Annotated in this window: 118 protein-coding genes, 4 tRNA genes, 2 pseudogenes and 1 riboswitch (2 of these 125 only partly in view); of the genes and pseudogenes, 101 read left to right on the top strand and 23 right to left on the bottom strand. The window is 72.4% G+C overall.

Going from position 1 to position 110,229, the window contains the following annotated elements; all coding sequences use genetic code 11:
* A protein-coding gene (locus ACLQ2W_RS12125) for a hypothetical protein (protein WP_425786429.1) crosses the window boundary here: on the top strand, positions 1–98 show its end. 337 nt of this gene lie to the left of the window's left edge; the window shows 98 of its 435 coding nt (coding positions 338–435); its start codon lies beyond the left edge, outside the window; the stop codon is at positions 96–98.
* Here ACLQ2W_RS12125 and ACLQ2W_RS12120 read toward each other — a convergent pair.
* Together ACLQ2W_RS12120 and ACLQ2W_RS12115 are read right to left on the bottom strand one after the other, a co-directional pair.
* The gene (locus ACLQ2W_RS12120; RefSeq protein WP_425786428.1) at positions 95–1,264 is read right to left on the bottom strand and encodes a class I SAM-dependent methyltransferase; all 1,170 of its coding nucleotides are present in this window, start codon (positions 1,262–1,264) and stop codon (positions 95–97) included. The genes ACLQ2W_RS12125 and ACLQ2W_RS12120 overlap by 4 nt on opposite strands.
* A 191-nt stretch (positions 1,265–1,455) precedes the next feature.
* Entirely contained in the window at positions 1,456–3,138 is a 1,683-nt protein-coding gene (locus ACLQ2W_RS12115) for a DEAD/DEAH box helicase (protein WP_425786427.1), read from the bottom strand.
* A gap of 282 nt (positions 3,139–3,420) precedes the next feature.
* Here ACLQ2W_RS12115 and ACLQ2W_RS12110 point away from each other — a divergent pair, with 282 nt between their 5' ends.
* A complete protein-coding gene (locus ACLQ2W_RS12110; RefSeq protein WP_425786426.1) occupies positions 3,421–4,062 on the top strand; it encodes a ferritin-like fold-containing protein in 642 nt (213 codons plus the stop codon).
* Between the two features lie 129 nt (positions 4,063–4,191).
* Here the strand turns inward: ACLQ2W_RS12110 and ACLQ2W_RS12105 are convergent, their stop codons facing one another.
* Together ACLQ2W_RS12105 and ACLQ2W_RS12100 are read right to left on the bottom strand one after the other, a co-directional pair.
* Positions 4,192–4,419 carry a DUF3107 domain-containing protein gene (locus tag ACLQ2W_RS12105; protein ID WP_107161788.1) on the bottom strand — a complete coding sequence of 76 codons (228 nt, stop codon included), beginning with the start codon at positions 4,417–4,419 and terminating at the stop codon, positions 4,192–4,194.
* Between the two features lie 65 nt (positions 4,420–4,484).
* Positions 4,485–5,123: a TetR/AcrR family transcriptional regulator gene (locus ACLQ2W_RS12100; protein ID WP_107161786.1), complete on the bottom strand. Its 639-nt coding sequence runs from the start codon at positions 5,121–5,123 to the stop codon at positions 4,485–4,487.
* A gap of 148 nt (positions 5,124–5,271) precedes the next feature.
* Here ACLQ2W_RS12100 and ACLQ2W_RS12095 point away from each other — a divergent pair, with 148 nt between their 5' ends.
* From ACLQ2W_RS12095 to ACLQ2W_RS12070, 6 genes are all read left to right on the top strand, one after another.
* Positions 5,272–8,196 (top strand): hypothetical protein, encoded by a 2,925-nt coding sequence (locus tag ACLQ2W_RS12095; RefSeq protein ID WP_425786425.1) that lies wholly within the window; start codon positions 5,272–5,274, stop codon positions 8,194–8,196.
* A gap of 41 nt (positions 8,197–8,237) precedes the next feature.
* On the top strand, positions 8,238–9,293 hold the full coding sequence (locus tag ACLQ2W_RS12090; protein WP_425786424.1) for an alpha/beta fold hydrolase: 1,056 nt from the start codon (positions 8,238–8,240) through the stop codon (positions 9,291–9,293).
* A 5-nt stretch (positions 9,294–9,298) separates the two neighbouring features.
* Positions 9,299–10,153 (top strand): DUF3152 domain-containing protein, encoded by an 855-nt coding sequence (locus ACLQ2W_RS12085; protein ID WP_425786423.1) that lies wholly within the window; start codon positions 9,299–9,301, stop codon positions 10,151–10,153.
* Positions 10,154–10,228: 75 nt separating this feature from the next.
* Positions 10,229–11,026: a DUF3152 domain-containing protein gene (locus ACLQ2W_RS12080; protein ID WP_425786422.1), complete on the top strand. Its 798-nt coding sequence runs from the start codon at positions 10,229–10,231 to the stop codon at positions 11,024–11,026.
* 41 nt (positions 11,027–11,067) lie between these two features.
* A complete protein-coding gene (moeZ, locus tag ACLQ2W_RS12075; protein WP_425786421.1) occupies positions 11,068–12,315 on the top strand; it encodes an adenylyltransferase/sulfurtransferase MoeZ in 1,248 nt (415 codons plus the stop codon).
* 110 nt (positions 12,316–12,425) lie between these two features.
* Positions 12,426–13,694 carry a hypothetical protein gene (locus ACLQ2W_RS12070; protein WP_425786420.1) on the top strand — a complete coding sequence of 423 codons (1,269 nt, stop codon included), beginning with the start codon at positions 12,426–12,428 and terminating at the stop codon, positions 13,692–13,694.
* Between the two features lie 36 nt (positions 13,695–13,730).
* On the opposite strand, the gene ACLQ2W_RS12065 is transcribed toward ACLQ2W_RS12070, so the two are convergent.
* Together ACLQ2W_RS12065 and proB are read right to left on the bottom strand one after the other, a co-directional pair.
* Complete coding sequence (locus ACLQ2W_RS12065) at positions 13,731–14,972, bottom strand: glutamate-5-semialdehyde dehydrogenase (protein WP_425786419.1); 1,242 nt, start codon at positions 14,970–14,972, stop codon at positions 13,731–13,733.
* 73 nt (positions 14,973–15,045) lie between these two features.
* Positions 15,046–16,203, bottom strand: a complete 1,158-nt coding sequence (proB, locus tag ACLQ2W_RS12060; RefSeq protein ID WP_425786418.1) for a glutamate 5-kinase — start codon at positions 16,201–16,203, stop codon at positions 15,046–15,048.
* Positions 16,204–16,216: 13 nt separating this feature from the next.
* On the opposite strand from proB, the gene ACLQ2W_RS12055 reads away from it, so the two are divergent.
* The 6 genes from ACLQ2W_RS12055 to ACLQ2W_RS12030 all read left to right on the top strand — a co-directional run bounded on the left by ACLQ2W_RS12055 (position 16,217) and on the right by ACLQ2W_RS12030 (position 21,669).
* Positions 16,217–16,531 carry an MGMT family protein gene (locus tag ACLQ2W_RS12055; protein WP_107157392.1) on the top strand — a complete coding sequence of 105 codons (315 nt, stop codon included), beginning with the start codon at positions 16,217–16,219 and terminating at the stop codon, positions 16,529–16,531.
* Positions 16,532–16,563: 32 nt separating this feature from the next.
* Positions 16,564–17,982 carry an MFS transporter gene (locus ACLQ2W_RS12050; protein WP_425786417.1) on the top strand — a complete coding sequence of 473 codons (1,419 nt, stop codon included), beginning with the start codon at positions 16,564–16,566 and terminating at the stop codon, positions 17,980–17,982.
* Positions 17,983–18,034: 52 nt separating this feature from the next.
* Complete coding sequence (locus ACLQ2W_RS12045; RefSeq protein WP_425786416.1) at positions 18,035–19,525, top strand: pyridoxal phosphate-dependent decarboxylase family protein; 1,491 nt, start codon at positions 18,035–18,037, stop codon at positions 19,523–19,525.
* 209 nt (positions 19,526–19,734) lie between these two features.
* A complete protein-coding gene (locus tag ACLQ2W_RS12040; RefSeq protein ID WP_425786415.1) occupies positions 19,735–20,850 on the top strand; it encodes a LysR family transcriptional regulator in 1,116 nt (371 codons plus the stop codon).
* Entirely contained in the window at positions 20,847–21,167 is a 321-nt protein-coding gene (locus tag ACLQ2W_RS12035) for a LysR family transcriptional regulator (protein WP_425786414.1), read from the top strand. Before ACLQ2W_RS12040 ends, ACLQ2W_RS12035 begins: the two co-directional genes overlap by 4 nt.
* Before the next feature lie 91 nt (positions 21,168–21,258).
* Positions 21,259–21,669 carry a hypothetical protein gene (locus ACLQ2W_RS12030; RefSeq protein ID WP_425786413.1) on the top strand — a complete coding sequence of 137 codons (411 nt, stop codon included), beginning with the start codon at positions 21,259–21,261 and terminating at the stop codon, positions 21,667–21,669.
* 94 nt (positions 21,670–21,763) lie between these two features.
* On the opposite strand, the gene ACLQ2W_RS12025 is transcribed toward ACLQ2W_RS12030, so the two are convergent.
* The 3 genes from ACLQ2W_RS12025 to ACLQ2W_RS12015 form a co-directional block, all read right to left on the bottom strand.
* A complete protein-coding gene (locus ACLQ2W_RS12025) occupies positions 21,764–22,714 on the bottom strand; it encodes a hypothetical protein (RefSeq protein ID WP_425786412.1) in 951 nt (316 codons plus the stop codon).
* Positions 22,715–22,830: 116 nt separating this feature from the next.
* The gene (locus ACLQ2W_RS12020; RefSeq protein WP_425786411.1) at positions 22,831–24,030 is read right to left on the bottom strand and encodes a hypothetical protein; all 1,200 of its coding nucleotides are present in this window, start codon (positions 24,028–24,030) and stop codon (positions 22,831–22,833) included.
* Entirely contained in the window at positions 24,023–24,583 is a 561-nt protein-coding gene (locus ACLQ2W_RS12015; RefSeq protein ID WP_425786410.1) for a SigE family RNA polymerase sigma factor, read from the bottom strand. The genes ACLQ2W_RS12020 and ACLQ2W_RS12015 overlap by 8 nt, the downstream gene beginning before the upstream one ends.
* A gap of 195 nt (positions 24,584–24,778) precedes the next feature.
* Here ACLQ2W_RS12015 and ACLQ2W_RS12010 point away from each other — a divergent pair, with 195 nt between their 5' ends.
* Positions 24,779–25,339 (top strand): NADH-quinone oxidoreductase subunit B, encoded by a 561-nt coding sequence (locus ACLQ2W_RS12010; protein WP_281938179.1) that lies wholly within the window; start codon positions 24,779–24,781, stop codon positions 25,337–25,339.
* A gap of 37 nt (positions 25,340–25,376) precedes the next feature.
* Positions 25,377–26,693, top strand: a complete 1,317-nt coding sequence (locus ACLQ2W_RS12005; RefSeq protein WP_425786409.1) for a DUF2252 domain-containing protein — start codon at positions 25,377–25,379, stop codon at positions 26,691–26,693.
* 13 nt (positions 26,694–26,706) lie between these two features.
* On the opposite strand, the gene ACLQ2W_RS12000 is transcribed toward ACLQ2W_RS12005, so the two are convergent.
* On the bottom strand, positions 26,707–27,753 hold the full coding sequence (locus tag ACLQ2W_RS12000) for a glucose 1-dehydrogenase (protein ID WP_425786408.1): 1,047 nt from the start codon (positions 27,751–27,753) through the stop codon (positions 26,707–26,709).
* A gap of 102 nt (positions 27,754–27,855) precedes the next feature.
* Here ACLQ2W_RS12000 and ACLQ2W_RS11995 point away from each other — a divergent pair.
* Positions 27,856–28,452: pseudogene (locus ACLQ2W_RS11995) on the top strand (NADH-quinone oxidoreductase subunit C); the annotation flags it as partial.
* Between the two features lie 455 nt (positions 28,453–28,907).
* The gene (nuoH, locus tag ACLQ2W_RS11990; protein ID WP_425786407.1) at positions 28,908–29,870 is read left to right on the top strand and encodes an NADH-quinone oxidoreductase subunit NuoH; all 963 of its coding nucleotides are present in this window, start codon (positions 28,908–28,910) and stop codon (positions 29,868–29,870) included.
* Positions 29,871–29,928: 58 nt separating this feature from the next.
* Here the strand turns inward: nuoH and ACLQ2W_RS11985 are convergent, their stop codons facing one another.
* Positions 29,929–30,981 carry a glutathione S-transferase family protein gene (locus ACLQ2W_RS11985; protein ID WP_425786492.1) on the bottom strand — a complete coding sequence of 351 codons (1,053 nt, stop codon included), beginning with the start codon at positions 30,979–30,981 and terminating at the stop codon, positions 29,929–29,931.
* A gap of 187 nt (positions 30,982–31,168) precedes the next feature.
* Here ACLQ2W_RS11985 and ACLQ2W_RS11980 point away from each other — a divergent pair, with 187 nt between their 5' ends.
* Positions 31,169–31,591, top strand: coding sequence for an ester cyclase (locus tag ACLQ2W_RS11980; protein ID WP_425786406.1), 423 nt, complete (start codon positions 31,169–31,171; stop codon positions 31,589–31,591).
* Here the strand turns inward: ACLQ2W_RS11980 and ACLQ2W_RS11975 are convergent.
* Positions 31,572–32,144, bottom strand: coding sequence for a Uma2 family endonuclease (locus ACLQ2W_RS11975; RefSeq protein ID WP_425786405.1), 573 nt, complete (start codon positions 32,142–32,144; stop codon positions 31,572–31,574). The genes ACLQ2W_RS11980 and ACLQ2W_RS11975 overlap by 20 nt on opposite strands.
* 104 nt (positions 32,145–32,248) lie before the next feature.
* Between ACLQ2W_RS11975 and ACLQ2W_RS11970 the strand changes: the two genes are divergently transcribed.
* The 7 genes from ACLQ2W_RS11970 (at position 32,249) to htpX (ending at position 39,712) form a co-directional block, all read left to right on the top strand.
* A complete protein-coding gene (locus ACLQ2W_RS11970) occupies positions 32,249–32,839 on the top strand; it encodes a NuoI/complex I 23 kDa subunit family protein (RefSeq protein WP_107157406.1) in 591 nt (196 codons plus the stop codon).
* A complete protein-coding gene (locus ACLQ2W_RS11965; protein WP_425786404.1) occupies positions 32,836–33,471 on the top strand; it encodes an NADH-quinone oxidoreductase subunit J family protein in 636 nt (211 codons plus the stop codon). The genes ACLQ2W_RS11970 and ACLQ2W_RS11965 overlap by 4 nt, the downstream gene beginning before the upstream one ends.
* The gene (gene nuoK / locus ACLQ2W_RS11960; protein WP_357298130.1) at positions 33,468–33,797 is read left to right on the top strand and encodes an NADH-quinone oxidoreductase subunit NuoK; all 330 of its coding nucleotides are present in this window, start codon (positions 33,468–33,470) and stop codon (positions 33,795–33,797) included. Before ACLQ2W_RS11965 ends, nuoK begins: the two co-directional genes overlap by 4 nt.
* Positions 33,794–35,719, top strand: coding sequence for an NADH-quinone oxidoreductase subunit L (locus ACLQ2W_RS11955; RefSeq protein ID WP_425786403.1), 1,926 nt, complete (start codon positions 33,794–33,796; stop codon positions 35,717–35,719). Before nuoK ends, ACLQ2W_RS11955 begins: the two co-directional genes overlap by 4 nt.
* Positions 35,716–37,221: a complex I subunit 4 family protein gene (locus tag ACLQ2W_RS11950; RefSeq protein ID WP_425786402.1), complete on the top strand. Its 1,506-nt coding sequence runs from the start codon at positions 35,716–35,718 to the stop codon at positions 37,219–37,221. The genes ACLQ2W_RS11955 and ACLQ2W_RS11950 overlap by 4 nt, the downstream gene beginning before the upstream one ends.
* Entirely contained in the window at positions 37,218–38,684 is a 1,467-nt protein-coding gene (locus ACLQ2W_RS11945) for an NADH-quinone oxidoreductase subunit N (protein ID WP_425786401.1), read from the top strand. Before ACLQ2W_RS11950 ends, ACLQ2W_RS11945 begins: the two co-directional genes overlap by 4 nt.
* A 149-nt stretch (positions 38,685–38,833) precedes the next feature.
* Positions 38,834–39,712 carry a zinc metalloprotease HtpX gene (htpX, locus tag ACLQ2W_RS11940; protein ID WP_425786400.1) on the top strand — a complete coding sequence of 293 codons (879 nt, stop codon included), beginning with the start codon at positions 38,834–38,836 and terminating at the stop codon, positions 39,710–39,712.
* 83 nt (positions 39,713–39,795) lie between these two features.
* Here htpX and ACLQ2W_RS11935 read toward each other — a convergent pair whose 3' ends face one another.
* Both ACLQ2W_RS11935 and ACLQ2W_RS11930 read right to left on the bottom strand, forming a co-directional pair.
* A complete protein-coding gene (locus ACLQ2W_RS11935; protein ID WP_425786399.1) occupies positions 39,796–40,974 on the bottom strand; it encodes a hypothetical protein in 1,179 nt (392 codons plus the stop codon).
* A gap of 191 nt (positions 40,975–41,165) precedes the next feature.
* Positions 41,166–42,806, bottom strand: coding sequence for a hypothetical protein (locus tag ACLQ2W_RS11930; protein ID WP_425786398.1), 1,641 nt, complete (start codon positions 42,804–42,806; stop codon positions 41,166–41,168).
* 190 nt (positions 42,807–42,996) lie between these two features.
* Between ACLQ2W_RS11930 and ACLQ2W_RS11925 the strand changes: the two genes are divergently transcribed.
* Positions 42,997–44,256 (top strand): MFS transporter, encoded by a 1,260-nt coding sequence (locus tag ACLQ2W_RS11925; protein ID WP_405091261.1) that lies wholly within the window; start codon positions 42,997–42,999, stop codon positions 44,254–44,256.
* 138 nt (positions 44,257–44,394) lie between these two features.
* Here the strand turns inward: ACLQ2W_RS11925 and ACLQ2W_RS11920 are convergent.
* From ACLQ2W_RS11920 to ACLQ2W_RS11910, 3 genes and pseudogenes are all read right to left on the bottom strand, one after another.
* Positions 44,395–45,603: pseudogene (locus ACLQ2W_RS11920) on the bottom strand (MFS transporter); the annotation flags it as partial.
* 33 nt (positions 45,604–45,636) lie between these two features.
* Positions 45,637–46,023: a hypothetical protein gene (locus ACLQ2W_RS11915; protein WP_425786397.1), complete on the bottom strand. Its 387-nt coding sequence runs from the start codon at positions 46,021–46,023 to the stop codon at positions 45,637–45,639.
* Between the two features lie 57 nt (positions 46,024–46,080).
* Positions 46,081–46,647 (bottom strand): hypothetical protein, encoded by a 567-nt coding sequence (locus ACLQ2W_RS11910; RefSeq protein ID WP_425786396.1) that lies wholly within the window; start codon positions 46,645–46,647, stop codon positions 46,081–46,083.
* A gap of 90 nt (positions 46,648–46,737) precedes the next feature.
* Here ACLQ2W_RS11910 and ACLQ2W_RS11905 point away from each other — a divergent pair, with 90 nt between their 5' ends.
* Positions 46,738–47,184, top strand: coding sequence for a MarR family winged helix-turn-helix transcriptional regulator (locus ACLQ2W_RS11905; RefSeq protein WP_425786395.1), 447 nt, complete (start codon positions 46,738–46,740; stop codon positions 47,182–47,184).
* An 11-nt stretch (positions 47,185–47,195) separates the two neighbouring features.
* Here the strand turns inward: ACLQ2W_RS11905 and ACLQ2W_RS11900 are convergent, their stop codons facing one another.
* Positions 47,196–47,690, bottom strand: coding sequence for a YajQ family cyclic di-GMP-binding protein (locus ACLQ2W_RS11900; protein WP_107157492.1), 495 nt, complete (start codon positions 47,688–47,690; stop codon positions 47,196–47,198).
* A 146-nt stretch (positions 47,691–47,836) separates the two neighbouring features.
* On the opposite strand from ACLQ2W_RS11900, the gene ACLQ2W_RS11895 reads away from it, so the two are divergent.
* A tRNA-Tyr gene (locus ACLQ2W_RS11895) sits at positions 47,837–47,920 on the top strand.
* A gap of 600 nt (positions 47,921–48,520) precedes the next feature.
* Complete coding sequence (locus tag ACLQ2W_RS11890; RefSeq protein ID WP_425786394.1) at positions 48,521–49,207, top strand: hypothetical protein; 687 nt, start codon at positions 48,521–48,523, stop codon at positions 49,205–49,207.
* Positions 49,208–49,259: 52 nt separating this feature from the next.
* Here the strand turns inward: ACLQ2W_RS11890 and ACLQ2W_RS11885 are convergent, their stop codons facing one another.
* Complete coding sequence (locus ACLQ2W_RS11885) at positions 49,260–49,457, bottom strand: DUF397 domain-containing protein (RefSeq protein ID WP_425786393.1); 198 nt, start codon at positions 49,455–49,457, stop codon at positions 49,260–49,262.
* Complete coding sequence (locus ACLQ2W_RS11880; protein WP_425786392.1) at positions 49,450–50,328, bottom strand: helix-turn-helix domain-containing protein; 879 nt, start codon at positions 50,326–50,328, stop codon at positions 49,450–49,452. The genes ACLQ2W_RS11885 and ACLQ2W_RS11880 overlap by 8 nt, the downstream gene beginning before the upstream one ends.
* A 409-nt stretch (positions 50,329–50,737) precedes the next feature.
* Here ACLQ2W_RS11880 and ACLQ2W_RS11875 point away from each other — a divergent pair, with 409 nt between their 5' ends.
* From ACLQ2W_RS11875 to truA, 60 genes are all read left to right on the top strand, one after another.
* Positions 50,738–50,872, top strand: a complete 135-nt coding sequence (locus tag ACLQ2W_RS11875) for a hypothetical protein (protein ID WP_425786391.1) — start codon at positions 50,738–50,740, stop codon at positions 50,870–50,872.
* Between the two features lie 5 nt (positions 50,873–50,877).
* Complete coding sequence (locus ACLQ2W_RS11870) at positions 50,878–51,222, top strand: hypothetical protein (RefSeq protein ID WP_425786491.1); 345 nt, start codon at positions 50,878–50,880, stop codon at positions 51,220–51,222.
* Between the two features lie 233 nt (positions 51,223–51,455).
* Positions 51,456–51,629: a hypothetical protein gene (locus tag ACLQ2W_RS11865; RefSeq protein WP_425786390.1), complete on the top strand. Its 174-nt coding sequence runs from the start codon at positions 51,456–51,458 to the stop codon at positions 51,627–51,629.
* A gap of 337 nt (positions 51,630–51,966) precedes the next feature.
* Entirely contained in the window at positions 51,967–52,203 is a 237-nt protein-coding gene (locus ACLQ2W_RS11860; RefSeq protein ID WP_425786389.1) for a hypothetical protein, read from the top strand.
* 591 nt (positions 52,204–52,794) lie between these two features.
* Positions 52,795–55,323 carry a putative bifunctional diguanylate cyclase/phosphodiesterase gene (locus tag ACLQ2W_RS11855; RefSeq protein WP_425786388.1) on the top strand — a complete coding sequence of 843 codons (2,529 nt, stop codon included), beginning with the start codon at positions 52,795–52,797 and terminating at the stop codon, positions 55,321–55,323.
* Positions 55,324–55,418: 95 nt separating this feature from the next.
* Positions 55,419–55,491 (top strand) — tRNA-Thr (locus ACLQ2W_RS11850).
* Between the two features lie 25 nt (positions 55,492–55,516).
* Positions 55,517–55,589: transfer RNA gene (locus ACLQ2W_RS11845), tRNA-Met, on the top strand.
* Positions 55,590–55,721: 132 nt separating this feature from the next.
* Positions 55,722–55,889: a 50S ribosomal protein L33 gene (gene rpmG, locus ACLQ2W_RS11840; RefSeq protein WP_013288652.1), complete on the top strand. Its 168-nt coding sequence runs from the start codon at positions 55,722–55,724 to the stop codon at positions 55,887–55,889.
* A gap of 123 nt (positions 55,890–56,012) precedes the next feature.
* A complete protein-coding gene (locus tag ACLQ2W_RS11835; RefSeq protein WP_425786387.1) occupies positions 56,013–56,462 on the top strand; it encodes an FAS1-like dehydratase domain-containing protein in 450 nt (149 codons plus the stop codon).
* Positions 56,463–56,464: 2 nt separating this feature from the next.
* A complete protein-coding gene (locus tag ACLQ2W_RS11830; RefSeq protein WP_425786386.1) occupies positions 56,465–56,857 on the top strand; it encodes a MaoC family dehydratase in 393 nt (130 codons plus the stop codon).
* A gap of 127 nt (positions 56,858–56,984) precedes the next feature.
* Positions 56,985–57,057, top strand: a tRNA-Trp gene (locus tag ACLQ2W_RS11825).
* A gap of 215 nt (positions 57,058–57,272) precedes the next feature.
* On the top strand, positions 57,273–57,677 hold the full coding sequence (gene secE, locus ACLQ2W_RS11820; RefSeq protein WP_107157494.1) for a preprotein translocase subunit SecE: 405 nt from the start codon (positions 57,273–57,275) through the stop codon (positions 57,675–57,677).
* 35 nt (positions 57,678–57,712) lie between these two features.
* A complete protein-coding gene (gene nusG, locus ACLQ2W_RS11815) occupies positions 57,713–58,435 on the top strand; it encodes a transcription termination/antitermination protein NusG (protein WP_281938128.1) in 723 nt (240 codons plus the stop codon).
* 185 nt (positions 58,436–58,620) lie between these two features.
* Complete coding sequence (gene rplK, locus ACLQ2W_RS11810; protein WP_107157429.1) at positions 58,621–59,052, top strand: 50S ribosomal protein L11; 432 nt, start codon at positions 58,621–58,623, stop codon at positions 59,050–59,052.
* Between the two features lie 85 nt (positions 59,053–59,137).
* Positions 59,138–59,854 (top strand): 50S ribosomal protein L1, encoded by a 717-nt coding sequence (gene rplA, locus ACLQ2W_RS11805; protein WP_107157430.1) that lies wholly within the window; start codon positions 59,138–59,140, stop codon positions 59,852–59,854.
* A 77-nt stretch (positions 59,855–59,931) separates the two neighbouring features.
* The gene (locus tag ACLQ2W_RS11800) at positions 59,932–61,023 is read left to right on the top strand and encodes an ABC transporter ATP-binding protein (RefSeq protein ID WP_425786385.1); all 1,092 of its coding nucleotides are present in this window, start codon (positions 59,932–59,934) and stop codon (positions 61,021–61,023) included.
* Positions 61,020–61,712, top strand: coding sequence for a hypothetical protein (locus tag ACLQ2W_RS11795; RefSeq protein ID WP_425786384.1), 693 nt, complete (start codon positions 61,020–61,022; stop codon positions 61,710–61,712). The genes ACLQ2W_RS11800 and ACLQ2W_RS11795 overlap by 4 nt, the downstream gene beginning before the upstream one ends.
* Before the next feature lie 314 nt (positions 61,713–62,026).
* A complete protein-coding gene (gene rplJ, locus ACLQ2W_RS11790) occupies positions 62,027–62,575 on the top strand; it encodes a 50S ribosomal protein L10 (protein ID WP_281938123.1) in 549 nt (182 codons plus the stop codon).
* A gap of 53 nt (positions 62,576–62,628) precedes the next feature.
* Positions 62,629–63,018 (top strand): 50S ribosomal protein L7/L12, encoded by a 390-nt coding sequence (gene rplL, locus ACLQ2W_RS11785; RefSeq protein WP_089155263.1) that lies wholly within the window; start codon positions 62,629–62,631, stop codon positions 63,016–63,018.
* A 574-nt stretch (positions 63,019–63,592) separates the two neighbouring features.
* Positions 63,593–67,024, top strand: a complete 3,432-nt coding sequence (locus tag ACLQ2W_RS11780; RefSeq protein ID WP_405091244.1) for a DNA-directed RNA polymerase subunit beta — start codon at positions 63,593–63,595, stop codon at positions 67,022–67,024.
* An 80-nt stretch (positions 67,025–67,104) separates the two neighbouring features.
* Positions 67,105–70,992, top strand: coding sequence for a DNA-directed RNA polymerase subunit beta' (locus ACLQ2W_RS11775; RefSeq protein WP_425786383.1), 3,888 nt, complete (start codon positions 67,105–67,107; stop codon positions 70,990–70,992).
* Between the two features lie 90 nt (positions 70,993–71,082).
* The gene (locus ACLQ2W_RS11770) at positions 71,083–71,451 is read left to right on the top strand and encodes a hypothetical protein (protein ID WP_405091242.1); all 369 of its coding nucleotides are present in this window, start codon (positions 71,083–71,085) and stop codon (positions 71,449–71,451) included.
* Positions 71,452–72,102: 651 nt separating this feature from the next.
* A complete protein-coding gene (locus ACLQ2W_RS11765) occupies positions 72,103–72,474 on the top strand; it encodes a hypothetical protein (RefSeq protein ID WP_107157495.1) in 372 nt (123 codons plus the stop codon).
* A gap of 488 nt (positions 72,475–72,962) precedes the next feature.
* Positions 72,963–73,337, top strand: a complete 375-nt coding sequence (rpsL, locus tag ACLQ2W_RS11760; RefSeq protein ID WP_007465318.1) for a 30S ribosomal protein S12 — start codon at positions 72,963–72,965, stop codon at positions 73,335–73,337.
* 1 nt (position 73,338) lies between these two features.
* Positions 73,339–73,809 carry a 30S ribosomal protein S7 gene (rpsG, locus tag ACLQ2W_RS11755; RefSeq protein WP_077938296.1) on the top strand — a complete coding sequence of 157 codons (471 nt, stop codon included), beginning with the start codon at positions 73,339–73,341 and terminating at the stop codon, positions 73,807–73,809.
* Between the two features lie 79 nt (positions 73,810–73,888).
* Positions 73,889–75,985, top strand: a complete 2,097-nt coding sequence (gene fusA, locus ACLQ2W_RS11750) for an elongation factor G (RefSeq protein WP_405091241.1) — start codon at positions 73,889–73,891, stop codon at positions 75,983–75,985.
* 224 nt (positions 75,986–76,209) lie between these two features.
* Complete coding sequence (gene tuf, locus ACLQ2W_RS11745; RefSeq protein WP_089155259.1) at positions 76,210–77,403, top strand: elongation factor Tu; 1,194 nt, start codon at positions 76,210–76,212, stop codon at positions 77,401–77,403.
* A 353-nt stretch (positions 77,404–77,756) separates the two neighbouring features.
* On the top strand, positions 77,757–78,065 hold the full coding sequence (gene rpsJ, locus ACLQ2W_RS11740) for a 30S ribosomal protein S10 (protein ID WP_007073037.1): 309 nt from the start codon (positions 77,757–77,759) through the stop codon (positions 78,063–78,065).
* 11 nt (positions 78,066–78,076) lie between these two features.
* On the top strand, positions 78,077–78,742 hold the full coding sequence (rplC, locus tag ACLQ2W_RS11735) for a 50S ribosomal protein L3 (RefSeq protein WP_107157437.1): 666 nt from the start codon (positions 78,077–78,079) through the stop codon (positions 78,740–78,742).
* Positions 78,739–79,404: a 50S ribosomal protein L4 gene (rplD, locus tag ACLQ2W_RS11730; protein WP_425786382.1), complete on the top strand. Its 666-nt coding sequence runs from the start codon at positions 78,739–78,741 to the stop codon at positions 79,402–79,404. The genes rplC and rplD overlap by 4 nt, the downstream gene beginning before the upstream one ends.
* Positions 79,401–79,703 (top strand): 50S ribosomal protein L23, encoded by a 303-nt coding sequence (gene rplW, locus ACLQ2W_RS11725; protein WP_107157439.1) that lies wholly within the window; start codon positions 79,401–79,403, stop codon positions 79,701–79,703. Before rplD ends, rplW begins: the two co-directional genes overlap by 4 nt.
* Positions 79,704–79,715: 12 nt before the next feature.
* The gene (gene rplB / locus ACLQ2W_RS11720) at positions 79,716–80,555 is read left to right on the top strand and encodes a 50S ribosomal protein L2 (protein ID WP_091065788.1); all 840 of its coding nucleotides are present in this window, start codon (positions 79,716–79,718) and stop codon (positions 80,553–80,555) included.
* Between the two features lie 12 nt (positions 80,556–80,567).
* Positions 80,568–80,849: a 30S ribosomal protein S19 gene (gene rpsS / locus ACLQ2W_RS11715; protein ID WP_007073032.1), complete on the top strand. Its 282-nt coding sequence runs from the start codon at positions 80,568–80,570 to the stop codon at positions 80,847–80,849.
* Between the two features lie 40 nt (positions 80,850–80,889).
* Entirely contained in the window at positions 80,890–81,345 is a 456-nt protein-coding gene (rplV, locus tag ACLQ2W_RS11710; RefSeq protein ID WP_107157440.1) for a 50S ribosomal protein L22, read from the top strand.
* Entirely contained in the window at positions 81,345–82,226 is an 882-nt protein-coding gene (gene rpsC, locus ACLQ2W_RS11705; RefSeq protein WP_107157441.1) for a 30S ribosomal protein S3, read from the top strand. Before rplV ends, rpsC begins: the two co-directional genes overlap by 1 nt.
* A 3-nt stretch (positions 82,227–82,229) precedes the next feature.
* The gene (gene rplP, locus ACLQ2W_RS11700; RefSeq protein ID WP_007465292.1) at positions 82,230–82,655 is read left to right on the top strand and encodes a 50S ribosomal protein L16; all 426 of its coding nucleotides are present in this window, start codon (positions 82,230–82,232) and stop codon (positions 82,653–82,655) included.
* Positions 82,655–82,891, top strand: coding sequence for a 50S ribosomal protein L29 (gene rpmC, locus ACLQ2W_RS11695; RefSeq protein ID WP_107157442.1), 237 nt, complete (start codon positions 82,655–82,657; stop codon positions 82,889–82,891). Before rplP ends, rpmC begins: the two co-directional genes overlap by 1 nt.
* On the top strand, positions 82,888–83,169 hold the full coding sequence (gene rpsQ, locus ACLQ2W_RS11690) for a 30S ribosomal protein S17 (protein ID WP_405091239.1): 282 nt from the start codon (positions 82,888–82,890) through the stop codon (positions 83,167–83,169). Before rpmC ends, rpsQ begins: the two co-directional genes overlap by 4 nt.
* A 97-nt stretch (positions 83,170–83,266) precedes the next feature.
* The gene (rplN, locus tag ACLQ2W_RS11685; RefSeq protein WP_007465279.1) at positions 83,267–83,635 is read left to right on the top strand and encodes a 50S ribosomal protein L14; all 369 of its coding nucleotides are present in this window, start codon (positions 83,267–83,269) and stop codon (positions 83,633–83,635) included.
* Positions 83,632–83,952 carry a 50S ribosomal protein L24 gene (gene rplX / locus ACLQ2W_RS11680; protein WP_018217055.1) on the top strand — a complete coding sequence of 107 codons (321 nt, stop codon included), beginning with the start codon at positions 83,632–83,634 and terminating at the stop codon, positions 83,950–83,952. Before rplN ends, rplX begins: the two co-directional genes overlap by 4 nt.
* Positions 83,952–84,521, top strand: coding sequence for a 50S ribosomal protein L5 (rplE, locus tag ACLQ2W_RS11675; RefSeq protein WP_107157443.1), 570 nt, complete (start codon positions 83,952–83,954; stop codon positions 84,519–84,521). Before rplX ends, rplE begins: the two co-directional genes overlap by 1 nt.
* 1 nt (position 84,522) lies before the next feature.
* A complete protein-coding gene (locus ACLQ2W_RS11670) occupies positions 84,523–84,708 on the top strand; it encodes a type Z 30S ribosomal protein S14 (RefSeq protein ID WP_007073023.1) in 186 nt (61 codons plus the stop codon).
* A 98-nt stretch (positions 84,709–84,806) separates the two neighbouring features.
* Positions 84,807–85,214 (top strand): 30S ribosomal protein S8, encoded by a 408-nt coding sequence (rpsH, locus tag ACLQ2W_RS11665; protein ID WP_425786381.1) that lies wholly within the window; start codon positions 84,807–84,809, stop codon positions 85,212–85,214.
* Positions 85,215–85,230: 16 nt separating this feature from the next.
* Positions 85,231–85,773, top strand: a complete 543-nt coding sequence (rplF, locus tag ACLQ2W_RS11660; RefSeq protein WP_425786380.1) for a 50S ribosomal protein L6 — start codon at positions 85,231–85,233, stop codon at positions 85,771–85,773.
* A complete protein-coding gene (gene rplR, locus ACLQ2W_RS11655; RefSeq protein ID WP_425786379.1) occupies positions 85,770–86,159 on the top strand; it encodes a 50S ribosomal protein L18 in 390 nt (129 codons plus the stop codon). The genes rplF and rplR overlap by 4 nt, the downstream gene beginning before the upstream one ends.
* 33 nt (positions 86,160–86,192) lie before the next feature.
* Positions 86,193–86,807, top strand: a complete 615-nt coding sequence (rpsE, locus tag ACLQ2W_RS11650; protein ID WP_091608844.1) for a 30S ribosomal protein S5 — start codon at positions 86,193–86,195, stop codon at positions 86,805–86,807.
* Positions 86,807–86,989 (top strand): 50S ribosomal protein L30, encoded by a 183-nt coding sequence (rpmD, locus tag ACLQ2W_RS11645; protein WP_091065818.1) that lies wholly within the window; start codon positions 86,807–86,809, stop codon positions 86,987–86,989. The genes rpsE and rpmD overlap by 1 nt, the downstream gene beginning before the upstream one ends.
* Complete coding sequence (gene rplO / locus ACLQ2W_RS11640; RefSeq protein WP_357298029.1) at positions 86,989–87,432, top strand: 50S ribosomal protein L15; 444 nt, start codon at positions 86,989–86,991, stop codon at positions 87,430–87,432. Before rpmD ends, rplO begins: the two co-directional genes overlap by 1 nt.
* 236 nt (positions 87,433–87,668) lie before the next feature.
* Positions 87,669–88,994, top strand: coding sequence for a preprotein translocase subunit SecY (secY, locus tag ACLQ2W_RS11635; RefSeq protein ID WP_281938099.1), 1,326 nt, complete (start codon positions 87,669–87,671; stop codon positions 88,992–88,994).
* The gene (locus ACLQ2W_RS11630) at positions 88,995–89,648 is read left to right on the top strand and encodes an adenylate kinase (protein WP_425786378.1); all 654 of its coding nucleotides are present in this window, start codon (positions 88,995–88,997) and stop codon (positions 89,646–89,648) included.
* A gap of 90 nt (positions 89,649–89,738) precedes the next feature.
* Positions 89,739–90,590 (top strand): type I methionyl aminopeptidase, encoded by an 852-nt coding sequence (map, locus tag ACLQ2W_RS11625; RefSeq protein WP_425786377.1) that lies wholly within the window; start codon positions 89,739–89,741, stop codon positions 90,588–90,590.
* 130 nt (positions 90,591–90,720) lie between these two features.
* Positions 90,721–91,218, top strand: a complete 498-nt coding sequence (locus ACLQ2W_RS11620; RefSeq protein ID WP_425786376.1) for a DUF1707 SHOCT-like domain-containing protein — start codon at positions 90,721–90,723, stop codon at positions 91,216–91,218.
* Positions 91,219–91,467: 249 nt separating this feature from the next.
* Positions 91,468–91,689, top strand: coding sequence for a translation initiation factor IF-1 (gene infA / locus ACLQ2W_RS11615; protein WP_007073013.1), 222 nt, complete (start codon positions 91,468–91,470; stop codon positions 91,687–91,689).
* A 91-nt stretch (positions 91,690–91,780) separates the two neighbouring features.
* Positions 91,781–91,894: a 50S ribosomal protein L36 gene (gene rpmJ / locus ACLQ2W_RS11610; protein WP_043965539.1), complete on the top strand. Its 114-nt coding sequence runs from the start codon at positions 91,781–91,783 to the stop codon at positions 91,892–91,894.
* Positions 91,895–92,048: 154 nt separating this feature from the next.
* Positions 92,049–92,429, top strand: a complete 381-nt coding sequence (gene rpsM / locus ACLQ2W_RS11605) for a 30S ribosomal protein S13 (protein WP_013288614.1) — start codon at positions 92,049–92,051, stop codon at positions 92,427–92,429.
* Positions 92,430–92,447: 18 nt separating this feature from the next.
* Positions 92,448–92,855 (top strand): 30S ribosomal protein S11, encoded by a 408-nt coding sequence (gene rpsK / locus ACLQ2W_RS11600; protein ID WP_014440747.1) that lies wholly within the window; start codon positions 92,448–92,450, stop codon positions 92,853–92,855.
* 14 nt (positions 92,856–92,869) lie between these two features.
* Entirely contained in the window at positions 92,870–93,496 is a 627-nt protein-coding gene (gene rpsD / locus ACLQ2W_RS11595) for a 30S ribosomal protein S4 (protein WP_089155247.1), read from the top strand.
* Positions 93,497–93,591: 95 nt separating this feature from the next.
* The gene (locus tag ACLQ2W_RS11590) at positions 93,592–94,614 is read left to right on the top strand and encodes a DNA-directed RNA polymerase subunit alpha (protein ID WP_405091234.1); all 1,023 of its coding nucleotides are present in this window, start codon (positions 93,592–93,594) and stop codon (positions 94,612–94,614) included.
* A gap of 34 nt (positions 94,615–94,648) precedes the next feature.
* The gene (gene rplQ / locus ACLQ2W_RS11585; protein ID WP_107157451.1) at positions 94,649–95,209 is read left to right on the top strand and encodes a 50S ribosomal protein L17; all 561 of its coding nucleotides are present in this window, start codon (positions 94,649–94,651) and stop codon (positions 95,207–95,209) included.
* Positions 95,210–95,279: 70 nt separating this feature from the next.
* Complete coding sequence (gene truA / locus ACLQ2W_RS11580; protein WP_425786375.1) at positions 95,280–96,113, top strand: tRNA pseudouridine(38-40) synthase TruA; 834 nt, start codon at positions 95,280–95,282, stop codon at positions 96,111–96,113.
* Positions 96,114–96,207: 94 nt separating this feature from the next.
* Here truA and ACLQ2W_RS11575 read toward each other — a convergent pair whose 3' ends face one another.
* Complete coding sequence (locus ACLQ2W_RS11575) at positions 96,208–97,365, bottom strand: hypothetical protein (RefSeq protein WP_425786374.1); 1,158 nt, start codon at positions 97,363–97,365, stop codon at positions 96,208–96,210.
* Between the two features lie 125 nt (positions 97,366–97,490).
* Between ACLQ2W_RS11575 and ACLQ2W_RS11570 the strand changes: the two genes are divergently transcribed.
* The 4 genes from ACLQ2W_RS11570 to ACLQ2W_RS11555 all read left to right on the top strand — a co-directional run bounded on the left by ACLQ2W_RS11570 (position 97,491) and on the right by ACLQ2W_RS11555 (position 101,744).
* Complete coding sequence (locus ACLQ2W_RS11570) at positions 97,491–98,096, top strand: class I SAM-dependent methyltransferase (protein ID WP_425786373.1); 606 nt, start codon at positions 97,491–97,493, stop codon at positions 98,094–98,096.
* Positions 98,097–98,137: 41 nt separating this feature from the next.
* Positions 98,138–99,817, top strand: a complete 1,680-nt coding sequence (locus tag ACLQ2W_RS11565) for an ABC-F family ATP-binding cassette domain-containing protein (protein ID WP_425786372.1) — start codon at positions 98,138–98,140, stop codon at positions 99,815–99,817.
* The gene (locus tag ACLQ2W_RS11560) at positions 99,814–100,611 is read left to right on the top strand and encodes a nucleotidyltransferase domain-containing protein (protein WP_425786371.1); all 798 of its coding nucleotides are present in this window, start codon (positions 99,814–99,816) and stop codon (positions 100,609–100,611) included. The genes ACLQ2W_RS11565 and ACLQ2W_RS11560 overlap by 4 nt, the downstream gene beginning before the upstream one ends.
* A 170-nt stretch (positions 100,612–100,781) precedes the next feature.
* Complete coding sequence (locus ACLQ2W_RS11555; RefSeq protein ID WP_425786370.1) at positions 100,782–101,744, top strand: aldo/keto reductase; 963 nt, start codon at positions 100,782–100,784, stop codon at positions 101,742–101,744.
* Positions 101,745–101,836: 92 nt separating this feature from the next.
* Here ACLQ2W_RS11555 and ACLQ2W_RS11550 read toward each other — a convergent pair whose 3' ends face one another.
* Entirely contained in the window at positions 101,837–102,748 is a 912-nt protein-coding gene (locus tag ACLQ2W_RS11550) for a DUF559 domain-containing protein (protein WP_425786369.1), read from the bottom strand.
* Positions 102,749–102,866: 118 nt separating this feature from the next.
* Positions 102,867–102,978, top strand: a riboswitch (TPP riboswitch).
* Between ACLQ2W_RS11550 and thiE the strand changes: the two genes are divergently transcribed.
* From thiE to thiC, 7 genes are all read left to right on the top strand, one after another.
* Positions 102,973–103,599, top strand: a complete 627-nt coding sequence (gene thiE / locus ACLQ2W_RS11545) for a thiamine phosphate synthase (RefSeq protein ID WP_425786368.1) — start codon at positions 102,973–102,975, stop codon at positions 103,597–103,599. Its footprint overlaps the riboswitch before it by 6 nt.
* Positions 103,593–104,723, top strand: a complete 1,131-nt coding sequence (gene thiO, locus ACLQ2W_RS11540; RefSeq protein WP_425786367.1) for a glycine oxidase ThiO — start codon at positions 103,593–103,595, stop codon at positions 104,721–104,723. The genes thiE and thiO overlap by 7 nt, the downstream gene beginning before the upstream one ends.
* Entirely contained in the window at positions 104,714–104,914 is a 201-nt protein-coding gene (gene thiS, locus ACLQ2W_RS11535) for a sulfur carrier protein ThiS (RefSeq protein ID WP_405091225.1), read from the top strand. The genes thiO and thiS overlap by 10 nt, the downstream gene beginning before the upstream one ends.
* Positions 104,915–104,919: 5 nt before the next feature.
* Positions 104,920–105,690, top strand: a complete 771-nt coding sequence (locus ACLQ2W_RS11530) for a thiazole synthase (RefSeq protein WP_374709208.1) — start codon at positions 104,920–104,922, stop codon at positions 105,688–105,690.
* Positions 105,691–105,755: 65 nt separating this feature from the next.
* Positions 105,756–106,499 (top strand): thiamine phosphate synthase, encoded by a 744-nt coding sequence (locus ACLQ2W_RS11525; protein WP_425786490.1) that lies wholly within the window; start codon positions 105,756–105,758, stop codon positions 106,497–106,499.
* Positions 106,496–107,284, top strand: coding sequence for a bifunctional hydroxymethylpyrimidine kinase/phosphomethylpyrimidine kinase (gene thiD, locus ACLQ2W_RS11520; protein ID WP_425786366.1), 789 nt, complete (start codon positions 106,496–106,498; stop codon positions 107,282–107,284). The genes ACLQ2W_RS11525 and thiD overlap by 4 nt, the downstream gene beginning before the upstream one ends.
* A 17-nt stretch (positions 107,285–107,301) precedes the next feature.
* Positions 107,302–108,885: a phosphomethylpyrimidine synthase ThiC gene (gene thiC, locus ACLQ2W_RS11515; RefSeq protein WP_425786365.1), complete on the top strand. Its 1,584-nt coding sequence runs from the start codon at positions 107,302–107,304 to the stop codon at positions 108,883–108,885.
* A 47-nt stretch (positions 108,886–108,932) separates the two neighbouring features.
* Here thiC and ACLQ2W_RS11510 read toward each other — a convergent pair whose 3' ends face one another.
* Positions 108,933–110,229, bottom strand: the 3' portion of a protein-coding gene (locus ACLQ2W_RS11510) for a hypothetical protein (protein WP_425786364.1). Its footprint extends 1,625 nt past the window's final position; 1,297 of the gene's 2,922 nt are visible here — the last part of the coding sequence; its start codon lies beyond the right edge, outside the window; its stop codon occupies positions 108,933–108,935.

The raw sequence follows: 110,229 nt of genomic DNA, 5'->3' as shown, positions 1-110,229 counted from the left end.
TGCCGCCGGACAGCGATCGGGCCACCAACCGCGGCCCCGGCGAGCGGGTGTCGGCGCTGGACCGCGGCGACCGCAACCGCGGCGAGCGGCGCCGCTAGACCGAGGCCGGGTCCGGGTTCGGGGCGGCGAGCAGCGTCTCCAGCCGGGGCGTGACGCCCCACCGGTCCACCAGCTCGCGGTATTCGGCCCGCTGGCCGTCGGTCGGCGAGCCGGCCGTCCGTCGGGCCCGGATGAGCAGGTTGCGTGGGGTGTGCTGGGAGTCGACGAACTCCACCACCTCGGCGCGGTAGCCGTGCAGCCGGAGCAGCCCGGCCCGCAGCGCGTCGGTGAGCACGTCGGCGAACCGCTCGCGCAGGATGCCCTGGCGGGTGAGCAGTCCGTCCGGCCCGGGCGCGGGCCGGGCCCGGAGCTGGGCGGCGAGGTCGTGGTGGCAGCACGGGGCGGCGAGCACCCAGCGGGCGCCCCAGTGCACCGCCCGGGCCAACGCCTCGTCGGTCGCCGTGTCGCACGCGTGCAGCGCCAGCACCAGGTCGGGAGCCGGTTCGACAGGGGCCTGCGCGATGGTGCCGGCGACGAAGCTGACCCGGTCGGCCCAGCCCAGCCGTTCGGCCAGCTCCGTGTTGCGGCGGCGCTGGTCCTCCCGGACGTCGACGCCGATCAACGTCACGTCCAGGCCGCGCCGGGTCAGGTAGCGGTGGGCGGCGAAGGTCAGGTACGCGTTTCCGCAGCCCAGGTCCACCACCCGCAGCGGGCCGGTGAGGTCGTCCGGCAGCGTCGCGGCCAGCGCGCGCAGGAACGCGTCGACCTGGCGGCGCTTGGCCGCCGAGCCGCCGATCGCGGCGAACAGCGGATCACCCGGGTCGAGCAGCCAGTCCTTGGCCCGGTCGTGTCCGTCCGGCTCGGCGACCGTCCGGCTGGCCTTGGCGCGGTGCACCTGCGCCTCGCCGGACTTGGTGACCCGGAGCTGGAGCGTGGTGCCGGTGGTCTCCACGTGCCAGTTGCCGAACGGCTCGGCGAGCAACGCGTCGACGGCCGTGTCGGCCTCCTCCGTACCGGGGGTGACGTTACGGGTGTGCGGTCGGGCGCCGTCGGAGGTGGCGATCTGCAACCGCGCGCCGGCCTTCAGCGTGACCGGGCGCAGTTCCGCGCGGACCACCGAGGGCCGCTGTCCTCGTTGCCGGCCGGCGGCGACCGCCCGGGTCAGACCGGGGTCGAGCAGCAGTGCCCGCACCTCCCGTAGCGCCGCGTCCAACGCTTCCGGCATCCCTGCTCCTCCCGTCCGGCAAGCCTCCCCGCCCGCCGTCCCCCGCTCGCGCCCGGTCGATCATGAGGTTGGCGGCGCGACACGCCGGGCGGGCGGACGCCAACCTCATGATCGACGAGGAGAGTGCCGGGGTGGGGACAGGGAGCGGCCCCCGGAGCGGGTCCGAGGGCCGTCGTGTGTGGGTGCTCTGCTCAGTCCGTGGTGGGGGACTCGGCGGTGGCGGTGGCGGTGCCGCTGCGGCGACGCCGACGGCGACGCGGCTTGGTCGCGGTCTCGTCGCCGCCGTCAGCGGTGGCGACGGTGGTGGCGGTGGTGGCGGTGGTGGTGGGCTGCTCCGTCGCGCCCTCGGTGGCGACCGCGGTCGGCTGCTCGCCGGCCACCGTCTCGCCGGCCCGGCGGCGACGCCGCCGGCGCGGGGTACGGGTGCCCTCATCCGTCGCGACCGCTGTCGCTCCGCCTTCGGCGGGTGTGTCGCCGGTCTCGCCACCACGCCCACGTCGGCGGTCCCCGCCGCGACCGCGGCTGTCGCCGCGGGTGTCACCGCGCCGGCCGTCCCGCCGGGACCGGCCGCCGCCCAGGTCCTCCTCGACCTCGGCCGACAGGCCGGCGCGGGTACGCGCGGCGGTCGGCAGGGTGTCGCTGACGTCCGGGGAGATGTCCAGGTCGGTGTAGAGGTGCGGGGACGTGTGGTAGGTCTCCGGGGGCTCGGGCATGTCCAGCCCGAGCGTCTTGTCGATGATGCGCCAGCGGGGCATGTCGTCCCAGTCGACGAACGTCACCGCGACACCTGTCGCCCCGGCCCGGCCGGTGCGGCCGATCCGGTGGGTGTAGGTGTCCTGGTCCTCGGGGCAGTCGTAGTTGATCACGTGGGTGACGCCGGTGACGTCGATGCCCCGGGCCGCCACGTCGGTGGCGACGAGCGTGTCGATCTTGCCGGCGCGGAACGCCCGCAGCGCCCGCTCCCGGGCACCCTGGCCCAGGTCACCGTGCACGGCCGCCACGGCGAAGCCGCGGAAGTCGAGATCCTCGGCGACCCGGTCGGCGGCCCGCTTGGTGCGGCAGAAGATCATGGTGAGCCCGCGCCCCTCGGCCTGGAGGATCCGCGCCACGATCTCGACCTTGTTCATCGAGTGGGTGCGGTAGGCGAGCTGCTGGGTCTGCGGCGACGGGCCGGTCTCGGCGGTGTGCCCGGCGTGGATGGTGACCGGCCGGCGGAGGAACCGCCGGGACAGCGCCACGATCGGGTCCGGCATGGTGGCCGAGAACAGCATGGTCTGCCGGTCCTCCGGCAGCATCGCCAGGATCTTCTCGACGTCGTCCAGGAAGCCCAGGTCGAGCATCCGGTCGGCCTCGTCGAGGACGAGCGCGCGGACCCGGTCGAGCCGCAGGTGCTTCTGCTTCTGCAGGTCGAGCAGGCGGCCGGGCGTGCCGACCAGGATCTCGACGCCCTTGCGCAGCGCCTCGATCTGCGGCTCGTACGCCACGCCGCCGTAGATCGGCAGCACCCGGACACCCCGGGTGCGACCGGCGGCGTCGAGGTCCTTGGCGACCTGGATGCCCAGCTCGCGGGTGGGGACGACGACGAGTGCCTGGGGCACGCCGTCGCTGCCCTCGGACGGGGCGAAGACCCGCTCCAGCAGTGGGATGCCGAAGCCGAGCGTCTTGCCGGTGCCGGTCGGGGCCTGCCCGATCAGGTCGACGCCGCGCAGCCCGATCGGCAGCGCGTACTCCTGGATGGCGAAGGCGCGGGTGATGCCCGCGGCGGCGAGCGCCTCGACGGTCTCCTGGCGGGCGCCGAGCGCGGCGAATGTGGGTGCCTCCGGGGGGACCGGAGCGGTGGGGGCCAGTGGCTGGCCTGTGCTCTGCTCACTCATGTGGATGTGGGGGTGCCCTCTCGTGGTGCGCCCCTCATGTCCTCAGGGCGCGGACGGTTTGACGCGGGCCACGCGGTCGGGGGCGGTTTCGCCGAGCCGGACCGGGCCGCACGCGCGCCGGGGACCGGTGCTGATCAGCGATGCTGGCCAGGTCGGTGCCCACGGCAACTGCTTCATCCTACCTGAACGGCCTCCGAGCCGTCCCGATTCCAGGTGTCGGCCAGGCAGCCGGGGGTGCTTCCTGTGACCTGCATCACAGCAAGTGGGCGGTAGCCTGCGCTCGTGTCCGCCCCCGATTCCGCCGCCGTCGGCCTGTTCGGCCTCGTCGCGTACGGCGAACTGCTCGCCTTCGACCGGCTGGCCGCCGACGCCCGGCTCGCCCCCGACCTGCGCCGTCGCGCCACGCTCAGCGAGCTGGCCGCAGGCGAGATGGCGCACTACCGGTGGCTCACCGACCGCCTCACCGCGCTGGGCGTGACCCCCGAGGAGGCGATGGCCCCCTACGTCGAGGCGTTGCGGGCGTACCACGACTCGACCGAGCCGCGGGACTGGGCGGAGGCGGTGACCAAAGCGTACGTGGGCGACGCGATCACCGACGACTTCCTGCGCGGGATCGCCGACGGCCTGGCCGGGCCGGACCGCGCGCTGCTGCTCGACGTCCTGCACGACTCCCGGTACGCCGAGTTCGCCGCCACCGAGATCCGGGCCGCCATCGAGGCGGACCCCAGGGCGGCCGGACGGCTCTCGATGTGGGCGCGTCGACTGCTCGGCGAGGCGCTCTCGCAGGCCGGACGCGTCGCCGCCGCCGACCGGGGCGCGCTCGCCGCATTGCTCGGCAGGGCCGGCGACGACGTGCCGGCGGTGCTGCGCCGGCTGACCGAGGCGCACGCCACGCGGATGTCGGCGGTCGGGCTGAACAACTGAGCCGTCGGGCCGCGCAACTGAGCCGTCAGGCCGCACAACTGACCGTCGGGCCGACCACCTGATCGGTCGGTCGGGACAACTGAGCCGCCGCGGCGGGTCTCCCCGCCACGGCGACCGGTGCGACGCGGATCAGCGGACGGTGAACCCGACCGCGCGGGGCGAGGCCTCCGCGATCTCGACGTAGGCGACCTTGCCGACCGGCACGATGACCCGCCGGCCCTTCTCGTCGGTCAGGGAGAGCGTGCCCTCGCTCCCGGCGAAGGCATCGGTCACGATCTGCTCGATCTCGGCCGGCGACTGCGCGCTCTCCAGGACCAGCTCCCGCGGCGCGTACTGCACGCCGATCTTGACCTCCACTGTGCCTCCTCAACTGGGGCGAAAAAGCCACCGTGGGAAGGCTATCCGATCGGGCGGCGCGATGGTCAGGCTGACTCACCTTGCAGCGGGAAGCTGGCGATGCCACGCCAGGACAGCGCCGCGACCAGCGCTTCCGCCTCCGGCTTGGCCACCTGCCGACCGCCCGCCAGCCAGAACTGCGCGGCGGTCTCCGCGGCGCCGACCAGGCCGGACGCGAGCAGCTCGGCGTGCGCCCGGCTCACCCCGGTGTCCGAGATGATGGTGTCGGTGATCGCCGCGATGCAGCCCTGCTCGACCCGCTCGACCCGCTGCCGCACGGCCGGGTCGTTGCGCAGGTCGGATTCGAAGACCAGGCGGAACGCCTCGCTCTCGTGGTCGACGAAGTCGAAGTAGGCCCGCACGGCGGCGCCGACCCGCTCCTTGTTGTCGTTGGTGCCGCGCATGGCGTCGTGCACCTTCGCCACGATGGCGTCGCAGTGGGTGTCCAGCAGCGCCAGGTAGAGCTCCATCTTCCCGGGGAAGTGCTGGTAGAGAACGGGCTTGGAGACGCCGGCCCGCTCGGCGATGTCGTCCATCGCGGCGGCGTGGTAGCCGTGTGCGACGAACACCTCCTGGGCCGCGGCGAGCAGCTGCTTGCGGCGCGCCGAGCGGGGCAGGCGGGTGGGCCGGCCGGCCGTGTGTGCACCGTTCCCCACTGCCGTCATGGGAACCTCCGAGTATCTGCGTCGAGCCGGCACGTATCGCCCGAACCGGTCCGGGTTCGTGAACCCGTCGCGGAATTGGCCCGCCGCTGTAACTTATCGCCACTGTCACCACACGGTAGCCTCAGCGGGGGCGACCAAGGAGCGCGCGGTGAGTGAAACAGGGCAACCCGGAGCCGCCACCCCGGGAGAGCACGGCGACGGGACGGGCCAGCACGACGACCCGGCCCGCACCGGCGGCGGATGGGCGCCCCCGGCGGACGGCTGGTCCCGCGGCGCCCCGGCGCCCGGTGGCTGGCCCTACGGCGACCTCGGTGGCGGGTGGGCGGCGTCCTCGCCCCGGCACGGCGACCTGCCGGCCCCGCTGCCCGGCCACCCGGCCGAGGAGCCGCCGGCGCGCGTCAACGGCCGCCACGTCAACGGCGTGCACCACGCCGGGGAGGAGTCACCCGTGACCCGCCAGGCGCCGGTGAGTGCACCGCCCGTGGGCGAGCCGCCGCGGGAGACCGACGGCGACCGGCTGGCCGTGCCCGCCCCTCGCCCCGCGCCCGCCGTCGAGCAACGTCCCGGCCCGACCGACCCCACCGGCTCCCGGCACGCCTCGGACGACACGTCCGCCGGGCGGTCGCCCCGCTGGGCCGAGAGTGGTCCGGCCTCCGCGCCCCCCGCGCTCCAGGTGCCGCCGGTCGGCGCCGCCGCCTCCGGCTTCGAGGTGCCGCCGGGCTTCCACGCCCCGACCGTCGACCCGGCCCCGACGCTGCACCAGGGCTGGCCCCACCGGGGCCCGGCCGAGCCGCCGGTGCCGGTTTCCGGCCGGGGCGAGCCGCCGGCGGCGGAGCACCACCCGGGCGGCGCCCACCCCGGAGAGGATCAGCGGACCGCCGCCGATCCCCACGCCGCCGCGCCGAACGACCCGGGCCCGGGGCCGGCGGGCGAGCCGGAGTGGCCCGGGCCGTCCTGGAACCGCCCGAGTTGGGGCGACGGCTGGGCCCCGCCGTGGGCCCGCACCGACGAGCCGGTCGCGCGCCGCTCGGCCCGCGACGACGCGCCGGCCGAGCGACGGACCGGGGACGACGAGCCGACCGGCCGCCGCGCCGCCCGCGAGGACCGCGCGTCCGAGTGGGCGCCCGAACCGATGCGACAGTACGAGCCGGCCCGCGTCGAACCGCCCACCGGCTACCAGCCGACCCGCGTCGATCCGGCGGGCGGTTACGAGCCGCGGCCCGAGCCGGTCCGGCCGTATGAAGCGGTGCGGGCCGAGTCGACGACCGCGCCCGAGCCGCCGCGTCCCGAGGCGACCCGGCCGTTCCGGCTGCCCCGCGAGGACGCCGAGTCCCGCTCGGGTCACGAGCCACCTGCCGAGCGGCCCTCCTGGGCGGGTCCGCCGGTGCCGGTGACCCCGTTCGGCCCACGTCCCGAGTCGGCCGGCGCGCCGCCGGTCGCCCGTGAGCGCGAGACGCCGGCCGGTCCACCGCCGGCGGCGTACGCTGCGGGGCCGGCCGCCCGGGCCGTCGGTGAGCCGGCCGCCGCGTACCCCGCACCGGACCCTTCGCACGGCGAGCCGGCCGGCGTCCCCGCGCCGGGTGGGACGGCGCGGTTCGATCCGCCGTCCGCGCCCCGCCCGACGAGCGCCCCGCCCTACGCGGCCCGCCGGTCCGCCCCGGAGCCGACGCCGGCCGCCGAGGCGGCTGCCGGGCCGGAGTCGACCGAGTCGGCCCCGGCGGTGCTGCCGCAGCGCGTCCCCGCCGAGCCGGACGTGCCGGTCGTGCCGGAGCCGCCGGCCGTGGAACCGTCCGCCGAGACCCCGGAGTTGGCCCGCATCGCCACCCACCTGCGTCGGGACGACGAACCGGCGCCGCTGCGCGAGCGGCCGGAGGGCTTCGACGTCAACGCGATCCTGGACGCCGTGCGCGAGGTGGCCGGCGTCCGGGACGCCGCGCTCCGTCGCACCCCGGCCGGTGCGCACAGCCTCCGGCTGGATCTGGCCGACGGCGCGGACCCGGCCGAGGTGAGCCGGCTGGTGGCCCGGCTGCTCCAGGATCGGATGGGTCTGGCCGCCGCCCCGCAGAACCTGCCCGGCGCGCCGGCCGTACCGCCGCCGCCGGTCCGCCGCCGGTCCGCCACCGCGCGCGCGGACCGCCTGGCCGAGGCCGCGGCCGGCCGCGACCGTCCGGTGGAGGTCCCACCGGGCCGCGCCGACCGTCTCGCCGAGGCCCCGCCGGTCGCGGAGTTCCCGCCGGGCCGTGCTGCCGACCGCCCGGCCGAGCCCCGATCCGGTACGCCGCGCGCCGACGACGAGCCGGGTGCTCCGGCGCGGGGCGGGGCCTCGTCCGGTCCGGCCGAGGCGGACATGCCAGCGCGGGCCGGCGTGGTGCGGCCGACGTCGAACCGGCCGGCCGAGAACCGCTCCGGCGAGGGCCGGTTCGGCGGCGTGGAGTCGCGTGCCGGCCGGCTGGTCGACGCGCCGGGGGAGGACGCCGACGAGCCGCCGCGCCGCCGCCGGCAGGCCACCCACCGGGGCCGGGCCACCGTGGACGAGACGTCGCTGGCCGCCGCGCCCACCGGCATGTCCACCGGCAGTCCGGTCACGCTCGGCACCTCGTACTCCGGTGGGCAGATCACCACGACGGAGACCGCGCCGTCGCGACCGCTGGATCCGGGCGGCGTGCCCGGGCCCCGGGTGGTGATCGACCACGTCCTGGTGAGCACGTTGGGGCTGGACGCCACCACCGAGGTCCGCCTGCTCGCCGGGGACCGGATGGCCGAGGGGCACGCGACCGGGCCGGCCGTCGACGGGTACGTGCTGCGGCTCTGCGCGGTGGCCGCGGCTGCCGCGGTGGACGAGCTGCTCGGCCCGGCCCTGCCGGCGGGCGAGCGGGGCCGGTGCTTCGTCGAGCACGCCGCCGTGGTGCCGTTCGGCAACTGCGAGGTGGCGACCGTGGTGGTGCTGCTGGTCTGCGACGGGTGGGTGGAGCAGTTGGCCGGTTCCGCCCTGGTCGCGGGCGATCCGCGGCAGGCTGTGGTGCGGGCCACGCTGGCCGCGGTGAACCGGCGTCTGGAGGCGCTGCTCGCCTAGGGGACTGTGCGGACGGGGCCGGCGCGGGGAAGACTGAACGCATGAAGCGTGCCGCGCTCGGGCCCGAGCATCTCCTTCCCGCGCATCATCTCCCGCCGCCCTGGCCGGGCCGGCACGTGCGGCTCGACGGCACGCTCGTGCACGTCCGGGACACGCCGGCCACCGGGCCCGACGCCGAGCCGGCGCTCTACGTGCACGGGCTCGGCGGCTCCGCGCAGAACTGGACCGACCTGGCCGGCCTGCTGGCGCCCCGGCTCGACGGCCAGGCGATCGACCTGCCCGGCTTCGGGCGCAGCGAGCCCGGCCGGCGGTACACGATCCCGGCGTTCGCGGACCGGGTGGTCCACTGGATCGAGCACAGTGACCGGGGCCCGGTGCACCTGTTCGGCAACTCGCTCGGCGGGGCGGTCGCGGTCCGGGTGGCGGCGCTGCGTCCGGATCTGGTCCGCACGCTCACGCTGATCTCGCCGGCCCTGCCGTTCCTGGACTTCCGGCGCTCGTTGCAGGGGCGGATGCTGCCGGTGCTGGTGATCCCCCGGGGTGAGCGGCTGGCCGCCTGGCGGCTGGCCCAGCTCGCTCCGGAGGCGATGGCGCAGCAGGTGATGGAGTCGTGCGTGGCGGACCTGACCCGGATCAGCGAGCAGCGCCGGCAGGAGACGATCGAGGAGATCCGGATCCGGTACGAGGCGGCGCACTACGCCGCCGCGTACGTCCGGACGTTCCGGGGCCTGGTCGGCAGTTTCCTGCGGTCGTACCTGCCGGGGGAGGGCGCGCTCTGGCGGCAGGCCGCGGCGGTGCGGGTGCCGACGCTGGTGGTGGGCGGGCGGCAGGACCGGCTGGTCGACGTGCGGGTCGCTCCGCAGGCTGCCCGGGTGATCCCGGACAGCCGGCTGCTGATGCTGGACGGCGTCGGGCACGTGGCCCAGTTGGAGGTGCCCCGGACGGTGGCCCGGGCGGTGCTGGCACTGCTCGACGAGGCGGCGCCGGCCGGGTCGCCGGAGGCCGCCACGCCGGGGTCGGACGGCCGGAAAGCGCAGGTCACGGCGCTGGTGAGCGGAACGGGGGAGAGCGGCGGCGTCCGCGACATGGCAGGCTGAGCGGGATGCCCAGCTCCCGCCGTCCGCGTTTTCCGCGGTCCCTGTCCGCTGCCCGTCGGTGGCGCTCCGCCGTGGTGGTCTGCGCGTTCCTGGCCACCGCCGGGGCCGGCGTCGGCGTGGCGCTGCAACTGCCGCCGGCCGGCGCGCGGGAGGTGGTCGCCGACGGGTTCGTCGCCCAGCCGCCGGCGCCGGTGGCACCGAGCGTCTCGTCGTCGCCAGCGCTGGCCGCGCCGCCTCGCTCGCCGGCGCCCGTGCTGAGTCTGCCCGGTCCGGTGCCCGCGCGGGGCACGGGCGGTTTCGGATACGACGACCGGGCCGGCGGCGTGCTGGGCCGGGGCGGTGAGCTGCGTCGCTTCCGGGTGGCGGTGGAGCGGGGCGTCGGTGAGGACGTCCGGGCGTTCGGGGACGCGGTGCAGCGCGCCCTGGCCGGGCCGGGGAGCTGGGTGGACAGCGGCCGGCTGCGGTTGCAGCGGGTCACGCCGGGCAGCCGGTACGACTTCACGATCTATCTGGCGAGCCGGGACACCGCCGGCCGGCTGTGCGGGGCGGGCGGGATCGACATCCGCAAGGGCGGGGTGCCGTACACGTCCTGCCGGGTGCCGGGCAAGGTCGTGCTCAACCTGGACCGGTGGCGGTCGTCCGCGCCGCACCTGGTGGCCGCCGGGATGCCGCTTGACTCGTACCGGCTCTACGTGGTCAACCACGAGGTGGGGCACCAGCTCGGGCACCATCATGAGGCGTGTCCGGGCGCCGGGCGGGCCGCGCCGGTGATGCAGCAGCAGACGCTCTTCCTCGACGGTTGCCGGCCGAACCCGTGGCCGTACCTGGGTGGGAAGCGGTACACCGGACCGGCATTGTGACCGAGTTGTGAGTAATTCTCAGGACTTGCGCCGCAAAAGCAGCTAAATGCCCGAATTGCGTGGCACGCTGTCCGCATGACGTCGTACCCGTCCGAACGCCCCGGGCTGCGCCGGATGCGCCGCCGACGCCGACGCGCGGTGCTGCTGCTGGCGATGCTGCTCGCGGCCGTCGGCGGCGCGGCGGGCATCACCCGGCTGAGTGAGCCGCCGCGTCCCGTGCGGGTCCCGCTCGCCGCCGAGCCGACGCTGATGCCGGACGCCGACACCGACACCGCCGCGTCGGCGTCGCCGACCGGCTACCCCACCGCCGGCCCCGGCACGTTCGCGGTGGCCGACGGGCGTTCACCGGTACGCGGCCACGCCGGCCCGCTGCGTCGCTACCGGATCGAGGTCGAGCACGGTACGGGGCAGGACGCCGACGCGTTCGCCGCGACCGTGGACGCGGTGCTCGGCGACCCGCGTAGCTGGATCGCCTCCGGGGAGCTGCGGGTGCAGCGGGTGCCCGAGGCCGCCGCCGCCGACTTCACCGTCTACCTGGCCACGCCGGCCACCTCCGAGCGGATGTGCGCCGAGGGCGGCCTGCACACCGAGCGCTACACGTCCTGCCGGCTGCCCGGTCGCGTGGTGCTGAACCTGGCGCGCTGGATGACCGCGGTGCCCGACTACGGCGCCCCGCTCGACGTCTACCGGACGTACGTGGTCAACCACGAGGTCGGGCACGAGTTCGGCGAGCTGCACCAGGCGTGCCCGCGCCCCGGCGCCCCGGCCCCGGTGATGCAGCAGCAGACGTACGGGCTGGACGGCTGCCTGCCGAACGCGTGGCCGTACGTCGACGGGGTGCGGTACTCCGGCGAGCCCACCGACGGCGTCTGAGATATTCCCGGTCCCGCAGTTCGGGCCGGGTGTCCCTCGTCATGGCCGATCCGCACTCCGGCGAGCGACAATGGCGCGGTCCCACCGCCGATTCCGGGGAGTCCACCGTGTCGTTGCCCCCGCTCGTCGAGCCCGCCGCCGAGCTGACCGTTGACGAGATCCGTCGCTACTCGCGCCACCTGATCATCCCGGACGTCGGGGTCGAGGGGCAGAAGCGGCTGAAGAACGCCCGGGTGCTCTGCGTGGGCGCCGGTGGTCTCGGCTCGCCGGCCCTGCTGTACCTCGCCGCCGCCGGCGTCGGCACGCTCGGCATCATCGACTTCGACACCGTCGACGAGTCGAACCTCCAGCGGCAGATCATCCACGGCGTCTCCGACGTCGGCCGGTCCAAGGCCGAGTCCGCCGCCGCCTCGATCCGCGAGATCAACCCGCTGGTCACCGTGGAGATCCACGACACCGCGCTGGACCGGGAGAACGTCCGGGACATCTTCTCCCGGTACGACCTGATCGTCGACGGCACCGACAACTTCGCCACCCGCTACATGGTCAACGACGCGGCCGTGCTGCTCGGCAAGCCGTACGTCTGGGGTTCGATCTACCGCTTCGACGGCCAGGCGTCGGTGTTCTGGGCCGAGCACGGCCCGTGCTACCGCTGCCTCTACCCGGAGCCCCCGCCGCCCGGCATGGTCCCCTCCTGCGCCGAGGGCGGCGTGCTCGGCGTGCTCTGCGCCTCCATCGGGTCGATCCAGGTCAACGAGGCGATCAAGCTGCTCGCCGGCATCGGCGAGCCGCTTGTCGGCCGGCTGATGGTCTACGACGCCCTGGAGATGAGCTACCGCAAGATCAAGGTGCGCAAGGACCCGAACTGCGCGCTCTGCGGCGAGAACCCCACGGTCACCGACCTGCTGGAGGACTACGAGGACTTCTGCGGCGCGGTCTCCGAGGAGGCGCAGGAGGCGGTGGTCGACTCCACCATCACCGCGCGGGAGCTGAAGGAGTGGCAGGACGCCGGCAAGGACATCTTCCTGGTCGACGTGCGCGAGCCCGCCGAGTACGAGATCGTCCGCATCCCCGGCTCCACGCTGATCCCGAAGGGGGAGATCCTCTCCGGCGAGGCGCTGGCGAAGTTCCCGCAGGACCGGCAGATCGTGCTGCACTGCAAGTCCGGCGTCCGGTCCGCCGAGGCGCTGGCCGCGCTCAAGGCGGCCGGGTTCAAGGACTCGGTCCACGTGCAGGGCGGCGTGCTCTCCTGGGTCAAGCAGGTCGACCCGTCGCTGCCCGCGTACTGACGTCGATGTGGTGAGGGCCCTTCCGGTGCGCCGGGAGGGCCCTCGGCGTCTGCCGCTTTCTGGCCGAGCTACCGAGGCGGGACCGCGTCCGCGCAGGTAGCGTCACGACCGTGGTCGATCTGGAAGCGGCGATCGGGTTCGTCGTGGCACACGGGGACGCGGTGGACCGCGCCCGCCTGTCCCGACTGCGTTCCGGCACGCCGGTGCCGCCGGCGGTGCTCGACGCGGCGGAGTCCGGTCAGGCTCCCGGCGGTGGCTGGCCCGCCGTGCTCGGCGGCGACGTCGCCTCCGTCGACGCGACCTGCTTCCGCCTCGCCGAGCTGGACGACCTCGGCGCGCTGGGCCGCCCCGCCGCCCGGCACGCGCTGGACTGGCTGGCCGCCGGCCAGCTCGCCGACGGTGGTTGGGACGAGCACCTGTCGCTGGCCGGGTTCGCGCCGGAGTGGGCCACCCCCGGCGACCCCGAGGCGCGGTTCTACCTGACCGCCGACGCCGGGTTCTGGCTCACCGTGGCCGGGTTGGACGCCCGAGCCGCCGGCCCGCTCGACCACCGCGTCGGCGGGGCGTACGCCGGGGTGGTGCAGGCGGCGGCCCACACGCTCGCCGCGCAGCTCGCCCCGGACGGGAGCTGGCCGTCGTTCCTGCCCGCCGGCTGGCTCGCCGCGGCGGTGCTGCACCGCCAGCGGATGTACCACGAGTCGGCCCGGATCCAGGCGGTGCTCGCCGACCGGATCCCGGAGATGTCCCCGGCCGACGTGGCGTGGCTCGCCGCCACGCTGCGCCGGGTGGAGGTGGGCGAGGAGCAGTGGCTGCTGGTCTCGGCGCGGCGTCGGCTGGCCGGGACGCAACGCAGCGACGGCGGCTGGGACAGCGACGACGGTCACCAGTTCGACGTGCACACCACGCTGCGCGCGATCCGGGCCTGCCGGCCGACCGAGCCCGAGGTCGCGGCGTCCGGGGCCCCGTTCGTGGCGCCGCGCGCCGTCGCGCTGCCCGAGCCGCCGTCCCGCCGCCGCGCGCCCGCGCCGCCCGTTCCGCCCGCGCCGCCCGTTCCGCCCGCGCCGCCCGTTCCGCCCGCGCCGCCCGTTCCGCCCGCGCAGCCCGCTCCGGCTGAGCAGGCCGCGCCGGCCGTTCCCGACCCGGCCGCGCCCGCGGCCCCGGCCCTGCTTCCGGCCCCGGCCGTACCCCCGACCCGGCTTCCGGCCGCCTCCCCGGCGCCGACAGGGCTTCCGGCCGTGGTCCCGGCTCCGGTCGTGGTTCCGCCTCCGGTCGTGGTTCCGGCTCCGACTGTGGTCCCGGCCGGGACGGCGGGTCCGGCTCCGGTTGTGGTCCCGACCGGGATGCCGGCTCCGGCCCCGAATCCGCTCCGGGTGGCGTAGCCCGCCGCCACGGCGCGAGCCGGGGCCGGGTGCGGCTCAGCGCAGGTGGCCGTCGCCGGTGACCACGTACTTCGTGCTGGTCAGCTCCGGCAGGCCCATCGGGCCGCGGGCGTGCAGCTTCTGGGTGGAGATGCCGATCTCGGCGCCGAACCCGAACTCGCCGCCGTCGGTGAACCGGGTGGACGCGTTCACCATCACGGCGGCGGCGTCCACCCGGGCCACGAACTCCCGCGCCGCCCGCTGCGAGTCGGTGACGATCGCCTCGGTGTGGCCGGTGCCGTAGCGCCGGATGTGTGCGACCGCCGCGTCGAGCGAGTCGACCACGGCGACCGAGATGTCGGCGGACAGATATTCGGTGGCGAAGTCCTCCTCGGTCGCGGCGACCACCGCGTCGGAGTGGGCGGCCACCTCCGGGCTGCCGTGCACGGTCACCCCGGCCTCGGCGAACGCGGCCAGCACGGCCGGCAGGAACGCGTCCGCGACGGCCCGGTGGACCAGCAGCGACTCGGCGGTGTTGCAGGTGGACAGCCGCTGCGTCTTGGCGTTCAGCGTGATCGCCACCGCCTTGTCGAGGTCGGCGGCGGCGTCCACGTACACGTGGCAGTTGCCCACCCCGGTCTCGATCACCGGCACGGTCGACTCCTCGACCACGGCCCGGATCAGCGACGCGCCGCCGCGCGGGATCAGCACGTCGACCAGGCCCCGGGCGCGCATCAGCTCCTTGACCGAGTCACGCGTGCTGGCGTCGAGCAGTTGCACCGCGTCCGCCGGCAGGCCGGCCCCGGCGACCGCGTCGCGCAGCACCGTGACCAGGGCGGCGTTGGAGTGCGCCGCCGAGGACGAGCCGCGCAGCAGCGCCGCGTTGCCCGACTTCAGGCAGATGCCGGCCGCGTCGACTGTCACGTTGGGCCGGCCCTCGTAGACGATGCCGACGACCCCGAACGGCACCCGCACCTGGCGCAGCTCCAGCCCGTTCGGCAGCGTGGACCCGCGGACCACCTCGCCGACCGGGTCGGGCAGCGCGGCCATCTCGCGCAACGCGTCCGCGATGGCGGCGACCCGGCCCTCGTCGAGCGCGAGCCGGTCCAGCACGGCCGCGCTCAGCCCGGCGTCGCGCCCGGCCGCCAGGTCCGTCGCGTTCGCGGTCAGGATCTCCGGGGTACGCGCCACCAGCGCGTCGGCCATCGCGTGCAGCGCGGCGTCCTTGGCGGTACGGGTGGCCGCCGCCAGGGCCTCCGCCGCGTCCCGGGCCCGGCGGGCCTGCTCGACGACGCTCATGGTGCGCTCTCCTTCACAGAGGTGTTAGGCGGGGGCCCTTCTTATGCAGAATGCGTTAAGAAGGGCCCCCGCCTTACAACAAGACGAGGTCGTCGCGGTGGACGACCTCACGTTCGTAGGCCGGGCCGAGCGCCGCGGCGAGTTCCGCGGTGGAACGGCCGAGCAGGCCGGGCAGCTCCACCGCGTCGTAGTTGACCAGGCCACGGGCCACCGGCGCGCCGGCGGTGTCGACCAGGTCCACCGGGTCCCCGGCGGTGAACGCGCCGTCCACCGCGGTGATGCCGGCCGGCAGCAGCGACTTGCGCCGACCCACCACGGCCTGCACCGCGCCCGGGTCGAGGTGCAGCCGGCCGCGCGGCGCGGTGGCGTGCGCCAGCCAGAACAGCCGGGCGGCCGGGCGTCGGCTGCTGGCGTGGAAGAACGTGCCGACCGGCTCGCCGGCCAGCGCCGGGCCGGCCAGCGGCGCGGCGGTGAGCACCACCGGGATGCCGAAGCCGGTGGCGATGCGCGCCGCCTCCACCTTGGTGACCATGCCGCCGGTGCCCACCCCGGCCCGGCCGGCCCCGCCGACGTCGACGCCGGCCAGGTCGCCCTCGCCGTGCACCTCGGTGACCCGGGTGCTGTCCGGACGGGTCGGGTCGCCGGTCCAGAGCGCGTCCACGTCGGAGAGCAGCACCAGCAGGTCGGCGTCGACGAGCGCGGCGACGAGCGCGGCGAGCCGGTCGTTGTCGCCGAACCGGATCTCGTCGGTGGCCACCGTGTCGTTCTCGTTGACGATCGGCACGGCCCGCAGGTCGAGCAGCTTGCGCAGCGTGCGGTACGCGTTGCGGTAGTGCGCCCGCCGGGTCACGTCGTCGACCGTGAGCAGCACCTGCCCGACGGGGTGACCGTGCCGGGCGAACGCGGTGGCGTACCGGCCGATGAGCAGGCCCTGGCCGACGCTGGCGGCGGCCTGCTGGGTGGCCAGGCCGCGCGGGCGTCGGGGCAGCCGGAGCGGGGCGAGGCCGGCGGCGATCGCACCGGAGGAGACCAGCACCACCTCGCGTCCCGCGCCGATCAGGGCGGCGAGCGTGTCGACGAGCGCGTCGACCCGGCCGTCGTCGAGGCCGCCCGTCGCGGTGGTCAACGAGGACGATCCGATCTTGACCACGATCCGGCGGGCCGAGGCGACTGCTTCACGCACCCGACCATTCTGCGGGTCGCGGTCCGCGCGATCGTGGCGCGTTCCCATATCGTGGCAGCTCGTGACACCTGACGAGTACGTCGAGGCGGTGCTGACGCTGGTCGAGCGCATCCCGCCCGGGCGGGCGATGTCGTACGGGGCGGTGGCCGACGCGCTGGCCGAGCGGTCGGGGCGGGCGTCGGCGCGGCTGGTCGGCTCGATCATGGCGCGGCACGGGGGCGGGGTGCCGTGGCACCGGGTGGTGAACGCGGCCGGCCGGCTGCCGCCGGGGCACGAGCTTCAGGCGCGGGCCCGGCTGCGCGCCGAGGGCTGCCCGTTGCGCGGGGATCGGGTCGACCTGGCGGTGGCCGCCTGGTCGCCGGAGGAGGGGATGTGACCGCGACCATAACGTGAGTAGCATTCGGCTCCATGACAGCTTCGGGCCTGCCCCGCCGGGTGCACCTCGGGTACGCGTCGGGCTCGCTGGTCACCGGCGCGTTCGGGACCGTGCCCGGGCTGCTCCTGCTGCCGTACCTGACCGACACGCTGGGCGTCGCGGCCGGGCTCGCCGCGCTGCTGGTGCTCCTGCCGAAGGCGTGGGACGTGCTGGTCAACCCGGTCGCCGGCCGCGTCTCGGACCGGACCCGCTCGCGCTGGGGCGCCCGCCGGCCCTACCTGCTCGGCGGCGGGCTGGCGCTGGCCGTGCTGTTCGCCGCGATCTTCGCCGCCCCGTTCGGGCGCGGCCCGGCCGCCGCCGGATACGTGGCGCTGGCGTTCCTGGCCACCGCGACCGCGTTCGCGTTCTTCCAGGTGCCGTACGTGGCCATGCCGGCCGAGCTGACCGCCGACCCGGCGGAGCGTACCCGGCTGATGACCTGGCGGATCGCGGTGCTGGCGCTGGCCATCCTGGTCTCCGGCGCGGTGGCCCCGGCGGTGGTGGCCGCCGGTGGCGACGGCGTGCCCGGTCACCGCTGGATGGGCCTGTTCGTCGCCGCGCTGATCGTGGTGGGCGCGGTCGGTGCGTTCCTCGGCACCCGGTCCGCGCCGGCCGGGACGGTCGGGGAGAGCGAGCCGAGCCTGCGCGCCCAGCTCGCGGTCGCCGGCCGCAACCGGCCGTTCCGGGTGCTACTGGTCTGTTTCGTGCTCCAGTCCGCCGGGGTGGCGACCGTGCTGGCCGGCGTGAAGTACTTCGCCGACCAGGTGCTGCGCGCGCCGGACAGCGGGCCCACCCTGCTCTTCGCCTGCTTCGTCGCGCCCGCGCTGCTGGTCATGCCGCTCTGGCGCCGGGCCGGCGACCGGCTCGGCAAGCGCACCTCGCTGGTCACCGCGTCGCTGCTCTTCGCGGCCGGCGCGCTCGCCCTCGTCGCCGCGCCCGCGCTGCCGGCCGCCGGGGTGTACGCGGTGGTCGCGCTGATCGGCGTCGGCTACGCCGGCCAGCAGGTGTTCGCGCTGGCCATGCTGCCGGACTGCATCGCGTACGACACCGCGCGCACCGGCCGGCGGCAGGCCGGTGTGTTCACCGGCCTGTGGACCGCCGGCGAGACGTTCGGCCTGGCGCTCGGGCCCGGCATCTACGGCCTGGTGCTCCAGCTCTCCGGTTACGTCTCCTCGTCGACCGGCGCCGCCGCCGTCCAGCCGGACTCCGCCCGGCTCGGGGTGCTGCTCGGGTTCACCGTGCTGCCCGCCCTGCTGGTGGCCGCCCCGGTGGCGCTGCTGCGCGGCTACACGCTCACCCCGGCCGACCTGACCACCGCGTCCGGCGGCGCCGGCGCGTCCGGCGGCACCGCGTCCGGCGGCACCGCGTCCGGGTCGGGCGACACCGGTACCGCGCCGGTGGCTCGGGCGTGAGGCACCGCATCCGTCCGTCGGTCGACGCGGACCGTCACGAGAGGAACACCTGATGAGCGACACGGCGGGGACGGGCGCGCTGCCCGCGCGAGGGGTGCCGGCGGCGCGGGTGCTCGACGAGATCCGGGCGCTGCGGTCGGCCGACCGCCCGACGCACGGCGGCCGGCTGTTCGCCTACGTCTACGACCCGGGCGTGGCCGGCCTGGACGAGCTGGCCCAGGCCGCGTACGCGGCGAGCGCGCACGTCAACGGCCTCGACCCGACCGCCTTCCCGTCGCTGCTGGCGATGGAGAACGCGTTGGTCGCCGCCGCCGCCCGGCTGCTCGGCGGCGGCCCCGGCACCGCCGCGCCGGACGTGGTGGGCAGCGTCACCGGCGGCGGCACCGAGTCGCTCCTGCTCGCCGTCAAGGCCGCCCGGGACGCCCGCCCCGAGCTGACCGCGCCGCGGCTCGTGGTGCCGGCCAGCGCGCACGCCGCGTTCGCCAAGGCCGCCCACTACCTGCGGGTCGAGCTGGACACGGTGCCGGTCGACCCGGTGACGTTGCGTCCGGCGGTGGCCGACGTGGCCGCCGCGATCCGGCCGGAGACCGTGCTGGTGGTCGCGTCCGCCCCGTCGTACGCGCACGGCGTGGTCGACCCGGTGGCCGGGATCGCCGAGGTGGCGGCCGGAGCCGGGGTGCGCTGCCACGTGGACGCCTGCTTCGGCGGCTGGGCGCTGCCCTGGCTGCGTCGGCTCGGCGCGCCGGTGCCGCCGTTCGACTTCGCCGTGCCCGGCGTCACCTCGGTCTCGGTCGACCTGCACAAGTACGCGTACGCGCCGAAGGGCGTGTCGGTGCTGCTGCACCGCGATCCGGCGCTGCGCGCCCCGCAGTTCTTCGCGTACGCGGACTGGCCCGGCTACACGATGGTCAACCCGGTGATCGCCTCCACCCGGTCCGGCGGGCCGATCGCCGCCGCGTACGCCACGCTGCGGCACCTCGGCGAGGACGGCTACCTGCGGCTGGCCGCGTCCACCCGGGACGCGGTCGCCGGGCTGGCCGACGCGGTGCGGGCGTCGGACGGGCTGCGGCTGATGGCCGAGCCGGAGTCCACAGTGGTGTGCTTCACCGCCGACGACCCGAAGCTGGACCTGTTCGTGCTGGTCGACGAGCTGACCGCGCGTGGCTGGCACACCCAGCCCCAGCTCCGGTACGCCGACCTGCCGGCCAGTGTGCATCTCACGGTGACCGCCGCGGTGGCGTCCCGGGTGGCCGAGTTCGCACCGGCGCTGGCCGACGCGGTCGCCGCGGCGCGGGCCGCCGGCCCGGTCGTGCTGCCGCCGGAGCTGCGGGCGCTGGCCGCCGGCCTCGCCCCGGAGGCGCTCACCCCGGAGCTGGTGGCCGGGCTGGCCGAGGGGCTCGGCCTGGCCGGCGGGGTCCCGGACCGGATGGCGGTGGTCAACACGCTGCTCGACGCCGCCCCGGCGGCGGTACGGGAGCGGCTGCTCGCCGAGTTCGTCGGCCTGTTGCAACGCCCCGCCTGGGGGCGCACCCCGGGCGGCTGAACACGGTCTGACGATTCCCGGGCTGCCTCTCGAACCGGCCGGATCCGCGGCCGGGGAGTGTGGTGAAAAAGCCGGATCGCTTGTATCACGGGCAGTCAATGCGGAACAGGAAAATGTCGATACCTGCGACAGATGTGGGGCCGCCCTATTCTGTTGCTCGTGACTGGCTTGGCCGAACATTCGATGCGTCATGCCGGGTCGTACCGTCGATGACGGGATCCGACCGCGCCGGGTCCACCCCGAGGGCTGGCGCTGCCCGGCGGCTCGGCACGACGCCGGGTGACGAGGTCGTCTGGGACGACGTGATGGCGTTCCGGGCGGTCGCGGAACAGCTCAACTTCACCGCCGCCGCCCGCCAGATGCACGTGTCCGGCCCGACCCTGTCGCACCGGGTCGCCCGGCTGGAGGCCGCCCTCGGGCTGGTGCTGTTGGTCCGCACCACCCGTTCGGTGCGACTCACCGAGCCGGGGGCGGTCCTGCTCGACTGGGCGGTCGAGGCCGGCGATTCGTGGCGGGACCTGCGCGCGTCCCTCCAGCGTGAGGCGGGCCCGGCTGAGCCGGCACGGGCGCCCGCGCTGCGCGGCGTCCTGCGGTTCGGGCACGCGAGGATGGACACGACCGACCTGTTCGGGGAGCTGCGGCGCGCGGTCCCGGGCGTCGTCTGGCACACGCGGGGCATGCCGACCGGGACGGCGGGCCTCGTCGCCCTGGTCGAGGGGTCACTCGACGTGCTGCTCTGGGCGGACTGGCTGTCCTGGGGGCTTCACCAGGCACCCGGCCGGGTGCTCGAACAGGTCGAGTCGGCCCTGGTCGTCAACGAACCCCTTTGGGTGTACCTGCCGGTCGGCCACGCGGCGGCCGGTCAGGACACCGTGGACGTCGGCCAGCTCGCGGAGGACGACTGGATCGCCTCACCGCAGGAGGTGCCGATGCGGATGGTGCGGCACACGGCCCGTCGCTACGGGCGGTTCGAGCCGCGGATCCGGCACGTCACCGACGATCCGAGGATGGCGATGAGCCTGCTGACCGAGGGGCTCGCCGTGGACGTCGGACCACCGCCGTGCGCGCCGCTGCCGCCGCAGGTGGTGGCCCGGCCGCTGCGTAGAGCGCCGCGCACCCGGATCCAGTTGAGCAGATGGCGCTTCGGCCCGGTGCCCGCGCAGACCTTCCGCGCCGTCCACCACCGGATCGGCCACTGGTACGTCGACGGCTACCGCGAGGCCAACCCGGACTACTGGCGCTGGCTGGTCCGCCGTTCGGAGCGGCACCCGGGTCTGCGGCGTGCGTTGCGGGAGTCCGTCGACAGCCGGCGGGTCGCCTGGTGAAGTGGCCGCAGTTGCACTCCTTCGTGGCGGTCGCCGAGGAGGAGAGCTTCACCGGTGCGGCGCGGCGACTGGGCGTCAGCCAGCCCGAGGTGTCGCGCCGGGTCCGCCAACTGGAACGGCAGGTGGGCGCCAAGCTGGTCCAGCGGACGACGCGCCAGGTGACGATCACCGCCGCCGGTCGCGAGGTGCTCCGCTGGGCGGTACGCACGATCGACGGCTGGGAGCGGGTCAACCGCCGGCTCGACGGTTACCGGAGTCCGTCGGACCCCAGGTCGGAGGGCATTGATAGCAGTAAAGAGAAAAAGCGAGTGGATTAAGAGGATTTTCATCCTTCCAACGTTGGAAACCTGCCGGCAGACTCGATGTCGCGGGGAACTCCGCAGCCGGAACGTTGAAGGGAAACGCCACATGCGGTTGAAGCGAACGATCGGATCCGGGTCCACCCTGGCCGCCATCGGCCTGGCCGCCTCCGCCGGGGTGCTGGCCGTGCCGGCGCCGGCCAGCGCGGCCGTGGGACCCGCCCTCCTGGGGACCTGGTACAACAACTACGGCAACGTGCTGAGCATCCGGGAGGACGGCGCGCACGGCGCACCGGTCGGCACCTGCGGTGACCTGACCATCAAGGACATCAACGTGGTCGACGGCGCCGGCCTGGTGATGACCGGCCAGTACCGGACCGCGGCCTCCGAAGGGGTCCTCAACGGTCAGGTGATGTGCGTCAGCTACACCTTCACCAATGTGCTGATCACCGTCAACGCTCAGCAGAACCAGTTCACCCTGACCGGCGGGGTCAACAGCACCTTCACCCGCGCCTCCTGACCACGTGCGCACCCGGTAGGCAGGGACTCGTGGCCCGGCCGGCACCACGCCGGCCGGGCCACCCGCGTCGCCGCAGCGCGCGCCTGCTCCGGGGTCAGCCCGCGTCGGCCACCGTCACGGTGAACGAGGCGGCGTTGTCCGCCGGGGCGGCGTCGGGCACCGTGACGGCGTCCCACTGGGTGTTGAGCTGGAGCGTGGCGGCGCCGAGGTCACCCGGCGCGGTGCCCGGCTCGGCGTAGAGCAGCACGTCGAAGCTCCGCTGCTCGCCGGCCATGAAGCGTCCGCCCGGCACGCTGAAGCTGGTGAAGAAGCTCGGTGCGTCCTGCGGGTCGGTGCCCCAGATCTGCACGCCCGCCGGCAGCCCGGTCGCCTCGGCCCAGAGCTGGTCGTGCGCGGCGTCACCGGCCCACCCGACCGTCACCGGCAGTCGGCCCCGGTAGCTGCCGTCCTCCTGGCGGGTCAGCGTCGCCGCCCCGGCCGTGGTGATCGAGGCGCGGGCCTGGGTGTCCTGCACGTAGGGCACCGGGTCGCGCAGCGACCCCGTGGTGGAGCGGAACCGCGCCGCGTAGCTGGCCCGGTCGGCGACCTCGTCCCGGCCGTCGCCGACGTTCACCGAGATCTTGCCGCCCTTCGCGATCATCGCGACGTCGCGGGTCGCCGTGAGCACCTCGAACGTGACGGTGAACTGCCGGCTCTCGCCCGGTTCGATGTCGCCGCCGGGCACGCCGCAGGTGGCGGTCCGCCGGTTGTCCTGCAACGCCCCGAAGCCGCACGCCTCCTCCGGGTTCACGCCGCGGAACGAACCGGCCACCGGCTCCCGCAGGAAGACGCTGAAGTAGGTGGCGACCGGGCCGTTGTTGGTCACCGTGACCGGCAGGCTGCCGTGGTAGCCGCGCGCGCCCGGTTCGAGCACCAGCCGACCCACCGAGATGTCGGCGGCCGGGTCGGTGGTGGGCGCGGCGGCGGCCGGAGCGGTGAGCGCCAGCAGCGCGGCGGCCGAGCCGAGCAGGACGCCGGCGAGCCGGCCTCCGATACGTGTCCTCATCTGGAAGATCCTCCAAGGTCCCCGTCACCGCGCGGCTGGTCCGCGCGGCGTCACCGGTAGCACGCGACGGGCGTCGATCCGGTTGCGATCTTTTCTGCAGGGAATCCGACAGCGGTTCAGCGAGTGGTGTAGCGGTCCTCGTCGTTCTCGTGGTTCGGGTCCAGCAGCGGGTCGGCGTCGGTGCCGACCGGCGTCACCTCGGCGATGCCGATGTCGCCGGGGCCGTTGGAGTTGCGCAGGCCGAACCGGAAGGTCCGTTCCGCGCCGGGGCCGAGCGGGCCGAACCGGCAGACGATCGGCCCCTTCGGCGGTGCCCCGTCCCGGCAGGCCGACCATGCCGGGCCGTCCGCGACGGTCCCCACCTGCATCCGCAGGTGCAGCTGGACCAGACCTGCCGGTACCGCGCTGAGGTTCCGGACCGTGACCGAGATCGTCCCGGTCCGTGTCCCGTCGGTCTCCGGCGCACCCAACCGCACGTCTCCGGCGGACACCGTCAGGTCGGCCAGGTGCGGGTTCGGGCCGAACGAGGTGGGCCCGTCCACCTGGTCGAAACGCTTCCCGGTCCACCGGTAGCCGCGCCACTGCCGCTGCGACCAGTCCAGCGACCAGCCGCCGCCGGGCGCGATGTCCGCCATCTCCACCCGGACCGTGCCGCGGTCGGTGACCTGTGCGTCCAGCAACCACTCGGGAGCCGCCTTCGCGGACCGGGCGATCTGGCCGAGGACGACGATCCGGCCGTCGGCGTCCCGGTCGAGCGCCACCACCTGGGACGGGCCGTGCTGGAAGATCTGGCAGCGGAGCAGGGCGACCGTCTCCACCGTGCCGTCGCCGTCCACGTCACCGTGGACGAGCTCCTCCAGCAGCACGTCGCCCTCCTTGCGGTAGCTGGCGGCGATCCGGGTCGGACCCGCCGTGCAGTCCGGGTCGGGTGTCCAGGCCGGCAGGTCGACCCGGGCAGCCAGCAGTTGGGACCGGCTGATCCGTCCGTCCGGTGCGGCCCGGCTCGGGCTGGCGGTGCTCGGCGCCGGCGTCGTCGGCGGCGGGGGTGGCGACGACGTGGTCTCGGACGGGCTCGGGGTGACGGTCTGGGCCGGCGTCGGGGGCGGCCCGGTGCGCCGGTGCAACGCCCCACTGGCGCCCACCGGGACCGCCACCGCGAGCACCACCGCCGCGGCGGTCACCACCGTGGTCCGCCGGCGGCGTCGGCGCACGGTCCGCCGGACCGCCGCCGTCCCGGCCGGGTGCACCACCGGCACGTACGCCGCGCGGAACCCGGCGAACTCGCCGCCGACCAGGATGTCGTCGGGCTCAGTCATGGTGGTGCACCTCGTTCGTGGTGGTGAGTTTCGCTGCCAGCGCGGCCCGCCCCCGGTGCAGCCAGGACTTGACGGTGCCCTCCGGCACGTTCTCCTGGGCCGCGATCTGCGCGACGCTGAGATCGGCCAGGTAGTGCAGGACCACCGCGCGACGCTGGTTGGCGGGCAGGTCGGCCAGCGCCGCGGTCAACGCGACGCGGTCCGGCCCGGGCCCCGGCACGTGCTCCTCACGCTGCCGGTGCAGCCACGCCTGGGCCGTCCGCACCCGCCGCCACCGGCTCGTCGCCAGGTTCCATGCCACCCGACGGATCCAGGCCAACGGATCGTCGTAGCGGGACACCCGGGACCAGCGCGCGAACGCCCGGCAGAACGCCTCCTGCACCATGTCCTGCGCCTGGGCCAGGTCACCGCAGTAGGCGGTGAGCTGAATGGTCAGCGACCGGAAGTGCGCATGGTAGAGACCGTCGAAGTCGACCGGCCCCGCTCCGGCCGGGCGCCTCGTGGTCTCCTCGGGCGGCGGCTCGTCGAGCCGCGGCTCCCTCGTCACTGTCATCCGGTCCTCCCCGTGAGCATGCCGCCGGCGCGGTCACACCGGTCACACGTCCGGACGCCGGTACGGGTTGCGGCCGTTGCCGTACCGGCGGGTGGCCGACTGTCCGGTCGGGGACAGCGGCGGTGGCCGGCGGCCGGTCCGGGCCCCGGACGCTGTGGTTGACTGTCGGTTCGGGGACCGTGGAGGGAGAGTCAGGTGCAGTTGCCGGCCGTGCTCGGTGAGCCGATCCGGTTCGTGCTGAACTGGGGCCGTCGCTACTCGCTCTGGGTGTTCAACTTCGGCCTGGCCTGCTGCGCCATCGAGTTCATCGCGACCAGCATGGGCCGACACGACTTCATGCGCCTCGGCGTGATCCCGTTCGCCCACGGCCCCCGGCAGGCCGACCTCATGGTGGTCAGCGGCACGGTCACCGACAAGATGGCCCCGGCGGTCAAGCGGCTCTACGACCAGATGCCCGAGCCGAAGTACGTCATCTCGTTCGGCGCCTGCTCCAACTGCGGCGGCCCGTACTGGGACTCCTACTCGGTGACCAAGGGCGTCGACCAGCTCATCCCGGTCGACGTCTACGTGCCCGGCTGCCCGCCCCGCCCGGAGGCGCTGCTGCACGGCATCCTCCGCCTCCAGGAGAAGATCGCCGCCGAGCAGTCCGGCCTCGGCGGCGTACCCCGCCCGGACCGGCTCGCCTCCCCGGCGGACGTGGTCCCGCGCCCGGTCGAGGCGCTGACCGCGCCCCCGGTGCGTCCTCCGATCGGCTGACCCGCTCCGGTGGCGCGGCGGGGCTAGCCTGCGGACCATGACCGACTCCGCGGAGAAGCGTTCCGCCTACATCGTCGACGTGCTGACCGAGGAGTTCGGCGCGTCCATGGCGATCGACCCGGCGGCGTTCCGCCGGAAGTTCCGCAAGATGGCCGCCTCGCCGTTCGCGTTCTACCGCGGCAGCGCCTCGCTGTTCTACGCCGACCAGCGCGGCGACTTCGCCAGCGACCGGTTCCTCGACGACCGGACCAGCCGGGTGTGGATCCACGGCGACCTGCACGCCGAGAACTTCGGCACCTACATGAACGCCTCCGGCCGGCTCGTGTTCAACGTCAACGACTTCGACGAGGCGTACGTCGGGCCGTTCACCTGGGACCTGAAGCGGTTGGCCGCCAGCGTGGCCCTGCTCGGCTACGCCAAGGCGCTCTCCGACCGGGTGATCGGCGAACTGGTGACCGGCTTCGCCCGGTCGTACCTGACCGAGCTGCGGGCGATCGCCACCGGTGGGGACGACGCGATCGGCTCGATCACGTTGGAGAACGCCGACGGCGTGCTGCGTCGGGTGCTCCAGCAGGCCCGACTGAGCACCCGGGTGGACCTGCTCGCCGCGCAGACCACCGTCGACAACTACGAGCGACGGTTCTCCCTCGGCGACGGCGTGCACGAGATCGACGCCGCCACCCGGGAACGGGTCTGCGCCGCGTTCGGCGACTACCTGCACACGCTGCCGGAGTCGAGCGCCCGACTGCGCCCGGTGGCGACCACCATCAAGGACGTGGTGCTGCGCAAGGGCGTCGGCATCGGCTCGGCCGGACTGCCGTCGTACAACCTGTTGCTGGAGGGGCACACCGAGGCGCTGGAGAACGACGTCGTCATCTACATGAAGCAGGCCCAGGTGCCGGCCGTGGCGCGGCACATCGACGACGAGCGGGTCCGGTCGTACTTCCGGCACCAGGGGCACCGCACCGCCGAGTCGCAGCGGGCGTTGCAGGCGCACGCCGACCCGTGGCTGGGCTTCACCGAGCTGGACGGCGTCGGCCAGCTCGTCGCCGAGGTCTCCCCGTACGCGGCGGACCTCGACTGGGCCGACGTGAACGAGCCCGAGGACCTGGCCGGGGTGCTCACCGACCTGGGCCGGGCGGTGGCCCGGATGCACTCGGTGGCCGACGACGAGTCCAGCCACGACCTGGTCGACTACTCCACCGAGGAGTCGATCGTCGCGGCCGTGGACGCCGACGCCGACGGCTTCGTCGACCACCTGGTCGACTTCGCCCACCGGTACGGCATCCGGGCCCGCGAGGACCACCAGCTCTTCGTGGACCTGTTCCGCAACGGCCGGCTGCCCGGCATCTGAGCCGGCGCCCGGCTCACTGGGCGAAGTCCAGCACCACCTTGATGTCGTCGCCGGTCGACGCGTACGCCTCCCGGTACGCGGAGACCGGCACCCGGCGGGTGACCAGCGAGGCCAGCCAGGAGCGGTCGGCGCGGGCGAGCGCCTCGGCGGCCAGCTCCCAGTGCCGGCGGCCCGCGTTGACCGACCCGAACACCACGTTGTTCTCCAGCACCAGCTCCCGGTTGAGCGCGCCGGCGTCGAAGTCGATGGTCCGGCCGCCGCTGGACACCCCGGTCAGGCAGACGATGCCGTTCGGCGCGGCCTTGCACATCGCGTCCAGCACCACCGGCGGCGCGCCGGTGCACTCGACCACCACGTCCGGTGCGAGGTCCAGCTCGGCCACCGTCGACGTGTGGTACGTCGCGCCGAGCGCGCGGACCAGGTCCGGCTTCGGGCCGGTGGTGTTGCGGTCCAGCACGTGCACGGACAGCTCACGCTGGCTGGCCAGCAGCGCGGCCAGCAGACCGATCGGCCCGGCGCCGGTGATCAGCGCGGTCTTCGGTTTCCACTCGGCCCGGCGGCCGATCCGCTCGATGTGGTCCCACGCCTTCGCCACCACGCTCGTCGGCTCCAGCAGCATGCCCACCGACTCCAGCGCCGGGTCCAGCCCGACGGCGAACTTGGGCGGCAGCCGCCAGCGGTCCCGGGCGAAGCCGGGCAACCCCTTGATGCCGTGCTCGGTGTACCGCCCGTTGCGGCACATGTCCCACTCGTCCACCGCGCAGTTCGCGCAGGGCACCGGGTCGGGGCGGCGGACCACGCCGGCCACCAGGTCACCGGGGTGCAACGTGCCGGTCGGGTCCTCCAGCACCCGACCCAGCGACTCGTGCCCGAGCACCAGGCGCTCCTGACCCGGCGGCGCCTCGCCGTACTCCCCGGCGATGATCTCCTGGTCGGTCCCGCAGATGCCGACGGCCAGCGCCTCGACCAGGATCGCGCCCTCCTCGGGCGCCGGCTCGGGCCAGTCCTCGGTGAGCCGCAGCGAGTCCGGGACACCGGGGGTCACAGTCACAGCGCGCACGGCCTCATCTTTCCCCGCCGGCCGGCCGGCCGCTCGGCAAAGCGGCGAACCGGGCCCGGACGGCCCGACCCGGCCGCGAGCTGCCGGCCATAGGATCAGCGCATGACTCCGGAAGAGGTCGGCCGTCGCGTGGTCGCGCTGCTCGCGCCCGTCGAGGCCGCCGCGTCGGTCTCCGGCGGTCAGGGGTACGCCCGCGCCACCGTCGACGTACCGCCGGCGAGCTGGGCGGACGCGGTGCGCGCGGCGCGCGACGACGCCGAGCTGGGCTGCGACTTCCTCGACTGGCTGTCGGCGGTGGACGAGCTGGCCGACGGCTTCGACGTGGTGGCGCACCTCTGGTCGGTGCGGCACCGGCACGGGCTGCTGCTGCGCACCCGGGTCCCCCGGGACACGCCGGTCGTGGCCTCGGTGGTCGACGTCTTCCCCGGCGCGGCCTGGCACGAGCGGGAGACCCACGAGATGTTCGGCATCGACTTCGCCGGGCACGGCGAGCTGCGGCCGCTGCTGCTGCCGCCGGAGTTCGAGGGGCACCCGCTGCGCAAGGAGTTCGTGCTGGCCTCCCGCGTGGCGAAGCCGTGGCCGGGCGCGAAGGAGCCGGGCGAGTCGGAGGCGGGCGGCGGTCGCCGGCCGGTCCGGCCGCCGGGCGTGCCCGCGCCGGGTGAGTGGGGGACGACGCCCACGCCGGCCGGTGCGGCCGGCGTCGGCGAGGGCCCACGCGGCGGTACGCCGGCCCGCCCGGCCCGCGAGCGCCCACCCCGCCCGGCCCCGGGCGAGCGTCCGGCGCGCCCCGCGTCCGGCGAGCGCCCCGCGCCTCCGGCCTCCGGCGAGCGTGCGTCGCGTCCTCAGGCGGGCGAGCGCCCGGAGCCCGGCGGGCCGCCCGTACCTCCGGCCTCCGGTGAGCGCCCCGCGCCTCCGGACTCTGCTGGGGGTGGGACGCGGCCGGGCCCCGAGGCTCGTCCGGTCCCGGGCGCGTCCCGGCCGACCGGCCCGGCCCGGCGGGAACCCGCCCCGCCGCCGGCGGAACCCGGCCCGCTCGGGCGCCCGCTGCCGGGGGAGCGACCGACCGGCCCCGCACGGCAGGAACCGGCGGACGACCGGCCCGCCGGCCCGGCCCGGCCCGACGCGGGCTCCGGCGCCGAGGCGGGGGAGGACTGATGCCGGACTGGTTGGAGCTGGTCCTGCGGGTGGCCGGCGTGCTGGTCGCGTTCCTCACCCTGCCGCTGATCGTCGGCCAGGCCGAACACAAGGTGATGGCGCACATGCAGGGCCGGCTCGGTCCGATGTACGCGGGCGGCTTCCACGGCTGGGCGCAGCTCGTCGCGGACGGCATCAAGTTCGTGCAGAAGGAGGACGTCACCCCGCGCGAGGCGGACCGGTCGGTGTTCCGGCTGGCGCCGGCGGTGGCGCTGGTGCCGTACCTGGTGGTGCTCCTGGTCATCCCGCTCGGCCCCGCGGGCCTGGTCGCCCAGCCGCTGGACATCGGCCTGTTCTTCGTGCTCGCCGTGGTGGGCATCGGAGTGCTTGCGGTGCTCATGTCGGCCTGGGCGTCGGCCAACAAGTACAGCCTGCTCGGCGGGCTGCGCGGCGCGGCCCAGTTGCTCGGCTACGAGCTGCCGCTGGTGTTGGCCGCCGCCTCGGTGGCGATGGCGGCCGGCACGCTGAGCCTGAGCGGCATCGTCGAGGCGTGGCGGCCGTGGTGGCTGCTCTGGCAGGCGCCGGCCATGGTGATCTTCTTCGTGGCCGGGCTGGCCGAGATCCGCCGCCCACCGTTCGACATGCCGGTGGCCGACTCCGAGCTGGTCTTCGGCTACATGACCGAGTACACCGGCCTGCGTTTCGCGTTCTTCCTGCTCGCCGAGTACGTCGGCATCGTGGTGATCGCGGCGCTGACCACGGTGCTCTTCCTCGGCGGCTGGCAGGGCCCGTTCGCCGACGCGCAGCTCGGCTGGCTGTGGACGCTGCTCAAGGTGTTCGCCGTGGCGTTCGTGATCATCTGGCTGCGGGTGAGCTACCCCCGGCTCCGCGAGGATCAGCTCCAACGCCTCTGCTGGCTGGTCCTGGTCCCCCTCGCGCTGGCCCAGCTCGTCCTCACCGTCGCCGTCCGCCTGGCGCTGTAAGGCGGGGCCCCCTCTTAACGCATTCCGCATAGGAGGGGGGCCCGCTTAACACCACAGCTCAGCGCAGGGGGGTGTGGGCGGGGTCCACGCGTTCGGCGGGGGGCGGAGGCGGGGGTGGGGTGCCGTCGCCGAAGGGGCGGCCGCCCAGTTCCTCGCGGCCGTGCGGGGTCAGCCAGTTCGACAGGTCGGGGCCGAGCGGCACGATGCCGGTCGGGTTGATGTCCCGGTGGACCTCGTAGTAGTGCCGCTTGATGTGGTCGAAGTCGATCGTGTCGCCGAAGCCCGGCGTCTGGAACAGGTCCCGGGCGTACGCCCAGAGCACCGGCATCTCGCTCAGCTTCTGCCGGTTGCACTTGAAGTGCCCGTGGTAGACCGGGTCGAAGCGGGCCAGCGTGGTGAACAGCCGCACGTCCGCCTCGGTGATCGTGTCGCCGACCAGGTAACGCTGGCCGGTCAGCCGTTCGCTCAGCCAGTCCAGCCGGTCGAAGAGCCGGTGGTACGCCTTGTCGTACGCCTCCTGGCTGCCGGCGAAGCCGCACCGGTAGACACCGTTGTTGACGTCGGCGAAGACGACCTTGTTGACCTCGTCGATCTCGGCGCGCAGCGGCTCCGGGTACAGCTCGGGCGCGCCCGGCCGGTGGAGCGCGGTCCACTCGGTGGACAGGTCCAGGCTCATCTGCGCGTAGTCGTTGGTCACCACCTGGCCGGTGGGCACGTCGACCAGCGCCGGCACGGTGATGCCCCGCTCGTAGCCGGGGAAGCGGGCGAAGTAGGCGTCGGCGAGCCGCTCGATGCCGAGCACCGGGTCCTTGCCGCCGGGGTCGAGGTCGAACGTCCAGCTCCGCTTGTCGTGCGTGGGGCCGGCCACGGCCTGCGAGATGGCGTCCTCCAGCCCGAGCAGCCGGCGCACGATGATCAGCCGGTTCGCCCACGGGCAGGCCCGGCTGACCGCGAGCCGGTAGCGGCCCGGTTCCACCGGCCAGCCGTCCCGCCCGTCGGCGGTGATCCGGGTGGCGATGTACCGCTGGTCGCGGGTGAACTCGCCGCCCGGTTCCACGTACTTGCCGCCGGTCCGGTCGAGGATCTCGTCGTCGCTGCCGCCCACGCCCACCTCCCAGGTTGTCGTCACCTCCCATCATGGTCGCTCGCACCCGTCCCGGCAGTTCGAGCGGCGGAGACGGTCGCCACGACCGTTCGAGCGGCGGAGACGGTCGCCACGACCGTTGGAGCGGCGGAGACCGTCGCGCCGGTCCGTGGCGGCGGGCCGGGTGCCGCCGGGCCGGCATAGGCTGCCGGCCGTGACCGATCTGGAGGCGGCGGCCCGACGTTTCATCGCCGACGTGTGGAACGCCGGCCGCGAGGAGACCGCGTACGAGCTGGTGGCCCCGGGGTGCCCCGGGCTGGGCGGCGCCGGGCCGGCGGCGGTGCTGGCCGGGCACCGGGACCGGCGGGCATCCTTCCCGGACCTGCGCTACAAGATCGTCGAGCTGGTGGCCGGCGACGGGCGGGTCGCGGTGCACTGGCGGGCGGCCGGCACCCAGGCCGGGCAGTTCGGCCCGGTGCCGCCGACCGGGCGGGTGGTCAGCTACTCCGGGGCGTCGTTCCTGCGCTTCGACGACACCGGGCGGATCGTGGACGTGTGGAGCGTCAACGAGCTGTTCCAGGTGCTCCAGCAGCTCGGCGTGGAGATGTTGCCGCCGCTCACACCCGGCGGGGCGTGATCCGGCTGATCGGCAGGTTCACCGGGAACGGCTCGCCGGTGTCGACGAACTTGGTCCACCGACCGGTCTCCGCGTAGACCTCGTGCACCGGATCGATCTTGTAGGTGTGGACGACGAGGCCCTCGTCCTCGATCTCGATCCGCCAGTAGAACGGGATGCCGGCCTGCGCATAGAGCGCCGGCTTGAGCACCCGGTCGATGGAAATGGTGCGAGGCGAGACGATCTCCACGGCGAGCACCACCTCGTGCGGCTCGTACCGGGACGGCTCGCGGGCGGCGGCTGCCGCGGTGGTGACCAGTACGTCCGGGATGAAGGAGCGGTCCCGGTCGAGCCGCACCCCCACCGCCTGGGTCACGTCGTACCCGTCGGGGCAGTCCTCGTCGAGGGCCGCCATGAGCAGGCCGGCGATGCTCTGGTGCGTCCGGCCGCGCAGGGACAGGAGCATCGCGCCGTCGACCAGTTCGCGACGGCGACCGTCCTCCGGCAGCAGGTCCAGGTGGTCGGTCGTCCAGCCGCCGGCCGGCGGGCACAGACTCTCCAGGTCGGCGGTCATCGACCGGCCCTTCCCGGTGTGTCGTTCTCCCCGCGCTCACGATAGCGCCGCCAAGAGTCGGGTGGTGGTCGCGCGCGCCGGGGGCACAGGGCAGGATGGGCGGCATGAGCGAGCACGGTGGAGTGCCCGGCGGCGGGCTGGTGAAGGGCCTGGCGGTCACGTTGAAGACGATGACCCGCCGGTCGACCACCCAGCAGTACCCGGACGTGGCGCCCGAGCTGCCGCCCCGCTCCCGTGGCGTGATCGCGCTGCTGGAGGAGAACTGCACGGTCTGCATGCTGTGCGCCCGTGAGTGTCCGGACTGGTGCATCTACATCGACTCGCACAAGGAGGAGGTGGCGGTGCCCGGCGCCGCCCGCCCCCGGCAGCGCAACGTGCTCGACAAGTTCGACATCGACTTCTCGCTCTGCATGTACTGCGGCATCTGCATCGAGGTCTGCCCGTTCGACGCGCTCTACTGGTCGCCCGAGTTCGAGTACGCCGAGTACGACATCAAGGACCTGCTGCACGACAAGGACCACCTGGGCGAGTGGATGGGCACCGTCCCGCCGCCGCCGGCCCACGACCCGCTCGGCGACCCCTCGAAGGAGGAGACCACCGCCGCCCGCAAGGCCGCCGCGCCCGCCGCTCGTCCGGCCCCGACCCGGGTACGCTCCGACGACGCCGACTCCCCGGGCGGAGGCGCGGCCTCATGACCGGTGCGGACGTGCTGCTGCTCGCGCTCGGCGCGGTGGCGGTGGGCGCGGGTGCGCTGGTGGTGGGCACCCGCCACCTGGTCCGGGCCGGGCTGTGGCTGGTGGTGTGCCTGGGCGCGCTGGCCGGCGACTACCTGGTGCTCACCGCCGAGCTGGTGGCCTGGGTGCAGGTGCTGATCTACGTGGGCGCGGTGGTGGTGCTGCTGTTGTTCGCGGTGATGCTGACCCGGGCCCCGATCGGCCCCTCGGACGACCTGGACCGGCCCGGCTGGCCGGCCGCGCTGGTCGGCGCCGGCAGCGGCCTCGGCCTGGCCGTGCTGCTTGTCGACGCGTTCCGGTGGTCGCGGGTGGAGTTGCCGGCGGCGGGGACCGCCGAGCGCCTCGGCGAGCAGGTGTTCCGCTCCTGGGTTCTGCCGTTCGAGGTGCTCTCGGTGCTGCTGCTGGCGGCGCTGGTCGGCGCGATCGTCCTCTCCCGCCCGGACATCGGCCGCCCGACCGGGCCCGTCGACACCGCCGGTCCGGCCGCGGGCACCGGCCCGACCGGCAGTTCCGGGCCGGCCGGCGAATCGGGGCCGGCCGCCGGCCTGGAACCGGCCGCCGCCGCAGCCGCCGACGAGGGCGGGCGCCGGTGAGGCCGGTCATCCCGTACGTCACCGCCGCGCTGCTGTTCGGCCTCGGCGTGTACGGCGTGCTGCGTCGCCGCAACGCGGTGCTGGTGCTGATGGCGGTGGAGTTGATGCTGAACGCGGTCAACCTGGTGCTGGTCACCGCGGACACCACGGTCCGGGCCGCGTTGCCGCACTCCGGGCAGGTGTTCGCGCTGTTCGTGATCGTGCTGGCCGCCGCCGAGATCGGTGTCGGGCTGGCCATCGTGCTCCAGCTCTACCGGCTGCGGGCCAGCGTCACGGTCGACGACGTCCCGCTGGCCGAGCGGTCCTCGGAAGGCGCGGCCCGATGAGCGCGTCGACGGTTTGGCTGGCGGCGGTGCTGCCGGCCGCGCCGCTGGTCGCCGGCCTGCTCGGGCTGCTGTTGCCGCCCGCGTCGCACGGGGACCGGGCCCCGGCCCGGAAGCTGGCGGTCGGGCTGGGGGTGACCGGCGCGGCGGTGGCGTCGCTGGCCGCGCTGCTGTTGCTGGTCCGCGTGGACGGGCCGATGGAAGCGGCCACCACCTGGGTCGAGGTGGGCGGGCTGCGGGTCACGTTGGGCCTGCGGCTGGACGGCGTGGCCGTGCTGGTCGCCACCGCGGTCACCGTGGTGGCGCTGGCCGTGCAGGTCTACTCGACCGGTTACCTGCGTCGCGGGCCGCACGACGACGTGGACGTGGACCATCGCTACCCGCCGTACGCGGCGCAGCTCAGCCTCTTCACCGCCGCCATGCTGACCGTGGTGGTCTCCGGCGACCTGATCATGCTGCTGGTCGGTTGGGAGGTGATGGGCATCTGCTCGTACCTGCTCATCGCCCACGACCGGCGGCTGCCGGAGGCGCCCGGCGCGGCGGTGAAGGCGTTCCTGGTCACCCGTGTGGGTGATGTGGGCTTCCTGCTCGGCATCGCGCTGCTCGGCGTGGGCGCGGGCAGTTTCCGGATCGCCGACGTGCTGGCGCACGACTACGGCACCGGCACGCTGACCGCGGCCTGTCTGCTGCTGCTGGCCGGCGTGGCCGGCAAGAGCGCCCAGTTCCCGCTGCACACCTGGCTGCCGGACGCGATGGCCGGCCCGACGCCGGTCTCCGCGCTGATCCACGCCGCGACCATGGTGGCCGCCGGCGTGTACGCGGTGGCCCGGCTGTTCCCGCTGTTCGAGCGGGCCCCGGCCGCGCTCGCCGTGCTGGGCGTGATGGCGGCGGTCACGATGCTGCTGGGCGCGTTCGCGGCCACCGCCCAGGACGACCTCAAGCGGGTGCTGGCCTGGTCGACGGTCTCCCAGATCGGGTACATGACCGGCGCGCTCGCGGTCGGCGCGCCGGCCGCCGCGCTGTTCCACCTGCTCACCCATGCCGCGTTCAAGGCGCTGCTGTTCCTCGCCGCCGGTGCGGTGATCCACGCGGTGGGCACCACGCTGATGTCCCGGATGGGTGGCCTGCGCGCCGCCATGCCGGTCACGTTCTGGTGCATGGTGGTGGGGCTCGGCGCGTTGGCCGGGGTGCCGCCGCTGTCCGGTTTCTGGAGCAAGGACGGCGTGCTGGCCGCCGCCGAGGCCGCCGCGCTCGACGACGCCGGCCCGACCGCGCCGTGGGTGGGCTGGCTGGTCTGGCTGGCCGGGCTGCTGGGGGTGGCGGTCACCGCCTGGTACGCGACCCGCCTGCTGCTGCGCGTGTTCTTCGGCGCGACCCGTACGCCGCTGCTCCGGCCGCACGATCCGCCGGCGTCGCTGCGTTGGCCGGTGCTGCTGCTGGCGGTGCCGGCGGCGCTGCTCGGGCTGGCCGCGTTCGCGCCCTGGTTCGCCGACCGCCTGCGGGCGCCGGGTGACGCCTCCGGCGAGGCGGTCGAGCTGGTGCACCTGGCGCCGAACCTGATCCTGCCGTTCCTGCTGCTGGTGGCCGGCGCGGGCGGGGCCTGGGCCGGCTGGCGTCGCGACCCGGCCGCCGACCCGGCCCGCTTCCTGGGTCCGCTGCGGCCGGTGTTCGCCCGGGCGTTCCGGCTCGACGACGTCCAGCACGCCCTGGTCGTACGCCCGACCGGCGCGTTGGCGCGGGCCGTGCGGGCCGGCGACGAGCTGGGCGTGGACGGCCTGGTCGAGGGCACCGGCCGGGCGGCGGTGGAGGCGGGCGGCGGGCTGGCCGCGCTGCACCGGGCGGCGCTGCCCCGCGCGGCGGCCGGCGTGCTGGCCGGCGCGTTGCTGATCGGCCTGGCGGTCGCCCTGATCGGAGTCACCTCATGACGTTCGGGCAGGTCCTGCTGGTGGCCGTGGTGGCGGTCCCGGCGCTGGGCGCGGTGGCGACCGCCGCCGTGCCGGGTGACCGGGCCGGCCGGCTGGTCGGCACCGTCGCCGCCGCGTTGACGCTGCTGGCGACGCTGCCGCTGGTCGGCGGTGAGCACGGCTGGTTCGGGTACGGTCCGCGCCCGGCGGTGCAGCCGTGGCACCGGCTCGACGTGCCCTGGGTGCCGGGCCTCGACCTGCGCTTCCACCTGGGCGTGGACGGCATCTCCTGGCCGCTGGTGGTGCTGACCGCGCTGCTCACGTTGCTGTGCTGCGGCTACACGTGGTGGCGGGTGCCGGCCGGCGGCGGCAGCGGGCGGGCGCTGGTGGCGTTGCTGCTGGTGGTCGAGGTGGGCATCCTCGGCACGTTCCTGGCGCTGGACCTGGTGCTGTTCTTCCTCTTCTTCGAGGTCGTCCTGCTGCCGATGTACGCGATCATCGCCGGCTGGGGCGGCGACGACCGGCGGCGGGCGGCCCGCAAGTTCGCGCTCTACACGCTGTTCGGTTCGGTGTTGCTGCTGGTCGGCGTCTACGTGGTGGTGGCCGCCGCGGGCACCGCCGACCTGGTCACGTTGACCGGCGGCGCCGGCCTGTCGCGGAGCACCCAGCTCGCCGCGTTCACGCTGCTGGCGTTGGCGTTCGCGGTGAAGAGCCCGCTGTGGCCGCTGCACTCGTGGCTGCCCGACGCGCACACCCAGGCGCCGACCGTGGGCAGCGTGATCCTGGCCGGGGTGCTGCTGAAGATGGGCACGTACGGGCTGATCCGGGTGGCGGTGGGGGTGGCCCCGGAGGGGGCCCGCTGGGCGTCGCCGGTGCTCGGCGCGCTCGCCGTCGCGGCCATTCTGATCGGTGGCCTGGTCTGCCTGGCGCAGGACGAGCTGAAGCGGCTGATCGCGTATTCGAGCGTGGGGCACATGGGCTTCGTGCTGCTGGGGGTGGCCACGCTCACCGCCACCGGTCTCCAGGCGGCGCTGATCGGCAACATCGCCCACGGGGTGCTCACCGGCCTGTTGTTCTTCCTGGCCGGGGCCGTCAAGGACCGGACGCACACCGGTTCGTTGGCCGAGCTGTCCGGGTTGCGGGAGACCGCGCCCCGGTTGGCCGGGCTGCTGGGCTTCGCGGCGGTCGCCTCGCTGGGGCTGCCCGGCCTGGCCGGCTTCTGGGGTGAGGCGTTCGCGGTGGTGGCGGCCGTGCGGCGGGGCGGCGCGCTGTGGCTGACGCTGGCGGTGCTGGCCGCGCTGGGCGGCGCGCTGGCCGCCGCGTACCTGTTGCGGTTGTTGCGCCGGGTCACCCACGGCCGGCCCTCCCCGGCGGTGGCACCGCTCGGGCCGGGGCTGGCCGGCGCGGAGCTGACCGCGTGGGCGCCGCTGGTGCTGCTGGCGCTGGCGGTCGGCCTGGCCCCGGCGTTGGTCCTGTCCTACGCTTCCGGCCCGGTGGAGGCGCTGCTGGGGGTCGTGCCATGAGTCTGGTGCAGAGCGTCGACAACGTGGCGTTGCTGCCGGGTTACCTGGCCGCCGGCACCGCGATCCTGGTGCTCCTGGTGGACCTGCTGGTGGCCCGTCCGACGATCACCACGGTCGTGGCGGCGCTCGGCGCGGCCGGCACCGCGGCCGGTGCGGCGCTGGTCGGCGCGGCCGGCACCCGGCGCACGTTCTGCGTCGGCGCGGACTGCTCCTGGGTGTGGAACGGTCGGGCCGCGTTGACGGGGGTGGTGATCGCGTTGCTCACGCTCGGCGTGCTGGCGATCTCCGGTCCGCTGCTGCGCGCCGGGCGGACGCCGGCCGGCGAATACTGCTTCCTGCTCGCCTGCGCGATGACCGGCGGCGTGGTGCTCGGCGCGGCCGGTGACCTGATCACGCTGATCGTGGCGTTGGAGACGTTGACGCTGCCGTTGTACGTGCTGGTCGGGCTGCGCCGGGCCAGCCTGGCCGGGGCCGAGGCGGCGGTGACGTTCTTCGTGGTCAGCGTGGTCGCCACGACGGTGACGCTGCTCGGTGCCGCGCTGCTCTACGCGGTCACCGGCAGCCTGCACCTGGACCGGCTCGGCGCCACCCTGGCGGCGCGGGACGACCTGACCGACCTGCCGCTGACCACTGTCGCGGTGGCGCTGGTGGTGGCCGGGCTGGCGTTCAAGGTGGCGGCGGTGCCGTTCCACGCCTGGGCGCCGGCCACCTACGACGGCGCGCCGCTGCCGGTGGCCGCGTACCTGTCGACCGCGTCGAAGCTGGGCGGCGTGGTGGCGTTGCTGGCGGTGGTGCAGCGGGCGCTGCCGGGTGGGGTGACCGGTCCGGTGCTGGCGTTGCTGGCGGTGCTGACGATGACCGTGGGCAACCTGGTGGCGCTGCGCCAGCGGCGTACCGTGCGGTTGTTGGCCTGGTCGTCGGTGGCCCAGGCGGGCTACATTCTGGCCCCGCTGGGCGCGTTGGCGTTGGCCGCCGGGCGCACCCCGGACGCCCGCGCCGGGGCGTACGCGGCGGCCGTCGCGTACGCCGTGTTCTTCGTGCTGCTGGAGCTGGCCGCGTTCGCCGCGGTGGTGGCGTTGCGGCCGGCGGACGGTGACGGCGGCACGCTCGCCGACCTGCGCGGTGCGGCGCGGCGGCACCCGTGGGTGGGTGGCGCGTTCGCGTTGGCGCTGATCGGGCTGGCCGGGCTGCCGCCGGGGCTGGCCGGGCTGTTCGCCAAGGTGACTGTGGTGCGGTCGCTGCTGGCCGGGCACGCCGGCTGGCTGGCCCTGGTGGTGGCGTTGAACGCGGTGCTGGGCCTGGCGTACTACCTGCGGGTGACGGCGTCGCTCTACGCGGTGCCGAGCGGCGTCGCCGCGGCCCGACCGGCCCGCGCGGTGGCGGTCGCGCTCGGGGTGGCCACCGTGGCGGCCGTGGTGATCGGGGTCGCACCGCAGCTCGTGCTGGACGTGGCGGCCCGCTGACCGGTTCCTGCCCGGGTGGGCGGTCGGTTCAGCAGGCGCACAGGAATCCCCAGTCAACTTTCAGCCATGAGCCGGATGGTTGACGGGTACCGGTGTGTTGGACCGGTCAGCGGGTTCCCGTGCGGCCCCGCGGCACCGAAGGAGCGATCGTGCATCACAACCGTCTCAAGACCGCAGCGCTGCTCGGCCTGTTGACCTCGCTGATCCTCGCGGTCGGCTACTGGTTCGGCGGTAGCGGCGGTCTCGTCATCGCCGTGCTCGTCTCGTTGGTGATGAACGGCGTGACCTACTTCTACTCCGACAAGCTGGCCCTGCGTTCGATGAAGGCGCAGCCGGTCAGCGAGGCCCAGTTCCCCGAGCTGTACCGCATGGTGCGGGAGCTGTCCACGCAGGCCGGCAAGCCGATGCCCCGGCTCTACGTGAGCCCGACGTCGCAGCCGAACGCGTTCGCCACCGGGCGTAACCCGGAGCACGCGGCGGTCTGCGTCACGCAGGGCATCGTGGAGATCCTGGACTACCGGGAGCTGCGCGGCGTGATCGGGCACGAGCTGTCCCACGTCTACAACCGGGACATCCTGATCTCCAGCGTGGCGGCCGGTCTGGCCGGCATCATCACCATGCTGGCGAACATCGCCTGGTTCATCCCGTTGGGCTCCTCGGACGACGAGGACGGCCCGAACCCGGCGGTGCTGCTGCTCACCCTGATTCTCGGCCCGATCGCGGCCACCGTGATCCAGTTGGCGATCAGCCGCAGCCGGGAGTACCAGGCCGACCAGTCCGGCGCGGAGCTGAGCCGCGACCCGCTGGCCCTGGCCAGCGCGCTGAAGAAGATCCACATGGGTACGCAGGCCCGCCCGCTCGCGCCGCAGGGCCAGCTCACCAGCACCGCGCACCTGATGATCGACAACCCGTTCAAGCGGGGCGGCGGCATCGCCGCGATGTTCGCCACCCACCCGCCGATGGAGCAGCGGGTGGCCCGGCTGGAGCAGATGGCCCGCAACTCCGGGCCGGTGCAGTTCCAGCGCTGACCCGTCCGTCCGTCACCTCCGCCCGCGTCCGGCCCCGGACGCGGGCGGAGTCGCGTTCGGGCCGCCTCCCGACGGGGCCGGTATCAGGCAGGTTCGGGAATCCGGTCCAGCCGGGTGAACAGCCCCACGACGAGCAGCAGCAGCCCCGCCGCCAGATAGGCCGCGGCTGGACCGAACAGCGCGGCGGTGCCGCCGAGCAGGAAGATCCCGACGCCGGAGAGCATGATGTTGCCGGCCACCATGGTCGCCTCCACCTGCCCCATCCGCTCCCGGGGCGCCAACCGCGCGAACGTCGCCTGCGCGCCGATCAGCCAGCCGCCACCGGCGCCGACCAGCGCGTTCGCCACGGCCAGCGCCCAGAGCGGGGCACCGGTCACCACCAGCAGGGCGGCCAGCAGGAACGCGGTGCCGAGCGCGCGGGTGGCCAGGACCTGGCCGGCGATCCGGGCCAGCCAGCTCCGACGCCCGACCACAAGCACGAACACGGCCCCACCGAACGACGAGGCGGCCAGCAGCACCGGCCGCCAGGCCCCGCCGGTCAGGTCCGGGGCGAGCGTCTCCGGCAGTGCCCCGGACAGCGCGGTGGTCACCGTCAGCAGGGCCACCCCGCGCAGGACCGGATGGCCGGCGATGATCCGCAGGCCGGCGGTGGCGGGTGGCCGGGGACCCCGGCTCTCCTGCCGGCCGACCGGCAGGCCGGCGAGCACCACGGCCGCGAGCAGGAACGACACCAGGTCGATCACCAGGGCCGTCCGGGGGCCGAGCGCCACCGTCATGCTCGCGCCGGCGAGCAGGCCGACCACCTGGCCGCTCTGGTTCGCGAACGCGGAGAGCCCGAACAGCGGCAACCGCAGCGGCGCCGCCACCGCCTCGGCGGTGACCGCCACGTGCACGCTCGAATACCCGGCCCGGACCGCGCCGAGCAGCCCGGCGGCCATGATCGCCGGCAGCGGCTCGGGCACCACCACCGGTACGGCGATGAGCGCCGCGCCGGCCAGCGACAGCCCGACCAGCATGGTGCGTCGGGCCGGCACGTCCAGCCAGCCACTGAACACGGTCGCGACCAGCAGCGCGGGCAGCGTCCGGGCGGCGTAGACGGCGGCCGGCCCGAGCACCGAGTCGGTCTGGTCGTAGGCGAGCAGCAGCAGCGCGGCGAGCCCGACGAAGTCACCCAGCTCGGAGATGCCCCGGGCGATCAGCAGCCGGGACGCCACCGGATGCCGGAAGAGCGCCCGGTAGCCGGGCGTCGCGGGGTCGGTCATCGGGCTGACGGGTCCGCTGTCTCGACCCGCGACGGCGCACCCGCCGTGCCGCTCATCCGACCTCCGTAGACGCCGACGGCGACCCTGCCGCCGTTGGCATGGACTCAATTCGATGAGGAACCTACCCCGTACCGATCGGTACGGCAGCCCCTGTTTCCGGGCGGTGGTGCCGACCGCGTCGCGACGCCGCGTCAGCTCGGCTTTCCGCAGAGCCGGGTCTGGGAGAATGGCGGTCCCGGCGGCACGTGGCCCCGCCAGACGTGGTTGAGGGTGATGGCCAGCGTGGGGGCCTGCCAGGCGGCACCGAGCTGTTGGAACGTGCCGTACTCGCGCCGCCGCGACCGGATGTCCTCGCCGGAGAGGAACGCGATCGCCCGGTCGGTGATCGTCTTCTCTCCCAGCAGTCCCCCGTGCAGGGCGGGCACCTCGTAGACGGGGATCTGGGTGAACGGGCCCGGCGGGAGTTCGGTCGCGCTGACCGTGGGCAGGAAGGCGATCATCCGGACCCCGGGGACCGGGCACATGGTCTGGAACCGGTAGAACGGCGCGTGGTCCAGCAGCGAGCGGATGAACGGCTCGTCCGGACTGTCGCCGCCCCCGCTGAGGCGGGCCGCCAGCGCGAAGATCCCGCGTAACTGCCAGCCAGGGGCGATGCCCCAGCCCGTCGCCGCGTCCTCCGGGGGGTAGTACTCGCGGGCGGCGCGGACCAGTGGGCTGAACATCAGCAGCGCCTTCACCGGGGAACTCGGCCGGTCACGCAGGTACGTCCGCCCGACCATCGCCCCCTCGCTCTCGCCGAGCAGCGCCACCGGCCGGCCGGTCCGGGCGTGCAGCGCGTCCACCTGCCGGGCGAGCAGGACCGAACTGGAGTCGAGCGAGCGGTGCGTGTCCCGGGACTGGTAGGGCTTCGGACGACCGGCGGCGTCCGGACCGGTGTAGGAGAACGTCTCCACCGCCGGGTCGGCGGCGGGCCGCCCGTCGTACCGCGAGTTGTGCGGGCCGATCACGATCACCGCGTACCGGACGGAGGAGGGTAGCCGTCGGTCGAGCAGCAGCGGCCGGAACGCGCCCACCTGGTACGACGGACTCGACGTCACCGCCTGCGCCGCCAGCGGGATGGCCAGGGCGAGCACCACGACGAACGGGGTCACCGGCACCCGGGGCCAGTGGACCCGGGACGGCAGCAGCGCCGCGCGTACCGACCGGTTCCACAGCAGCCCGTTGGCGGCCCCGGCGAGCGCCGCCACCAGCAGCGTCCACCAGCCGGGCACCCGCCAGACCACCGCGCCGGCGATGGTGATCACCACGAAGTCGAGCAGCGACCAGCCGACAAGCGCCGCCGACGGCAGGCCGCGCCACCCGTGGGCGTTGACCGCCGCCCGTTGCAGGAACGGCGCGAGCAGCAGCATCGGCCCCACGGCGGCGAACACGAACCAGGACAGCGACACCACGCCGGCGGCGACGGCGAGCGCGGCGAACGGGGTGACGATCACCGCCGTCAACGCCGCGATCCCCAGGTTGCGCAGCAGGATGCGTCGGCGGTCGGGGCGGGTCGCCTCGACCGGCCAGGCGAGGCTCACCAGGGTCGCGGACAGCAGCCCACGCAGCCCGATGGCGATCATCAGCCCGAGCAGGTAGTCCTGCCAGGAGTCGTGGTAGACCAGCAGCCACCGCATGTCGTTGTACGAGTCGTACGGCCAGACCGCCGAGCCCTGCGGCGAGAGGCCCTCCGCGCTGCGGAAGTCAAGCGCCAGGAACAGCACGTTCTGCAGCACCGGGACGATCGCGGCGAGCGCGACGAGCCCGAGCAACCTGCCCCTCGGGTGGCTCACCACTCCTCCTCGACCCCGGTCTCCCTCCCCGACTCTCCGACGCCGGCTGGCCGCGCGGGGCGGAATGCCGGAAATCGCTGGCGCGATCCGGGTGTGCCGGGCCACTGTGAGGCAGCCGACCGTTTCCATCGCCCCCGGTCGGCGTTAGGGTCGAACGGCTTCTGACTCGTTACATCCCTGGAGGTCGACAGTGGCCGCGCTGCGCCAGTACCTGGGTGTCTGGCGGATCCCCGGCGCGCCGATGCTGTTGATCCTCGGCATCATCGGGCGGCTCGGGATCGGCATGACCCCGCTGGCGCTGCTGCTGGTGGTCGAGCAGGTCACCGGCCGCTACTCGCTCGCCGCCGTCGCCGGCGGCATCTACGCGCTCTCCGGCGCCGCGCTCAGCCCGATCGCCGGCCGGATCGCCGACCGGGTCGGCCCCACCCCGGTGCTGCTGGCCACCGCGCTGGCCCACCCGCTTGCGCTGCTCGGGCTGCTCGGCGCCAGCCGCTCCGACGCGGGCAACCTCGCCCTGATCTACCTCGCGGCGGGCGTCGCCGGCGGCACGTACCCGCCGCTGACCGCCGCCATCCGGGGCGCCTGGAACGACCTGACCACGCCGGCCAGCGGGCGCGGGCACCTGCGCAACACCGCGCTCGCGGCCGAGACCTCCCTGTTCGAGGTCGTCTTCGTGCTCGGCCCGCTGCTGGTGGCCGGCTTCGTGCTGTTCGCCGACGCGTCCACCGCGCTGCTCGGCGCCGCCGTGGTCACCCTGGTCGGCACCGGATCGGTCGCGCTCGGCCGGGTGATGCGCGCCTGGCGTCCGCACCCGCGCGAACACCACGCCCGGGGGCTGGGCCCGCTGCGGGTCGGTGGCTTCCCCGCGCTGCTGCTCTGCGTGGCCAGCCTCGGCATCGCGTTCGGCGCGTCCGGCGTGATCGTCCCGGCCTTCGCCGGCAACAGCGGCGCCGCCGACCCGGAGAGCCTGGCCGGCGTGCTGCTCGCCGTCTGGGGCATCGGCAGCGCCGCCGGTGGCTTCACCTTCGGGGTACGCAAGCCGGCCGCCAACATGACCCGCCAGTTCGCCTGGCTGCTCGGCGCGGTGGCGGCCAGCTTCGCCGTCTTCGCGGTGATGCCCGGCCCGGTCGCGCTCGGCGTCGCGCTGGTGCTCGGCGGCGCCGCCATCGCGCCCGCGCTCACGCTGGAGAACACGCTCGTCGGGCGGATCGCCCCGGCCGGCATGCTCAACGAGGCGTACACCTGGGTGGTGACCATGTCGGTCGCGGCGAGCGCGGCCGGCGGCGCGGTCGCCGGCCTGATCGTCGACCACGCCGGCGGCGTGCCGTGGGCGTTCCTCTTCGCCGGCGCGGCCGTCGCCGTCGGGGCCGTGGTCGCCGCGCTGCCCACCGGCCCGATCGCCCGCGCCGAGGCGTCCGCGGTCCGCGCCGAGCAGTCGCTCGCCGCCTGAGCCCCTCCTACCCTCTCCCTCGCGCCGCTCCCTCGCGCCGCTCCCTCGCGCCGCTCCCTCGCGTTGATCATGAAGTTGGCGGCAACCTGCGCCCGATTTGTCACCGCCAACTTCATGGTCAACGCGACAATTCCCGGGCCGGCGGAGCGCGCCCGCCCCGGCTGCCAGCAGACCCAGCGCGATGGTTCCGACCGCGCACACCAGCAGCGTGGGCCGCGCGCCCAGCGCGGCGGTCGCCGGGCCGCCCAGCATCGTGCCCAGCGGCACCGCCAGCACCGTCACCGCGCCGTTGGCGGCCAGCACCCGGGGCAGCTCCGCCGCGCCGGCCCGCCGCTGGAACAACGCGGTCGCGGTCGGCAGGTACGGCGCCCAGACCAGGCCGGCCAGCGCGAACGCCGGCAACGACACCACGACCGGCGCGCCCAGACCCAGCGGCAGCAGCGCGGCCCCGAACGCCACCACGATGCCGAGCAGCGTGGGGCGCAGCGGCCGGTCCCGCAGCTGACCGGTGAGCAGCCCACCGGCCAGCGACCCGACGCCGAACGCGGTGTAGTAGCCGCCCAGCGTCGCGGCGGACGCGTGCAGGTCCTCGGTCACGTGCACCGGCATGGCCACGTAGAACGGCCCGAACAGAAAGAAGAACCCGCAGCTCAACGCCAGCAGGCCGAGCAGCGACCGGTCCCGGCCGATGACCCGGAAACCGGAGGTACGCGACGGGCCGGCGCCCGCCGCCCGACCCGCGCGACGGCGTACGGCCGGGACCACGAGCCGGTAGCTGACCGCCAGCACCGCGAAACTGGCCGCGTCGATCGCGATCACCCACACCGCGCCCGTCCCGGCGATGAGCAGCCCGGCCAGCGGCGGCCCGACCACGGTGGCCGCCTGCCCGAACAACCCGAGCAGCGCGTTGCCGGCCAGGTGGTCCCGTTCCGGCAGCAGCTCCGCCACCAGCGTGAACCGGCCGGCCGACCCCCACGGGTGCAGCAGCGAGGAGGCGGCGAGCAGCGCCACGTACAGCCCGACGTCCAGCACCCCGGCGAGGTGCGCGACCGGGATCGCCCCCAACGCCAGCGCCCGCAGCGTCGCGTCCCAGCCGGCGAGCTGCGCCCCGCTGCGCCCGCCCAGCATGCGCCCCAACAGCACCGCGCCGGCCGCGCCCGGCAACGTGTACGCGGCCACCGCGAACGCCGTCCAGGTGCCGCGCTGCCCGACCGGCGCGAGTTCCAGCGCCAGCCACGTCACCGCGACCAGGGCCAGCCCGTCACCGAGCGCGGAGACCGCGAGCCCGGGGAGCAGCCGGCGCAGCACGGGTTGGGCGAGGACCGGGCGGTAGGGGAGGAGCGGCATGGCTCCCACCCGACCGCACTGTGGGCCCTCACCTCAACGAAGTTGCCTCAGGGCAGAAGAACTGGCGTCGTACGGGTCACGGGCGGCCAGCGCGGCGGCCTCCGACATCCCGAGCCGGTGGCCGACCCGCCGCCGCGCCCGTACCTGGGCACTCGTGCGGGGCCGGAACTTCGGCTCCCGCCCGCAGCCGCACATCTCGAACCCCTCGTACCGCAGGCCCGCCCCGAGCACCGCCGCGACCGCCGCCCAGCCGGAGTCGTTCCGGCGGCGGGGCGCCGCGAAGTCGTGCCCGGCGAACACCATCGGCCGCCGGCACGACGTGCAGGGGTGCGTGGCGTCGTCCCAGGCGTACTTGTGGCTGCGACGGCACGGCACGCACACGTAGTGGACCCGGTAGAAGGTCATGGCGTACCGGCACATGCCGGCAGCGTAGCGGCGCGGCGGACGAAGGTCGCGGCAGTATGTCGCTGTCTCGCCTCAGCCCTTTCCTGCGGCGACCGCGACGCGGGGGACCGAGCCGGTCGCGGCGACCGGGCCGTGGTCGGCGACCCGTGCGCGCCAGGACAGCAGCAGAGTCAACGCGACGGCCACCGCGACGATCGCCAGCCCGTTGATCCCGGCCCAGAGCGTCGCCAGCTCCCGCAGCGTCGCGGCGTCCTCGGCCGGGTCGCGGAAGCGCGGGTTCACCGAGGAGATCAGCACCGCCTTCGCCGCCACCGCGACGGCCAGCGCGGCCAGGGCGAGCCGCAGCCGACGGACCACCCAGCCCGGTGCGCCACGGGTGGCGAGCCGGTGCGCGAGCACCGCGACGAGGACCACCCCGAGTGGCGCCCAGGGCAGGTAGTAGTACATCGGGCTGCCGGCGTCGAGGGCACCCACCGCCTCGCCGGGCTGCGGCCGGGCGAGGACGGCGACGTTGCTGACCAGTTCCTCGTAGAGATTGCCGAAGAGCTGCACGGCGAGGCAGAGCGCCGCCGCCAGGGTGAGCGTCCGGGTGGACCGGAGCAGCGCGACTCCGGTCGCGCCCGAGGTGGTCGTGGACATGGAACCTCCCAAGAATCAGTTGCCTGATACTCAGAGTATCAGGCAACTGATTCTCGCTGCCACGTCAGCCGCGCTCGGTACGGTGGAGCCGTGACGAGCCGTACGCCCGGGCGACCGCCCGACGAGTTCCTGGAGTACCGCCTGGTCCGGTTGGCCGGCCGGCTGGAACGCCGCTTCGCCTCGGCGCTCGCCCCGACCGGGCTCTCACCCCGCCAGTTCAGCGTGCTGGCGGTCCTCACCGAATCGCCCGGCGTGACCTCCGCCGACCTCGCGCGGGTCGTGCTGACCACACCGCAGAGCATGGGCCCGCTGCTGGACCAGATGGAGGCCCGAGGGTTGGTCGAGCGGACCGCCGGCCGTGGTCGGGGCCGAGCCGCGCCGATCCGGGTGACCGACACCGGAGCGGCGCTGCTGCGGGAGGCGGCCCGGTTGGTCGACGTGCTCGACGACTCCACCCGGCGGCGGCTCGGCGAACGGGACCACCGGGAGCTGAACCGCCTCCTGGCGATCCTGGCCGAGCACGTCGGCGACGACTGACGCCGGCGCTCCTAGCGGTAGTTGGTGAACTGGAGCGCCACCCCGAAGTCCTCGCCCTTGAGCAGCGAGATGACGGCCTGAAGGTCGTCCTTCTTCTTGCCGGTGACGCGGAGCTGGTCGCCCTGGATCTGCGCCTGCACGCCCTTCGGGCCCTCGTCGCGGATCTTCTTGCTGATCGCCTTGGCCTTCTCCGTGTCGATGCCCTGGATCACCTTGGCGTCGATCTTGAAGATCTTGCCGGACGACCGGGGGTCGCCCGCGTCCAGCGACTTCATGGAGATGTTCCGCTTGATCAGCTTCTCCTTGAAGACGTCAAGCGCGGCGCGCACCCGCTCCTCGGTCTCCGCCTGGAGGCTGATCGCCTCCTCGCCCGACCAGGAGATCTCGGCCCCGGTCCCGCGGAAGTCGAACCGCGTCGCGAGCTCCTTCTCCGCCTGGCGGAGGGCGTTGTCGACCTCCTGGCGGTCAACCTTGCTCACGATGTCGAACGACGGGTTCGCTGCCATGATCATGCTCCTGCTGTCCGGCGGTGTGTCCTGATCCGTCCCGCACTGACCAGCGTGGGACCCCCTGACGGTACCCCGTTGCGCAGGGGGCGGGGACAACCGCTATCCTTGCTTCCGCTGCCGCGTCACGACGCGGTGGGTGCCCTGGCGGGTTGCCCGAGCGGCCAATGGGAGCGGACTGTAAATCCGTCGCGAAAGCTTCAGAGGTTCGAATCCTCTACCCGCCACCAGGTGCAGATGCGGCCCCTGACCAGTAGAGATGCTGATCGGGGGCTGTTTTCGTTGATCTAGTGGAGTCCGGCTGAGTCCAGCCGTTGACGACTGACGGTGGCTCCCACGAGCGACGCGGACTCAAGGAACGGGGGAGAGCCGAGACTCGGACGGTCCCGATCCCGCCCCGGCTCGTCGAACTGCTGTGCGCGCACGTCGACAACCACGGGGTTGCCCCCGGACGGTCGCTTCTTCCGGATCTGCACGGCGGTCCGCTCTCGGAGTCGGTCTACGACCGGTGGTGGAAGCTCGCGCGGGGAGAAGGCACTAGCCGAATCGCAGGTCTCCTCGTCGTTCGTCCGCCGGCCCTATGACCTGCGGCATGCGGCGGCCTCGTTCTGGCTGAATGCCGGTGTCCCGCCGACCGGGGTCGCCCGACGCCTGGGCCACGGCGTCGCCGTCCTGCTCCGGGTCTACGCCAACTGCATCATCGGGGGAGGGGACACCATGAACGACAAGATCGGCGATGCGCTCGGATGATGTCGCAATTCAGTGGCAACGTCCTCGCCGTCAGCACGCCTGGACCCTCGACAACCTCGCGGTGCCATACGGTGATCGACATGACGCGGACCGAGGCTCTGCGTGATCTGCTGGACAACGGCCGGGAATGCGACACTCCACGGCTGGAGGCGATCGCCGTCGAACTCGACCTACCCGTGGCTGACGTCCTCGTGGTCGCGGGTCACCCGGTACCGGGGGACCTGCTGCCGCCCGACCGCGATAAGACCGTTATGCGGGCGTTCGCCTACCGCGTGACCTACTGCAACCACCCTCAGTTGGCGGCGCTGCGCGAGTTCCTGCTCGCCATGCCGGATGAAGGCGCGGCGCCTGAGCCTCGGCCGGCTCGCGATCCGGCCGACCCGGGCCCGTTCCCGGCCGTCCTACACGGTCTTATGCGTAACCGAGGCTTTGGGGTGCGGGAGTTCCCGTTCGTCGGTCTGTCGATCAGCACCATCAGAGGCATGCTGGGCGGGGCATGGCACCGGCTCTCCCAACTGCAAGCCGTGGCCGGTCCGCTGGGCTGGAGCACGGAGGACCTGGCCACCCTGGCGGGCGAGCCGCTGCAACCCCTCGAATACGGTCCGATGTTCTGTCACCACGTCGGCGCGGTGTTCCTGGCCGCCGTCCCCCGCACCACCGATCAACTGGTGCGAGCCGCCCGTGAGGCGGACCGGTTGAGCGCGCGCGAGGACCACGGCGCCTGGCAACCAGTATCCGAGGGCATCTACGACTGCCCGGACGCGTAGGCGGGCCCTTTCGAACACGCTCCAAGGGCGGCCCGTTGTGGGATGCCGAAGCTCAGTTGCGGGATCCGCCCCTGACGAACTCGACGAAGGAAGCCCACCGGGCCGCGTTGAACGTCAGCGACGGACCGGCGATGTCCTTGCTGTCCCGCACGCCCACGATGCCCGGAAGATTGTCGGCAACCTCGATGCAGTTGCCCTCGTTGCCGCTGTAGCTGCTCTTGCGCCAGTGGACCGTGGTCATCTCAGTCATCGAAACTCTCCTTGATCACGGCACCCACGAGATCCTCGGAGGCGCGCTGGTCCAGGGCAAGGTCCCACAGAGTCTCCCAAGCCGACGAGTAAGTCTCTACCTCGCTTGGTCGATCGAGGTAGATGCTGCCGGTTATCGACTCGCTGTAGACCGTGGTCGGCTCGGCGGGCCGGGTGCCCTTTGCGGGGAAGTCGAGCAGTACGAAGTTGCCGGCGACAGACGCCCGGTGTGGGCCGATGTTCGTCGGCAGTACGCGGACCTCGATGTTCGCTGCCTGGGCCACGTTGACCAGGTAGGCCAACTGGGCGCGCCAGGCTTCCACGTCGCCGATCGGCCGGTGGAGCACAGCCTCGTCGACGATCGTTTCGAAAAGCGGTGCTGCTGGACTCTTGCGGGCGAGAAGCTTCTGTCGCTCCATCCGGAGCGCGACCTTCTGCGCCACCTCTTGCGGCGTCCGGCCCGGTTTGGTCTCGAAGACCGCCGACATGTACTCGGGCGTCTGGAGTAACCCGGGGATCAGGTTCGGCTCGTACTGCCGGATGCGGCGGGCTGCCGCCTCCATCCCGACGTACAGCTCGAACCATGCCGGGATGACGTCGCCGTAGGAGTGCCACCAGCCCCGGCTCTTGCTTTCCCGGGCGAGCGAGACGAGGACTTCGGTCAGGTCCGTCGAGGTGCCGTAGAGCTGGCACATGAGGTTCACGTCGTGGGTGCGCAGTGAGGTGTGGCCGGCCTCCAGCCGATACATCTTCGCCCGCGACCACTCCAGCGTCTTCGCGGCGGCTTCCAGGTTGATGCCGGCTTCCTCGCGCGCCTGCCGCAGCAGCCGACCGAGTTGTCGACGCGGGACGGAAGATCCCGTCTCGGCCATCTGATCCCCAATCTCACCTCAACCGCCTGTGTGTCTCACTTCAGCCACCCTGCCCGCCCGGATGGCACGACGTCAATCTCGATGTCTGAAACCCGCGATGAGATGTTGCAGTGACGGTGCCACTACGCCACGTTGACAGCCGAAGGGGTCGGTTGACGATTCGCCGGAGGTGCGCGATGCCCCGCTGGAAGTGGTTCCACCGCAGCAACGAGCCGGTCGATCTGATGCAGCGGCCGACCAGCAGCGAGCGCCCTGGCGAAACCGGGAAGCGGAACGACGGCGCCAACGTCCTGCCGTTGGTCCGCTCTCCAGCGACCCGGGCCGCTCAGGCGCGAACAGAAGATGGCGGGAAGCGTCGTCACGGTGGCGAGCCGTGAGGCCGGAGCGGAGACCGGACACGCCCCTCATCGTGGCGGTGTCCTGGGCCGTCATCGACTACCACGCGGCGTACACCTGCTCGCGTTGCCGGCCGTACGGATGGTGTCCCCGGGTGGTCGTCGCCCGCGCCCGCATCCGCGCCTGGCGCAAGGTCTGTGGGCAGTGACGGAGCTGAAGCCCGGCGTGCTGCTCCTCGTGGGCAGGGCGGCCGGCGTGCAGTTCGCGAGGCCGTTCCACTTCCGGCTGATCCGCGTCCTCGACTGGAGCACCTACGACGGCTGGACGTGGCTGGACGGCTACCAGCTCGACGAGCAGGGCGACGCCGTGGCGCGGCGGTCGATCTTCGTCAAGCGGTGCGGGTTGAGCGCAGGCTCCGCTTCTTCACAACGAATGCTGGGGATGAGGCCGGCTCCGGACGGCGGGCGCCGGAGCAATGGAGCGCGGGTGCCGGCCAGTCGCCCCTCTCCCCGCTCGGCGCGGCAATGGACAGGACAGGGACGGGCTGATGGCGCGTAGTTGGCGGGACACCCGCTCCCGGATGAACCCCGACGAGGCAAAGGTGGCTGCGCACAGGGAGCGGATGCTCGCCGAGGCCAGGGCATTGCGGCCGGAGCCACCACCCCGTCCGATCGACCGCACCAACGGGCCGGGCCGGGAGGAGCCGCGATGACCACTCACCGCACGCCGGCGGCCCAGGTGGTCGACGTGGCCGCCGATCGTCTGCACCGCCGGTTCCTGGGTTGGGCGCGGTGAGCATCCTTCGGACCGGCGACGAGAAGTTCCACTACAGCGACGGCTCGCACCGGTGGATCCCGCCGGACCCGGACTACGACCAGGAGGTCTGGGACGAGCAGGTGCGCCAGCACAAGCAGGGTCACCTGCGGAACGAGCGTCCGACCGTCCGCATCCAGCGCTTGGTCTGAGCGCCGCCGCTCAGGGTTCTACGCACCCCTGGCGTTCCACCCGCCGGCCGGGTCGCCATCGGGTGGAACGCTATGGCTGTCTCCGGCGCGCTGATGCACCCATGGCGTTCCACTCGCGGGCGTCTGGGAGCGCGACTGGAACGCCACGGGTGATCTGACGAGAAGTCCCTTGCAGTGACGGCCCGCCGGACCCGGACTACGACCAGGAGGTCTGGGGCGAGCAGGTGCGCCAGCACAAGCAGGGTCACCTGCGGAACGAGCGCCCGAAGGTCCGCATCCAGCGCTTGGTCTGAGCGCCGCCGCGCCGCGTACAGGAAAAAGGTCGTACCGTGCGGTCATGCTCTATGTCGGCCTGCTCGGCTGGGTGCTGATCCACGTGCTGGCCCTCGCCGCGGTCGTCGCCGTCGTCTGCCTCTCGCGGTGGCTGTGGCGGTCGACGCGACGCGGCGTGGCGGCGCTGCCGGGCCGGCTGCGGGCGCTGCCCGGCCGGCTTCGGTCGTTCACGGTCGAGCCGCCGCCGGGGGCGGCGTTCAACGACGCCCGGGACGTGTGGCCGATGCCGGTGGACGACTGAGGCGCAATCGGCAGGTGAGGGGATGTGTCGGTGATTCGCCAGCGATTGACCCGTATCGCCCTCTGGTGCTGAGGCGAGTTATAGGTATGGTGGTCTATGCCCAGGGTCGTCCGAGCCACGGGGATGGGGAGTGCGGCCGGGCGCAGCGGCCCGATCGCTTCGAGGCCGCCTAGATCAGTTCGCGCTGAAGGTCGGAATACGCAATGGACGGACGGCCGCGAGGCCCCTGAGCCCGCTGATCTGGCTTCGCGTCCCTCTGGCACCGGGCCGATCGGCGAAACCTTTTCGACGGTCGGATCGGGCCTGTTCCCACCGCTTTCCTGCGTGCGGGCCCTGTGGCACGATCGTGGAACCTCCACCATCCCCGGTGTCCCATCCCCGACAGGAGAGCGAACATGTCTGGTCGAAGACTGGGCCGGCTGCTTGGCTCAATGCTGGTTTTTGCCGCTGTCATGAGTGGCGTCCTGGTCGGCGCAGGGCCCGAGCTCGGCGACATGCAGACCGCGGACGTCATCTGGAACATGCCTGCGACTCGCTGACGTTCACCGTCCCCTCCGAGCCAGGCGAACGTCGATCGACGGAAGGGGCGGCATGTCCGCACAGCCCGTCAAGGGCTCGCGGTCCAATGATCACGCTTGGCTGATCACCGGGCCGCTCGTCCTTTTCGCTGTCGTCTGTTCGACGGTGACCGGTCTGATCAGTGACCATCCGTTCGGCGGCTGGCCGCTGGCGGTGGTGCTGCTGGTGGCGATGGTCGCCGCCGGGCTTCCGGTGCTCAACTTCACCGTACGACGCCAGTCGCTCGGTGTGACGATCACCGAGATCCCCTTGGTGCTCGCGTTCTATCTGACCCGTCCGCTGACGGTGGTCGCGATCTGCACCGGGGCCGCGATCCTCACCCATCTCTGGCACCGGATGGGCGCGACGAAGCTCTGGTTCAACGTCGCCCGTGCGGCGGCCGGCTCCTCGCTCGCCGTGCTGGTGTTGCAGGTGCTGCCCCCGGTCGAGGGTGTGGGCCCGCGCACCTGGCTGACGCTGTTCACCGCCGCCATCATGGTCAACCTGGTCAGCATCACGTCGGTGGCCGGCGTCTACACGCTGGTCCAGGGCTGGCAGACCGGCCGCGACGCGTTCCGCAAGTCGCCCTCCGCGCTGTTCTCCGCCGGCATCAACATCGTCGCCGGTCTGATCGTCCTGATCCTGATCACCTCCAACTGGTGGTCGTTGGTCCTGCTCTCCGCGCTGATCTCCGCGCTGGCGCTTGTCTACCGCGCGTACGCGCAGTTCTTCCGGCAGCACCGGACGCTCTCCGACATGTACGAGCTGAGCCGCGCGGTCAGCGGCAGCGGCCAGGACGGCACGCTCGCCGACGCCCTGCTGGGCCGCGTCCGGTCGATGCTCCAGGCGGAGTACGCGACGCTCTGGCTGCCCGCGCAACGCCGCCACCCGGAGGTGCTGCTGACCTCCCGGATCGCCGACCCGGGGCTGCTGGACGTGGCGCCCACGCCCGCCGCCCTGCGCGAGCAGGTCCGCCGGGACGGGCAGACGCTTGTGCTCACCCGCGGCGCGGGCGCGGACGGGAAACTGCGGACCGCGCTCACCGAGCAGCGGGTCAAGGACGTCATCGTGGTGCCGCTGCGCTCCGGGCAGGCGGTCGTCGGCACCCTTGAGGTGGCCAACCGGCTCGGTGCCAGCAACTCGTTCAGCCGCACCGACGTGCCGCTGCTGGAGACCGTCGCCGCGCACGCCGCGGTCGCGTTGGAGAACTCCCGCCTGGTCGACCGGCTGCGGCACGACGCCGAGCACGACACGTTGACCAAGCTGCCGAACCGGCGGCGACTCATCGCGGCGGTGGGGGAGGCGGTCAAGATCCGCGCCCCCGGCGAGGTGGTGGCGCTGCTGCTCTTCGACGTCGACCGGCTGCGCCAGGTCAACGAGTCGTTGGGCCACGCGGCCGGCGACAAGGTGCTGGTCGAGGTGGCCGAGCGGCTTCGGGCCTGCGCGCCCTCCTCGGCGCTGGTCGGTCGCGCCGGCGGGGACGAGTTCCTGGTGACGCTCCGGCTGGAGGGCGTCGAGGCCGCGCTGGACCTGGCGACCCAGCTCCGGGAGCAGATCCGGGACGAGATGGTCTTCGACGCGCTCACCCTGGACGTGGACACCGCCGTCGGCGTGGCCGTCCACCCCGACCACGGTGGGGACGCGGTGGCGTTGCTCCAACGCGTCGACCTGGCGGCCAACGCGGCGAAGTCGGTGCCGGGCAGCGTGCAGCTCTACAGCCCGGCGCTGGAGTCGCGGTCGCTGCGCCGGCTCGGTCTCGCCGGCGACCTGAAGCGGGCGCTGGAGGACGGCGCGCTGGAGGTCTACTTCCAGCCCAAGGTCACGCTGCGGGACCGCCGCCTGGTGGGCGTGGAGTGCCTGGCGCGTTGGGAGCACCCGGCGCACGGCACGGTCTCGCCGGACGACTTCGTGGCGGTGGCCGAGCACACCGGCCAGCTTGGCCGGCTCACCGAGTTCGTGCTGCGGGAGAGCCTGCGGCGCAGCCGCGACTGGAGCCACGGCGAGCAGCCGCTCTGCGTCTCGGTCAACCTGGCCGCCCGGACGGTGAACGACCCGCGCTTCCCGGGTCTGGTGCGGGAGCTGCTGACGGAGTACGGCGTGCCGCCGCAGCGGCTCACGCTGGAGATCACCGAGGCGGGCGTGCTGGACGGCACCGAACGGCCGGTGCCGATCCTGCGTTGTCTGCGCGACATCGGGGTCCGGCTCTCGGTGGACGACTTCGGCACCGGCAACTCGTCGCTGGCCCAACTACGCCGGCTGCCGGTGCACGAGGTGAAGGTGGACCGGTCGTTCGTGCAGGGCATGGCGACCGACCCGGGCGATCTGGCCATCGTCAACGCGGTGGTGACGCTCTCCCAGCAGTTCGGCCTGACGGTGGTGGCCGAGGGGGTGGAGAGCGAGCTGACCCTGGAGCTGCTCCAGGACATCGGCTGCGAGATCGGCCAGGGCTTCCTGTTCAGCCGGCCGCTGCCGTACGAGCGCCTGGAGGCGTGGTTCGGCGCCCAGGTCGACCCCGAGACGGTCGTCGCGGGGGAGCTGCCGCGCCTGCGTGTGGTGCCCTGAGCAGGGCTGGCACCTGTCGGGGGGATCCGATTTCACCTCCGCGACGCGGTCGTGTACTGTTTCCTCTGCGCGACACCCGAAGGGTGATCGAGCAGGCCCCCTTAGCTCAGTCGGCAGAGCGTCTCCATGGTAAGGAGAAGGTCTACGGTTCGATTCCGTAAGGGGGCTCAAAGGGTCCGGCTGGACCCGCCACGGCGGTGTAGCTCAGATGGTAGAGCAAGCGGCTCATAATCGCTGTGTCGCCGGTTCAAGTCCGGCCACCGCTACTCTCGTCCCCCGGGTCCGCCCGGTGGTCGGTGGGATGGGCGCCACAGGGCGCCCACTTTGCATGTCCGCGTGGTCAGCGCGTAGGCTGACACGCCGTAGTTGATATCCGTGAGCGAGGAAGGCACTCCGCCGTGGCGAAGGCGACCGATGTCCGGCCGAAGATCACTTTGGCGTGTGTGGAGTGCAAGGAGCGCAACTACATCACGCGCAAGAACCGCCGTAACGACCCGGACCGCATCGAGCTGAAGAAGTTCTGCCCCCGGGACGGCAAGCACACCGTCCACCGCGAGACCCGCTGACGCCCGGCCGGCACCGCCGGCCCCGCAGCAGCATCCCGTACGCCGATTCGCACCGGTCGACGGCCTGAGAAGGTCGCTCGACCGCGCGGATCGGCGTTCGTGTGTTCCGTGTAGGTTCGCGGCATGTCCCTGGACCCGTCCTTCGTCGGCCGGACCTATCCGCCGACCGCCCCCTACCTGGTGGGCCGAGAAAAGATCCGCGAGTTCGCCACCGCCATCGGCGCGATCGACCCGGCGCACCACGACCCGGAGGCGGCCCGGACGCTCGGCCACCCCGACGTGGTCGCGCCGCCGACCTTCCCGGTGATCATCACCATGGCGGCCAACCAGCAGATCGTCGATGACCCGGCGCTGGGCGTCGACTACAGCCGGGTGGTCCACGGCGACCAGCGCTTCGCGTACACCCGGCCGGTGGTGGCCGGTGACGAGCTGGTGTGCGTCAGCGTCATCGAGGACGTCAACAGCCGGGGCGGGCACGGTTTCCTGACCACCCGCACCGACGTGGGCACCGTGGCCGGTGAGCCGGTGGTCGCGGTCTGGTCCAAGATCGTCGTACGTCGGGAGGAGGCGTGAGCATGGAACTGCCCGTCCAGACGTTCCGGGTGACCCGGGCGGACCTGGTCCGCTACGCCGGCGCCTCGGGGGACTTCAACCCGATCCACTGGAGCGACCGGACCGCCACCGGGGTGGGCCTGCCCGGGGTCATCGCCCACGGCATGTTCACCATGGCGCTGGTCGGTCGCGCCGTCGCCGGCTGGGCCGGCGCGCCGGACGCGGTGATCGATTTCGGTGTCCGCTTCACCCGGCCGGTGGTCGTGCCGGACACCGACGAGGGCACCGAGATCGAGGTCGCCGCCGTGGTCAAGGAGGTCACCGAGGCGGGCTTGACCAGGCTCGACATCACCGCCACCTGTCGGGGCGAGAAGGTGCTGTCGCAGGCCCGGGCACTGATCCGTACTCCTCGCTGAGGGGCCACCCGACGCGCGAGGGGCAGACCGGTTGGGAAAGTCGCACGACTACCCGTACACTGGTCCGCCGTGGGGCAAGTGACCCCCGCTCGGCACAACATGTCCGGGTGGAGGTGAGTTGCCGCACAGGGGTGTAGCTCAATTGGCAGAGCAGCGGTCTCCAAAACCGCAGGCTGCAGGTTCAAGTCCTGTCACCCCTGCGCCTCAGGCCTGACCGTTCCCGTGGGTCGCGCCGCCGTTCGCGGCGGCGTCCGGCCCGTGGTGGTGGCACCGGTGGGGTGGTTCCGAGGCGTTCGGGGCCCTCCCGTCCGGTCCGCCGGCCGCGGCCCGTCGCGGGACGGTTGGTCCGGCCGGCGTGACCAACACGCCGCGCACGCCGCCCGGCGTGCGACCCCATACCCGCACGGAGGGCGAAGTGGCCGAGAAGAAGCGGCGCGGCGAGGACGACGGCGACGAGCGTCTGAACGACGACGCGACCGTCGACGGCGTGGCCGACGACGACGTGGCCGACGACGCCGCCGACGCGGACGAGCCGGTCTCCCGGGGCGGCACTGCCACCCGCAAGCGCGCCCAGGCCGAGCCGGCCGAGGGCCGGAAGACCCGCAAGGACACCGAGCGGATCGGGCTGTTCGCCCGCATCGCGCGGTTCTTCCGCGAGGTCGTGGCCGAGCTGCGTAAGGTCATCTGGCCGACCCGCAAGGAGCTGCTGACCTACACGGCCGTGGTGGTCACCTTCGTGGCGGTGATGCTGGCGATCGTGGCCGGTCTGGACTACGGCTTCGCCAAGGCGGTGCTGTGGGTCTTCGGCAACCCCAGCTGACCTGCGCACAGTAATACTGACGGAAGTGAGCGAGCGTGCCTGAGTACGACGAGACCGCCGAGACCCCGGACGAGCAGTCCGCGGTGGCGACGGCGGCCAACAACGAGTCGGTCGAGGCCGCCAGCGAGCCGGAGTTCCCGACCACCGAGCCGGCCCCGGACGAGGACTTCGACCCGGTCGCCGAGCTGCGCCAGAAGCTGCGCTACGCGCCCGGTGACTGGTACGTGGTGCACTCGTACGCCGGCTACGAGAACAAGGTCAAGACCAACCTCGAGACCCGGATCACGTCCCTCGACATGGAGGACTACATCTACCAGGTCGAGGTGCCGACCCGGGAAGAGGTCGAGGTCAAGAACGGCAAGCGGTCTCAGGTCCAGGCGAAGGTCTTCCCGGGCTACATCCTGGTCCGGATGGAGCTGACCGCGGAGTCCTACTCCTGCGTCCGGAACACCCCGGGGGTCACCGGCTTCGTCGGCGCCACCGACCGGGCCGACCGGCCGGCGCCGCTGAGCCTCGACGAGGTGCTCAAGTGGCTCGCCCCGGCGGTCGAGACCGAGCAGAAGAAGGCCAAGCCCGAGATCAAGGTCCTCGACTTCGAGGTCGGCGACTCGGTCACCGTCACCGACGGCGCGTTCGCGTCGCTGCCGGCGACGATCAGTGAGATCAACGCTGACCAGCAGAAGCTCAAGGTGCTGGTGTCGATCTTCGGCCGGGAGACCCCGGTCGAGCTGAACTTCAACCAGGTCGCCAAGATCTGACGGATGTCCGCACCGGCGGTCGGCCTTCCCGGGCCGGCCGCCGGTGTGCCGTTCCACCGGTCGCCGACCTCGGCGGCAAAGCCGGTAGCGGGTTGCGCTACCCTTGAACGTCGGCCGTCCGCACCGCGCTGACCGTGCGCGCCCGCGGGCGGCGGAGAATCCAGTTTCAAGCCCCAGGAAGAGACATGCCTCCGAAGAAGAAGCTCGTCAAGACTTTCACGCTTCAGCTGCCGGCGGGCCAGGCCACCCCGGCGCCGCCGGTCGGCCCCGCGCTCGGCCAGCACGGCGTGAACATCATGGAGTTCTGCAAGTCCTACAACGCGCAGACCGAGTCCCAGCGTGGCGACGTCGTCCCCGCCGAGATCAGCGTCTACGAGGACCGCACCTTCACCTTCGTGCTGAAGACCCCGCCCGCCGCCCGGCTGCTGATCAAGGCCGCCGGCGTGCAGAAGGGCTCGGGCGTCCCGCACAAGGAGAAGGTCGGCTCGGTCACCCGCGCCCAGCTGCGCGAGATCGCCGAGAAGAAGATGGCGGACCTCAACGCCAACGACATCGAGCAGGCCGAGAAGATCATCGCCGGCACCGCCCGGTCGATGGGCCTGACCGTCGCCGACTGATCTCGTCGTACCCGCTCCACCCGATCCGTTCGTGGGAGGGCCGCGAGTCCCGCGCGCCCGCCAGAGACCACAGGAGTCACCAGAAATGCAGCGCAGCAAGAGCTACCGCAAGGCCGCCGAGGTCATCGACCGGTCGAAGCTGTACGCCCCCGCCGAGGCCGTGAAGCTGGCCAAGGAGAACACCAACGTCAAGTTCGACGCCACGGTCGAGGTCGCGATGCGCCTCGGCGTCGACCCCCGCAAGGCGGACCAGATGGTCCGCGGCACGGTCAACCTGCCGCACGGCACCGGTAAGACCGCCCGCGTGATCGTCTTCGCCGCCGGCGCGAAGGCCGAGGAGGCCGCCGCCGCGGGTGCGGACGAGGTGGGCACCGACGAGCTGGTCGCCCGCATCCAGGGCGGTTGGCTGGACTTCGACGCGGCGATCGCCACGCCGGACCAGATGGCCAAGATCGGCCGGATCGCGCGGATCCTGGGCCCGCGCGGTCTCATGCCGAACCCGAAGACCGGCACCGTGACCATGGACGTCACCAAGGCGGTCGCGGACATCAAGGGCGGTAAGATCACCTTCCGGGTGGACAAGCACTCGAACCTGCACCTGATCATCGGCAAGGCCTCCTTCTCGGAGAACCAGCTGATCGACAACTACGCCGCGGTGCTGGACGAGGTCCTCCGTGCCAAGCCGTCCGCGGCCAAGGGCACGTACCTCAAGAAGGTCACGCTGACCACCACCATGGGCCCGGGCGTCCCGGTCGACCCGAAGCTCATCAAGAACCTGCAGGAGGGCTCGGCCGAGGCCTGAGCACGCACCTCCCGGACGGGGCCCCGCCACCACGTGGCGGGGCCCCGTCCGTCTGTCCGTTGTGGCAGGCTCGGCGCATGCGGCTCGACGGCGTCTGGCTCCGGTACCACCGGCACGGCCCCTGGGTGCTGCGACAGGTCGACGCGACGATCGGTCCGGGCGAGGTCGCGGTCGTGCTCGGCCGCAACGGCGCGGGCAAGTCCACGCTGCTCCAGCTCGCCGCCGGGGTGCTGCGGCCGAGCCGTGGTCGGGTGGTCGACCGGCCGGCGACAGTCGGTTGGGTGCCGGAACGCTTCCCCGCCGACCAGCCGTTCACCGTCGGGGACTACCTGGCCGCCATGGGCCGCGTCGCCGGCCTGCCCGGTCCCGCCGCCGACCGGGCGGTGCGCCACTGGGTGGAGCGGCTGGGCCTGACCCGCTTCTCCGACGTGAGCCTGCCGCAGCTCTCCAAGGGCACCGCGCAGAAGGTCGGCCTGGCCCAGGCGCTGCTGCGCCCGCCCGGCCTGCTGGTGCTCGACGAGCCCTGGGAGGGGCTCGACGCGGCGGCCCGCGAGCTGGTCCCCGAGATGATCGGCGAGGTGCTGGCCGGCGGCGGTGCGGTGCTGGTCAGTGACCACCGGGGCGAGACGGTCCGGCTGCCCGGCGCCCGCCGCTGGTCGGTCACCGACGGCACGCTGGCCGAGGAGGCGTCGTCCGAGGGCTCGGCCGTCGCGGTGGTCGAGCTGGCGGTGCCGGCCGCGGGGCTCGCCGCCGCCGTCGCCCGCCTGCGCGCCGACGGCCACCAGATCCTTCGGGTACGCGAACCCGCCGTCCCGCCCGCCGCCGGGTCACCGGCACCGGCTCCCGCCGGCGGGCCGGGCGTCGAGGCCCCCGGCGAGTCGCCGGCGCCGGGCCGGTCCGACGCGTCGGCGGTCGGGGCCGATGCCGGACCACCGGTCCGGTCCGGCGTATCGGTGGTCGAGGCCGATGGGGGGTCACCGGTCCGCTCCGGCGCGTCCGCGGTCGGGGCCGATGCCGGACCACCGGGCCGCTCCGGCGCGTCTGTGGTCGAGGCCGATGGCGGGTCACCGGATGTCCCCGGCGTGCCGGGCGTCGGGGCCGGGGCCGGGTCGGGGACGCCGGATGCCGGTGCCGGCCGCGCCGGCGTGGCGTCGGAGGTGGGCCGGTGATCGCGCTGGTCCGGCTGCGGCTGGCCGGCTTCGTGCGTACCGGACGGGCGCTCGCGCCGGTGCTGACCGGCCTGCTCGCCCTGGGCATCCTCTACGGCGGCGGTGGCGCGGGCCGACCGGCGGAGGTCTACGGCGTCTCCGCGGTGGTGATCTTCCCGGTGCTGGCCTGGCAGACCAAGATCCTGCTGGACGTCGAACCCGACGTGCAGCGCCGGTTGGCCCGGGTCGTGGTCGGGCCGGCCCGGGAACGGGCGGCCGGGCTGCTCGCGGCGCTCGTGGCCGGGCTCGCCGTGGTGCTTGTCGCGCTGGCGATGCCGTGGCCGCTCGGCGCGGTGTCGCTGGCGGGCGGGCCGGGGGGCCGGCCGGCGCTCGTCGGGGTGGCGCTCGGCGTCTGGGCGCACCTGCTCGCGCTGCCGGCGGCGGTGGCGCTCGGCGCGCTGGCCAGCCGGCCGATCACCCGCAGCGCCGGCTACGGTGCGGCGGTGCTGGCGGTCGGCGTGGTCGGGGTGGTGGTGTGCGGGTTGTCCGACTCGGTGGTGCCGTGGCTGGTCCCGCCGGTGATGGCGACCGCGCGGGCGGTCACCGCGCCGGTGACGCCCGGCGTGGGGCTGCTGCTCACCGGCTGGGCGGCGCTGTGGGTGGCGGTGGCGCTGGCCGGCTACGCCTGGGGGCGGCGCACCCGGGCCTGACCGCCGGGTGACCCGGAGCACTCCGGGGCGATTTGGCGCTCTGCCGCACGTCGCGTAACCTGAACCGGTAGTTCCACCCAAAGACCGCTGGTCACCGTGCCCCGGCACGGTCGAAGGTCCCGCGACGACGGGCGACCCGCGCAGGGCGGCAAGCGAAACTCGGTGTCAGGCACGGTCCGCCGACTGTGTTCCATGATCCCGGCCCTCGCCCCGTGCGCCCCGCGCCGGGGCTTTTTCGTTGTCGTGGTGCCTCCGCCGCCGTCGCGACGTCCCGTCGCCGGCGTGCCAGCTCCGAGTAACGAGAGAGGAGGGACATGGCGGACAAGCCGATCCGGGCCGACAAGGCCACGGCCGTCGCCGAGCTGACCGAGAACTTCCGCACCTCGGGAGCCACCGTGCTCACCGAGTACCGCGGGCTCACGGTCTCGCAGCTCACCCAGCTGCGGCGCGCGCTCGGCAAGGAGACCAGCTACACGGTCGCGAAGAACACGCTGGCCAAGCGTGCCGCGACCGATGCGGGCATCTCCGGCCTCGACGAGCTGTTCACCGGTCCTACCGCGCTGACTTTCGTTTCGGGCGACGTCGTCGAGGCGGCGAAGGGGCTTCGCGACTTCGCGAAGGCCAACCCGAAGCTCGTCATCAAGGGCGGTGTCTTCGAGGGCAGGGCCATTTCCGCGGCCGAGGTCACGAAGCTCGCCGACCTGGAGTCCCGCGAGGTGCTGCTGGCCAAGCTGGCCGGCGCCATGAAGGGCAACCTGAGCAAGGCCGCGGCCCTGTTCCAGGCGCCGCTCTCCAAGGCCGCCCGCGCGGCGGCCGCCCTGGCGGACAAGAAGCGCGAGCAGGAGGGCGCCGAGGCGGCCTGAGGCCGCACGGCGCACCACATTCTTAGTTTCCACTTTCAGAAAGGACGCCAGACATGGCGAAGCTCAGCACCGACGAGCTGCTCGACGCGTTCAAGGAGATGACGCTGATCGAGCTCTCCGAGTTCGTGAAGCAGTTCGAGGAGACCTTCGAGGTCACCGCCGCCGCTCCGGTCGCGGTTGCCGCTGCCGGCGGTGCCGGTGGCGCTGCCGCCGCCCCGGCCGAGGAGGAGAAGGACGAGTTCGACGTCATCCTCGACGCCGACGGTGGCAAGAAGATCCAGGTCATCAAGGTCGTGCGTGAGCTGACCGGCCTGGGCCTCAAGGAGGCCAAGGACCTGGTCGAGGCCGCTCCGAAGGCCGTCCTGGAGAAGGCCAACAAGGAGACCGCCGAGAAGGCCAAGGCCAAGCTCGAGGGCGAGGGCGCCAAGGTCACCCTCAAGTGACAGTGGTTTGACCTGACGCGCGTCCGGCTCACGTGAGCCGGGGCACACCGTGTCGCAGCGGGCGGTGATCCGGGAGACCGGGTCACCGCCCGCTGTCGTGGTGTCACCCGCTGGAAGCGCCGTGAGCAGGGCGTACAGGTTCCTCGTACCGGCCTCTCAGCGATGGGGAGCCGGTAGCCCGTCGGTGGGAAAGACACTCTGAGCGGTAACCGGCCCTTGACGCGGCACCGGCCGGCAGGCACGCTGGCATCAGCAAGACCTTCCGCGCTTGCAACGGCCGCCACTCGGGTAAGGGCAACGGCAGCACCAACGCCGCGGCTCCCGAGCGGACCGGCAGGAGCGTCGCGTTCCGAGCGGCCCGATGGACCCGGGTTTCCGAGGTCCCAGGGCTTGTTCCGCGACGACCTGCGGGGTGGGCTGGACAGCGGTTAGCCTCTCGGCTACACTGCTAGTTTGCGCTGCCTTCCGACTTGACCCCTGCTCGGAAATGTCCGATTGTGGATATTTCTGGTGGGGTCATTGGAGTGCACGCGTACCAGCCGTTCTGCAGCACCGGTCCTCGGAAGGACGCATCTTGGCAGCTTCCCGCCCTGCGAAGACCAGTCGTACGTCGAGCGCTTTCGCACCCCGCCGAGTTTCATTCGGCCGGATCACCGAACACCTCGAGGTCCCCAACCTCCTTGCCATTCAGAACGAGTCCTTCGACTGGCTCGTCGGCAACGAGGCTTGGCAGGGCCGGTCGGCGGACGACCCGCACGCACGCTCGGGTCTCGCGGAGATCCTCGACGAGATCAGTCCCATTGAGGACTTCTCCGGCACCATGTCGCTCTCCTTCTCCGCTCCGCGCTTCGACGAGGTCAAGGCCTCGATCGAGGAGTGCAAGGAGAAGGACCTGACCTACTGCGCGCCACTGTTCGTGACCGCGGAGTTCACCAACAACACCACCGGCGAGATCAAGAGCCAGACGGTGTTCATGGGTGACTTCCCGATGATGACGCCGAAGGGCACCTTCATCATCAACGGCACCGAGCGCGTCGTGGTCAGCCAGCTCGTCCGCTCGCCGGGCGTCTACTTCGACAAGCAGCCGGACAAGACCTCCGACCGCGACCTCTCCAGCGTCAAGGTCATCCCGAGTCGGGGTGCCTGGCTGGAGTTCGACATCGACAAGCGCGACACGGTCGGCGTCCGCATCGACCGCAAGCGTCGGCAGGCCGTCACCGTCCTACTCAAGGCCATCGGGTGGTCCGCGGAGCGCATCCGCGAGAAGTTCGGCTGGTCCGAGCTGATGATGACCACGCTCGAGAAGGACCACATCGCCGGCCAGGACGAGGCGCTGCTCGACATCTACCGGAAGCTCCGCCCTGGCGAGCCGCCGACCCGTGAGAACGCCCAGACCCTGCTCGACAACCTCTTCTTCAACCCGAAGCGGTACGACGTCGCCAAGGTCGGGCGCTACAAGTTCAACAAGAAGCTCGAAGTCGACGTGCCGATGAACACCGGCACGCTGACCGAGGACGACATCGTCGCCACCGTGGAGTACCTCTGCCGGCTGCACGCCGGTGAGGACGGCTACGAGGCCGACGACATCGACCACTTCGGCAACCGTCGCCTGCGTACCGTGGGCGAGCTGATCCAGAACCAGGTCCGGGTGGGTCTCTCCCGGATGGAGCGGGTCGTCCGCGAGCGGATGACCACCCAGGACGTCGAGGCGATCACGCCGCAGACCCTGATCAACATCCGCCCGGTGGTGGCGGCGATCAAGGAGTTCTTCGGCACGTCGCAGCTGTCCCAGTTCATGGACCAGACCAACCCGCTGGCGGGTCTGACCCACCGGCGCCGGCTGAGCGCGCTCGGCCCGGGTGGTCTGTCCCGGGAGCGGGCCGGCTTCGAGGTCCGGGACGTGCACCCGTCCCACTACGGCCGGATGTGCCCGATCGAGACGCCGGAAGGCCCGAACATCGGCCTGATCGGCGCGCTGTCCACGTTCGCCCGGGTCAACCCGTTCGGCTTCATCGAGACGCCGTACCGGAAGGTCATCGACGGTCGGGTCACCGACCAGATCGACTACCTGACCGCGGACGAGGAGGACCGGTTCGTCAAGGCGCAGGCCAACGCCCCGCTGAAGTCGGACGGCACGTTCGCCGAGGACCGGGTGCTGTGCCGCCGTAAGGGTGGCGAGACCGAGGACGTGGTCCCCAGCGCCGTCGACTACATGGACGTCTCGCCGCGGCAGATGACCTCGGTCGCCACCGCGATGATCCCGTTCCTGGAGCACGACGACGCCAACCGCGCGCTCATGGGCGCGAACATGCAGCGTCAGGCGGTGCCGCTGGTCAAGGCCGAGGCCCCGCTGGTCGGCACCGGCATGGAGTACCGCGCGGCCGTGGACGCCGGCGACGTGGTCGTCGCCGAGGTCGGCGGTGTGGTCGAGGACCTGTGCGCGGACTACATCACCGTGCACCAGGACGACGGCCACCGCCGGACGTACCTGCTGCACAAGTTCCGCCGCTCCAACGCCGGCTCCTGCGTCAACCAGAAGCCGGTCGTCTTCGAGGGCGACCGCGTCGAGGCCGGTCAGGTCGTCGCCGACGGTCCGTGCACCGACGAGGGCGAGATGGCGCTCGGGCGCAACCTGCTCGTGGCGTTCATGTGCTGGGAGGGCCACAACTACGAGGACGCGATCATCCTGTCGCAGCGCCTCGTGCAGCAGGACGTGCTCACCTCGATCCACATCGAGGAGCACGAGGTCGACGCCCGGGACACCAAGCTCGGCCCGGAGGAGATCACCCGCGACATCCCGAATGTCAGCGAGGAGATGCTCGCCGACCTCGACGAGCGCGGCATCATCCGGATCGGCGCCGAGGTCGTCCCCGGCGACATCCTGGTCGGCAAGGTCACGCCGAAGGGTGAGACCGAGCTGACCCCGGAGGAGCGGCTGCTCCGCGCGATCTTCGGTGAGAAGGCGCGCGAGGTCCGGGACACCTCGCTGAAGGTGCCGCACGGCGAGACCGGCACGGTCATCGGTGTGCGTACCTTCTCCCGCGAGGACGGCGACGAGCTGCCCCCGGGCGTGAACGAGCTGGTGCGGGTCTACGTGGCCCAGAAGCGCAAGATCCAGGACGGTGACAAGCTCGCGGGCCGCCACGGCAACAAGGGCGTCATCTCCAAGATCCTGCCGGTCGAGGACATGCCGTTCCTGGAGGACGGCACCCCGGTCGACATCGTGCTGAACCCGCTCGGTGTGCCGTCCCGGATGAACATCGGCCAGGTCCTGGAGACCCACCTCGGGTGGGTGGCCAAGACCGGCTGGAGTGTGGACGGCGACGACGCGGAGTGGAAGCGCCAGCTCAAGTCGATCAACGCGCACGAGTCCGAGCCGGACACCAACGTGGCCACCCCGGTCTTCGACGGTGCCCGCGAGGAGGAGATCTCCGGCCTGCTGGCGTCGACCCTGCCCAACCGGGACGGCAACCAGCTCATCGGGCGCACCGGCAAGGCGCAGCTGTTCGACGGTCGTTCCGGTGAGCCGCTGCCCGACCCGATCGCGGTCGGCTACGTCTACATCCTGAAGCTCAACCACCTGGTCGACGACAAGATCCACGCCCGGTCGACCGGCCCGTACTCGATGATCACGCAGCAGCCGCTGGGTGGTAAGGCGCAGTTCGGTGGCCAGCGCTTCGGTGAGATGGAGTGCTGGGCCATGCAGGCGTACGGCGCCGCCTACGCCCTGCAGGAGCTGCTGACCATCAAGTCCGACGACGTCCTCGGCCGGGTCAAGGTCTACGAGGCGATCGTCAAGGGCGAGAACATCCCCGAGCCGGGCATCCCGGAGTCGTTCAAGGTGCTGCTCAAGGAGCTGCAGTCGCTGTGCCTCAACGTCGAGGTGCTCTCCAGCGACGGTGTGGCCCTGGAGATGCGCGAGACCGACGACGAGGTGTTCCGGGCGGCGGAGGAGCTGGGCATCGACCTGTCCCGGCGCGAGCCGAGCTCGGTCGAAGAGGTCTGAGGCGATGAATCGGGGGCCGGCTCGCCGGCCCCCGATCCCGCCCGTTAGCTAGCAGTACAGACGACGACATAGGGGACACAGTGCTCGACGTCAACTTCTTCGACGAGCTGCGCATCGGTCTCGCCACCGCCGACGACATCCGTCAGTGGTCCCACGGCGAGGTCAAGAAGCCCGAGACCATCAACTACCGCACCCTCAAGCCGGAGAAGGACGGGCTCTTCTGCGAGAAGATCTTCGGTCCGCAGCGGGACTGGGAGTGCTACTGCGGTAAGTACAAGCGGGTCCGCTTCAAGGGCATCATCTGCGAGCGCTGCGGCGTCGAGGTGACCCGCTCCAAGGTTCGCCGGGAGCGGATGGGTCACATCGAGCTGGCCGCTCCGGTGACCCACATCTGGTACTTCAAGGGCGTGCCGAGCCGGCTGGGCTACCTGCTGGACCTCGCCCCGAAGGACCTCGAAAAGATCATCTACTTCGCCTCGTACGTCGTGACGAGCGTGGACGCCGAGTCGCGTCACCGTGACCTCTCGACCATCGAGAACGAGATCCTGGCCGAGAAGCGGCAGTCGGAGAACAGCCGCGACTCGGAGATCGAGAAGCGGGCCGCCAAGCTGGAGGCCGACCTGGCCGAGCTGGAGGCCGAGGGCGCGAAGGCGGACGTCCGGCGCAAGGTCAAGGAGGGCGGAGAGCGCGAGATGCGCCAGATCCGCGACCGGGCCCAGCGCGAGATCGACCGCCTCGACGAGGTCCTCGACACCTTCCGCAAGCTGGAGCCGAAGCAGCTCGTCACCGACGAGCTGCTCTACCGCGAGCTGCGCGACCGCTTCGGTGAGTACTTCACCGGCAGCATGGGCGCCGAGGCCATCAAGGCGCTGGTCCAGAACATGGACCTCACCGCCGAGGCGGAGAACCTGCGCGAGACCATCCGCTCCGGCAAGGGCCAGCGGAAGATCCGGGCGCTCAAGCGGCTGAAGGTCGTCGCGGCGTTCCAGAACACCCGCAACTCCCCGCTCGGCATGGTGCTGGACTGCGTCCCGGTCATCCCGCCGGACCTGCGTCCGATGGTGCAGCTCGACGGTGGCCGTTTCGCGACCTCCGACCTGAACGACCTCTACCGCCGGGTGATCAACCGGAACAACCGCCTCAAGCGACTGATCGACCTCGGCGCGCCCGAGATCATCGTCAACAACGAGAAGCGGATGCTCCAGGAGGCCGTCGACGCGCTGTTCGACAACGGCCGTCGTGGTCGTCCGGTGACCGGCCCGGGTAACCGGCCGCTGAAGTCGCTCTCCGACATGCTCAAGGGCAAGCAGGGCCGGTTCCGCCAGAACCTGCTGGGCAAGCGCGTCGACTACTCCGGCCGTTCGGTCATCGTGGTCGGCCCGAAGCTCAAGCTGCACCAGTGCGGCCTGCCCAAGCAGATGGCCCTGGAGCTGTTCAAGCCGTTCGTGATGAAGCGGCTGGTCGACCTCAACCACGCGCAGAACATCAAGTCCGCCAAGCGGATGGTCGAGCGGCAGCGGCCGGTCGTGTGGGACGTGCTGGAAGAGGTCATCGGCGAGCACCCGGTGCTGCTGAACCGCGCGCCGACCCTGCACCGCCTGGGCATCCAGGCCTTCGAGCCGCAGCTGGTCGAGGGCAAGGCCATCCAGATCCACCCGCTGGTCTGCACCGCGTTCAACGCCGACTTCGACGGTGACCAGATGGCGGTCCACGTGCCGCTGTCCGCCGAGGCCCAGGCCGAGGCGCGGATCCTGATGCTGTCGTCGAACAACATCCTCAAGCCGGCCGACGGCAAGCCCGTCACCATGCCCACCCAGGACATGGTGATCGGCCTCTACCACCTCACCCACCTCACCCCGGGTGGCACGGGCGAGGGCCGGGCGTTCAGCTCGGACGCCGAGGCGCGGATGGCGTACGACAACGGCGAGCTGCACCTGCAGACCCCGGTCAAGATCCGGCTGCACGACGTCGTCGGGGTCGACAACGGCGCCGGCGCCGAGCCGTGGACCGCGCCCGAGGGCTGGGTCGAGGGCGGAACGGTGACCGTCGAGACCACCCTGGGTCGGGTCCTGTTCAACGAGACGCTGCCCCCGGGCTACCGCTTCGTGAACTACGAGATCCGCAAGGGCCAGCTCTCCGCGATCGTCAACGACCTCGCCGAGCGCTTCCCGAAGGTGGCCCTGGCGGCCACTCTGGACGGGCTCAAGGAGGCCGGTTTCCACTGGGCCACCTGGTCCGGCGTCACCATCGGCATGGAGGACGTCATCGCTCCGCCGCGCAAGCGGGAGATCCTGGAGCGGTACGAGAAGGAAGCCGACCGGATCGACAAGCAGTACCAGCGTGGTCTGATGACCGCCGAGGAGCGCCGCGGCGAGCTGATCGAGATCTGGACCAAGGCGACCAACGAGGTCGCCAAGGAGATGGACACCGCGCTGCCGCAGGAGAACCCGCTGTGGAAGATGATCAACTCGGGTGCCCGCGGTAACCTGCTCCAGCTCCGGCAGATCGCGGCGATCCGTGGTCTGGTGGCCAACCCGAAGGGCGAGATCATCCCGCGGCCGATCAAGGCCTCGTACCGGGAGGGTCTGTCCGTGCTGGAGTACTTCATCTCCACGCACGGTGCCCGTAAGGGCCTCGCGGACACCGCCCTGCGTACCGCCGACTCGGGTTACCTGACCCGGCGTCTGGTGGACGTCTCGCAGGACGTCATCATCCGCGAGGAGGACTGCGGCACCGACCGGGCCATCCCGATGCAGATCGGCGAGCGGGTCGACGGCAAGCTGGTCGTGCACGAGCACGCCGAGACCAGCGTGCACGCCCGGACGCTGGCCGACGACATCAAGGGGCCGGACGGCACCGTGGTGGCCCACCGCGGCCAGGACATCAACTCCATCGGCGTCGACGCGATCGTCGCCGCCGGCGTGGAGACGGTCCGGGTGCGCAGCGTGCTCACCTGCGAGTCGAAGCTGGGCGTCTGCGGTGCGTGCTACGGCCGCTCGCTGCCGACCGGCAAGACCGTGGACGTCGGCGAGGCGGTCGGCATCATCGCCGCCCAGTCGATCGGTGAGCCGGGTACGCAGCTGACGATGCGTACCTTCCACACCGGTGGTGTCGCGGGTGAGGACATCACCCAGGGTCTGCCCCGTGTCCAGGAGATTTTTGAGGCCCGGGTGCCGAAGGGTAAGGCGCCCATCGCCGACACCCCCGGCCGCATCCGGATCGAGGACGGCGAGCGGTCCCGCAAGATCGTGGTCATCCCGGACGACGGCAGCGACGAGATCGTCTACGACAAGATCTCGAAGCGGGTCCGGCTCCGGGCGCACGACGGCGACCACGTCGAGGTCGGCGAGAAGCTCACCGAGGGCACCATCGACCCGCACGAGCTGCTGCGCATCCTCGGCCCGCGCGCGGTCCAGGTCCACCTGACCCAGGAGGTCCAGGAGGTCTACCGCTCGCAGGGTGTGCTCATCCACGACAAGCACATCGAGATCATCATCCGCCAGATGCTCAAGCGGGTGACGGTCATCGACTCCGGCTCGACCGAGTTCCTGCCGGGCGTGCTCGTCGACCGGGCGCTGTTCGAGTCGGAGAACCGCCGGCTCGTCGGCGAGGGTGGCGAGCCCGCCGCCGGTCGCCCGGTGCTGATGGGTATCACCAAGGCCTCGCTGGCCACGGATTCCTGGCTGTCGGCGGCCTCCTTCCAGGAGACCACCCGGGTGCTGACGGACGCGGCGATCCACGCCCGCAGCGACTCGCTGATCGGCCTCAAGGAGAACGTGATCATCGGTAAGCTCATCCCGGCCGGTACCGGCATCAGCAAGTACCGCAACGTCCGGGTCGAGCCGACCGAGGAGGCGAAGGCCAAGGTCTACTCGATGACCGGCTACCCGGAGACCGACTACGGCTTCGGGCCGGCCAGCGGCCAGGCGGTTCCGCTGGACGACTTCGACTTCGGGTCGTACCGCTAACCCGCACGGACGACGAGGCCCCCGGCATCCGCCGGGGGCCTCGTCGCGTCCGGGGCCCGGTCGCGCCCGGAGCGGAGGCATGATGGAGGCATGACGACCGTGCCCGGGCAGGCGCCCCACGTGCCGCAGGCGCACCGCCATCCGCACGACCCGGATCCGGTCCGCTCCACGAAGGCCCGCGCGGTCTTCGCCCTCGGCCTGATCGGCGCGCTGACCGGCTTCTTCGTCGGCGGGGTGGTGCCGTCGACCATCGCGCTCACGCTGGCCCGGCAGGCCCGCCGGGAGGCGTACGCGTCGGGCGGTTACCTGACCGGCGCCGACTGGCTGCGGCGCGGTGAGCGGCTGGCCCGGATCGGTCTGCTGCTGACCGCCGTGGCGGTGGTGGCCGCGGTGGTGATCGGGGTGGTCCGGCACGCCGACGCGTCGTTCGGGCACGACTTCGCCCCGAACTTCGACTGACCGGGCGGGGGAGCGGCCCGCGCCGGCCCACCCGGTGGTGACGCGCGGCGGTAGCCTGGCCGGTGTCCGCCGCGTGGCGGGTGAGTCAGGTGACAGGAGGACCCCGTGACGGAACCGGCCGCGCCGGGAGGCGACCCGATCCGCCCCGGTTCCGAGCCGGACGCCGCCGCGTCGCCGGGCCCCGACCCGGTCAGCCCGTGGGCCGCGCCGTCCGACCCCCGTCCGTCGAACCCTCCGTCGAACCCGGGCCCGCCGCCGCACTCCGCCCCGCCGTCGGACCCGTCCGCGCCGCCGTTCGACTCGGCCCGGACGCCGGACCCGGCCCCGCCGCACTCCGCGCCGCCCGGTCCCTGGCCGCCGGCCGGACCGTATCCGCCGGGTGGGCACGGTCCGGCGTCCGCGCCGGCCCACCATCCGGGGTCGCCCGGGCCGGGGGCGGCACACCAGCCCGGACCGTTCGGGTCGGCGTACCCGCCCGGACCGGCCGGGCCCGGGTCGGCGTACCCGTCGGGACAGCACGGGTACGGCGCTGGAGGCGCGGCGTTCGGGGCGTACCCGGGGAACGAGCCCGGCCACGGCGGCGGGTGGGGGGCGCCGGCGCTCCCGCCGCCACCGCGCGAGGCGCCCCGGCCGCCGAAGCGGGTCGACGCGGTGCCGGGCACCCCGTTCGGGGTGGTGCACCTCGACGTGCCGCCGGTCACCTCCGGGCTGGCGATCGGCTCGCTGATCACCGGCGTCGCCTCGATCCTGGTGTCGCTGCTGGTCCTCTGCTTCGGCATCGCCGGGCCGGACTACGGCGGCGCGTGGGCGGCCGGCGCGTTCACGGTGCTCGGTGCGCTGGCCGGGGTCGGGGCGATCGTGGCCTGGCTGCTCGCCCGCCGGCAGATCCGGCGACCGGCGCCGCCACCGGCGGTCCGGTTCACCGGTGGCGGCCTGGCCGTGGCGGGGCTGAGCTGCGGCGCGGTGGGGCTCCTGCTGAGCGTGGTCGGGCTCGGGATCGCCCTGGTGGTGCAGATCACGTGACGGCCGGCGCGTCGCTGACCGGTTGAGGAATGTATGTCCGGGTCTTCGGCGCTCATCCGGTGTCGGGGCCGCCGGGCCGTGCGCCGGACGAGCCGGTACACTTGTGGTCGTAGGTGCCTGTCGGGGGCGCACCGGTGATCCGGAACCGACCGTTCGGGGCTGCGATGCAGTCCTCCCGAGTCGATCCGTTTTGACCGGCGCGGCTGTGGTAGGTACTCTTTCCCCTTGCGCCCGGGCTCGCCCGGGCAATGCGTGCGTGCGCTGGAGCCGCTCAGTCGGTGATCGTGTGGTCGCACCACCAAAGACCAAATTCCGGTACGACGCGTCAGCGGCCGGCACCGGGACCGTGACTCGGGCGACACGCCCGACCGCGGGTGCTGGGGCCGCCTCAGGGGACCCCGGCTGGAATGTAGGAGAGCCGTCCATCAGGCCGGCTAGAGCAGACGGCGCGGTCGCCTCGCAGCGGCCGAAGGGAGCGGAGAAACCCGGTGCCCACCATTCAGCAGCTGGTCCGAAAGGGCCGACAGGCCAAGACGACCAAGACCAAGACCCCTGCGCTCAAGGGTTCTCCCCAGCGGCGCGGTGTGTGCACCCGCGTGTACACCACCACCCCGAAGAAGCCGAACTCGGCGCTGCGCAAGGTCGCTCGTGTCAAGCTCAGCAGCCAGATCGAGGTGACCGCCTACATCCCGGGCGTCGGCCACAACCTGCAGGAGCACTCGATCGTGCTCGTGCGTGGCGGCCGTGTGAAGGACCTCCCCGGCGTGCGGTACAAGATCGTTCGCGGCTCGCTGGACACCCAGGGTGTCCGCAACCGCAAGCAGGCTCGCAGCCGCTACGGCGCGAAGAAGGAGAAGAGCTGACATGCCGCGTAAGGGACCCGCTCCGCGGAAGCCGCTGGTCGCTGACCCGGTGTACAACTCGCCCCTGGTCACCCAGCTGGTGAACAAGATCCTGCTGCGTGGCAAGCGTCAGCTCGCCGAGCGCATCGTGTACGCCGCCCTGGAGGGCTGCCGCGAGAAGTCCGGCACCGACCCCGTCGTCACGCTCAAGCGGGCGATGGACAACGTGAAGCCGACCCTCGAGGTGCGCAGCCGTCGTGTCGGTGGCGCCACCTACCAGGTTCCGGTCGAGGTCCGGCCGGCCCGCGCGACCACGCTCGGTCTGCGCTGGCTGGTGACCTACTCCCGGGCCCGGCGCGAGAAGACCATGATCGAGCGGCTGATGAACGAGCTGCTGGACGCGAGCAACGGCCTCGGCGCCGCCGTCAAGCGGCGTGAGGACACGCACAAGATGGCCGAGTCCAACAAGGCCTTCGCGCACTACCGCTGGTAACACCTGTGGTTCCGGCGCCCGGTTTGGGCGCCGGAACCAACCACCAGTTGTGTCGAGACGACGATAAGTAGGGATTGAAGTGGCCGCCGCAGACGCGCTCGCCAACGTACGCAATATCGGCATCATGGCGCACATCGATGCCGGTAAGACCACTACCACCGAGCGAATCCTGTTCTACACCGGCATCACGTACAAGATCGGTGAGGTCCACGAGGGCGCCGCCGTCATGGACTGGATGGAGCAGGAGCAGGAGCGCGGTATCACCATCACTTCCGCCGCCACGAAGTGCGAGTGGAAGGGCCACACGATCCAGATCATCGACACGCCCGGCCACGTCGACTTCACGGTCGAGGTCGAGCGGTCGCTGCGGGTTCTGGACGGTGCGGTCGCGGTGTACGACGGCGTGGCCGGTGTGGAGCCGCAGACGGAGAACGTGTGGCGGCAGGCGGACAAGTACAACGTCCCCCGCATGTGCTTCGTCAACAAGCTCGACCGGACCGGCGCCGACTTCTTCCGCTGCGTGCAGATGATGATCGACCGGCTCAACGCCACCCCGCTGGTCCTCCAGATCCCGATCGGCCTCGAGGGCGACCACATCGGCGTCGTCGACCTGATCGGCATGCGCGCCCTCACCTGGCGCGGGGAGACCCAGAAGGGTGAGGACTACGCGATCGAGGAGATCCCGGCCGAGCTGGCCGACTCCGCGGCCGAGTGGCGCGAGAAGCTGATGGAGACCCTCGCCGACGTCGACGACTCGGTGATGGAGAAGTACCTGGAGGGCGAGGAGATCTCCGCCGAGGAGGCCAAGGCCGCCATCCGCCGGGCCACCATCGCCGGCAAGGCCAACCCCGTGCTCTGCGGTTCGGCGTTCAAGAACAAGGGCGTGCAGCCCATGCTCGACGCCGTCATCGACTTCCTGCCGTCGCCGCTTGACGTTCCGGCGATCGAGGGTACGGCCACCGACGGCGAGACGCCGATGCTGCGGAAGCCGTCCCCCTCCGAGCCGTTCTCCGGCCTGGCGTTCAAGATCCAGACCGACAAGCACCTCGGTAAGCTCACCTACGTCCGGGTCTACTCCGGCGTGGTCGAGTCCGGGTCCCAGGTGGTCAACTCCACCAAGGACCGCAAGGAGCGCATCGGCAAGATCTACCAGATGCACGCCAACAAGCGTGAGGAGCGCGGCTCCGCCAAGGCCGGCGACATCATCGCGGTCCAGGGTCTGAAGCAGACCACCACCGGTGACACCCTGTGCGACCCGGCGAACCCGGTCATCCTCGAGTCGATGACGTTCCCGGAGCCGGTCATCGAGGTGGCCATCGAGCCGAAGACCAAGGCCGACCAGGAGAAGCTCAGCACCGCCATCCAGCGGCTGGCCGAGGAGGACCCGACCTTCCGCGTCAAGCTGGACGACCAGACCGGTCAGACGGTCATCTCCGGCATGGGCGAGCTGCACCTGGACATCCTGGTCGACCGGATGCGCCGCGAGTTCAACGTCGAGGCGAACATCGGTAAGCCGCAGGTGGCGTACCGCGAGACCATCCGCCGCAAGGTGGACAAGGTCGAGTACACCCACAAGAAGCAGACCGGTGGTTCCGGCCAGTACGCCCGCGTGATCGTGAGCCTCGAGCCGCTGCCCATGGGCAACGACTCGCCGACCTACGAGTTCGCGAACGCCGTCACCGGTGGCCGCATCCCGCGGGAGTTCATCCCGTCGGTGGACGCCGGTGCCCAGGACGCCATGCAGTACGGCATTCTCGCCGGCTTCCCGCTGGTGGGTCTCAAGCTGACGCTGCTGGACGGCCAGTACCACGAGGTCGACTCGTCCGAGATGGCGTTCAAGATCGCCGGTTCGATGGTGATGAAGGAGGCGGCCCGCAAGGCCGACCCCGCACTGCTCGAGCCGATGATGGCCGTTGAAGTCACCACTCCGGAGGAGAACATGGGTGACGTCATCGGCGACCTCAACTCCCGGCGGGGCATCATCCAGGCGATGGAGGAGCGCAGCGGCGCTCGCGTCGTCCGGGCTCTGGTGCCGCTGTCGGAGATGTTCGGCTACGTCGGCGACCTGCGGTCGAAGACCCAGGGCCGGGCTAGCTACAGCATGCAGTTCGACTCCTACGCCGAAGTGCCGCAGAGCGTGGCGAAGGAGATCATCGCCAAGGCGACGGGTGAGTGACGCTCACCCCGAGCTGACCCGGTGATCCGGGGTTGGTCGCGGGAGGGTTCTCCCGCCCGCGGCCACCTCGGTCGGGTTGTGTGAATCCGGGCCTGTAGGCTTCATCGCCGCAGAACCCACAAAGGCTATCCGGCCGTCAGGCCGGAAAGGCTGTCGACAGAGTCCTACGCGCCGACCGGCGCACCGGGGCGAACGAACCAAGAAAGTCCACCAGGAGGACACCAGTGGCGAAGGCGAAGTTCGAGCGGACTAAGCCGCACGTCAACATCGGCACCATTGGTCACATCGACCACGGTAAGACGACGCTGACGGCGGCCATCACGAAGGTCCTGCACGACCAGTACCCGGACCTGAACCCGTACACGCCGTTCGACGAGATCGACAAGGCGCCGGAGGAGAAGGCCCGCGGCATCACGATCTCGATCGCGCACGTCGAGTACCAGACCGAGGCGCGTCACTACGCGCACGTCGACTGCCCCGGTCACGCCGACTACATCAAGAACATGATCACCGGTGCCGCGCAGATGGACGGCGCGATCCTGGTGGTGGCGGCGACCGACGGCCCGATGCCGCAGACCCGCGAGCACGTGCTGCTGGCCCGTCAGGTCGGTGTGCCGTACATCGTCGTGGCGCTCAACAAGAGCGACATGGTCGACGACGAGGAGCTCCTGGAGCTCGTCGAGCTCGAGGTCCGCGAGCTGCTGTCGGCGCAGGAGTACCCGGGTGACGACCTGCCGGTCGTCCAGGTCTCCGCGCTGAAGGCGCTCGAGGGCGACCCGGTCTGGACCGAGAAGCTGCTCGAGCTGATGAGCGCGGTCGACACCGCGATCCCGCAGCCGGAGCGCGAGACCGAGAAGCCGTTCCTCATGCCCGTCGAGGACGTGTTCACGATCACCGGTCGTGGCACCGTCGTCACCGGTCGTGTCGAGCGTGGCGTGCTGCTCCCGAACGAGGACGTCGAGGTTGTCGGCATCCGCGAGAAGGGCTTCAAGACCAAGGTCACCGCGATCGAGATGTTCCGGAAGACCCTGGACGACGCCCGCGCAGGCGAGAACGTCGGTCTGCTGCTGCGTGGCACCAAGCGCGAGGACGTCGAGCGCGGCATGGTGGTCATCAAGCCGGGCAGCAACACCCCGCACACGGAGTTCGAGGCGACGGTCTACATCCTCTCCAAGGAGGAGGGCGGCCGGCACACCCCGTTCTTCCAGAACTACCGCCCGCAGTTCTACTTCCGCACCACGGACGTCACCGGCGTCGTCACGCTGCCCGAGGGCACCGAGATGGTCATGCCGGGCGACAACACCACGATGTCCGTGAAGCTCATCCAGCCCATCGCGATGGAGGACAACCTCAAGTTCGCGATCCGCGAGGGCGGTCGTACGGTTGGCGCGGGTCGCGTCACCAAGATCGTCAAGTGAGCTGGGTAACCCCGATTAGCGTCGCCGCCGGTCGTGCGGCATACTAGTCAGGTTGCGTAACGACGGTCGGTCACCTGCGTCCGGTTGAGGCTGGACCTCCGGGAGTCAGATCGTTTCGCGTGGGGTGGTTGATCGCCATCGGCGGTCAACCACCCTCGCGCGGCGTCCAGGTCGCGGTTACCGCGATCGGCGCCATGACCCACCGCGCGGTCAGAATCGCTCCGGAGCCTCGGGGCGGAGCCTGGTCCACGGGCGCGACACGCCCGACCGCGGGGGTCGGCGGAAGTGGGCCTGTACCAGCCGGTACAGGTGCCCGCGACACAGCGGCATCGAGAGAAGGAACAGAAGCCACCATGGCGGGACAGAAGATCCGCATCCGGCTCAAGGCCTATGACCACGAGGTCGTCGACTCCTCGGCTCGGAAGATCGTCGAGACGGTGACGCGTACCGGGGCGCAGGTTGCTGGCCCGGTGCCGCTGCCCACGGAGATCAACCGTTTCTGCGTCATCCGCTCGCCGCACAAGTACAAGGACTCGCGCGAGCACTTCGAGATGCGCACGCACAAGCGTCTGATCGACATCATCGACCCGACCCCGAAGACGGTCGACTCGCTCATGCGCCTCGACCTGCCGGCTGGCGTCGACATCGAGATCAAGCTGTAGGGATCGATCAAATGGACAGGCAAGTCAAGGGGATCCTGGGCGCCAAGCTCGGCATGACCCAGGTCTGGGACAACAACAAGGTCGTCCCCGTGACCGTGGTCGAGGCCGGCCCGTGCGTCGTGAGCCAGGTTCGTAGCGCCGACAAGGACGGCTACACCGCCGTTCAGCTCGCCTACGGGGCCATCGACCCGCGCAAGGTCAAGAAGCCGGTCGCCGGGCACTACGCCAAGGCGGACGTCGCGCCGCGCCGGCACATCGTCGAGCTGCGCACCTCCGACGCCGCGGACTACGCGCCGGGCCAGGAGGTCACGGTCGAGGAGTTCCCGGTCGGCGCCGTGATCGACGTGACCGGCAAGACCAAGGGCAAGGGCTACGCCGGCCCGATGAAGCGGCACGGCTTCCACGGTCTGCGCGCCAGCCACGGTGTCGAGCGGAAGCACCGCTCGCCCGGCTCGATCGGCGCCTGCGCCACCCCGGGTCGCGTCTTCAAGGGCACCCGGATGGCGGGCCGGATGGGTGGCGTTCGCTACACCGTCCAGAACCTGACCGTCCAGGCGGTCGACACCGAGAACAACCTCCTGCTCGTCCGTGGCGCCATCCCGGGCCCGAAGGGCGCGCTCGTCCTGGTCCGCACCGCGGCCAAGGCGAAGGTGAAGAAGGGCGGTGTGGCCAAGTGACCACCGTTGACGTCCTCAACGTCGAAGGCGGCAAGAGCGGCTCCGTCGAGCTGCCGGCCGACATCTTCGACGTCCAGGCGAACGTCGCGCTGATGCACCAGGTCGTGGTGGCTCAGCTCGCCGCGGCCCGGCAGGGCACGCACAAGACCAAGACCCGCGGTGAGGTCTCCGGCGGTGGCCGGAAGCCTTACAAGCAGAAGGGCACCGGCCGGGCCCGTCAGGGCTCGACCCGCGCGCCGCAGTTCGCCGGCGGTGGCGTGGTCCACGGCCCGACGCCGCGCGACTACAGCCAGCGCACCCCGAAGAAGATGAAGGCCGCCGCCCTGCGTGGCGCCCTCTCCGACCGGGCCCGCGCCGGCCAGGTGCACGTCGTCGAGGCGTTCGTCTCGGGCGAGAAGCCGTCGACCAAGGCGGCCCTGGCCACGCTGACCAAGCTGACCGCCGCCCGCCGGATCCTGGTCGTGCTGAGCAGCACCGACGAGCTGAACTGGGTGTCGCTGCGGAACCTGCGCAACACGCGGGACAGCCGGGTGCACCTGATCGAGGCCGGCCAGCTCAACACGTACGACGTGCTGGTGGCCGACGACGTGGTCTTCACCAAGGAGGCCCTGGACGAGTTCCTGGGCGTGCCCGCCGAGACCACCGAGGAGGATGGCAAGTGAGCACGATCGCCGATCCGCGTGACGTCATCGTCGCGCCGGTCGTCTCGGAGAAGAGCTACAGCGAGCTGAACCGGAACTGGTACACCTTCCTGGTGCACCCGGACGCGAACAAGACCGAGATCAAGATCGCTATCCAGCAGATCTTCAACGTCCGCGTCCTGACGGTCAACACGCTCAACCGCCAGGGTAAGCGCAAGCGGACCAAGACCGGGTTCGGCAAGCGCAAGGACACCAAGCGGGCGATCGTGAAGCTGGCTGACGGTGACCGTATCGAGGCCTTCGGCGGCCCGGTCAGCTGAGGGGTGTAGACAATGGCTATCCGTAAGTACAAGCCGACGACGCCGGGCCGGCGAGGCTCCAGCGTCGCCGACTTCGCCGAGATCACCCGGTCCACGCCGGAGAAGTCGCTGCTGGCTCCGCTGCCGAAGAAGGGCGGGCGTAACGCCCACGGCCGGATCACCACGCGGCACCACGGTGGCGGCCACAAGCGCCAGTACCGTCTGATCGACTTCAAGCGGGTCGACAAGGACGGCGTGCCGGCGAAGGTCGCCCACATCGAGTACGACCCGAACCGCACCGCGCGCATCGCGCTGCTGCACTACGCCGACGGCGAGAAGCGCTACATCCTCGCGCCGAAGGACCTGAAGCAGGGCGACCGCGTCGAGTCCGGCCCGGGCGCCGACATCAAGCCGGGCAACAACCTGCCGCTGCGCAACATCCCGGTGGGTACCACCATCCACAACGTGGAGCTGCGTCCGGGCGGCGGCGCCAAGCTGGCCCGCTCGGCCGGCGTCGGCATCCAGCTGCTCGGCCGTGAGGGCGCGTACGCGACCCTGCGTATGCCGTCCGGTGAGATCCGGCGGGTCGACGTGCGCTGCCGCGCCAGCGTCGGCGAGATCGGCAACGCCGACCAGTCGAACATCAACTGGGGCAAGGCCGGCCGGATGCGGTGGAAGGGCAAGCGCCCGACCGTCCGTGGTGTCGCCATGAACCCGGTCGACCACCCGCACGGTGGTGGTGAGGGTAAGACCTCCGGTGGTCGCCACCCGGTCAACCCGCAGGGTAAGCCCGAGGGCCGTACCCGTCGTAAGGGCCAGCCGAGCGACCGGCTGATCGTCCGCCGCCGCTACGCCACGCGTAAGCGCGGCTGAGGGAGATAAGACATGCCTCGCAGCCTGAAGAAGGGCCCGTTCGTCGACGACCACCTGCTCAAGAAGGTGGAGACGCAGAACGACAAGGGCTCGAAGAACGTGATCAAGACCTGGTCGCGGCGCTCGACGATCATCCCGGAGATGCTGGGACACACGATCGCCGTGCACGACGGACGCAAGCACGTCCCGGTCTTCGTGACCGAGGCCATGGTCGGGCACAAGCTCGGCGAGTTCGCGCTGACCCGCACGTTCAAGGGTCACGAGAAGGACGACCGGAAGAGCCGCCGGCGCTGACGCCGCGGGCATACGGATAGAGGAACAAGGGGTTACAGCGATGCCAGGAAAGGGCGACGCTCCGGTGCTTCCGGGCGCGCGGGCGGTTGCGCGGCACGTGCGCATCTCGCCGATGAAGGCGCGCCGGGTGGTCAACCTCGTCCGCGGCCTGCCCGCGAAGGAGGCGCTCACGGTGCTGCAGTTCGCGCCGCAGGCTGCGAGCGAGCAGGTGTACAAGGTGCTCGCGAGCGCGATCGCCAACGCGGAGAACAACGAGCGGCTGGACCCCGACGCGCTGCTCGTCAGCGAGGCGTTCGTCGACGAGGGCCCGACGATGAAGCGGTTCCGGCCGCGGGCGCAGGGCCGGGCGTACCGGATCCGCAAGCGGACGTGCCACATCACGGTGGCGGTCGAGGCCGTGGCGCCGGCCGCGCCGAAGAAGTCGGCGAAGAAGGCCGCTCCGGCCAAGCAGGCCGAGCCGGCGCAGGCGCAGAGCACGACGGAGGGTGCCGAGTAATGGGTCAGAAGGTTCACCCCACTGGGTTCCGGCTCGGCATCTCGACCGACTGGAAGTCCCGCTGGTTCGCGGACAAGCTCTACAAGGACTACATCGGCGAGGATGTCAAGATCCGCCGGATGATGTCCAAGGGCCTCGAGCGTGCCGGCATCTCCAAGGTCGACATCGAGCGCACCCGGGACCGGGTCCGCGTGGACATCCACACCGCCCGGCCGGGCATCGTCATCGGCCGTAAGGGTGCGGAGGCCGACCGGATCCGCGGCGAGCTGGAGAAGCTCACCGGCAAGCAGGTCCAGCTGAACATCATCGAGGTGAAGAACCCCGAGTCGGACGCGCAGCTGGTCGCCCAGGGCGTCGCCGAGCAGCTGTCCAGCCGGGTCAGCTTCCGTCGGGCCATGCGCAAGGCGATGCAGTCCGCGATGAAGAACCCGGCCTGCAAGGGCATCCGGGTTCAGGTCTCGGGCCGTCTCGGCGGCGCCGAGATGAGCCGGACCGAGTTCTACCGCGAGGGTCGTGTCCCGCTGCACACGTTGCGGGCCAACATCGAGTACGGCTTCTTCGAGGCCCGTACCACCTTCGGCCGGATCGGCGTGAAGGTCTGGATCTACAAGGGCGACGCCGTGCCGGGCCGCGAGGCCCCGGCCGAGGCGGCCCCGTCGCGCGGCCCGCGCCGTGACCGTGGCGACCGGCCGGACCGGCCGCGTCGTGGCCGGTCGGGCTCGTCGGGTACGACCGCCGGCGGCACCGAGGCCGGCCGCGCTGCCGCGACCACCATCGCGCAGCAGGCGGAGACGCCGGCCGGTGAGCCGGTCGACAGCAGCGCTGTCGCCGCCGCCGCCTCGGCTCCGAACCAGCCGGCAGAACAGCAGCAGGAGGGCTGACAGATGCTGATGCCGCGCAAGCCCCCGAAGGGCTTCCGCAAGCCGCACCACCCGGACCGCAGTGGCGCGTCCAAGGGTGGTAACCGGGTGGTGTTCGGCGAGTTCGGGATCCAGGCTCTCGAGCCGGCGTACGTGACCAACCGTCAGATCGAGTCGGCACGTATCGCGATGACCCGCCACATCAAGCGTGGCGGCAAGGTCTGGATCACGATCTTCCCGGACCAGGCCCTCACCAAGAAGCCGGCCGAAACCCGGATGGGTTCCGGTAAGGGTTCTCCCGAGTGGTGGGTCGCCAACGTCAAGCCGGGGCGGGTTCTCTTCGAGATGTCCTTCCCCAACGAGCAGATCGCGCGAGAGGCGATGCGTCGCGCGATCCACAAGCTCCCGATGAAGTGCCGCATTGTTACGCGCGAAGTGGGTGAATCCTGATGGCAGCCGGCGTCAAGCCCTCCGAGCTGCGTGAGCTCTCCGACGAGGAGCTGGTCACGAAGCTGCGCGAGGCTAAGGCGGAGCTGTTCAACCTCCGCGTGCAGGGCGCGACCGGGCAGCTCGACAACAACCGGCGGCTGCAGGTCATCCGTCGGGAGATCGCCCGGATCTACACGATCATGCGTGAGCGTGAGCTGGGTCTCTCGGCCGCGCCGACTGAGGTGACTGCATCATGAGTGAGAACACCACTACCACCGCCGCCGCGCGGTCCCGCCGTAAGGTGCGCGAGGGCCTCGTGGTCAGCGACAAGATGGACAAGACCGTCGTGGTCGAGGTCGAGGACCGGGTCAAGCACGCGCTGTACGGCAAGATCATGCGTCGTACCCGCAAGCTGAAGGTGCACGACGAGCAGAACTCGGCCGGTATCGGCGACCGGGTCCTGATCATGGAGACCCGGCCGCTCTCCGCCACCAAGCGGTGGCGGCTCGTGGAAATCCTCGAGAAGGCCAAGTAGCGAAGGCTCGAGCTCGGCCGGGATCGGTCGGGCGCAGGTTCCGCCAGGCTCCGGCCGCCCCCGGCGGCCGGAGAACCGGCAGACATAGGAGATAGACGTGATTCAGCAGGAGTCGCGACTGCGCGTCGCCGACAACACGGGTGCCCGGGAGATCCTGTGCATCCGGGTTCTCGGTGGCTCCGGTCGGCGCTACGCGAGCATCGGCGACGTCATCGTGGCCACGGTCAAGGACGCGATCCCCGGTGCCGGTGTGAAGAAGGGCGACGTCGTCAAGGCCGTCGTCGTTCGGACCGCCAAGGAGAGGCGGCGGCCGGACGGGTCGTACATCCGCTTCGACGAGAACGCCGCCGTCATCATCAAGGACGGTGGGGACCCGCGCGGTACCCGTATCTTCGGCCCGGTGGGTCGTGAGCTGCGGGACAAGCGGTTCATGAAGATCATCTCTCTCGCGCCGGAGGTGTTGTGACCGTGAAGGTCAAGAAGGGCGACACGGTCGTCGTCATCGCCGGCAAGGACAAGGGTGCCAAGGGCAAGGTCATCGCGGCCTACCCGCGGCAGGACAAGGTCCTGGTCGAGGGCGTGAACCGGGTCAAGAAGCACACTCGCATCAGCACCACCCAGCGTGGCGCCAAGACCGGCGGCATCGTCACCCAGGAAGCCCCGATCCACGTCTCGAACGTGATGGTCGTGGACTCCGACGGCAAGCCGACCCGCGTCGGCTACCGGATCGACGACAACGGCCAGAAGGTCCGCATCGCGCGTAGCACCGGTAAGGACCTGTGATGACCACGGCTACCGAAACCAAGACCCAGCCGCGCCTCAAGGAGCGGTACCGCAACGAGATCGTGGCCGAGCTGCAGAAGCAGTACAGCTACGGCAACCCGATGCAGGTGCCGCGGATGGTCAAGATCGTCGTCAACATGGGTGTCGGCGAGGCCGCTCGCGACGCCAAGCTGATCGACGGCGCCGTCCGCGACCTGGCCACCATCACCGGCCAGAAGCCGCTGGTCCGGCGGGCCACCAAGTCCATCGCGCAGTTCAAGCTCCGCGAGGGCATGCCGATCGGCGCGAAGGTCACCCTCCGGGGCGACCGGATGTGGGAGTTCCTGGACCGGCTGCTCTCCATCGCGCTGCCGCGTATCCGTGACTTCCGCGGTCTGGACGGGCGCAAGCTCGACGGGCACGGCAACTACACGTTCGGTCTGACCGAGCAGTCGGTGTTCCACGAGATCGACCAGGACAAGATCGATCGCCAGCGGGGCATGGACATCACGGTGGTCACGACCGCCACGACCGACGACGAGGGCCGGGCGCTGCTCAAGCTCCTGGGCTTCCCGTTCAAGGAGAACTGAGATGGCCAAGAAGGCGCTGATCCTCAAGGCGGCCGCGAAGCCGAAGTTCTCGGTTCGCGCGTACACCCGCTGCCAGCGGTGCGGGCGTCCGAAGGCGGTCTACCGCAAGTTCGGTCTCTGCCGGGTGTGCATCCGGGAGATGGCCCACCGCGGTGAGCTGCCCGGCGTGTCCAAGGCTTCCTGGTAATAGCCCGGCGCGCTCCGGCGCGTCAGCTGAACTGTCTCTTCGCCGTAGGCCCCGGGCCTGGCCCGGGGAACCCCGGCGAGAAAGGTTGACGAGTTTTCATGACGATGACCGACCCGATCGCAGACATGCTCACGCGTCTGCGTAACGCCAACCAGGCGTACCACGACCAGGTGACGATGCCCTACTCGAAGATCAAGGCGAACATCGCCGAGGTCCTCAAGGCCGAGGGTTACATCGCCACCTGGTCGGTCGAGGACCCCGAGGAGGGTGCCGTCGGCAAGCGACTGGTCGTCGAGCTGAAGTACGGCCAGAACCGCGAGCGGAGCCTGGCCGGCATCAAGCGCGTGTCCAAGCCCGGTCTCCGGGTGTACGCCAAGTCGGAGGGGCTCCCGCGGGTGCTCGGCGGGCTTGGTGTGGCGATCATTTCGACGTCCCAGGGGCTGCTCACCGACCGGCAGGCCCGCAAGCGGAGCGTTGGCGGGGAAGTCCTCGCCTTCGTCTGGTAACGGGAGACAGGTAGAAATGTCGCGTATTGGACGTAAGTCGATCCCGGTGCCATCCGGCGTCGACATCACGATCGACGGCCAGACCGTCAAGGTCAAGGGCCCCAAGGGCGAGCTGAGCCACGTGCTGGCCGAGCCGATCACGGCGGAGCGGGACGAGAGCGGCGAGCTGCACGTCAACCGGCCCAACGACGAGCGCAAGGCCAAGGAGCTGCACGGCCTGAGCCGTACGCTGGTGGCCAACATGATCGTCGGGGTGACCGAGGGCTACCGCAAGAGCCTGGAGATCGCCGGCACCGGTTACCGGGTGACCGCCAAGGGCAAGGACCTGGAGTTCGCGCTCGGGTTCTCGCACCCGGTCGTCGTGCCGGCGCCGGACGGCATCACCTTCACGGTCGAGCGGCCGACGCTGTTCCACGTGGCCGGCATCGACAAGCAGCAGGTCGGCGAGGTCGCCGCCAACATCCGGAAGATCCGCCCGCCGGAGCCCTACAAGGGCAAGGGTGTGAAGTACCAGGGCGAGGTCATCCGCCGTAAGGCTGGAAAGGCAGGTAAGAAGTGAGCGCCACGCTGCTCAAGCGCCGCCGCGGCGTTGCCGCCAAGCGCGCCGTCGGGCGTGCGCGTCGGCACTTCCGGGTCCGCAAGAACGTCAGCGGCACCGCCGAGCGTCCTCGCCTCGTCGTCACCCGTTCCCTGCGGCACATGGTCGCCCAGGTCGTCGACGACGCCAAGGGTCACACCCTGGCGTCGGCGTCGACCATGGACGCCTCGCTGCGCGGCGCCGAGGGCGACAAGAGCGCCCTGGCCGGCAAGGTCGGCGAGCTGCTCGCCGAGCGGGCCAAGGCCGCCGGCGTCTCGAAGGTCGTCTTCGACCGCGGTGGCAACCGGTACGCGGGGCGGGTCGCCGCGCTTGCCAAGGCCGCCCGCGAAGCCGGGCTCGAGTTCTAGAAACCCCGTCACGAGAGAGAAGGAAGGCTGCTGATGCCAGGTCAACAGCGCCGTGGCGGCGGGTCCGGTGGCAACGAGGGTGGTCGCCGCGACAACCGCCGTGAGGGCGGCCGCGGAAACGCGCCCGTCGAGAAGACCCCGCACCTCGAGCGGGTCGTCGCGATCAACCGCGTCGCCAAGGTCGTGAAGGGTGGTCGTCGCTTCAGCTTCACCGCCCTGGTGATCGTGGGCGACGGCGACGGCACCGTCGGCGTGGGCTACGGAAAGGCCAAGGAGGTGCCCGCGGCGATCGCCAAGGGCGTCGAGGAGGCCAAGAAGCACTTCTTCAAGGTGCCGCGGATCGGCCAGTCGATCCCGCACCCGATCACGGGCGAGGACGCCGCCGGTGTGGTGCTGCTCAAGCCGGCCTCCGCCGGTACGGGTGTCATCGCCGGTGGTCCGGTGCGTGCCGTGCTGGAGTGCGCGGGCATCCACGACGTGCTCTCCAAGAGCCTCGGCTCGTCCAACCCGATCAACATCGTGCACGCCACCGTGGCGGCCCTGAAGGGGCTTGAGTCCCCCGAGCAGGTCGCGGCGCGTCGTGGCCTGCCGGTGGAGGACGTCGCGCCGGCCGCCATGCTGGCGTCGCGTGCGGGGGTGGCGTCCTGATGGCACGTCTGAAGGTCACCCAGGTCCGGTCCGGGATCGGGCGCAAGCAGAACCAGCGTGACTCGCTGCGTTCGCTCGGGCTCAAGCGGATCAACGACGTGGTGGTCAAGGAGGACCGGCCGGAGATCCGCGGCATGATCTTCACGGTCAACCACCTCGTGAAGGTCGAGGAGGTCGAGTAATGACGATCAAGGTGCACCACCTGCGTCCCGCCCCGGGAGCCAAGACCGACAAGACCCGGGTGGGTCGCGGTGAGGGTTCGAAGGGCAAGACCGCTGGACGCGGTACCAAGGGTTCGAAGGCCCGGAAGAACATCTCGCCGGCGTTCGAGGGTGGGCAGATGCCCATCCACATGCGCCTGCCGAAGATGAAGGGCTTCAAGAACAAGTTCAAGGTCGTGTTCCAGGTGGTCAACCTGGACCGGCTGGCGGAGCTCTTCCCGAACGGCGGCCAGGTCGGCCCGGTCGAGCTGGTCGAGACCGGCGCGGTCCGCAAGGGCCACCCGGTCAAGGTGCTCGGCACCGGCGACCTCGGCGGTGTGTCCCTCCAGGTGTCGGCGCACGCGTTCAGCGCGTCGGCCAAGGAGAAGATCACCGCGGCCGGCGGCTCGGTCACCGAGCTCTAAGGGCATTTTCGTGGCGCCCGCTCAGTTGTTCGCGACTGGGCGGGCGTCATGGTCTACCGGTCGCGTGTGCGCCGGGTAACATCGGATTCGTTTTATGTAGCCGGGCACATCTGCCCGGACCGGGATCGGACTGTTAGAGTCCGTTGCCAGCCATGGATACCGGGCACTCCGCCCGGCACCCACCCCGCCCCGCCAGGGATCGTCACCGGCGGCCCGCGTCGCGCAGGAGGAAGAAGTTGCTGTCCGCCTTTCTCAGTGCGTTCCGTACGCCTGACCTGCGCAAGAAGCTGCTGTTCACAGTAGGCATCATCGCGGTCTACCGGCTGGGCGCCACGCTGCCCAGCCCGGGCGTCTCGTACGGCAACGTGCAGAAGTGCCTCGACACCATCCAGGGCAGCACCGGCGTGCTCAACCTGCTGGATCTTTTCTCCGGCGGCGCGCTGCTCCAGCTCTCGGTCTTCGCGCTGGGCATCATGCCCTACATCACCGCGTCGATCATCCTGCAGCTGCTGACGGTGGTGATCCCGCGCCTGGAGCAGCTCCGCAAGGAGGGCCAGGCCGGCCAGGCGAAGATCACCCAGTACACCCGCTACCTGACGCTGGGGCTGGGCATCCTCCAGTCCTCGGCGTTCGTGGCGCTGGCCCGCTCCGGGCAGCTGTTCAACAACCAGTGCGACCAGTTCCCGATCGTGCCCAAGGGCACCGGCATCCCGGACTGGCTGACGCTCACCGTCCTGGTGATGACGATGACCGCCGGCACCGGCGTGGTGATGTGGCTCGGCGAGCTGATCACCGACCGGGGCGTCGGCAACGGCATGTCGGTGCTGATCTTCACCTCGATCGCGGCCCGGCTCCCCAGCGAGGGCTGGAAGATCAAGACCACCAAGGGCTGGGGGATGTTCCTCCTCGTCATCGCCCTGGTGCTGCTGGTCATCACCGCGGTCACGTTCATCGAGCAGGCGCAGCGCCGGATCCCGGTGCAGTACGCGAAGCGCATGATCGGCCGGCGGATGTACGGCGGCACCTCCACCTACATCCCGCTCAAGGTGAACCAGGCCGGCGTCATCCCGGTCATCTTCGCCTCGTCGCTGCTCTACCTGCCGACGCTCGCGCTCCAGTTCTTCGACCAGAACGACCCGGGCAAGGTCCAGGCCTGGATCCAGAACCACATCGTGAAGGCGAGCGCGCCGGAGCACATCGCGATCTACTTCCTGCTGATCATCTTCTTCACGTACTTCTACGTGTCGATCACGTTCAACCCGACCGAGGTCGCGGACAACATGAAGAAGTACGGCGGCTTCGTGCCGGGCATCCGCCCCGGCAAGCCGACCGCCGAGTACCTCGACTTCATCCTCAGCCGGATCACCCTGCCGGGTGCGCTCTACCTCGGCATCATCGCGATCCTGCCGAACTTCTTCTTCATCTGGCTGGACAACCAGCAGTTCCAGAACTTCCCGTTCGGCGGCACCGCTGTGCTCATCATGGTCGGCGTCGGTCTGGAGACCGTGAAGCAGATCGAGAGCCAACTCATGCAGCGGAACTACGAAGGGTTCCTGCGGTAGATGCGACTCGTTCTGGTTGGCCCGCCGGGCGCGGGCAAGGGCACACAGGCGGAGTTCATCGCCGCGCACCTCTCGGTGCCGAAGATCTCGACCGGTGACATCTTCCGGGCCAACGTCACCCAGGGCACTCCGCTGGGCGTCGAGGCGAAGCGGTACATGGACGCCGGCAAGCTGGTCCCGGACGACGTCACCATCAACATGGTCCGGGACCGGCTCGCCGAGCCGGACGCCGGCGAGGGCTTCCTGCTCGACGGCTTCCCGCGCACCACGCCGCAGGCCGCCGAGTTGGACAAGCTCCTCGCCGACCTGGGCTCCACGCTGGACCTGGTGCTGGAGCTGGTGGTCGACGACGACGAGGTGATCCGGCGGCTCTCCGGCCGGCGTACCTGCCGGGGCTGCGGCAAGATCTGGCACGTCGAGTTCGACGCGACCACCCGGGACGGCATCTGCGACCGGTGCGGCGCGGAGCTGTTCCAGCGCGACGACGACAAGCCGGAGACGATCGCCGCGCGGCTGCGGGAATACTCCGAGAAGACCGCGCCGCTTGTCGACTACTACGGCGCCCAGGGCAAGCTGGTGGGCATCGACGCGACCGGGCCGGTGGAGGACGTGACGGTCCGCGCCATCGACGCCCTGCGGTCGTACGGCGGCTGACCTCCCACCGCCGCCCGGCGGATAGACTGTGAACAGCGGGGTACGCGCGACGTGCCCCGCTGTTCCGTGTAACGAAAGGTGAACGCCGTCATGCGCCGTCCCCAGCTGGACATCCAGCTGAAGACCCCCGAGCAGATCGAGCTGATGCGGGCCGCCGGTCTGGTGGTCGCCCGTGCCCTGGCCCGGATGCGGGAGGCGGTCGCGCCCGGTGTGTCGACCGCCGACCTCGACGCGATCGCCGAGGCGACCATCCGGGAGGCCGGCGCGGTCCCGTCGTTCAAGGGCTACCACGGTTTCCCGGCCTCGATCTGTTCCTCGGTCAACGAGCAGGTGGTGCACGCCATCCCGTCGCCCGAACAGGTGCTGCGCGAGGGCGACCTGATCTCGATCGACTGCGGGGCGGTGCTCGACGGCTGGCACGGCGACGCGGCGATCACGGTGGCGGTGGGGGAGGTCGACCCGGCGCTGCTGCGGATGGCCGAGGTGGCCGAGGATGCGATGTGGGCCGGGATCGCCGCCGCGGCCCGGGGCGCGGCCTCCGGCAGGGGCCGGCTGACCGACATCTCGCACGCGGTGGAGACCGCGGTCCGCAAGGGCGGCCGGTACGGCATCGTCGACGGCTACGGCGGCCACGGCATCGGCACGGAGATGCACCAGGACCCGCACGTGCTCAACCACGGTCGCCCCGGCAAGGGTCCACGGCTGGTGCCCGGTCTGGCGCTCGCCATCGAGCCGATGATCACGGCGGGTTCCCCGCGTACCGTCGAGCTGGCCGACGGCTGGACGGTGGTGACGCGGGACCGCTCGATGGCGGTGCACGTGGAGCACTCGATGGCGCTGCTGGCGGACGGGGTGTGGGTGCTCACCGCCCCCGACGGCGGCCGGGCCCGCCTCGGCGATCTGGTGACCGCCCGCCAGCCGGCGGACTCCCCGGCCCGCTGACCCACCCGCTCCCCTCTCCAGTCTCCCTGTTTCACCGAAAGAGGGGGTATTCGGGCCCGGATGGCAACTCTTCCCGTGAAACAGGGCGCGGGGCGGAGTGGGGTGGCGGTCCGGTGGCATCCTTGCCGATATGGACGGGCGGCGGGAGATGCGGGCGGCCGACCGCGACCGGGAGGCCGTCGCGGAGCGGCTCCGGGTGGCGCTGGAGGAGGGCCGGCTCGGCCTGCACGAGTACGACGAGCGGCTGGCCCGCACGTACGGCGCCCGGACCTACGGCGAGCTGGACGAGGTGGTGGCCGACCTGCCGGGCCCGGCGCCCGCCGAGCGGTCCGCGCTGGCACCCGCCGCGCCGACTCCACCTCCTGCGCCGGTCGCACCGTCCACCCCGGTGGCCGGTGACCCCGAAACGCCGGAGACCCGGTCCCGGCTGCTCGGGCTCTGGCTGCCCTGGCTGCGGGTGGCCGCGATCCTGGTGCCGATCTGGCTGATCGGCGCGGTGGCGTCCGGGCATGCCGCCGGCGTCTGGCCGCTCTGGGTGCTGGGGCCGTGGGGCGGCCTGGTGCTGATGCAGTCGGTCGGGTTGATCGGCGCGGATCACGGCCGGAAGCGGCGCGACCGCCGCCGATAACTGTGCCGCTGGTCACAACCGGGCCGGAAATCCGCCGTTCGAGGGATCTGCTGGCCGGCCGGTTTGGCGACGGCGCGCGGGCGGGCGTACACTTTCAGATCGGCGCACAGCGTCCACTCCGCCATGCCCACCCTGCGCTTCGGTGGGAGTCGGAGCCGCGGCTGGCGCGGGTCTACTGATCTTGGTCAGTTCACCCGTGTAAGACGTTGTGGGCCGTCCGGAGCAACCGACGTCAGGACAGCGGAGTACATGCCGAAAAAAGACGGAGCCATCGAGATCGAGGGTCGGGTCATCGAGCCCCTGCCGAACGCCATGTTCCGGGTGGAGCTCGCGAACGGCCACAAGGTGCTGGCTCACATCAGCGGCAAGATGCGGCAGCACTACATCCGCATCCTGCCGGAGGACCGGGTCGTCGTCGAACTGTCGCCGTACGACCTGACCCGCGGGCGCATCGTCTACCGCTACAAGTAAGCCTGACGACGGCCGGGACGTCCCCGTGTCCGTCTTCGACGTCCGGGTCGCGATCCGTCGCGCTCCGGGCCAGATGGGAAGTAAGGCAACCGTGAAGGTCAAGCCGAGCGTCAAGAGGATCTGCAACAAGTGCCGGGTGATCCGTCGGCACGGCCGGGTCATGGTCATCTGCAGCGACCCGCGTCACAAGCAGCGCCAGGGCTGACGCCCCACACATCACCAGCTCGTCCCAGCCGCGGACGGTGCGCCACACGCGTACCCCTCGTGGTTGACCCCCGGTCGGAGGCCGGGGCCCGCTCGGGCAGCGGGGTGGGACGGGTCCACACCTCCGCCACAAATCATGAGGAGTACGCCCGCACATGGCACGTCTAGTCGGCGTGGATCTCCCCCGCGAGAAGCGGATGGAGATCGCGCTCACCTACATCTTCGGGGTCGGCCGTACCCGCGCCCTGGAGACGCTCGCCGCGACCGGCATCTCGCCGGACAAGCGCGTTCGGGACCTCACGGACGAGGAGCTCGTCGAGCTCCGGAACCACATCGAGGGCAACTACAAGGTTGAAGGCGACCTGCGCCGCGAGGTCGCCGCTGACATCCGCCGCAAGGTCGAGATCGGCTGCTACGCCGGCATCCGGCACCGCCGCGGTCTGCCCGTGCGTGGTCAGCGCACCAAGACCAACGCGCGGACCCGGAAGGGCCCGAAGCGGACCGTGGCCGGCAAGAAGAAGCCCGGCAAGAAGTAACTAGGAGCGCACAGACTTATGCCACCGAAGGCTCGTGCCGGAGCCGCCGTCAAGAAGGTCCGGCGCAAGGAACGCAAGAACGTCGCCCACGGGCAGGCGCACATCAAGAGCACCTTCAACAACACCATCGTGTCCATCACGGACCCGACCGGTGCGGTCATCTCCTGGGCCTCCTCCGGCCAGGTGGGCTTCAAGGGCTCCCGCAAGTCGACCCCGTTCGCCGCGCAGCTGGCCGCCGAGGCCGCCGCGCGTCGGGCCATGGAGCACGGCATGCGCAAGGTCGACGTGTTCGTCAAGGGCCCCGGCTCCGGCCGGGAGACCGCCATCCGTTCGCTGCAGGCCGCCGGTCTCGAGGTCGGGCAGATTTCCGACGTCACGCCGCAGCCGCACAACGGGTGCCGTCCGCCGAAGCGTCGCCGGGTCTGAGAGGTTAGAGAGAGATGGCTCGTTACACCGGTGCTGACTGCCGCCGTTGCCGGCGGGAGAAGATGAAGCTGTTCCTCAAGGGCAGCAAGTGCGATGGTCCGAAGTGCCCGTTCGAGTCCCGGCCGTTCCCGCCCGGGCAGCACGGCCGCGGCCGCACGAAGGAGACGGAGTACCTGCTCCAGCTCCGTGAGAAGCAGAAGGCCCGTCGTGTCTACGGCGTGCTGGAGAAGCAGTTCCGCGGCTACTACGAAGAGGCCGTGGGCAAGAAGGCCAAGACCGGTGAGGTTCTGCTCCAGATCCTTGAGTCGCGGCTGGACAACGTGGTCTACCGGGCCGGCTACGCCAAGTCCCGGGACATGGCCCGTCAGCTGGTCAAGCACGGTCACTTCACGGTGAACGGCAAGAAGGTCGACATTCCGTCGTTCCGCGTCAAGGAGCACGACATCATCGAGGTCCGGGGCAAGAGCAAGGAGCTCACCCCGTTCATCGTCGCGCAGGCCGAGGCCGGCTCCAAGACCGTTCCGGCGTGGCTCGAGGCCATCCCCAGCCAGATGAAGGTCCTCGTGCACTCGCTCCCGGCCCGTCAGGTGATCGACACCCAGGTCCAGGAGCAGCTGATCGTCGAGCTCTACTCCAAGTAAGGGCTCGTTGCGGTGGCCCGTCCTGCGGGGCGGGCCACCGGAACAGTTGTGTCGTGGGCGTCAAATAGCGGGCGCCCCGGAAGAGAAGAGAAAAGATGCTCATCAGCCAGCGACCGTCTCTGTCCGAAGAGTCGATCAACGAGACCCGGTCCAAGTTCACCATCGAGCCGCTGGAGCCCGGTTTCGGCTACACGCTCGGCAACTCGCTCCGGCGTACGCTGCTGTCGTCCATCCCGGGCGCGGCGGTCACCTCGATCAAGATCGACGGTGTGCTGCACGAGTTCACCACCATCCCCGGTGTCAAGGAGGACGTGGTCGAGCTCGTCATGAACATCAAGGAGCTGTGCGTCAGCTCCGAGCACGACGAGCCGGTCAGCATGTACCTGCGCAAGCAGGGCCCGGGCGACGTGACCGCCGGCGACATCCAGCCCCCGGCCGGTGTCTCCGTGCACAACCCGGACCTGAAGCTCGCCACCCTCAACGGCAAGGGCCGGCTCGACATGGAGCTGACCGTCGAGCGGGGCCGGGGCTACGTCACCGCCGCGCAGAACAAGCAGGCGGGCGCCGAGATCGGCCGGATCCCGGTCGACTCGATCTACTCGCCGGTGCTGAAGGTGACGTACCGCGTCGAGGCGACCCGGGTCGAGCAGCGGACCGACTTCGACCGGCTGATCATCGACGTCGAGACCAAGCCGTCGATGGGCCCGCGTACCGCGCTGGCCTCGGCCGGCTCGACGCTGGTGGAGCTGTTCGGGCTCGCCCGCGAGCTGGACGAGACCGCCGAGGGCATCGACATCGGGCCGTCCCCGCAGGACGCCCAGCTGGCGGCGGACCTGGCTCTGCCGATCGAGGAGCTGGACCTGACCGTCCGCTCCTACAACTGCCTCAAGCGCGAGGGCATCAACTCCGTTGGTGAGCTGATCGGGCGTACCGAGGCCGACCTCCTCGACATCCGCAACTTCGGCCAGAAGTCGATCGACGAGGTCAAGATGAAGCTCGCCGGGATGGGCCTGGGGCTGAAGGACTCGGCTCCGAACTTCGACCCGGCGCACGTCGTGGACACCTTCGGCGAGGCCGACTACGACACCGACGACTACCGCGAGACCGAGCAGCTCTAGTCCGCGCTGCCGCCACACCTGAGGAGCACCAAGCATGCCCACGCCCACCAAGGGCCCCCGCCTCGGCGGCAGCCCCGCGCACGAGCGGCTGATGCTGGCCAACCTGGCCACCGCGCTGTTCCAGCACGGCAAGATCCAGACCACCGAGACGAAGGCCCGGCGGCTCCGTCCGCTGGCCGAGCAGCTCATCACCAAGGCCAAGCGCGGCGACCTCGCCTCGCGTCGGCGGGTGGCGGGCGTCGTCAAGGACAAGGACGTGGTCTACTCCCTGTTCGACCAGATCGCGCCCCGGTACGCCAACCGCAACGGTGGCTACACCCGGATCGTGAAGACCGGTCCGCGCAAGGGTGACGCCGCTCCGATGGCGATCATCGAGCTGGTCGAGGAGCTTCAGGTCGCCGAGCCCAAGGCGAACAAGAAGACCGCCGCCCGCAAGGCCGCCCAGCAGGACAAGGTCGAGGCCCTGGCCCCGGCCGAGGAGGCCCCCAAGGCCAGCACCGGCGACCAGGACGCCGAGGCTCCGGTCTCCGCCTCCGGTGACACCGCCGCCGCCCGTGAGGACAGCGACGAGGCCACCGAGAACGACAAGGCCTGAGTTCAGGCTCGACCGGGCCCGGCATCCCCACGGGGGTGCCGGGCCCGTCGCCGTCAACGGGAGGTACGAGGTGGACGAGCGGACCCGGCTGCGGCTGGACGTCTCGTACGACGGCACCGACTTCTCCGGATGGGCGCCCCAGCCCACCCGGCGCACGGTCGCCGGCGTGCTCATGGCGACGCTGGACCTGGTGCTCGGCGCCGGCACGGTCACCGGGCTCACCGTGGCCGGGCGGACCGACGCCGGGGTGCACGCCACCGGGCAGGTCTGCCACCTGGACCTGCCGACCGAGGTGTGGCGGGCGCACGAGGGACGGCTGCTGCGCCGGCTGGCCCGACTGCTCCCACCGGACGCCCGGGTACGCGCGATGACCGAGGTGCCGGCCGACTTCGACGCCCGGTTCTCGGCCACCTTCCGGCGCTACGAGTACCGGGTCACCGACGCGCCGTGGGGCGCCGAGCCGTTGCGCCGGCGGGACACGCTGGCCTGGCCGAAGCCGCTGGACCTGGCCGCGTTGAACGCGGCCGCGGCCGGTCTGGTGGGCGAGCACGACTTCGCCGCGTACTGCCGGCGGAAGGAGAACGCCACCACGCTGCGCGAGGTGACCCGGCTGGACTGGCGGCGCGACCCGGACGGCATCCTGGTCGCCACCGTGCAGGCCGACGCGTTCTGCCAGAACATGGTGCGCAGTCTGGTCGGCGCCATGCTGGTCGCCGGTGACGGCCGGCGGCCGGTCGAGTGGCCGGCCGGGCTGCTGACCCGCCGGGAACGGTCCAGCGAGGTCACCGTGGCGCCCGCGCACGGCCTCGCGCTGGTCGAGGTCGGCTACCCGGCCGACCCGACGGAGTACGCCCGCCGCGCCGACCTCACCCGCCGGTTGCGGGTCCCGGTCGCCGAGGGCTGAGCCGGGCGGAGGACGACGCAGGCGCGGCGAAGCGGCCCGGAGACGGCGAACGGCCCGCCACCGGAGGTGGGTGGCGGGCCGGGGGAACGCCGCTTCAGTCGCCGGTGCCGCGCTGGCCGGCGCTTTCCTCGGTCGGACCGTCGGTGGGCTGGCCGGCCGTGCCGCCGGCGGCCCGGTGGTCCAGCACGTTCCGGTTCAGGTGCAGCTCGATCAGGTCGAACATGATCTCGCGGGCGACCGCGTCGTCGGTCGGGATCCGTTCCCCGTCCGCGCGGGTGACCAGGCAGAAGGCGAGGTAGTGGCCGCGTACCTGCCAGCCGACCCGGGCGGCGGCCTTCTCCACCGCCTCGGTGCCCTCACCCGCCGGCAGGCCCCGGAACCGTCCCTGGCGGTCGTCCAGCAGCGGCCGGATCCGGTCCCGTACCCGCTGGGCGCTGGCCAGGTCGGTCAGGTTGAACAGGCCGGCGGTGAGCAGGTGGTCGCCGTCGGGGGAGCGGAGCGTGCCCCGGACGACCTGGTTGCACCCGAGCCGGACCAGCAGGTCGGCGATCTCGCCGGTGGCCGAGACCGCGCAGTCGGTGCTGGCCTGCGTCTTGAGCACCCGGTACGCCGGCTTGCCGTCGGTGACCACGAGTTGCTTGCCCGGGAACAGTTCCTTGGCGGTGAGCGTCGCCTGGTCGGTGTCCCGGGAGTCCAGGTCGGACCGGCCGGGCGCGCTCGACTCGGTCACCGCCGGCGGTGTGGTCTGCTCGCTCGTCGGCGGCGTGTCGGCCCGCTCGTCGAGCAGCGCCGCGACGGCCAGGCCGGTGAGGGAGAGCAGGAGCAGCACGGCGGCGCCGCCGACCAGCGCCTGCCAGAACCGGCCACCGCCGCGACGGCCGGCCCGCCGGTTCCGTGCCTGGTCGGGCAGGCTCGTGGTGCGGAACGTCGGGCTGGCCGGGACCGGCACGGTCGGGCCTGCGTTCGCGGCGGGTACCGGCTGCGGCACCGGTGGTGCGGGCTGGGGCACCGGCGCGGGCTCCCGGGGCGGTGTGGGCACCGGTGCGGGTGGTGCGGGTGGTGCGGGGGCGGGCGCCCGGGCGTCGTCGAGGGCCGGGCGGGTGGCCCGGGCCGGTGGCAGCGACGGCGTGGGGAAGCGGGACGGCGACGGGCCGGCCGGTGGCGGCGTCGCGACCACGGGCCCGACCGGGGCCGGCCCGGGCTCCGGATATTCGAGGAAGGCGTCCTCATCGGACTCGTACCGGTACACCATGTGGGATAGAGTAGGGCCGATTATCCCTTTCAGGGGGAATATCGGGAAAATCCGACGGGGTGGCGTCGCTCCCTGCCCGCCGTACCGTCGACCGGCCCGCCACCCGCCGGTGCGAGAATGCCCGCGTGACCGGCGACCACTACTTCACCGCTGAGCCCACGACCCCGGCCCGCCCGCGCGAGGTCGAGTTCTCCGTCGCCGGGCGCGACTACACGCTCACCTCGGCCGGCGGGGTCTTCTCCGCCGACCGGCTCGACCCCGGCACCGCCGTGCTGCTGCGCAAGGCCGACCTGCCGGCCGCCGACGCCGCCGGCCCGCTGCTCGACATCGGCTGCGGATTCGGCCCGATCACCTGCGTCCTGGCCACGGTCGCGCCGGCCGCCACGGTCTGGGCGGTGGACGTCAACGAACGGGCCCGCGCGCTCACCACCGCCAACGCCGCCCGCGTCGACGCGGCCGACCGGGTCCACGCCGTCGCCCCGGACGACCTGCCGCCGGACGTCACGTTCGCGCAGATCTGGTCGAACCCGCCGATCCACGTCGGCAAGGCCGAACTGCACGACCTGCTGCTGCGCTGGCTGCCCCGGCTCACCCCGGACGGCGTGGCCTGGCTGGTCGTCGCCCGGCACCTCGGCGGCGACTCGCTGCACCGCTGGCTGGTCGAGCAGGGCTGGCAGGTGCAGCGGCACGCCAGCCAGAAGGGCTACCGGGTGCTCCGCGTCACCCGGTAATCCGGTGTCGGCCGGGCCGCCGGCTCGGGCAGGATGCCCGCGTGGGATACGTGGACGTGGCAGGGGTCGGGCACATCCTCCCGGACGGGCGGGAGCTGTTCCGCGACGTGTCGTTCCGGGTCGGTGAGGGCGCCAAGGTTGCGCTCGTCGGCCCAAACGGCGCCGGCAAGACGACGCTGCTCCGGATGGTCGCCGGTGACCTGCCGGTCCCCACCGGCGCGATCGCCCGCGCCGGCGGGCTCGGCGTGATGCGGCAGTTCATCGGCATGATCGGTGACGAGTCGACGCTCGCCGACCTGGCCCTGTCACTCGCGCCGCCGGCGCTGCGCGACGCCGGGCGCCGGCTGGTCGAGACCGAGACGGCCATGCGGACGGCCGAGGTCCGGGGCAAGTTCAGCTCCGCCGCCGGCAAGGCCCAGCTCGCGTACGCCGACGCGCTGGCCGCCTGGGGCGAAGCCGGCGGATACGACGCCGAGGTGCTCTTCGACACCGTCACCACCATCGTGCTGGACCTGCCGTGGGACGCCGCCCGGGACCGCCCGGTCCGGACGCTCTCCGGCGGCCAGCAGAAACGCTTCGCGCTGGAGCTGCTGCTGCGCGGCCCGGACGAGGTGCTGCTGCTCGACGAGCCGGACAACTTCCTCGACGTGCCCGGCAAGCGGTGGCTGGAGGCGCGGCTGCGGGAGTCCGCCAAGTCCGTGCTCTACGTCTCGCACGACCGGGAGCTGCTGGCGCAGACCGCCGACCGGGTGGTCGCCGTGGAGGGCGGCAGCGCCTGGGTGCACCCGGGCGGCTTCGCGAGCTGGCACGACGCGCGGGTGGCCCGGCACGCCCGCCTCGACGAGCTGCGCCGGCGCTGGGACGAGGAACACCAGAAGCTGCGCGAACTGATGCTGATGTACAAGCAGAAGGCCGCGTACAACGACGGGCTGGCCTCCCGCTACCAGGCCGCGCAGACCCGGCTGCGCAAGTTCGAGGAGGCCGGGCCGCCGCCCGTACCCCCGAAGGACCAGGACATCCGGATGCGGCTGACCGGCGGGCGGACCGGCAAGCGCGCGGTGATCGCCGAGCAGCTTGAGCTGGACGGCCTGACCTACCCGTTCGACCTGGAACTCTGGTACGGCGACCGGGTCGCGGTGCTCGGCGCGAACGGGACCGGCAAGTCCCACTTCCTGCGCCTGCTGGCCCGCGGCGGCACCGACCCCGAGCCGGGCAACACGCCTGTCGACGGCGCCGCCGCGCTCGCGCCGGTCGCGCACGGCGGCGTGGTGCGGCTCGGCGCCCGGGTCCGGCCGGGGCACTTCTCGCAGACCCACGACCGCCCGGAGCTGATGGCGAAGACGCTTGTCGAGGTGCTGTGGCGCGGCGACGAGCACCGGGCCGGCATGGACCGGCACGCGGCCATGGCGGCGCTGTCCCGCTACGAGCTGGCCGGCCAGGGCGACCAGCGCTTCGGCACGCTCTCCGGCGGCCAGCAGGCCCGCTTCCTGGTGCTGCTGCTCGAGCTGTCCGGGGCCACGCTGCTACTGCTCGACGAGCCGACCGACAACCTCGACCTGGCCTCCGCCGAGGCGCTGGAGGCCGGGCTGACCGCGTTCGACGGCACGGTGGTCGCGGTGACGCACGACAGGTGGTTCACCCGGACCTTCGACCGGTTCGTGCTGTTCCGCGGCGACGGGGACGTGGTGGAGACGCCGGAGCCGGTCTGGGACGTCGGATGATCGACCAGGAGTTGGTCGACCGGCTCTGCGCGGTCGACGGCGTGGTCGCGGTGGCGCTCGGCGGCAGCCGGGCCCGCGGCGAACACCGGCCCGACTCCGACTGGGACGTCGGCCTCTACTACCGGGGTACGCCGGACGTGGCCGGGCTGCGCGCGGTCGCCGACTCGGTCGCCGACAGCCCGGTGGAGCTCACCGCACCCGGCGGCTGGGGCCCCTGGGTCGACGGCGGCGGCTGGCTGCGCGTCGGCGGGGTGGCGGTGGACTGGATCTACCGGGACCTGGACCGGGTGCACCGGGTCTGGGCGGACTGCCGCGCCGGCCGCTACACGGTCGAGGTGCAGGCCGGGCACCCGCTCGGGTTCTACTCGCCCGCGTACGCCGGGGAGGTCGCGCTCGGCCGGGTGCTGGGCGACCCGACCGGCGAGCTGACCGCGCTGCGCGCCGAGACCGTCCACTACCCGCCCGCGCTCGGCGCGGCACTCGTGGCCGGCGGCTGGGAGACCGGCCTGCTGCTCGACGGCGCGGCCAAGGGCGCGGCCGGCGGCGACGCCGGGTACGTGGCCGGGTGCCTGTTCCGGGTGGTCGGCGTGCTGGCGCAGGCGCTGCACGGCCGGGCCGGGCGATGGCTGCTCAACGAGAAGGGCATGCTCGCCTCGGCCAGGCGGCTGCCGGGCGCGCCGCCGGACTTCACCGCCCGGGCGCAGGCGCTGCTCGGCGCGCTGGGGCGTACCCCCGCCGAGCTGGCGGCGACGGTCGATGCGGGCCGGGCGCTGGCACGCGACGTGCTCGGCTGACGGGCCGGCGCGGCCCGGCCCTGCTCGGCCCGGCGGCGGGCTTGCGGTCGGTGGGCTCGCGGCCGTCGGCGGGTCCGGCGGGCCGCTGCCAACTTGATGGCGCGGGTGGGTCACCCCAGCGGTGGCTCACGCCGGCGGTGGCCGGGTGGCTACGCGGCGGGCGGCATAGGGTGGGACTCGTGAGTGAGATGACCTACCGTCGGCTGGGCGACTCCGGGCTCGTGGTGTCCGTGGTCGGCATCGGCTGCAACAACTTCGGCCGCAAACTCGACAGCGACGGCACCCGGGCGGTGGTCGACGCCGCGCTCGACGCCGGCATCACCTTCTTCGACACCGCCGACATCTACGGCGAACCGCAGGGCGGCTCCGAGGAACTGCTCGGTCAGGCGCTCAAGGGGCGCCGCGACGACGTGGTGGTCGCCACCAAGTTCGGCATGGACATGCACGGCGCGAACGGGCCGGACCACGGCGCCCGGGGCGCCCGTCGCTACATCGCCCGCGCGGTCGAGGCGTCGCTGCGCCGGCTCGGCACCGACCACATCGACCTCTACCAGATGCACGAGCCCGACCCGGGCACGCCGATCGACGAGACGCTGGCCGCGCTGGACGACCTGGTGACCGCCGGCAAGGTGCGTTACCTCGGCAACTCCAACTTCGCCGGCTGGCAGATCGCCGACGCCGACTGGACCGCGTCGTCGCAGGGACGCACCCGGTTCATCTCCGCGCAGAACCACTACTCGCTGCTGGAGCGGGGGGTGGAGGACGAGGTCATCCCGGCCTGCGAGCGGTTCGGCCTCGGCATGCTGCCGTTCTTCCCACTCGCCAACGGGCTGCTCACCGGCAAGTACAAGCGGGGCGAGGCACCCCCGACGGGCAGCCGGCTGGCCGGCGGCGGCCGGTACGCCGAGCGGCTGGCGGCGGCGCGCTGGGACACCATCGAGGCCATCGAGGCGTACGCCGCCGAGCGTGGGATCAGCATGCTCCAGGTGGCCATCGGCGGGCTGGCCGCCCGGCCGGCGGTGACCTCGGTGATCGCCGGCGCGACCACTCCGGACCAGGTACGCGCCAACGCCGACGCGGGCACCTGGCAGCCCACCGACGAGGACCTGGACGCCCTCGACGCCCTCCTCTGACGCCCCACCCCGCCCGCCCCACCCGGTGGGCAACTCGGTGAGTGGAACGTCATGGCTGTCTCCGGGCGGATTTGACGTTCATGGCGTTCCACTCACGGGCGGGGCAGCGCGGGGCGGCGTTCCGCGAGGGCTTGGCGGACGAGGGTGACGGTGGCCTCCGGGCGGCGCAGCACGTCGTCGGCGGTGAACCTCAGCACGATCCAGCCGGCGGCGCGGAGCGCGTTGAGGCGTGCCACGTCCCGCCGGAACCGGGCCCGTTCCCGGTGCTGGTCGCCGTCGTACTCGACCGCGAGGCGCAGCGCCGGCCAGGCCAGGTCCACCCGGGCCAGGAAGCGCCCGCCGGCGCGCACCTCGTGCTGGGCGGTCAGCGGGCCGAGGCCGGCGTCGAGGAGGAGCAGCCGCAGACGCGTCTCCATCGGGGACTCGCTCAACGGCTCGGCCAGCGCCAACACCTCGCCTAGCAGCGGAGCGCCCGGCCAGCCCGGGTGTGCCGCGGCGTAGGTTCGCAGGGCAGGCAGCGTCACCACCCGCCGACGCAGCAGCGCGTCCACGGCGACCAGTGCTTCCGCCCGGGGAGCGGAGCGGCCCAGGTCGAACGCGGTACGCAGCGGTGTGGTGACCGGCAGTCCGGCGAACCGGATGCGGTCCCGCTCCGGTAACGGCGACCTGATCACGCGTAACCGCGGATGCGGGCGCAGCCGAACGGCCGTCGGCAGCAGCGCGGTCACCGGGGCGTTTCGGGCGAGCAGGTCCGCGCCGAACAGATGGGCGGCGCTGCGGCCGGCCAGCGCGGCGTCCGGCGGCAGCCGCAACCCGACCGCGTCGCACCACATCCGGTGGTCGTCGGCGCGGTATGCGTCGCGGTGCACGTACACGTCGGGCAGCAGGCGGACCCACGTCGGCCCGCGCAGCATCGGCCGGGTGAGCAGCCCTTCGTTGACGGCTCGGCTACCCCGGAACGGCAAAATCGCCAGGCAACGCGGGACGCGGGCGTGGGTCGACATCCCGGCAGCGTGTCGTCACTCGACGGTCACCCGCCGTCCCGGTCCGCCGGGTGGTGCGGTCCTGGGAAAAAACTCACCCGGTCTTCCGTACGGCGGGGAGGCGTCGTACGGTAGGCCGCAAGTGACCCACGGGAGCCCGGTGTGGACCGGGCTGAGAGGGGGGCTGACAGCCCCCGACCGTTGAACCTGATCCGGGTAATGCCGGCGCAGGGAGGAGCGTTGCCGTGCCGTCCCTGGGACGACTGCATCTCATCACCGACACCCGACCGGGGCGGGATCCGCTCGGCGTGCTGCGTGCCGCCCTGCCGGTGGGCCGCGCCGAACTCGTCGTGCAGGTCCGCGTGACGGACGACGCCACCGACCGGGAGGCGTACGAGCTGGCCCGCCGGGTGGTCGAGGCGTGCCGGCCGTACGGCACGTGCTGCCTGGTCAACGACCGGTTGCACGTGGCGCTCGCGGTGGGCGCGGCCGGTGGCCACGTCGGGGCGGACGACCTGCCGGTGGCCGCCGCCCGCCGGGTGCTCGGCGTCGACGCGGTGCTCGGCGCGACCGCCCGGGAGCCGGGCACCGCCCGGGCCGCGGTCGCCGCCGGAGCGAGCTACCTGGGCGTGGGCCCCTGCCACGCCACCACCACGAAGCCGGGGCTGCCCGCGCCGATCGGCCCGGACGGGGTACGCGCGGTCTCCGAGGCGGTGACCGTGCCGGTGATCGCCATCGGCGGGGTGACCGCCGCGGCGGTGCCGGCGCTGCGGGCGGCCGGGGCGTACGGGGTGGCGGTGGTCGGCGCGCTGTCCGAGGCGGCCGACCCGGCGCGCGCCACCGCCGAGCTGCTCGGTGCGCTGACGTGTTAAGCGGGGCCCCTTCCTCTACCAAAAGCGTTAACCGGGGGCCCGGCCTTACCGATGTGGGGGTGGTGGGGGCGGGGCCGGTGGGGCTGGCGATCGCGTGGCGGTGCGCGCAGCGCGGGCTGCGGGTGAGCGTGTACGACGACCGGCCCGGGTCGGGCGCGTCGCGGGTGGCCGCCGGCATGCTCGCCCCGGTCGCCGAGGCGTACTTCGGCGAGCGGGAGCTGACCGGGCTGCTCGTCGAGTCCGCGGCCCGGTGGCCGGCGTTCGCCGCCGAGCTGGCCGAGGCGAGCGGCGTCGACCTGGGCCACCGCACCGAGGGCACGCTGGTGGTCGGGCTCACCGCCGACGACCTGGCCGAGGCGGGGCGGCTGTGGTCGTACCAGCAGGGGTTGGGGTTGCCGATCACGCCGCTGCGCCCGTCGGCGCTGCGCGACCGCGAGCCGGCGCTGGCCACCCGGGTGCGCGGCGGCGCGGTCGCGCCCGGCGACCACCAGGTCGACCCGCGTCGCCTGGTCGCCGCGCTGCGGGTCGCGGCGGAGCGGGCCGGCGTGACGTTCCGGCCGACGCGGGTCGGCACGCTGTCCGAGGTGGACGCGCGGGTCACCGTGGTCGCGGCCGGCTGCGGCGCGGCGGCGCTGACCGGGCTGCCGGTCCGGCCGGTGAAGGGCCAGGTGCTGCGGCTCCGCGCACCCGCCGGCGGTCCGCCGGGCTTCCGGCACGTGATCCGGGGGTACGCCGACGGCGAGCCGGTCTATCTGGTGCCCCGGGCCGACGGCGAGGTGGTGGTCGGCGCCACCGTGGAGGAACGCGCGGACGTCGAGGTGACCGTCGGCGGTGTGCTTCGGCTGCTCCACGCCGCCGCCGAGCTGGTCCCCGAGCTGACCGAGTACGCGTTGGTGGAGGCCGTCGCCGGGCTGCGCCCGGGCACGCCGGACAACGCGCCGGTGATCGGGGCGCTGCCCGGCCGGCCCGGCATGCTCGCCGCCACCGGGCACCACCGGCACGGCATCGTGCTCACCCCGGTCACCGCCGACCTGATCACCGAACTGATCGTCAGCGGCGAGCCGGATCCGGCGCTCGCCCCCTTCAGCCCGGCACGGTTTTCGAAGGAGCGCCCGTGGAACTGATCGTCAACGGCACCGGGCGGACGCTGCCCGACGGCGTCACGCTCGTCGAGGTGGTTCGCGCGGTCACCGGACAACAGCGCGGCCTCGCGGTCGCGGTCAACGGCGAGGTGGTGCCGCGCGGCGGCTGGCCGGCGAGCGTGCTGCGCGACGGCGACCGCGTCGAGGTGCTCAGCGCCGCGCAGGGCGGGTGACCGGGATGTCCCTGGAGATCGGCGGCGTGCCGCTCGGCTCCCGGCTGGTGCTCGGCACCGGCGGCGCGGCCAGCCTGGACGTGCTGGAGGCGGCGGTCCGGGCGTCCGGCACGGAGGTGGTGACGTTGGCGCTGCGCCGGGTCGACACCACGCCGGGTGGCGCGGGCGGGCTGCTCGACCTGCTGGAGCGGTGCGGGGTACGGCTGCTGCCGAACACGGCCGGCTGCCGGACCGCGGTGGAGGCGGTGAAGACGGCGCACCTGGCCCGGGAGGCGTTCGACACCGACTGGGTGAAACTGGAGGTGATCGGCGACGAGCGCACGCTCCTGCCCGACGGGGTGGAGCTGCTGCGCGCCGCCGAGGAACTGGTCGCCGACGGGTTCACCGTGCTGCCGTACACCTCGGACGATCCGGTGCTGGCCCGGCGGCTGGCCGACGTCGGCTGCGCCGCGGTGATGCCGGCCGGGTCGCCGATCGGCTCCGGTCTGGGCATCGGCAACCCGCACCACATCCGGCTGATCCGGCAGGCCGTCGACGTGCCGGTGATCCTCGACGCCGGTATCGGCACCGCCTCCGACGCCGCGCTCGCCATGGAGCTGGGTTGCGACGGGGTGCTGCTGGCCAGCGCCGTCACCCGCGCCGCCGACCCGGTGGCCATGGCCACCGCCATGCGCCACGCGGTCGAGGCCGGTCGCCTGGCGTACGGCGCCGGCCGCATCCCCCGCCGCTCTCACGCGCTCCCGTCCACCCCCGACGACGGCCGGCCCGACCTGTGACCCCCCGTCCCGCTGTCGGCGATCTTGGTACGCGCACGCCCTTCCGGGGGCGGATCAGTACCAAGATCGGACGCGGTCCGGGAGGTGTGGTGCTGCTCACCGATCGGCGGGTCGCGCGGGGGCTGCTCGTCGAGGTCGTGGCGGCAGCCGTCGACGGGGGAGTGCGGTGGGTGGTGCTGCGGGAGAAGGACCTGCCCCGCGCCGAGCGCCTCGCGCTCGCCGTCGAGCTGCGCGCGGTCCTGGCCGACGTCGGCGGCACGCTGATCGTGGCCGGCCCGGACCCGCTCGACGGAGACGCCGTGCACCTGCCCGCCGCCGGCCCGTACCCGCCGCCGCGCCTCAGGTTGGTCGGCCGCTCCTGCCACGACGCCGCCGAACTGGCGCGCCTGACCACCGAGGACCACGCGACGCTGTCCCCGATCTTCCCCACCCGCACGAAGCCCGGCTACGGCCCCGCGCTGGGCCCGGAAGGACTGCGCGAGCTGATCGCGGCCAGCCCGGTGCCGGTGCTCGCCCTCGGCGGCATCGAAACCCCCGACCAGGTGCGAGCCTGCGTCGACGCGGGTGCCATCGGCGTCGCCGTGCTCGGCGCGCTCATGCGCGCCCCCGACCCCACCGAGACGGCGACCACGCTGGGCAGCGCTTTCCATGAGGCGGCCACCCTGGTGTCGCGCACCCCCCACCCGACGGCGGAGATCTCCACGAGAGGGCTGCGGCCGACCGTGCCCACGCAGGGATCAAGCCTGACCGCCCGGAGTGGGCACGGTCGGCCGCAGCCCCCAAGCGCAACCACAGAGGAAAGACAGTGACGCCGCAGGTACTACTCACCATCGCCGGCTCCGACTCCGGCGGCGGCGCCGGCATCCAGGCGGACCTGAAGACGTTCGCCGCGCTCGGCGCGTACGGCACGAGCGTACTCACGGCCGTCACCGCGCAGAACACGCGCGGCGTGGACGCCGTCCTGCCGCTGCCCCCGCAGACCGTCCGCGCCCAGCTCGACAGCGTGCTCGGCGACTTCGACGTCCGGGCCGTGAAGACCGGCATGCTCGGCACGCCGGCGGTCGCCGAGGCGGTGGCCGGGGCGGCCCGGGACGGGCGACTGCCCCGGCTCGTCGTCGACCCGGTGCTGGTCGCCACCAGCGGGCACCGGCTCGGCGTGACGGAGGCGGTCGAGCGGCTGCTGCCGTACGCCGAGGTGGCGACGCCGAACTGCGCGGAGGCCGCGGCCCTCACCGGACGCCCGGTCGGCGCGGTCGAGGAGATGGTCGCCGCGGCCGAGGCGCTGGCCGCGCGCGGGCCGACGTTCGTGGTGGTGACCGGCGGCGACGTCGACGCGGCCGGCGAGTCGGTGGACGTGCTGGCCGGCGGCGGCACCACGCGGCTGCTGCGCGCGCCCCGGGTGGACACCCGGCACAACCACGGCACCGGCTGTTCGTTCGCCGCCGCCGTCGCGGTCCGGCTGGCGGCCGGCGACGCGGTGCCGGTCGCGGTGGCCGCCGCCAAGGAGTACGTGACCCGCGCGCTGACCGGCGCGCGGGGCTGGGAGCTGGGCGCGGGACGCGGCCCGCTGGACCACTTCGGCTGGTCCGCTTGAGCGACAGGGAGGCTGTCATGCAGGCACGTCGCAAGGTGTACGTGGAAGGGTCGCGGCCGGACATCCGGGTGCCGTTCGCGGAGGTGACGCTGGCCGGGGACAACCCGCCGGTGCGGCTCTACGACACCTCGGGCCCGGGATCGGACCCGGAGGTGGGGCTGCCCGCGCTGCGCGGGCCGTGGATCGCCGAGCGGGGCGACGTCGCGCCGGTGCGGGGCGCCGGCAGCCCGCTGGCGGGAACCCGGCCGACCCAGCTCGCGTACGCGCGGGCCGGGATCGTCACGCCGGAGATGGAGTTCGTGGCGATCCGGGAGGGCGTCACGCCGGAGTTCGTCCGGGACGAGATCGCCGCCGGCCGGGCCGTGCTGCCGCTCAACGTCAACCACCCGGAGTGCGAGCCGGCGATCATCGGCAAGGCGTTCCTGGTGAAGGTGAACGCCAACATCGGCACCTCGGCGGTCACCTCGTCGGTGGCCGAGGAGGTGGAGAAGCTCACCTGGGCGACCCGGTGGGGCGCGGACACCGTGATGGACCTCTCCACCGGCAAGCGGATCCACCAGACCCGCGAGGCGATCGTGCGGAACGCGCCGGTGCCGATCGGCACCGTGCCGATCTACCAGGCGTTGGAGAAGGTCGGCGGGGACCCGGTGAAGCTGAGCTGGGAGGTGTTCCGGGAGACCGTGATCGAGCAGGCCGAGCAGGGCGTCGACTACATGACCGTGCACGCCGGCGTGCTGCTGCCGTACGTGCCGCTGGCCGTGGACCGGGTCACCGGCATCGTCTCCCGGGGCGGTTCGATCATGGCGGCCTGGTGCCTGGCGCACCACGAGGAGAACTTCCTCTACACCAACTTCCGCGAGCTGTGCGAGCTGCTGGCGAAGTACGACGTGACGTTCTCGCTCGGCGACGGGCTGCGTCCCGGGTCGATCGCGGACGCCAACGACGAGGCGCAGTTCGCCGAGCTGCGCACGCTCGGCGAGCTGACCACGGTGGCCTGGGAGTACGACGTCCAGGTGATGATCGAGGGCCCGGGGCACGTGCCCATGCACAAGATCAAGCAGAATGTGGACCTCCAACAGGAGTGGTGCCACGAGGCGCCGTTCTACACGCTGGGCCCGCTGACCACCGACATCGCGCCCGCGTACGACCACATCACGTCCGCGATCGGCGCCGCCATGATCGGCATGTTCGGCACCGCGATGCTCTGCTACGTGACGCCGAAGGAGCACCTCGGGCTGCCGGACCGGGACGACGTGAAGGCCGGCGTGATCGCGTACAAGATCGCGGCGCACGCGGCCGACCTGGCCAAGGGGCACGCCGGTGCGCAGGCGTGGGACGACGCGCTCTCCAAGGCGCGGTTCGAGTTCCGCTGGGAGGACCAGTTCAACCTGGCGCTCGACCCGGAGACGGCCCGGGCCTACCACGACGCGACGCTGCCGGCCGAGCCGGCCAAGACCGCGCACTTCTGCTCGATGTGCGGGCCGAAGTTCTGCTCCATGAAGATCACCCAGGAGCTGAAGGACTACGCGGCGCGAGGCATGCGCGGCAAGCCCGAGGAGTTCGTCGCCGCCGGCTCGCAGGTCTACCTGCCGCTGGCCTGAGCGTGACCGGGGGCCGGGCGTGGTCCGGCCCGGCCCCCCGGGTCGGCTCAGTCGCGGTGGTGCCGGCCGGTCCGCAGGGAGCGGGCGTCGTCGGCGTTGTCGTCCGAGGCGAGCCCGGCGACCCAGTCGACGTACTCGTCGTCGGTCGTGGCGCCCGGCTCGGCGGTCTCGTCGGCCGGCTCCGGGCCGCCCTTGTCCCGGTTGCGCCGGAACAGTCCGCGCCGGGTCTTCGACTTCCCGCCGGCCGCCTCGGCGTCGTCCGCCCCGGCGTGCCGTCCCCGGGACGCCTCCCGGTCGTCCTTCTCGGAGCCGGACCCGGACCCGGAGCCGGACCCGGAGCCGGACCCGGAGCCGGACCCGGAGCCGGACCCGGAGCCGGAGCCGGAACCCGAGTCCGAGCCGGTGGGCTGCTCCGGCACGGTCGTGCCGGTCCTCGCGCCGTCGGTCCGCGCCGGCACGGCCTCCTCCGCAGCGGTCCGGCCGGCCGGGCGGGCGTTGGTGGCGAGCGCGTCCCACCCGGTGCTCCGACCCGGCTCGGGCAGGCCCTGATGGTGGGGACGGGGCGCCGGTTCGGCCCGGTCGGTGGTGTCGTCGCCGTCCCGGCTGGTGGCCGGCGTGGTGGCGGCGGGCGGACGGCCGGCCGGCGGGGTGATCGGCCAGGCGGGGCGCACGTCTCCCGCTCGTTCGGTGGCGTCCTCGAAGATCGGGAACCGTGGCCGGGGTGACGCGGGCGCGGGTTGCTCGGCCGGCTCGGGGTCGAAGAAGAAGCTGCGTGGCCGCCGGGCCGGTTGCGGCGGGGCCGTCGGCTCCCCGGTTCGCGTTCCGCCCGGCACGTCGGTGCCATCCGGGACCGGGTCGGCTGCCGTGGTGGCCGCGTCGGTGGCTCCGGTTCCGCCGGTTGCTCCGATCGCATCGGCAGCCCTGGCGGGTCGGGTGGCTCTCACCGCGCCGGCGGCCCGGACAGGGCCGGCCACGTCGGCGGCGTCGCTGGCACCGACCGGCGTGGCTGCGGACGGCGTGGCTGCGGACGGGCCGGTGTCCTCACCGGTGGGACGCGTCGGTCGGGTGCGGCCTGAGCGCCCGCTCCGGAGGGCTTCGGCCGGGTCGCCTGTCGCATCGTCCGCGAGCGGTGTGGGCCGGGTGGCGGCGCGGCTCCGGCGTGCCCGGGCGGCGCGTGGCGCGGCCTCCGCCCGTCCCGCCGTGACGTCGGCCGTCTGCTCCGCCGTGCCGTCGGATTTCTGCTCCACCGTCACGTGGGACTTCTGCCGTGTGGTGCCGCCAGACCTCTGCTCCGTGACGGCGGCAGCCGACTGCTCCGCGGTGCCGTCGGCCTTCTGCTCCGCC

This window comes from Micromonospora sp. DT227, from assembly GCF_049841835.1.
Lineage (GTDB): Bacteria > Actinomycetota > Actinomycetes > Mycobacteriales > Micromonosporaceae > Micromonospora.
Note: the sequence above shows the minus strand (reverse complement) of the source record. Positions and strands in the feature narration are given on the sequence as shown.

Coding starts and splice junctions, on each gene's coding strand:
- ACLQ2W_RS12120 (WP_425786428.1), bottom strand. CDS start 1,264: ATGCCGGAAGCGTTGGACGCGGCGCTACGGGAGGTGCGGGCACTGCTG.
- ACLQ2W_RS12115 (WP_425786427.1), bottom strand. CDS start 3,138: ATGAGTGAGCAGAGCACAGGCCAGCCACTGGCCCCCACCGCTCCGGTC.
- ACLQ2W_RS12100 (WP_107161786.1), bottom strand. CDS start 5,123: ATGACGGCAGTGGGGAACGGTGCACACACGGCCGGCCGGCCCACCCGC.
- ACLQ2W_RS12090 (WP_425786424.1), top strand. CDS start 8,238: ATGAAGCGTGCCGCGCTCGGGCCCGAGCATCTCCTTCCCGCGCATCAT.
- ACLQ2W_RS12085 (WP_425786423.1), top strand. CDS start 9,299: ATGCCCAGCTCCCGCCGTCCGCGTTTTCCGCGGTCCCTGTCCGCTGCC.
- ACLQ2W_RS12080 (WP_425786422.1), top strand. CDS start 10,229: ATGACGTCGTACCCGTCCGAACGCCCCGGGCTGCGCCGGATGCGCCGC.
- moeZ (WP_425786421.1), top strand. CDS start 11,068: ATGGCCGATCCGCACTCCGGCGAGCGACAATGGCGCGGTCCCACCGCC.
- ACLQ2W_RS12065 (WP_425786419.1), bottom strand. CDS start 14,972: ATGAGCGTCGTCGAGCAGGCCCGCCGGGCCCGGGACGCGGCGGAGGCC.
- proB (WP_425786418.1), bottom strand. CDS start 16,203: ATGGGAACGCGCCACGATCGCGCGGACCGCGACCCGCAGAATGGTCGG.
- ACLQ2W_RS12050 (WP_425786417.1), top strand. CDS start 16,564: ATGACAGCTTCGGGCCTGCCCCGCCGGGTGCACCTCGGGTACGCGTCG.
- ACLQ2W_RS12045 (WP_425786416.1), top strand. CDS start 18,035: ATGAGCGACACGGCGGGGACGGGCGCGCTGCCCGCGCGAGGGGTGCCG.
- ACLQ2W_RS12040 (WP_425786415.1), top strand. CDS start 19,735: ATGACGGGATCCGACCGCGCCGGGTCCACCCCGAGGGCTGGCGCTGCC.
- ACLQ2W_RS12030 (WP_425786413.1), top strand. CDS start 21,259: ATGCGGTTGAAGCGAACGATCGGATCCGGGTCCACCCTGGCCGCCATC.
- ACLQ2W_RS12025 (WP_425786412.1), bottom strand. CDS start 22,714: ATGAGGACACGTATCGGAGGCCGGCTCGCCGGCGTCCTGCTCGGCTCG.
- ACLQ2W_RS12020 (WP_425786411.1), bottom strand. CDS start 24,030: ATGACTGAGCCCGACGACATCCTGGTCGGCGGCGAGTTCGCCGGGTTC.
- ACLQ2W_RS12015 (WP_425786410.1), bottom strand. CDS start 24,583: ATGACAGTGACGAGGGAGCCGCGGCTCGACGAGCCGCCGCCCGAGGAG.
- ACLQ2W_RS12005 (WP_425786409.1), top strand. CDS start 25,377: ATGACCGACTCCGCGGAGAAGCGTTCCGCCTACATCGTCGACGTGCTG.
- nuoH (WP_425786407.1), top strand. CDS start 28,908: ATGCCGGACTGGTTGGAGCTGGTCCTGCGGGTGGCCGGCGTGCTGGTC.
- ACLQ2W_RS11975 (WP_425786405.1), bottom strand. CDS start 32,144: ATGACCGCCGACCTGGAGAGTCTGTGCCCGCCGGCCGGCGGCTGGACG.
- ACLQ2W_RS11970 (WP_107157406.1), top strand. CDS start 32,249: ATGAGCGAGCACGGTGGAGTGCCCGGCGGCGGGCTGGTGAAGGGCCTG.
- ACLQ2W_RS11965 (WP_425786404.1), top strand. CDS start 32,836: ATGACCGGTGCGGACGTGCTGCTGCTCGCGCTCGGCGCGGTGGCGGTG.
- ACLQ2W_RS11955 (WP_425786403.1), top strand. CDS start 33,794: ATGAGCGCGTCGACGGTTTGGCTGGCGGCGGTGCTGCCGGCCGCGCCG.
- ACLQ2W_RS11950 (WP_425786402.1), top strand. CDS start 35,716: ATGACGTTCGGGCAGGTCCTGCTGGTGGCCGTGGTGGCGGTCCCGGCG.
- ACLQ2W_RS11945 (WP_425786401.1), top strand. CDS start 37,218: ATGAGTCTGGTGCAGAGCGTCGACAACGTGGCGTTGCTGCCGGGTTAC.
- ACLQ2W_RS11935 (WP_425786399.1), bottom strand. CDS start 40,974: ATGACCGACCCCGCGACGCCCGGCTACCGGGCGCTCTTCCGGCATCCG.
- ACLQ2W_RS11915 (WP_425786397.1), bottom strand. CDS start 46,023: ATGTGCCGGTACGCCATGACCTTCTACCGGGTCCACTACGTGTGCGTG.
- ACLQ2W_RS11910 (WP_425786396.1), bottom strand. CDS start 46,647: ATGTCCACGACCACCTCGGGCGCGACCGGAGTCGCGCTGCTCCGGTCC.
- ACLQ2W_RS11900 (WP_107157492.1), bottom strand. CDS start 47,690: ATGGCAGCGAACCCGTCGTTCGACATCGTGAGCAAGGTTGACCGCCAG.
- ACLQ2W_RS11890 (WP_425786394.1), top strand. CDS start 48,521: ATGACGCGGACCGAGGCTCTGCGTGATCTGCTGGACAACGGCCGGGAA.
- ACLQ2W_RS11885 (WP_425786393.1), bottom strand. CDS start 49,457: ATGACTGAGATGACCACGGTCCACTGGCGCAAGAGCAGCTACAGCGGC.
- ACLQ2W_RS11880 (WP_425786392.1), bottom strand. CDS start 50,328: ATGGCCGAGACGGGATCTTCCGTCCCGCGTCGACAACTCGGTCGGCTG.
- ACLQ2W_RS11860 (WP_425786389.1), top strand. CDS start 51,967: ATGCTCTATGTCGGCCTGCTCGGCTGGGTGCTGATCCACGTGCTGGCC.
- ACLQ2W_RS11855 (WP_425786388.1), top strand. CDS start 52,795: ATGTCCGCACAGCCCGTCAAGGGCTCGCGGTCCAATGATCACGCTTGG.
- ACLQ2W_RS11835 (WP_425786387.1), top strand. CDS start 56,013: ATGTCCCTGGACCCGTCCTTCGTCGGCCGGACCTATCCGCCGACCGCC.
- ACLQ2W_RS11830 (WP_425786386.1), top strand. CDS start 56,465: ATGGAACTGCCCGTCCAGACGTTCCGGGTGACCCGGGCGGACCTGGTC.
- rplK (WP_107157429.1), top strand. CDS start 58,621: ATGCCTCCGAAGAAGAAGCTCGTCAAGACTTTCACGCTTCAGCTGCCG.
- rplA (WP_107157430.1), top strand. CDS start 59,138: ATGCAGCGCAGCAAGAGCTACCGCAAGGCCGCCGAGGTCATCGACCGG.
- ACLQ2W_RS11800 (WP_425786385.1), top strand. CDS start 59,932: ATGCGGCTCGACGGCGTCTGGCTCCGGTACCACCGGCACGGCCCCTGG.
- rplJ (WP_281938123.1), top strand. CDS start 62,027: ATGGCGGACAAGCCGATCCGGGCCGACAAGGCCACGGCCGTCGCCGAG.
- rplL (WP_089155263.1), top strand. CDS start 62,629: ATGGCGAAGCTCAGCACCGACGAGCTGCTCGACGCGTTCAAGGAGATG.
- ACLQ2W_RS11770 (WP_405091242.1), top strand. CDS start 71,083: ATGACGACCGTGCCCGGGCAGGCGCCCCACGTGCCGCAGGCGCACCGC.
- rpsG (WP_077938296.1), top strand. CDS start 73,339: ATGCCGCGTAAGGGACCCGCTCCGCGGAAGCCGCTGGTCGCTGACCCG.
- rpsJ (WP_007073037.1), top strand. CDS start 77,757: ATGGCGGGACAGAAGATCCGCATCCGGCTCAAGGCCTATGACCACGAG.
- rplC (WP_107157437.1), top strand. CDS start 78,077: ATGGACAGGCAAGTCAAGGGGATCCTGGGCGCCAAGCTCGGCATGACC.
- rplB (WP_091065788.1), top strand. CDS start 79,716: ATGGCTATCCGTAAGTACAAGCCGACGACGCCGGGCCGGCGAGGCTCC.
- rpsS (WP_007073032.1), top strand. CDS start 80,568: ATGCCTCGCAGCCTGAAGAAGGGCCCGTTCGTCGACGACCACCTGCTC.
- rplV (WP_107157440.1), top strand. CDS start 80,890: ATGCCAGGAAAGGGCGACGCTCCGGTGCTTCCGGGCGCGCGGGCGGTT.
- rpsC (WP_107157441.1), top strand. CDS start 81,345: ATGGGTCAGAAGGTTCACCCCACTGGGTTCCGGCTCGGCATCTCGACC.
- rplP (WP_007465292.1), top strand. CDS start 82,230: ATGCTGATGCCGCGCAAGCCCCCGAAGGGCTTCCGCAAGCCGCACCAC.
- rpmC (WP_107157442.1), top strand. CDS start 82,655: ATGGCAGCCGGCGTCAAGCCCTCCGAGCTGCGTGAGCTCTCCGACGAG.
- rpsQ (WP_405091239.1), top strand. CDS start 82,888: ATGAGTGAGAACACCACTACCACCGCCGCCGCGCGGTCCCGCCGTAAG.
- rplE (WP_107157443.1), top strand. CDS start 83,952: ATGACCACGGCTACCGAAACCAAGACCCAGCCGCGCCTCAAGGAGCGG.
- ACLQ2W_RS11670 (WP_007073023.1), top strand. CDS start 84,523: ATGGCCAAGAAGGCGCTGATCCTCAAGGCGGCCGCGAAGCCGAAGTTC.
- rpsH (WP_425786381.1), top strand. CDS start 84,807: ATGACGATGACCGACCCGATCGCAGACATGCTCACGCGTCTGCGTAAC.
- rplF (WP_425786380.1), top strand. CDS start 85,231: ATGTCGCGTATTGGACGTAAGTCGATCCCGGTGCCATCCGGCGTCGAC.
- rpsE (WP_091608844.1), top strand. CDS start 86,193: ATGCCAGGTCAACAGCGCCGTGGCGGCGGGTCCGGTGGCAACGAGGGT.
- rpmD (WP_091065818.1), top strand. CDS start 86,807: ATGGCACGTCTGAAGGTCACCCAGGTCCGGTCCGGGATCGGGCGCAAG.
- rplO (WP_357298029.1), top strand. CDS start 86,989: ATGACGATCAAGGTGCACCACCTGCGTCCCGCCCCGGGAGCCAAGACC.
- ACLQ2W_RS11630 (WP_425786378.1), top strand. CDS start 88,995: ATGCGACTCGTTCTGGTTGGCCCGCCGGGCGCGGGCAAGGGCACACAG.
- map (WP_425786377.1), top strand. CDS start 89,739: ATGCGCCGTCCCCAGCTGGACATCCAGCTGAAGACCCCCGAGCAGATC.
- ACLQ2W_RS11620 (WP_425786376.1), top strand. CDS start 90,721: ATGGACGGGCGGCGGGAGATGCGGGCGGCCGACCGCGACCGGGAGGCC.
- infA (WP_007073013.1), top strand. CDS start 91,468: ATGCCGAAAAAAGACGGAGCCATCGAGATCGAGGGTCGGGTCATCGAG.
- rpsM (WP_013288614.1), top strand. CDS start 92,049: ATGGCACGTCTAGTCGGCGTGGATCTCCCCCGCGAGAAGCGGATGGAG.
- rpsK (WP_014440747.1), top strand. CDS start 92,448: ATGCCACCGAAGGCTCGTGCCGGAGCCGCCGTCAAGAAGGTCCGGCGC.
- rpsD (WP_089155247.1), top strand. CDS start 92,870: ATGGCTCGTTACACCGGTGCTGACTGCCGCCGTTGCCGGCGGGAGAAG.
- ACLQ2W_RS11590 (WP_405091234.1), top strand. CDS start 93,592: ATGCTCATCAGCCAGCGACCGTCTCTGTCCGAAGAGTCGATCAACGAG.
- rplQ (WP_107157451.1), top strand. CDS start 94,649: ATGCCCACGCCCACCAAGGGCCCCCGCCTCGGCGGCAGCCCCGCGCAC.
- ACLQ2W_RS11575 (WP_425786374.1), bottom strand. CDS start 97,365: ATGGTGTACCGGTACGAGTCCGATGAGGACGCCTTCCTCGAATATCCG.
- ACLQ2W_RS11560 (WP_425786371.1), top strand. CDS start 99,814: ATGATCGACCAGGAGTTGGTCGACCGGCTCTGCGCGGTCGACGGCGTG.
- ACLQ2W_RS11550 (WP_425786369.1), bottom strand. CDS start 102,748: ATGTCGACCCACGCCCGCGTCCCGCGTTGCCTGGCGATTTTGCCGTTC.
- ACLQ2W_RS11530 (WP_374709208.1), top strand. CDS start 104,920: ATGTCCCTGGAGATCGGCGGCGTGCCGCTCGGCTCCCGGCTGGTGCTC.
- thiC (WP_425786365.1), top strand. CDS start 107,302: ATGCAGGCACGTCGCAAGGTGTACGTGGAAGGGTCGCGGCCGGACATC.